109 protein-coding genes, 1 tRNA gene and 2 pseudogenes (2 of these 112 running past the window's edge) are annotated in these 112584 nt (G+C 60.3%); 38 read left to right on the top strand and 74 right to left on the bottom strand.

What is annotated here, in order from left to right; genetic code table 11:
• Nucleotides 1-217: the start of an aldose 1-epimerase family protein gene (locus FHX03_RS09035; RefSeq protein WP_183853360.1), read on the bottom strand. 623 nt of this gene lie to the left of the window's left edge; the window shows 217 of its 840 coding nt (coding positions 1-217); the start codon lies at nucleotides 215-217; its stop codon lies beyond the left edge, outside the window.
• 255 nt (nucleotides 218-472) lie between these two features.
• Here FHX03_RS09035 and FHX03_RS09030 point away from each other — a divergent pair, with 255 nt between their 5' ends.
• Nucleotides 473-1864 (top strand): L,D-transpeptidase, encoded by a 1392-nt coding sequence (locus FHX03_RS09030; protein ID WP_183853358.1) that lies wholly within the window; start codon nucleotides 473-475, stop codon nucleotides 1862-1864.
• A gap of 73 nt (nucleotides 1865-1937) precedes the next feature.
• On the opposite strand, the gene FHX03_RS09025 is transcribed toward FHX03_RS09030, so the two are convergent.
• The 6 genes from FHX03_RS09025 to FHX03_RS09000 form a co-directional block, all read right to left on the bottom strand.
• Nucleotides 1938-2636: a ParA family protein gene (locus FHX03_RS09025; protein WP_183777630.1), complete on the bottom strand. Its 699-nt coding sequence runs from the start codon at nucleotides 2634-2636 to the stop codon at nucleotides 1938-1940.
• Nucleotides 2637-2865: 229 nt separating this feature from the next.
• Nucleotides 2866-4017, bottom strand: a complete 1152-nt coding sequence (locus tag FHX03_RS09020; protein WP_183853355.1) for an iron-containing alcohol dehydrogenase — start codon at nucleotides 4015-4017, stop codon at nucleotides 2866-2868.
• Nucleotides 4014-5399 (bottom strand): aldehyde dehydrogenase family protein, encoded by a 1386-nt coding sequence (locus FHX03_RS09015; protein ID WP_097628213.1) that lies wholly within the window; start codon nucleotides 5397-5399, stop codon nucleotides 4014-4016. The genes FHX03_RS09020 and FHX03_RS09015 overlap by 4 nt, the downstream gene beginning before the upstream one ends.
• 203 nt (nucleotides 5400-5602) lie before the next feature.
• Complete coding sequence (locus tag FHX03_RS09010; protein WP_183853353.1) at nucleotides 5603-6967, bottom strand: glutamine synthetase family protein; 1365 nt, start codon at nucleotides 6965-6967, stop codon at nucleotides 5603-5605.
• Between the two features lie 145 nt (nucleotides 6968-7112).
• Entirely contained in the window at nucleotides 7113-8675 is a 1563-nt protein-coding gene (locus tag FHX03_RS09005) for an amino acid permease (protein WP_097628211.1), read from the bottom strand.
• 119 nt (nucleotides 8676-8794) lie between these two features.
• A complete protein-coding gene (locus FHX03_RS09000) occupies nucleotides 8795-9565 on the bottom strand; it encodes an N-formylglutamate amidohydrolase (RefSeq protein ID WP_183853445.1) in 771 nt (256 codons plus the stop codon).
• A 177-nt stretch (nucleotides 9566-9742) separates the two neighbouring features.
• Here FHX03_RS09000 and FHX03_RS08995 point away from each other — a divergent pair, with 177 nt between their 5' ends.
• From FHX03_RS08995 to FHX03_RS08970, 6 genes are all read left to right on the top strand, one after another.
• A complete protein-coding gene (locus FHX03_RS08995) occupies nucleotides 9743-10615 on the top strand; it encodes a MurR/RpiR family transcriptional regulator (protein WP_003593299.1) in 873 nt (290 codons plus the stop codon).
• 191 nt (nucleotides 10616-10806) lie between these two features.
• Nucleotides 10807-11910 carry an ABC transporter substrate-binding protein gene (locus FHX03_RS08990; RefSeq protein WP_012558401.1) on the top strand — a complete coding sequence of 368 codons (1104 nt, stop codon included), beginning with the start codon at nucleotides 10807-10809 and terminating at the stop codon, nucleotides 11908-11910.
• 71 nt (nucleotides 11911-11981) lie between these two features.
• Complete coding sequence (locus FHX03_RS08985; protein WP_097628315.1) at nucleotides 11982-12875, top strand: ABC transporter permease; 894 nt, start codon at nucleotides 11982-11984, stop codon at nucleotides 12873-12875.
• Entirely contained in the window at nucleotides 12872-13660 is a 789-nt protein-coding gene (locus FHX03_RS08980; protein ID WP_003593296.1) for an ABC transporter permease, read from the top strand. The genes FHX03_RS08985 and FHX03_RS08980 overlap by 4 nt, the downstream gene beginning before the upstream one ends.
• Nucleotides 13661-13672: 12 nt before the next feature.
• Entirely contained in the window at nucleotides 13673-14734 is a 1062-nt protein-coding gene (locus FHX03_RS08975) for an ABC transporter ATP-binding protein (protein ID WP_097628208.1), read from the top strand.
• A gap of 196 nt (nucleotides 14735-14930) precedes the next feature.
• The gene (locus FHX03_RS08970) at nucleotides 14931-15236 is read left to right on the top strand and encodes an NIPSNAP family protein (protein WP_097628207.1); all 306 of its coding nucleotides are present in this window, start codon (nucleotides 14931-14933) and stop codon (nucleotides 15234-15236) included.
• Nucleotides 15237-15357: 121 nt separating this feature from the next.
• Here FHX03_RS08970 and FHX03_RS08965 read toward each other — a convergent pair whose 3' ends face one another.
• From FHX03_RS08965 to FHX03_RS08945, 5 genes are all read right to left on the bottom strand, one after another.
• A complete protein-coding gene (locus tag FHX03_RS08965; RefSeq protein WP_183853352.1) occupies nucleotides 15358-16359 on the bottom strand; it encodes an ABC transporter ATP-binding protein in 1002 nt (333 codons plus the stop codon).
• Nucleotides 16360-16369: 10 nt separating this feature from the next.
• Nucleotides 16370-17431, bottom strand: a complete 1062-nt coding sequence (locus tag FHX03_RS08960) for a Gfo/Idh/MocA family protein (protein WP_097628205.1) — start codon at nucleotides 17429-17431, stop codon at nucleotides 16370-16372.
• Entirely contained in the window at nucleotides 17428-18267 is an 840-nt protein-coding gene (locus FHX03_RS08955; protein WP_097628204.1) for a carbohydrate ABC transporter permease, read from the bottom strand. The genes FHX03_RS08960 and FHX03_RS08955 overlap by 4 nt, the downstream gene beginning before the upstream one ends.
• Before the next feature lie 9 nt (nucleotides 18268-18276).
• Nucleotides 18277-19224: a carbohydrate ABC transporter permease gene (locus tag FHX03_RS08950; RefSeq protein WP_097628203.1), complete on the bottom strand. Its 948-nt coding sequence runs from the start codon at nucleotides 19222-19224 to the stop codon at nucleotides 18277-18279.
• A gap of 218 nt (nucleotides 19225-19442) precedes the next feature.
• Nucleotides 19443-20702, bottom strand: coding sequence for an ABC transporter substrate-binding protein (locus FHX03_RS08945; protein WP_097628202.1), 1260 nt, complete (start codon nucleotides 20700-20702; stop codon nucleotides 19443-19445).
• A 531-nt stretch (nucleotides 20703-21233) separates the two neighbouring features.
• On the opposite strand from FHX03_RS08945, the gene FHX03_RS08940 reads away from it, so the two are divergent.
• Both FHX03_RS08940 and FHX03_RS08935 read left to right on the top strand, forming a co-directional pair.
• Entirely contained in the window at nucleotides 21234-22118 is an 885-nt protein-coding gene (locus FHX03_RS08940; protein WP_183853350.1) for an N-acetylglucosamine kinase, read from the top strand.
• On the top strand, nucleotides 22115-22879 hold the full coding sequence (locus FHX03_RS08935; RefSeq protein ID WP_183853348.1) for a GntR family transcriptional regulator: 765 nt from the start codon (nucleotides 22115-22117) through the stop codon (nucleotides 22877-22879). The genes FHX03_RS08940 and FHX03_RS08935 overlap by 4 nt, the downstream gene beginning before the upstream one ends.
• 162 nt (nucleotides 22880-23041) lie before the next feature.
• Here the strand turns inward: FHX03_RS08935 and FHX03_RS08930 are convergent, their stop codons facing one another.
• Together FHX03_RS08930 and metH are read right to left on the bottom strand one after the other, a co-directional pair.
• Nucleotides 23042-23275, bottom strand: coding sequence for a type II toxin-antitoxin system Phd/YefM family antitoxin (locus tag FHX03_RS08930; RefSeq protein ID WP_097628199.1), 234 nt, complete (start codon nucleotides 23273-23275; stop codon nucleotides 23042-23044).
• Between the two features lie 195 nt (nucleotides 23276-23470).
• Entirely contained in the window at nucleotides 23471-27244 is a 3774-nt protein-coding gene (gene metH, locus FHX03_RS08925) for a methionine synthase (protein ID WP_183853346.1), read from the bottom strand.
• 170 nt (nucleotides 27245-27414) lie between these two features.
• Between metH and FHX03_RS08920 the strand changes: the two genes are divergently transcribed.
• The gene (locus tag FHX03_RS08920; protein ID WP_183853344.1) at nucleotides 27415-28674 is read left to right on the top strand and encodes an AGE family epimerase/isomerase; all 1260 of its coding nucleotides are present in this window, start codon (nucleotides 27415-27417) and stop codon (nucleotides 28672-28674) included.
• Between the two features lie 41 nt (nucleotides 28675-28715).
• Here FHX03_RS08920 and FHX03_RS08915 read toward each other — a convergent pair whose 3' ends face one another.
• From FHX03_RS08915 to FHX03_RS08885, 7 genes are all read right to left on the bottom strand, one after another.
• Complete coding sequence (locus FHX03_RS08915) at nucleotides 28716-29213, bottom strand: heme-degrading domain-containing protein (protein WP_097628196.1); 498 nt, start codon at nucleotides 29211-29213, stop codon at nucleotides 28716-28718.
• A gap of 89 nt (nucleotides 29214-29302) precedes the next feature.
• Nucleotides 29303-29914, bottom strand: a complete 612-nt coding sequence (locus FHX03_RS08910) for a flavin reductase family protein (protein ID WP_003593270.1) — start codon at nucleotides 29912-29914, stop codon at nucleotides 29303-29305.
• A 3-nt stretch (nucleotides 29915-29917) separates the two neighbouring features.
• A complete protein-coding gene (locus tag FHX03_RS08905) occupies nucleotides 29918-30661 on the bottom strand; it encodes an aspartate/glutamate racemase family protein (RefSeq protein ID WP_183777623.1) in 744 nt (247 codons plus the stop codon).
• A gap of 1 nt (nucleotide 30662) precedes the next feature.
• Nucleotides 30663-31484: an ABC transporter permease gene (locus tag FHX03_RS08900; RefSeq protein ID WP_097628194.1), complete on the bottom strand. Its 822-nt coding sequence runs from the start codon at nucleotides 31482-31484 to the stop codon at nucleotides 30663-30665.
• A 1-nt stretch (nucleotide 31485) separates the two neighbouring features.
• Nucleotides 31486-32394, bottom strand: a complete 909-nt coding sequence (locus tag FHX03_RS08895; RefSeq protein WP_183853343.1) for an ABC transporter permease — start codon at nucleotides 32392-32394, stop codon at nucleotides 31486-31488.
• A gap of 267 nt (nucleotides 32395-32661) precedes the next feature.
• Nucleotides 32662-33960 (bottom strand): PotD/PotF family extracellular solute-binding protein, encoded by a 1299-nt coding sequence (locus FHX03_RS08890; RefSeq protein WP_097628192.1) that lies wholly within the window; start codon nucleotides 33958-33960, stop codon nucleotides 32662-32664.
• A 45-nt stretch (nucleotides 33961-34005) separates the two neighbouring features.
• Nucleotides 34006-35094 (bottom strand): ABC transporter ATP-binding protein, encoded by a 1089-nt coding sequence (locus tag FHX03_RS08885; RefSeq protein ID WP_097628191.1) that lies wholly within the window; start codon nucleotides 35092-35094, stop codon nucleotides 34006-34008.
• A gap of 268 nt (nucleotides 35095-35362) precedes the next feature.
• On the opposite strand from FHX03_RS08885, the gene FHX03_RS08880 reads away from it, so the two are divergent.
• Nucleotides 35363-36073: a GntR family transcriptional regulator gene (locus FHX03_RS08880; protein ID WP_131711337.1), complete on the top strand. Its 711-nt coding sequence runs from the start codon at nucleotides 35363-35365 to the stop codon at nucleotides 36071-36073.
• 187 nt (nucleotides 36074-36260) lie between these two features.
• Here FHX03_RS08880 and FHX03_RS08875 read toward each other — a convergent pair whose 3' ends face one another.
• Both FHX03_RS08875 and FHX03_RS08870 read right to left on the bottom strand, forming a co-directional pair.
• Nucleotides 36261-36674: a DUF4174 domain-containing protein gene (locus FHX03_RS08875; protein ID WP_097628189.1), complete on the bottom strand. Its 414-nt coding sequence runs from the start codon at nucleotides 36672-36674 to the stop codon at nucleotides 36261-36263.
• A gap of 115 nt (nucleotides 36675-36789) precedes the next feature.
• Complete coding sequence (locus FHX03_RS08870) at nucleotides 36790-37173, bottom strand: hypothetical protein (protein ID WP_003593258.1); 384 nt, start codon at nucleotides 37171-37173, stop codon at nucleotides 36790-36792.
• 361 nt (nucleotides 37174-37534) lie between these two features.
• Here FHX03_RS08870 and FHX03_RS08865 point away from each other — a divergent pair, with 361 nt between their 5' ends.
• The 3 genes and pseudogenes from FHX03_RS08865 to FHX03_RS08855 all read left to right on the top strand — a co-directional run.
• Nucleotides 37535-37759 carry a hypothetical protein gene (locus tag FHX03_RS08865; RefSeq protein ID WP_183777617.1) on the top strand — a complete coding sequence of 75 codons (225 nt, stop codon included), beginning with the start codon at nucleotides 37535-37537 and terminating at the stop codon, nucleotides 37757-37759.
• 25 nt (nucleotides 37760-37784) lie between these two features.
• Complete coding sequence (locus FHX03_RS08860) at nucleotides 37785-38024, top strand: DUF2934 domain-containing protein (protein ID WP_097628188.1); 240 nt, start codon at nucleotides 37785-37787, stop codon at nucleotides 38022-38024.
• Nucleotides 38025-38341: 317 nt separating this feature from the next.
• Nucleotides 38342-38569, top strand: a pseudogene (locus tag FHX03_RS08855) (GIY-YIG nuclease family protein); the annotation flags it as partial.
• A 333-nt stretch (nucleotides 38570-38902) separates the two neighbouring features.
• On the opposite strand, the gene FHX03_RS08850 reads toward FHX03_RS08855, so the two are convergent.
• Nucleotides 38903-39097, bottom strand: coding sequence for a hypothetical protein (locus FHX03_RS08850; RefSeq protein WP_097628187.1), 195 nt, complete (start codon nucleotides 39095-39097; stop codon nucleotides 38903-38905).
• Nucleotides 39098-39221: 124 nt separating this feature from the next.
• Here FHX03_RS08850 and FHX03_RS08845 point away from each other — a divergent pair, with 124 nt between their 5' ends.
• The 3 genes from FHX03_RS08845 (at nucleotide 39222) to FHX03_RS08835 (ending at nucleotide 40945) form a co-directional block, all read left to right on the top strand.
• Complete coding sequence (locus FHX03_RS08845; protein ID WP_097628186.1) at nucleotides 39222-39947, top strand: LuxR family transcriptional regulator; 726 nt, start codon at nucleotides 39222-39224, stop codon at nucleotides 39945-39947.
• A 144-nt stretch (nucleotides 39948-40091) separates the two neighbouring features.
• Nucleotides 40092-40757 carry an acyl-homoserine-lactone synthase gene (locus FHX03_RS08840; RefSeq protein ID WP_088936510.1) on the top strand — a complete coding sequence of 222 codons (666 nt, stop codon included), beginning with the start codon at nucleotides 40092-40094 and terminating at the stop codon, nucleotides 40755-40757.
• The gene (locus FHX03_RS08835) at nucleotides 40754-40945 is read left to right on the top strand and encodes a hypothetical protein (protein ID WP_003593249.1); all 192 of its coding nucleotides are present in this window, start codon (nucleotides 40754-40756) and stop codon (nucleotides 40943-40945) included. Before FHX03_RS08840 ends, FHX03_RS08835 begins: the two co-directional genes overlap by 4 nt.
• Before the next feature lie 119 nt (nucleotides 40946-41064).
• On the opposite strand, the gene FHX03_RS08830 is transcribed toward FHX03_RS08835, so the two are convergent.
• Nucleotides 41065-41433, bottom strand: a complete 369-nt coding sequence (locus tag FHX03_RS08830) for a response regulator (RefSeq protein ID WP_012558426.1) — start codon at nucleotides 41431-41433, stop codon at nucleotides 41065-41067.
• Between the two features lie 220 nt (nucleotides 41434-41653).
• Between FHX03_RS08830 and FHX03_RS08825 the strand changes: the two genes are divergently transcribed.
• A tRNA-Ile gene (locus FHX03_RS08825) sits at nucleotides 41654-41729 on the top strand.
• Nucleotides 41730-41929: 200 nt separating this feature from the next.
• Here the strand turns inward: FHX03_RS08825 and FHX03_RS35065 are convergent.
• The 3 genes and pseudogenes from FHX03_RS35065 to FHX03_RS08810 all read right to left on the bottom strand — a co-directional run.
• Nucleotides 41930-42271 (bottom strand): annotated as a pseudogene (locus FHX03_RS35065) (tyrosine-type recombinase/integrase); the annotation flags it as partial.
• Nucleotides 42272-42872: 601 nt separating this feature from the next.
• Entirely contained in the window at nucleotides 42873-43139 is a 267-nt protein-coding gene (locus FHX03_RS08815) for a helix-turn-helix transcriptional regulator (protein WP_183853341.1), read from the bottom strand.
• A 10-nt stretch (nucleotides 43140-43149) separates the two neighbouring features.
• The gene (locus FHX03_RS08810; RefSeq protein WP_183853339.1) at nucleotides 43150-43368 is read right to left on the bottom strand and encodes a helix-turn-helix domain-containing protein; all 219 of its coding nucleotides are present in this window, start codon (nucleotides 43366-43368) and stop codon (nucleotides 43150-43152) included.
• Between the two features lie 95 nt (nucleotides 43369-43463).
• Between FHX03_RS08810 and FHX03_RS08805 the strand changes: the two genes are divergently transcribed.
• The 4 genes from FHX03_RS08805 to FHX03_RS08790 all read left to right on the top strand — a co-directional run bounded on the left by FHX03_RS08805 (nucleotide 43464) and on the right by FHX03_RS08790 (nucleotide 46134).
• Nucleotides 43464-43874 carry a helix-turn-helix domain-containing protein gene (locus tag FHX03_RS08805; protein WP_183853337.1) on the top strand — a complete coding sequence of 137 codons (411 nt, stop codon included), beginning with the start codon at nucleotides 43464-43466 and terminating at the stop codon, nucleotides 43872-43874.
• The gene (locus FHX03_RS08800; RefSeq protein WP_183853335.1) at nucleotides 43871-44224 is read left to right on the top strand and encodes a hypothetical protein; all 354 of its coding nucleotides are present in this window, start codon (nucleotides 43871-43873) and stop codon (nucleotides 44222-44224) included. Before FHX03_RS08805 ends, FHX03_RS08800 begins: the two co-directional genes overlap by 4 nt.
• A gap of 177 nt (nucleotides 44225-44401) precedes the next feature.
• Nucleotides 44402-45547: a hypothetical protein gene (locus tag FHX03_RS08795; RefSeq protein ID WP_183853333.1), complete on the top strand. Its 1146-nt coding sequence runs from the start codon at nucleotides 44402-44404 to the stop codon at nucleotides 45545-45547.
• Between the two features lie 80 nt (nucleotides 45548-45627).
• Nucleotides 45628-46134: a hypothetical protein gene (locus FHX03_RS08790; RefSeq protein ID WP_183853331.1), complete on the top strand. Its 507-nt coding sequence runs from the start codon at nucleotides 45628-45630 to the stop codon at nucleotides 46132-46134.
• Between the two features lie 74 nt (nucleotides 46135-46208).
• Here the strand turns inward: FHX03_RS08790 and FHX03_RS08785 are convergent, their stop codons facing one another.
• The 9 genes from FHX03_RS08785 to FHX03_RS34350 form a co-directional block, all read right to left on the bottom strand.
• On the bottom strand, nucleotides 46209-49322 hold the full coding sequence (locus FHX03_RS08785) for a type III restriction-modification system endonuclease (protein WP_183853329.1): 3114 nt from the start codon (nucleotides 49320-49322) through the stop codon (nucleotides 46209-46211).
• Between the two features lie 8 nt (nucleotides 49323-49330).
• The gene (locus tag FHX03_RS08780; RefSeq protein WP_183853327.1) at nucleotides 49331-51289 is read right to left on the bottom strand and encodes a site-specific DNA-methyltransferase; all 1959 of its coding nucleotides are present in this window, start codon (nucleotides 51287-51289) and stop codon (nucleotides 49331-49333) included.
• Between the two features lie 10 nt (nucleotides 51290-51299).
• Entirely contained in the window at nucleotides 51300-52076 is a 777-nt protein-coding gene (locus tag FHX03_RS08775; RefSeq protein ID WP_183853325.1) for a DUF4391 domain-containing protein, read from the bottom strand.
• Nucleotides 52073-55345, bottom strand: coding sequence for a helicase-related protein (locus FHX03_RS08770; protein WP_183853323.1), 3273 nt, complete (start codon nucleotides 55343-55345; stop codon nucleotides 52073-52075). Before FHX03_RS08770 ends, FHX03_RS08775 begins: the two co-directional genes overlap by 4 nt.
• A 1-nt stretch (nucleotide 55346) precedes the next feature.
• Nucleotides 55347-56567, bottom strand: coding sequence for an ATP-binding protein (locus FHX03_RS08765; protein WP_183853321.1), 1221 nt, complete (start codon nucleotides 56565-56567; stop codon nucleotides 55347-55349).
• Between the two features lie 222 nt (nucleotides 56568-56789).
• Nucleotides 56790-57005, bottom strand: coding sequence for a hypothetical protein (locus FHX03_RS08760; RefSeq protein ID WP_183853319.1), 216 nt, complete (start codon nucleotides 57003-57005; stop codon nucleotides 56790-56792).
• Nucleotides 57006-57175: 170 nt separating this feature from the next.
• Nucleotides 57176-59026 carry a type IV secretory system conjugative DNA transfer family protein gene (locus FHX03_RS08755; protein WP_183853317.1) on the bottom strand — a complete coding sequence of 617 codons (1851 nt, stop codon included), beginning with the start codon at nucleotides 59024-59026 and terminating at the stop codon, nucleotides 57176-57178.
• Nucleotides 59027-59092: 66 nt separating this feature from the next.
• Nucleotides 59093-59401, bottom strand: a complete 309-nt coding sequence (locus tag FHX03_RS34355) for a hypothetical protein (protein ID WP_246699218.1) — start codon at nucleotides 59399-59401, stop codon at nucleotides 59093-59095.
• A gap of 27 nt (nucleotides 59402-59428) precedes the next feature.
• A complete protein-coding gene (locus FHX03_RS34350; protein ID WP_246699217.1) occupies nucleotides 59429-59734 on the bottom strand; it encodes a hypothetical protein in 306 nt (101 codons plus the stop codon).
• Nucleotides 59735-59753: 19 nt separating this feature from the next.
• Between FHX03_RS34350 and FHX03_RS35060 the strand changes: the two genes are divergently transcribed.
• The gene (locus FHX03_RS35060; RefSeq protein WP_409565137.1) at nucleotides 59754-60791 is read left to right on the top strand and encodes a hypothetical protein; all 1038 of its coding nucleotides are present in this window, start codon (nucleotides 59754-59756) and stop codon (nucleotides 60789-60791) included.
• Here the strand turns inward: FHX03_RS35060 and FHX03_RS34340 are convergent.
• A complete protein-coding gene (locus FHX03_RS34340; protein WP_246699208.1) occupies nucleotides 60674-61153 on the bottom strand; it encodes a MobC family plasmid mobilization relaxosome protein in 480 nt (159 codons plus the stop codon). The genes FHX03_RS35060 and FHX03_RS34340 overlap by 118 nt on opposite strands.
• Nucleotides 61153-61914, bottom strand: a complete 762-nt coding sequence (locus tag FHX03_RS08740; RefSeq protein WP_183853313.1) for a helix-turn-helix domain-containing protein — start codon at nucleotides 61912-61914, stop codon at nucleotides 61153-61155. Before FHX03_RS08740 ends, FHX03_RS34340 begins: the two co-directional genes overlap by 1 nt.
• A 582-nt stretch (nucleotides 61915-62496) precedes the next feature.
• On the opposite strand from FHX03_RS08740, the gene FHX03_RS08735 reads away from it, so the two are divergent.
• Complete coding sequence (locus FHX03_RS08735) at nucleotides 62497-62706, top strand: hypothetical protein (RefSeq protein ID WP_012558428.1); 210 nt, start codon at nucleotides 62497-62499, stop codon at nucleotides 62704-62706.
• Between the two features lie 127 nt (nucleotides 62707-62833).
• Here FHX03_RS08735 and FHX03_RS08730 read toward each other — a convergent pair whose 3' ends face one another.
• The gene (locus tag FHX03_RS08730; RefSeq protein ID WP_097628175.1) at nucleotides 62834-63028 is read right to left on the bottom strand and encodes a hypothetical protein; all 195 of its coding nucleotides are present in this window, start codon (nucleotides 63026-63028) and stop codon (nucleotides 62834-62836) included.
• 238 nt (nucleotides 63029-63266) lie between these two features.
• Between FHX03_RS08730 and FHX03_RS08725 the strand changes: the two genes are divergently transcribed.
• Entirely contained in the window at nucleotides 63267-63413 is a 147-nt protein-coding gene (locus tag FHX03_RS08725) for a hypothetical protein (RefSeq protein WP_003593213.1), read from the top strand.
• A 157-nt stretch (nucleotides 63414-63570) separates the two neighbouring features.
• On the opposite strand, the gene FHX03_RS08720 is transcribed toward FHX03_RS08725, so the two are convergent.
• Complete coding sequence (locus FHX03_RS08720; protein ID WP_246699207.1) at nucleotides 63571-64020, bottom strand: hypothetical protein; 450 nt, start codon at nucleotides 64018-64020, stop codon at nucleotides 63571-63573.
• 281 nt (nucleotides 64021-64301) lie between these two features.
• On the opposite strand from FHX03_RS08720, the gene FHX03_RS08715 reads away from it, so the two are divergent.
• A complete protein-coding gene (locus FHX03_RS08715) occupies nucleotides 64302-65039 on the top strand; it encodes an SIMPL domain-containing protein (protein WP_097628174.1) in 738 nt (245 codons plus the stop codon).
• A gap of 288 nt (nucleotides 65040-65327) precedes the next feature.
• Here the strand turns inward: FHX03_RS08715 and FHX03_RS08710 are convergent, their stop codons facing one another.
• The 6 genes from FHX03_RS08710 to FHX03_RS08685 all read right to left on the bottom strand — a co-directional run bounded on the left by FHX03_RS08710 (nucleotide 65328) and on the right by FHX03_RS08685 (nucleotide 69228).
• Nucleotides 65328-65687: a hypothetical protein gene (locus FHX03_RS08710; RefSeq protein WP_116407085.1), complete on the bottom strand. Its 360-nt coding sequence runs from the start codon at nucleotides 65685-65687 to the stop codon at nucleotides 65328-65330.
• Between the two features lie 142 nt (nucleotides 65688-65829).
• The gene (locus tag FHX03_RS08705) at nucleotides 65830-66135 is read right to left on the bottom strand and encodes a hypothetical protein (protein ID WP_064839834.1); all 306 of its coding nucleotides are present in this window, start codon (nucleotides 66133-66135) and stop codon (nucleotides 65830-65832) included.
• Between the two features lie 265 nt (nucleotides 66136-66400).
• Nucleotides 66401-66823: a secondary thiamine-phosphate synthase enzyme YjbQ gene (locus FHX03_RS08700; RefSeq protein WP_183853311.1), complete on the bottom strand. Its 423-nt coding sequence runs from the start codon at nucleotides 66821-66823 to the stop codon at nucleotides 66401-66403.
• Nucleotides 66824-66896: 73 nt separating this feature from the next.
• The gene (locus tag FHX03_RS08695) at nucleotides 66897-67250 is read right to left on the bottom strand and encodes a DUF1428 domain-containing protein (RefSeq protein ID WP_012558435.1); all 354 of its coding nucleotides are present in this window, start codon (nucleotides 67248-67250) and stop codon (nucleotides 66897-66899) included.
• A gap of 86 nt (nucleotides 67251-67336) precedes the next feature.
• On the bottom strand, nucleotides 67337-67933 hold the full coding sequence (locus tag FHX03_RS08690) for a DUF922 domain-containing Zn-dependent protease (protein ID WP_183853309.1): 597 nt from the start codon (nucleotides 67931-67933) through the stop codon (nucleotides 67337-67339).
• 74 nt (nucleotides 67934-68007) lie between these two features.
• On the bottom strand, nucleotides 68008-69228 hold the full coding sequence (locus FHX03_RS08685; protein ID WP_183853307.1) for an MFS transporter: 1221 nt from the start codon (nucleotides 69226-69228) through the stop codon (nucleotides 68008-68010).
• A 236-nt stretch (nucleotides 69229-69464) separates the two neighbouring features.
• Between FHX03_RS08685 and FHX03_RS08680 the strand changes: the two genes are divergently transcribed.
• Both FHX03_RS08680 and FHX03_RS08675 read left to right on the top strand, forming a co-directional pair.
• Entirely contained in the window at nucleotides 69465-69932 is a 468-nt protein-coding gene (locus FHX03_RS08680) for an ester cyclase (protein WP_183853305.1), read from the top strand.
• On the top strand, nucleotides 69932-70858 hold the full coding sequence (locus tag FHX03_RS08675; RefSeq protein ID WP_183853303.1) for an NADP-dependent oxidoreductase: 927 nt from the start codon (nucleotides 69932-69934) through the stop codon (nucleotides 70856-70858). Before FHX03_RS08680 ends, FHX03_RS08675 begins: the two co-directional genes overlap by 1 nt.
• Before the next feature lie 240 nt (nucleotides 70859-71098).
• Here FHX03_RS08675 and FHX03_RS08670 read toward each other — a convergent pair whose 3' ends face one another.
• Together FHX03_RS08670 and FHX03_RS08665 are read right to left on the bottom strand one after the other, a co-directional pair.
• The gene (locus FHX03_RS08670) at nucleotides 71099-72031 is read right to left on the bottom strand and encodes a LysR family transcriptional regulator (protein ID WP_183853301.1); all 933 of its coding nucleotides are present in this window, start codon (nucleotides 72029-72031) and stop codon (nucleotides 71099-71101) included.
• 79 nt (nucleotides 72032-72110) lie between these two features.
• A complete protein-coding gene (locus FHX03_RS08665) occupies nucleotides 72111-72830 on the bottom strand; it encodes a Crp/Fnr family transcriptional regulator (RefSeq protein WP_003593196.1) in 720 nt (239 codons plus the stop codon).
• Nucleotides 72831-72959: 129 nt separating this feature from the next.
• Between FHX03_RS08665 and FHX03_RS08660 the strand changes: the two genes are divergently transcribed.
• Nucleotides 72960-73205: a DUF6894 family protein gene (locus FHX03_RS08660; RefSeq protein ID WP_097628166.1), complete on the top strand. Its 246-nt coding sequence runs from the start codon at nucleotides 72960-72962 to the stop codon at nucleotides 73203-73205.
• 210 nt (nucleotides 73206-73415) lie between these two features.
• Here FHX03_RS08660 and FHX03_RS08655 read toward each other — a convergent pair whose 3' ends face one another.
• The 16 genes from FHX03_RS08655 to dnaG all read right to left on the bottom strand — a co-directional run bounded on the left by FHX03_RS08655 (nucleotide 73416) and on the right by dnaG (nucleotide 89856).
• Nucleotides 73416-73649: a DUF6894 family protein gene (locus tag FHX03_RS08655; protein WP_097628165.1), complete on the bottom strand. Its 234-nt coding sequence runs from the start codon at nucleotides 73647-73649 to the stop codon at nucleotides 73416-73418.
• A 79-nt stretch (nucleotides 73650-73728) separates the two neighbouring features.
• The gene (locus FHX03_RS08650) at nucleotides 73729-74127 is read right to left on the bottom strand and encodes a DUF427 domain-containing protein (RefSeq protein ID WP_097628164.1); all 399 of its coding nucleotides are present in this window, start codon (nucleotides 74125-74127) and stop codon (nucleotides 73729-73731) included.
• 82 nt (nucleotides 74128-74209) lie between these two features.
• Complete coding sequence (locus FHX03_RS08645) at nucleotides 74210-74902, bottom strand: B3/4 domain-containing protein (RefSeq protein ID WP_183853299.1); 693 nt, start codon at nucleotides 74900-74902, stop codon at nucleotides 74210-74212.
• Between the two features lie 3 nt (nucleotides 74903-74905).
• Complete coding sequence (locus tag FHX03_RS08640) at nucleotides 74906-75805, bottom strand: DMT family transporter (RefSeq protein ID WP_183853297.1); 900 nt, start codon at nucleotides 75803-75805, stop codon at nucleotides 74906-74908.
• 78 nt (nucleotides 75806-75883) lie between these two features.
• Nucleotides 75884-76690, bottom strand: a complete 807-nt coding sequence (locus FHX03_RS08635; protein ID WP_097628161.1) for an AraC family transcriptional regulator — start codon at nucleotides 76688-76690, stop codon at nucleotides 75884-75886.
• A gap of 59 nt (nucleotides 76691-76749) precedes the next feature.
• Complete coding sequence (locus tag FHX03_RS08630; protein WP_183853295.1) at nucleotides 76750-77541, bottom strand: APH(3')-II family aminoglycoside O-phosphotransferase; 792 nt, start codon at nucleotides 77539-77541, stop codon at nucleotides 76750-76752.
• Nucleotides 77542-77617: 76 nt separating this feature from the next.
• Nucleotides 77618-77779, bottom strand: coding sequence for a hypothetical protein (locus tag FHX03_RS08625; protein WP_183853293.1), 162 nt, complete (start codon nucleotides 77777-77779; stop codon nucleotides 77618-77620).
• 103 nt (nucleotides 77780-77882) lie between these two features.
• The gene (locus FHX03_RS08620; RefSeq protein ID WP_183853441.1) at nucleotides 77883-78992 is read right to left on the bottom strand and encodes a DUF930 domain-containing protein; all 1110 of its coding nucleotides are present in this window, start codon (nucleotides 78990-78992) and stop codon (nucleotides 77883-77885) included.
• Between the two features lie 36 nt (nucleotides 78993-79028).
• Nucleotides 79029-79766, bottom strand: a complete 738-nt coding sequence (locus tag FHX03_RS08615) for a DUF930 domain-containing protein (protein WP_183853292.1) — start codon at nucleotides 79764-79766, stop codon at nucleotides 79029-79031.
• A gap of 179 nt (nucleotides 79767-79945) precedes the next feature.
• Entirely contained in the window at nucleotides 79946-80239 is a 294-nt protein-coding gene (locus tag FHX03_RS08610) for a GYD domain-containing protein (protein WP_097628310.1), read from the bottom strand.
• Between the two features lie 242 nt (nucleotides 80240-80481).
• Nucleotides 80482-82539 carry an RNA polymerase sigma factor RpoD gene (gene rpoD / locus FHX03_RS08605; protein WP_097628157.1) on the bottom strand — a complete coding sequence of 686 codons (2058 nt, stop codon included), beginning with the start codon at nucleotides 82537-82539 and terminating at the stop codon, nucleotides 80482-80484.
• Nucleotides 82540-83008: 469 nt separating this feature from the next.
• Nucleotides 83009-83356, bottom strand: a complete 348-nt coding sequence (locus FHX03_RS08595; RefSeq protein ID WP_183853290.1) for a GFA family protein — start codon at nucleotides 83354-83356, stop codon at nucleotides 83009-83011.
• A 10-nt stretch (nucleotides 83357-83366) separates the two neighbouring features.
• Entirely contained in the window at nucleotides 83367-84404 is a 1038-nt protein-coding gene (gene tdh, locus FHX03_RS08590) for an L-threonine 3-dehydrogenase (protein WP_097628156.1), read from the bottom strand.
• Nucleotides 84405-84696: 292 nt separating this feature from the next.
• Nucleotides 84697-85884 (bottom strand): glycine C-acetyltransferase, encoded by a 1188-nt coding sequence (locus FHX03_RS08585; RefSeq protein WP_097628155.1) that lies wholly within the window; start codon nucleotides 85882-85884, stop codon nucleotides 84697-84699.
• Nucleotides 85885-85990: 106 nt separating this feature from the next.
• On the bottom strand, nucleotides 85991-87856 hold the full coding sequence (gene recQ / locus FHX03_RS08580) for a DNA helicase RecQ (RefSeq protein ID WP_183853288.1): 1866 nt from the start codon (nucleotides 87854-87856) through the stop codon (nucleotides 85991-85993).
• Nucleotides 87856-89856, bottom strand: coding sequence for a DNA primase (gene dnaG, locus FHX03_RS08575; RefSeq protein WP_183853286.1), 2001 nt, complete (start codon nucleotides 89854-89856; stop codon nucleotides 87856-87858). Before dnaG ends, recQ begins: the two co-directional genes overlap by 1 nt.
• 673 nt (nucleotides 89857-90529) lie before the next feature.
• On the opposite strand from dnaG, the gene FHX03_RS08570 reads away from it, so the two are divergent.
• Entirely contained in the window at nucleotides 90530-91417 is an 888-nt protein-coding gene (locus FHX03_RS08570; protein WP_097628152.1) for a hypothetical protein, read from the top strand.
• 109 nt (nucleotides 91418-91526) lie between these two features.
• On the opposite strand, the gene FHX03_RS08565 is transcribed toward FHX03_RS08570, so the two are convergent.
• Nucleotides 91527-91979 (bottom strand): GatB/YqeY domain-containing protein, encoded by a 453-nt coding sequence (locus FHX03_RS08565; protein WP_183853284.1) that lies wholly within the window; start codon nucleotides 91977-91979, stop codon nucleotides 91527-91529.
• Nucleotides 91980-92249: 270 nt separating this feature from the next.
• Between FHX03_RS08565 and carA the strand changes: the two genes are divergently transcribed.
• Nucleotides 92250-93455, top strand: coding sequence for a glutamine-hydrolyzing carbamoyl-phosphate synthase small subunit (carA, locus tag FHX03_RS08560; protein WP_097628309.1), 1206 nt, complete (start codon nucleotides 92250-92252; stop codon nucleotides 93453-93455).
• Nucleotides 93456-93714: 259 nt separating this feature from the next.
• Here carA and FHX03_RS08555 read toward each other — a convergent pair whose 3' ends face one another.
• The 3 genes from FHX03_RS08555 to FHX03_RS08545 all read right to left on the bottom strand — a co-directional run bounded on the left by FHX03_RS08555 (nucleotide 93715) and on the right by FHX03_RS08545 (nucleotide 96963).
• Entirely contained in the window at nucleotides 93715-94341 is a 627-nt protein-coding gene (locus FHX03_RS08555) for a class I SAM-dependent methyltransferase (RefSeq protein WP_097628151.1), read from the bottom strand.
• Nucleotides 94342-94617: 276 nt separating this feature from the next.
• Nucleotides 94618-95727 carry a sulfite oxidase gene (locus FHX03_RS08550; RefSeq protein ID WP_131711518.1) on the bottom strand — a complete coding sequence of 370 codons (1110 nt, stop codon included), beginning with the start codon at nucleotides 95725-95727 and terminating at the stop codon, nucleotides 94618-94620.
• Between the two features lie 417 nt (nucleotides 95728-96144).
• Complete coding sequence (locus tag FHX03_RS08545; RefSeq protein WP_097626803.1) at nucleotides 96145-96963, bottom strand: alpha/beta fold hydrolase; 819 nt, start codon at nucleotides 96961-96963, stop codon at nucleotides 96145-96147.
• Nucleotides 96964-97141: 178 nt separating this feature from the next.
• On the opposite strand from FHX03_RS08545, the gene FHX03_RS08540 reads away from it, so the two are divergent.
• The 3 genes from FHX03_RS08540 to FHX03_RS08530 all read left to right on the top strand — a co-directional run bounded on the left by FHX03_RS08540 (nucleotide 97142) and on the right by FHX03_RS08530 (nucleotide 99859).
• Nucleotides 97142-98065 (top strand): LysR family transcriptional regulator, encoded by a 924-nt coding sequence (locus FHX03_RS08540; RefSeq protein WP_097626801.1) that lies wholly within the window; start codon nucleotides 97142-97144, stop codon nucleotides 98063-98065.
• Between the two features lie 558 nt (nucleotides 98066-98623).
• Entirely contained in the window at nucleotides 98624-99313 is a 690-nt protein-coding gene (locus FHX03_RS08535; protein ID WP_245426847.1) for a hypothetical protein, read from the top strand.
• A 225-nt stretch (nucleotides 99314-99538) separates the two neighbouring features.
• Nucleotides 99539-99859 carry an antibiotic biosynthesis monooxygenase family protein gene (locus FHX03_RS08530; RefSeq protein ID WP_097626798.1) on the top strand — a complete coding sequence of 107 codons (321 nt, stop codon included), beginning with the start codon at nucleotides 99539-99541 and terminating at the stop codon, nucleotides 99857-99859.
• A gap of 15 nt (nucleotides 99860-99874) precedes the next feature.
• On the opposite strand, the gene FHX03_RS08525 is transcribed toward FHX03_RS08530, so the two are convergent.
• Nucleotides 99875-101278, bottom strand: a complete 1404-nt coding sequence (locus FHX03_RS08525; RefSeq protein WP_097626796.1) for an MATE family efflux transporter — start codon at nucleotides 101276-101278, stop codon at nucleotides 99875-99877.
• A gap of 145 nt (nucleotides 101279-101423) precedes the next feature.
• The gene (locus FHX03_RS08520; protein WP_183853282.1) at nucleotides 101424-102668 is read right to left on the bottom strand and encodes a TCR/Tet family MFS transporter; all 1245 of its coding nucleotides are present in this window, start codon (nucleotides 102666-102668) and stop codon (nucleotides 101424-101426) included.
• Nucleotides 102669-103004: 336 nt separating this feature from the next.
• Here FHX03_RS08520 and FHX03_RS08515 point away from each other — a divergent pair, with 336 nt between their 5' ends.
• Nucleotides 103005-103997 carry an aldo/keto reductase gene (locus FHX03_RS08515; protein WP_097626792.1) on the top strand — a complete coding sequence of 331 codons (993 nt, stop codon included), beginning with the start codon at nucleotides 103005-103007 and terminating at the stop codon, nucleotides 103995-103997.
• Nucleotides 103998-104210: 213 nt separating this feature from the next.
• Here the strand turns inward: FHX03_RS08515 and FHX03_RS08510 are convergent, their stop codons facing one another.
• The gene (locus FHX03_RS08510) at nucleotides 104211-105131 is read right to left on the bottom strand and encodes a neutral zinc metallopeptidase (protein ID WP_097626790.1); all 921 of its coding nucleotides are present in this window, start codon (nucleotides 105129-105131) and stop codon (nucleotides 104211-104213) included.
• A gap of 283 nt (nucleotides 105132-105414) precedes the next feature.
• Between FHX03_RS08510 and carB the strand changes: the two genes are divergently transcribed.
• A complete protein-coding gene (gene carB / locus FHX03_RS08505) occupies nucleotides 105415-108903 on the top strand; it encodes a carbamoyl-phosphate synthase large subunit (protein WP_097626788.1) in 3489 nt (1162 codons plus the stop codon).
• Nucleotides 108904-108966: 63 nt separating this feature from the next.
• Here carB and FHX03_RS08500 read toward each other — a convergent pair whose 3' ends face one another.
• Entirely contained in the window at nucleotides 108967-110418 is a 1452-nt protein-coding gene (locus tag FHX03_RS08500; RefSeq protein WP_183777658.1) for a UdgX family uracil-DNA binding protein, read from the bottom strand.
• On the bottom strand, nucleotides 110418-111650 hold the full coding sequence (locus FHX03_RS08495) for a putative DNA modification/repair radical SAM protein (protein ID WP_097626786.1): 1233 nt from the start codon (nucleotides 111648-111650) through the stop codon (nucleotides 110418-110420). Before FHX03_RS08495 ends, FHX03_RS08500 begins: the two co-directional genes overlap by 1 nt.
• 254 nt (nucleotides 111651-111904) lie before the next feature.
• Between FHX03_RS08495 and greA the strand changes: the two genes are divergently transcribed.
• Together greA and FHX03_RS08485 are read left to right on the top strand one after the other, a co-directional pair.
• Nucleotides 111905-112381: a transcription elongation factor GreA gene (gene greA, locus FHX03_RS08490; protein ID WP_003565408.1), complete on the top strand. Its 477-nt coding sequence runs from the start codon at nucleotides 111905-111907 to the stop codon at nucleotides 112379-112381.
• A gap of 27 nt (nucleotides 112382-112408) precedes the next feature.
• Nucleotides 112409-112584, top strand: the 5' end (the start) of a protein-coding gene (locus FHX03_RS08485) for a glycosyltransferase family 4 protein (protein WP_097626784.1). 880 nt of this gene lie beyond the right edge of the window; only the first 176 of its 1056 coding nucleotides appear in the window; its start codon is at nucleotides 112409-112411; the stop codon falls past the right edge of the window.

Below are 112584 nucleotides of genomic sequence, written 5' to 3'. Positions count from 1 at the left end.
CGGCGCTACCGGCGATCGGCTGGCGGTGGCGGATATGGTCCGGCCCGCAGGTGAACAGGAAGCCTTCGAGCGAGTGATCGATTCGGGGATCGCCGTCGTCGGGAATGGCGCGCTTCGGCGCGATGTCGACGCCTTCGACGATGCATCCGCCGATATCCAGCACCGATGCTTCATCGAGCATCAGGCGCGGCCCGCTTGCAGCGGCAAATTCGATCATCGCAGTCTCCTCAGGGGCTTATCGGCCGAGTAGCGTTAGATTTTGCGCCGTCTTTCGTCAATCGAACCCTTTTCCTCTCTTGCGCTTTTGCCGCAACCATGGATTTTGCGGAACTGACGCGGAGACGCAAACGTTTATGAGTAAAAGGAAATCTTAGTGATTTTCATATTTTGTTCAGCACGGTTTCATAAATTCCACACTAGCGTCAAAATTCGCAGGTGTGTGTCGGCCTAGTCACTGTTCGAGGTGTGAGACGTGAATCGTTTTTTAAAGTCGGCATTTTCGCTTGCGGCCGTGCTGGCAGCCATTGCCGTTGCAGCACCGGAGGCCGGCGCGCAGCAGTTCCGTGACCGCCGCCAGAGCGATGTCGTACTCGTCACCCCGAGCGGCGAAATCCTCGATTATGTCCCACGCGGCTATATCTACGCCCGCGACCGCAGCGGCAACCGCGTGCTGATCGACGACTACGGCAATGTCGTCGCCACCGAGATGCGCGCCCGCGGCTACTATCCGCCGCGGCCCGGCCCGCGCGACGTCTATGCCGACCAGAACGGCAACGATCCCTATTACGCCGACGATGGCGACGCACGTTACTCCGAGCGCGGTGCGGTCACCGGCGGCATCCCGCGCGATGCGGCGATCGAACGCCAGCCGCTCGGCGAACAGCCCTATCCCCAGGACAACAGCATCGGCAATCCGCAGTCCGGCGACGATTATGCCTCGATCGATCCCGACCAGCAGATTCCGCCCGCCGACGCGCCCAAGGCCGCGCCGGACGAACCCGTCATCACGCTGAAGAATAAGTCGAAGCCGGAGATCGTCGCGCTGCAGGTCTTCCTCGACCGCGCCGGCATCTCGCCCGGTGTCATCGACGGCCATATGGGCTCGAACGTCACCAAATCGGTCTATGCCTATGACCAGATGACCGGCTCCAAACTCGACCCGAACGACACCGACGCCATTCTGGAAGAGTTGCGCATGAACGGCGGCCTGCCGGTCGTCAGCTACACGATCACGCCGGCCGATGCCGCCGGCCCCTACGTCGCAGAGATCCCGGAAGACTATTCGCATAAGGCGCTGCTGCCGTCGCTTGCCTATACATCGACCACCGAAATGCTGGCCGAGCGCTTCCACATGGACGAGGCCTTCCTCAAGGAGATGAACCCCGGCGCTGATTTCAGCGTCGCCGGCACCGTCATCAAGGTCGTCAATCCGGGTGAGCCGAGGAGCGGCGAAGTTGCCCGTATCATCGCCGACAAGGGCCGCAAGCAGGTCTTTGCCTATGATAGCGCCGGCAATCTCATTGCCGCCTATCCGGCATCGATCGGCTCCACCGACACACCCTCCCCGTCGGGCATCGTGACGGTCGAGCGCGTCGCCTTCAATCCCGGTTACACCTATAATCCGAAGATCAATTTCCAGCAGGGCGCCAACGACAAGATCCTCAACATTCCGCCCGGCCCGAACGGCCCGGTCGGTACCGTCTGGATGGCGCTCTCCAAGCCGACCTACGGCATCCACGGCACGCCCGAGCCTTCCAAGATCGGCCGCACCCAGAGCCACGGCTGCATCCGCCTGACCAATTGGGACGCAACCGAGCTTGCCAAGATGGTCAAGCCGGGAGTGACGGTCGAATTCGTCGATTGAAGCCAGCGTGATAACGACACGGAAAAGGCCGCCGGATCGCTCCGGCGGCCTTTTCGGTTTATACGAGGGATGTTCAGGCCGCCGTTGCCATACGGAGCGACACCGTCAGCCGGGCGGGCAGCTTGCTCATGATCTCCTCGGCAAAACAGGTGGCGTTTTCACGCGCCTTGTCGAGATTGCTGACGCGGGCGGGATCGAGCGTGTGCAACGTGCCGCCACAGTCGAAGATGTCTCGGAAGGCGGAGCGTTCGATGATCGCCGTGTCCAGCACCGGCACATGCCGCTCGCTGAGCAGCGATTTGACGAGTTGCAGCGCCCGGGTCGTGACCATCGAGTTGACGCGGGTCAGCACCACTGAATGACCGATCTTGATACCCGCCTTTTCGTCCAGATACTGCAGCAGTTCGAGCACCTGCGCGCCGCCGCGCGCATCCATCGCACAGCCCTGGATCGGGATCAGCACATGGTCGGAAAGGCCGACGGCGGTGGCAAGCAGCGGATTGCGCGCACCCGGCAGGTCGACGATGAAATAGTCGGTATTGTGCTTGTTCTCATTGATATGCAGCGGCAGCGAGGCGGTGGTGACGAAATCGATCACCGAAATATTGGGCACATGACCAGATATCTCGTGCCAGCGCGAAATCCAGTGCTGCGGATCGGCGTCGAGAATGGTGACGCGAAAACCCTTGCGGGCAAGCTCGGTGGCGAGCAGGAGAACAGCGGTCGTCTTGCCGGCGCCGCCCTTGGTATTTGCGAATGTGATGACAGGCATGTTCAGTCCTCGGAAGGAAATGGTGCGAGCCGGAATCGCTCTTTTACGCACCATCGGAGCATCGTGCGGTTAATCCATCCTTTCTAATCATGGTTAACAAATTCCAAACACGCGCGCCGAAATTGCAGCCGGTATTTTTCACATCCCTAAAATTGGGGATGTCGCTAGAATGAAAAAAGCCCGGAAAGCAAGGCTTTCCGGGCCGGTCTGCAGGTCCGATCTTATGATCTCAGAAGCAATCGCTGAAAAGCACCTTGGTATTCTCGAGCGTCATGGCAACCGGGTTGCCGCCCGCGCTCGGATCTTCGATCGCCATGGCCGACAATTCGTCGATGCGGTCGGCAGCGATTCCCATCGCCGTCAGCGTCTCCGGCACGCCGAGGTCGGAGCGGAGCTTCAATACATAGTCGTAGAAGCCGTCGAAACCGCCCGAAATACCGAGATAGGCGGCGGCGCGGCTGATCTTTTCCTCGATCGCCGTGCGGTTGAAGCGCAGCACCGCCGGCATGACAACTGCGTTGGTCATGCCGTGATGGGTGTTGTAGACGGCGCCGATCGGGTGCGACAGCGCGTGAATGGCGCCGAGCCCCTTCTGGAAGGCGACAGCACCCATGGCGGCAGCGGACATCATGTTGGCGCGTGCTTCAAGATCGGTGCCTTCCCGATAGGCGCGCGGCAGGAATTCCTTGACGAGCCGCATGCCTTCGAGCGCGATGCCGGCCGACATCGGGTGATAGAAGGGCGAGGAATAGGCCTCCAGGCAATGGGCAAAGGCATCCATGCCGGTGCCGGCCGTGATGATCTTCGGCATGCCGACGGTCAGTTCCGGATCGGAGATGACGACACCAGGCAAGAACTTCGGATGGAAGATGATCTTCTTCACATGCGTTTGCGAATTGGTGATGACGCTGGCGCGGCCGACTTCCGAGCCGGTACCCGCTGTCGTCGGCACGGCGACGATCGGGGCAATGCCTTCGAGGCTTGCCCGCGTCCACCAGTCGCCGATATCCTCGAAATCCCAGACAGGCCGGGTCTGACCTGCCATGAAGGCGACGCACTTGCCGAGATCGAGGCCCGAGCCGCCGCCGAAGGCGACGACGCCGTCATGGCCGCCATCCTTGAAAGCCTTGACGCCGGCCTCGAGGTTCTTCTCGTTCGGGTTCGGATCGACGTCGGCAAAGATCGCCCGGCCAAGGCCTGCGTCTTCGAGAATGTCGAGCGCGTTCTTGGTGATCGCCATCGAGGCGAGGCCGCGGTCGGTGACCAGCAGCGGCTTTTTGATGCCGAGGCTCTTGCAGGCGTCTGCCACTTCCTTGATCCGGCCCCGGCCGAGCTTGACTGATGTCGGATAGCTCCAGTTTGCGGTGATGTTGCTGCTCATACTGTGACTTTCTTCAGGTGGAAGGATTTCGGGCGCGTCAGATTCTGGAAGCCGATGATCGACAGCGAGCCGCCGCGGCCCGTCTCCTTGACGCCGGTCCAGCAGAGCGCCGGGTCGAGATAATCGGCGCGGTTCATGAAAACGGTGCCGGTTTCGATCTCGCGGCCGAGCCGCCCTGCCCGTTCGGCATCCTTGGTCCAGAGCGAGGCCGTTAGCCCGTACTGGCTGTCGTTCATCAAGGCGAGCGCCTCTTCGTCGCTCTTCACCTTCATGATGCCGACCGCCGGACCGAAGGTCTCCTCGCGCATGAAGGCCATGGAATGGTCGACATCGACGAGAACCTGCGGTGCGAGATAAGCGCCGCCGTCGTCCTGAGGGAAAAGCTTGGGATCGACAAGCGCCTTGGCGCCCTTGGAGACCGCATCGGCAATCTGCTCGCGCACCACCTTGGCGAAGCGCTTGTTCGCCATTGGTCCGAGCGAAGTCTCGGGATCGAGCGGATTGCCGAGCTTGTAATTCGACACCCAGGCGACCGACTTTTCGACGAAGGCGTCGTAGAGGGATTCGTGCACATAGATGCGCTCGATGCCGCAGCAGCACTGGCCGGAATTGTAGGTCGCGCCGTCCATCAGCGTATCGACGGCCGCCTCAAGATCGGCGTCTTCCATGACGTAACCCGGATCCTTGCCGCCGAGTTCGAGGCCGAGGCCGGTGAAGGTGCCGGCGGCGGCCCGCTCCATCGAGCGCCCGCCTTCGACCGATCCGGTAAAGTTGACGAAATTGAAGCTGCCGGCAGCAATCAGCGCCGAGGTCGTCTGATGATCGAGGAAGACATTCTGGAACACGTCCTCGGGAATGCCCGCCTCCACGAAGGCCTGCACCAGCCGCTCGCCGACGAGCAGCGTCTGCGAGGCATGTTTCAGAACGACGGTATTGCCCGCCATCAGCGCCGGCGCAATCGTGTTGATTGCGGTCATATAGGGATAGTTCCAGGGTGCCACGACGAAGACGACGCCATGCGCTTCGCGCTCGATGCGGCGTTCAAAACGATCGCTCTCCTCGATGACAACAGGCGCCAGCGCATCGGCAGCGATCGAGGCGACATAGTTGGAGCGCTCGTTGAAACCCTTGTATTCGCCGCCATACTTGACCGGCCGGCCCATCTGCCAGGCAAGCTCCGGCACGACGACGTCGGACATCTCGTTCAGCCGCGCAGCACCCTTCAGCACCAGTTGCACGCGCTCTTCGAGCGGCCGTTTCGCCCAGGCCTTCTGCGCCTTGCGGGCCCGCGCCACAACATCCTTGGCGGCATCGAGAGAAAGTGCGGCGCGTTCGGCATAGACCGACCCGTCAACCGGTGAAATGCATTGGATCATCGTCATGATCGATTTCCGTCCTCGTATTGATCAAAATTTCGGCGAGGGCATGAGCCCCTCATCAGCCTGCCGGCACCTTCGCCCCGTAAGCGGGGCGAAGGGGGATAGCCGCAGCGTCTCCGTCCCATCTACCTCTCGTATGGCAAGTCCCCTCTCCCCGTAAAACGGGGGGAGGGTTAGGGTGAGGGGCAAACAACCCGCAATCCCTACTAGGCTCTTTCGAAACCGCGCGCCACTTCCCAATCGGTGATGCGGCGGTCGTATTCTTCCTGCTCCCATTCGGCAGCACGGGTATAGTGGTCGATTACATCATCGCCGAAGGCTTTGCGCAGCATTGCCGATTCCGTCATTGCGGTCGTGGCGGCGCGGAGCGTGCGCGGGATTTCTCGAATATCCTTGCTGCCATAGGCGTCGCCGACGAAAGGAGCCTCGAGCTCGAGCCTGTTCTCGATCCCGTCGATACCGGCCGCAAGCAGCGCGGCAAAGGCGAGATAGGGATTGAGATCGGAGCCGCCGACGCGGCACTCGATGCGGATACCCTTGGTCTCTTCGCCGCAGAGACGATAGCCGGCGGTGCGGTTGTCCTTGCTCCAGATCGCCTTGGTCGGTGCGAAAGTGCCGGCCATGAAGCGCTTGTAGGAATTGATGTAGGGCGCCAGGAAATAGGTGATCTCGCTCGCATGCGCGAGAAGCCCTGCAACATAATTATGCATCAGCGGCGACATGCCGTATTTGCCGGTATGGTCGAAGAACAGCGGCTTTTCCTCAAGGCTCCAGAGCGACTGATGGATATGCGAGGAACTGCCGGCGGCATTGTAATTCCACTTGGCCAGGAAGGTGATCGCCTTGCCTTTCGACCAGGCGATCTCCTTGCAGCCATTCTTGATGATCGCGTGCCGGTCGGCCATGGCAAGCGCATCGGCATAACGCACGTTGATCTCCTCCTGGCCGGCCGAGGCCTCGCCCTTGGAGTTCTCGACCGGAATGCCGGCCCCCTGCAGCCCGGTGCGGATCGCCCGCATCACCTCTTCCTCCTTGGTAGTCTGGAAGATGTGGTAGTCCTCGTTATAGGCGCTGGCGAGCTTGAGGTTGCGGTAGCCCGCCGTATGCGCCGACTCGTAGCTCTGGTCGAACAGGAAGAATTCGAGCTCGGAGGCCATGTAAGCCTTCATGCCCATATCTTCGAGGCGCTTCACCTGCTTCTTCAGGATTGCACGCGGCGAATGGGCGACCTCTTCATGGGTGTGATGGTCGAGCATGTCGCAGAGCACCAGCGCCGTGCCCTCGAGCCAGGGAATGCGGCGCAGCGTCGCCAGATCCGGCTTCATCGTATAGTCGCCGTAACCCTTTTCCCAGCTGGTCGCCTTATAGCCGGAAACCGTCTCCATCTCCATGTCGGTGGCGATCAGATAGTTGCAGCTATGGGTTTCCTTCCAGGCGCTCTCGACGAAATATTCCGCCTGAAAGCGCTTGCCCATCAGACGGCCCTGCATGTCCACCTGGCACGCAAGAACCGTATCGATGCGCCCTTCGGCAACATCCTTCTTGAGATCGTCGAATGTGTAGCTGCTCATGGTTGATCCGCCTGACATTGGAATTGAGATGATCGGGGCAACGAAATCGCATGCGCTCGGCCGGATGTGGGCCTGATGCCTTTTCGTTGAACCAGCGATGGGGCCGCAGGAGCGGCCCCGCCATTTGAGAGGGAAGCCTCGATGCTTATTTTTCGCCGCTTTCGCCAACCGCCGCTTCGGCAGCTGCGATTTCGGCCTGGCGCTTTGCCACCTCAGCGCCGATCGGCGGTCCCTTGAAGCGCCGGCTTTCAAAACCGAACCAGACGATGGCGGTCATCAGAAGGAAGCCAACGGTAACGTAAAGGGCAGCACCGTTCGGCGGTTGGATTCCGAGAATGAAGATCAGAACCATCGCGATGATCGACAGCACTGCAAAGAGCTTGAAGAGGCCTTCGCCGAGGTTCCACGGTCCCATCTTGTCCCATTTCGATGTGCCCCAGGCGAAGAGGCCGAGCGTGATCGGGATCGCGAAGGAGAAGAAGAGGAAGATGACCGTGCACGAAACGACGATGGTGTACACCGGCGTGTCGCCAATTTTCATGATATCGAGTGAGGTGAACCAGACGAACAGCACCGAAAGGATCGAGCCGGTCCAGATCGCAGCCACCGGCGTGCGGTACTGCGGGCTGACTTTCGACAGCGCCTTCGATGCCGGTAGGCCGCCGTCACGCGAGAAGGCGAAGATCATGCGGGAAACCGAAGTGACGGTAGCAAGGCCGCACAGCCACTGACTGACGAGGATCGCCAAGTAGAGGATGTCCTTCACGGTCGCGTTGACCTGCGTGTCCATCGCCCAGAAGAACACGTTCCAGCCCTGTTTTGCTGCATCGTCCATATTCGGCAGCATGAGCACGAAAGAGCACAGCATGATGTAGCCGAAGAGTGCCGACCACAGAACTGAGGCGACCATGCCACGCGGCACCGAGTGGGCGGCTTTGACCGTCTCTTCCGACGTATGCGCTGAAGCGTCGTAGCCGGTGATGGTGTAGATCGGCAGCAGCAGACCGAGCAGGAAAACCCAGCTGCCCGACGTCGTCGGCCAGACACTGCCGCCCGCTTCGCCGGAATAATTGGCGAAGGTGAAGAGCCGGCCGAATTCATATGACGGGGCCGATAACAGGCACACTACGGCAAGCGCGATGGCGGTCGCGAAGATCAGATAACCCGAGAAGTCTGTCAGCTTTGCGGTCAACCCTATCCCCATATGGTTCACGAGCGCCTGTGCGCCGGTGATGATGACGAGGAAGACGATCCGCACCGTGATAGTGTCCGTCAAGCCAAGATAGCCCGTGCCGAACGTACCCATGAAGAAATAATAGGTGCCGACATTGATGGCGCCGAGCACCGTGACGAGACCGAGCAGGTTGAACCAGGCGGTCAGCCAGCCAGTGAAGCGGTTGCCGAGGATCGAACCCCAGTGATAAAGCCCGCCGGCCGTCGGATAGGCGGAGCTGATCTGCGCCATGGCAACGGCGAAGACGAGCGAGATGAAGCAGCCGAGCGGCCAGCCGATGCCGATGGCGGCTCCGCCGGCACCGGAGGTCGCTTGCGCCAGCGAATTGATGCCGCCGGAGAGGATGCAGATGATGGAAAATGAGACGGCGAAGTTCGAGAACGAGCTCATGCGTCGTTCGAGTTCTTGGGCATAACCCATGGAATGCAGGATGTGCACATCCTGCTTCTTGTCCAGTTCGGAATAATCCGACATGACTTCCCCCTGTTCACGATCGGCCGCGGGATTGCGGGCCGGTTCAGTGCCAAATTGCCCGCTGCATTTGCGCCGTGCGGACGTTCGCAGTTAGACTGCTCCCTCGGGTCTTCTTTTTATCAGGCGTCCAGGCTTTGCTGGAGCAGCCCTTTTAGATAGTCGGCCATGACCCCTTGGCCGACATCGTCTGCGACGAGGTCGTTGCGGACCTCGATCATCACATTGCGCAAGCCGTTCGACAGCCCGTGCAGGATCAGCGTGTGAGTCACGCCATCCTCAGGCCCGTAAGGCTGGTTGCGTTCCGTCCTGTAAAGCGGCGCCTCGGCCGCAGCCTCCAGCATGCGGTCGGCGAGCCGGCTGTCCTCATCGTGCAATATGCCGAGTTCGACGGCGCGTTCGCGGCCGTGATAGACCGGCGTGAAGCTATGGATCGTCACGATGATGCTGTCTTGCCCCCTCGCCCGGCGATCGCGGATCAGCCCGCGGATGGCGTCGTGGAAAGGCACGTAGAGTGCGTCGGTGCGCGCAAGCCGTTCTTCGGCGGTCAAATCCGTGTTGCCGGGAATGGCATAGATCTCGCTTACTTCAGGCATGGCGCCGGGTGAACTCGGCGGCCGGTTGCAGTCGTAGATCAGCCGAGAGAACCGCTGGTAGACGAGCGTCGCATCGAGCCCTTCCGATATGCCGCGGGCGACTGAAAGAGCCCCCGGGTCCCAGGCAATGTGGCTTAAGAGCGCTTCGCTGGGCAGGCCGAGATCACCGAAATGAGCGGGAAGCACATTCGAAGCGTGCTCGCAGACGAGCAGCACCGGGCTTCGGCCGCCGACGCGCTCGATCCTGACGCAATCACCGTCCGCTTCGCTGAGGATTTTTGGCCCGGCCAGCACCAATGGCGCCACTCCTATCCCTTAATAAAAGCTTTCCAAGAAAAGAATTCTTCAGGTTTCGGTCACTGTCAAGCGTCGACTGAAAATTTCTTTTCATGACAGTAGTTGACATGGATTATGACAGCGTTGTTAACTTTGGGCGGGAAAGTGGCGCCAGACCACCCCGGGGAGCATCGTTAAGTGACAGTTGCATCGAAGACGGTTTCGGACGTCATACACTCGCATTTCGGGGTGCTGACGCGCGCCGAGAAGCAACTGGCCGAAAGCCTTCTCGACAATTATCCGGTATCCGGTCTCGGCAGCATCACCACGATCGCCGAGAATGCCGGCGTTTCGACGCCGACGGTCGTGCGCATGGTGCAGAAGCTCGGCTTCAAGGGCTATCCGGACTTTCAGGCACATCTGCATCTGGAGGTCGAAGCGACGATCTCCAACCCGATCGCCAAGCATGATCGTTGGGCCCAGAACGCGCCTGGCACGCATATCCTCAACCGTTTCGCCGATGCCATCATGAGCAATCTGCGCCAGACGTTGACCGATCTCGACACCGCGACCTTCGACAGCGTCGCCTCACTGCTGTCGGACCGCAAGCGCGGCCTCTATTTCGTCGGCGGCCGCATCACCGGCGCGCTTGCCGAATATTTCTTCACCCATATGCAGGTGATTCGGCCGGCGACGACGCTGCTATCATCGAACTCCAGCAGCTGGCCGCAATATGCTCTCAACATGAATGCCGGCGACATTCTGATCATCTTCGACATCCGCCGCTACGAGCAGGAGATGGTGAGCCTTGCGACTGCCGCTCGCAAACGCGGCGCAGAAATCGTCGTCTTCACCGACCAGTGGAGCTCGCCCGCCGCCAAGCTCGCCCGGCATGCCTTCCGCGTTCGGATCGAGGCGCCGTCGGCTTGGGACTCCTCCGTCGTCACCCTCTTCATCGTTGAAGCGCTCATCGAGGCCGTTCAGAACTCCACCTGGGACGAGACGAAGGAGCGCATGAAGACGCTTGAGGGCTTGTTCGAGCAGACCAAGCTTTTCCGCAAACCGGGTTAGGAGGGACAAGAAAAACAAAGGGGAGAACAAGGACGGACTTTCGCGGAAACAGGTCGTGTCGTCGCAAATAAAACACGTGTCGCAAACGCCTGCTATTCATAGCAAAATTAACGTCATCCACCCGTCACACAAGCTTCATGTAAGCTGATTAACAGCATCGCCAGACACTGAAAACCCGAAGGAGAACAACAGTGATCTCTAACATTTCTCGACTTCTGTCGCTCTCTACTGCGATGATCGTGGCTTCGACCGCGATTGCCGCCGCCGAGCCGAGCGCTGAACTTATCGCCGCCGCCAAGAAGGAAGGCACCCTGACCACGATCGCTCTTCCGCACGACTGGTGCGGCTACGGCGACGTCATTGCCGGCTTCAAGGCCAAGTATGGCCTCGAAGTCAACGAACTGAACCCGGACGCAGGTTCGGGCGACGAAGTCGAAGCCATCAAGGCCAACAAGGGCAACACCGGTCCGCAGGCTCCTGACGTCATCGACGTCGGCCTCTCCTTCGGTCCGTCCGCCAAGAAGGACGGTCTGATCCAGCCTTACAAGGTTTCCACCTGGGATTCGATCCCGGACACGGCCAAGGATGCCGAAGGCTTCTGGTACGGCGACTATTACGGCGTTCTCTCGTTCCTCGTGAACAAGGACCTCGTCAAGGAATCGCCGGCCGACTGGACCGACCTGAAGAAGAGCGACTACGCAAACACGGTCGCGCTTGCAGGTGATCCGCGTAGCGCCAACCAGGCTGTCCAGGGCGTCTATGCTGCTGGTCTTTCCGCATCCGGCGGTGACGCGGCCAAGGCAGGCGAAGAAGGCCTGAAGTTCTTCGCCGAACTCAACAAGGCTGGCAACTTCGTGCCGGTCGTCGGCAAGGCGGCTCCCTTCGCTCAGGGCTCGACGCCGATCATCGTCGCCTGGGACTACAACGCCCTGTCCTGGGGCCAGAGCCTCAAGGGCAATCCTCCGTTCGAGGTTGTCGTTCCGAAGACGGGCGTCGTTGCCGGTGTCTACGTCCAGGCGATTTCGGCCTTCGCTCCGCACCCGAACGCTGCCAAGCTCTGGATGGAATACCTCTATTCCGACGAAGGTCAGCTTGGCTGGCTGAAGGGATATTGCCACCCGATCCGCTTCAACGATCTTGCCAAGAACAACAAGATCCCGAAGGACCTGCTCGACAAGCTGCCGCCGGCAGCAGCCTATGAAAAGGCTGTTTTCCCGACGCTCGAAGAGCAGGCGGCCGGCAAGGAAACCATCACCAAGAACTGGGATTCCGTGGTCGGCGCCAGCGTCAAGTAACCTCTGATCCTGCCTCCCCGCCCAACGGCGGGGAGGTTTTCTCACTCCGACGCCCCAGGATGAGCTTTTCCATGAGCACCGTCTCAACGCCTATGGTCAGCAGCGCCCCCTTGATCAACAGAGATCGCGTGATCGACTGGCTGGGCATTGCACCCTTCATTATCTTCTCGCTGCTGTTTCTGATCATCCCCACGCTTTATCTCGTGGCGGGCGCGTTCCTGACACCCGAGGGCAGTTTTACGCTGAAGAATATCGGCGATCTTTTTACGCCATCGATCATGAGCGCTTATTGGATCAGTATCCGGGTCTCGGTCGCCTCGGCTCTGGGCGGCGCGTTGATCGGCTTTTTCCTCGCCTGGGCCGTCGTGCTCGGCGGCCTGCCGAACTCGGTGCGCTCGACGCTTCTGACCTTCTCCGGCGTCGCCTCCAATTTCGCCGGCGTGCCGCTCGCCTTCGCCTTTCTGGCAACGCTCGGCCGCACCGGCCTCGTGACGGTCTTCCTGCGGGAATGGTTCGACTTCAACCTTTACAGCACCGGCTTCAACCTGCTGTCCTTCTTCGGCCTCACCATCACCTATATGTATTTCCAGATCCCGCTGATGGTGCTGATCCTGACGCCTGCGCTCGACGGCATGAAGAAGGAATGGCGTGAAGCCTCGCAGATCCTCGGCGCCACCAACCGTCAGTACTGGACGATGGTCGCGATGCCGATCCTCTGGCCGAGCCTGCTCGGCACGACACTGCTGCTCTTTGCCAACGCCTTCGGCGCCATAGCCACCGCCTTCGCGCTGACCGGCAGTTCGCTGAACATCGTGCCGATCCTGCTCTACGCGCAGATCCGCGGCGACGTTCTGCACAATGCCAACCTCGGGTACGCAATCGCGCTCGGCATGATCGTGATCACCGGCGTATCCAACGTCCTGTACCTCATGCTGCGCATGCGCGCCGAACGGTGGCAGAAATGAAAGCGCAACGTCTCGGAGCCTGGATCGCCATCATCCTGGGCGCGTCCTATTTCATCATTCCGCTAATCGGCACCATTGAATTTTCGCTGCGAATGCGCCGCGGTGAATACAGTCTCGATGCCTATCAGTCGGTCTTCTCGGACGCCCAGTTCCGCGAGACCTTCGGCTACTCCATGATGATGGCGCTTCTGACCATTGTCTTCGGCATGCTACTCGTCGTGCCGACGGCCTACTGGGTGCGGCTGCGGCTGCCGCAGATGCGCCCGGTCGTCGAATTCATCACGCTGCTCCCGCTCGTCATTCCGGCAATCGTCATCGTCTTCGGTTATCTCAGGATGTACAACTCGTCGTCCTATCTGCCGCTGACGGGTTCGACGACCGGCACCAACATACTGCTGGTCTTCTCCTACATCACGCTGTCCCTGCCCTACATGTACCGCGCCGTCGACACCGCCATGCGCGCCATCGACGTCCGCACCCTGACGGAAGCAGCCGAAAGCCTCGGCGCGCGCTGGACGACCATCATGTTCAGGTGCATTTTTCCCAACGTCATGAGCGGCGTGCTGTCGGGTGCCTTCATCACGCTGGCGATCGTCATGGGCGAATTCACCTTCGCTGCCCTGCTCAACCGCCCGGCCTTCGGCCCCTACCTGCAGCTCGTCGGTGCAAACAAGGCCTATGAGCCTTCGGCGCTCGCCGTCATCGCCTTCTCGATCACCTGGCTCAGCATGGGCCTGCTCAACCTCGTTTCCCGCTTCGGCAAAGCCCGCCCGGCAAAGGCTTAAGGTAATCGGCTCATGTCTTTTCTCACGCTGACCAACATTCAGAAATCCTTCGGCCCGGTCCAGGTCGTAAAGAACTTCAACATGAACATCGAGAAGGGCGAATTCGTCTCCTTCCTCGGACCGTCAGGCTGCGGCAAGACGACCGTTCTGCGCATGATCGCCGGCTTCGAAACGCCGACCGGCGGCACGCTGACCATCAACGGCAAGGACCAGAGCGCGCTGAAGCCGAACCAGCGCAATATCGGCATGGTCTTCCAGGCCTATGCGCTGTTCCCGAACATGACGGTGCACGACAATGTCGCCTTCGGCCTGAAGGTCGCCGGCGCCCCCAAGCCTGAAATTGACGCCCGCGTCAAGGAAATGCTCGGCCTGATCAAGCTCGACCACCTCGCCGACCGCTTCCCCTACCAATTGTCGGGCGGCCAGCAGCAGCGAGTCGCTCTTGCCCGTGCGCTTGCCGTCAAGCCGCAGGTGTTGCTGCTCGACGAGCCGCTCTCCGCACTCGACGCCAAGATCCGCGTGTCGCTGCGCGAGGAAATCCGCCAGATCCAGCAGCAGCTCGGCATCACCACGGTTTTCGTTACCCACGACCAGGAAGAGGCGCTGTCGATCTCCGACCGCATCGTCGTCATGAACGCCGGCAAGGCCGACCAGATCGGTTCGCCCTTCGAGATCTATAATACGCCGGCAACGCGCTTTGTCGCCTCCTTCGTTGGGACGCTGAACCTCATCGAGGCCAAGGTCGTCGATCCCGACGCCAACCGCATCCAGATCGGCGATCAGGCCATCACGCTGAAGCAGTCGGTCGCAGCCCACAAGGCCGGCGAAACCATCTCGCTGGCGCTGCGCCCGGAAGCGGGCTCGCTCTCCGACACCGTCAGAAGCGATACCGCGCTCACCGGCCAGGTCGTCTCGGCCCACTTCCTGGGGTCGGTCATCCGCACCCGCATGAATGTCGGCGGCAACGTCATTTCCTTTGACATGTTTAACAGCCCCGGCGTCACCCCGCCGCAGGCCGGCGAAACGGTGACGCTGCGCTTCATGGCGGCTGATCTGCTGGTCATCCGCGACTGAGTTTGACAATACCGCTCACGCAAAAGGCGCCGCAAAACGGCGCCTTTTTCAGGTCGGTTGGCCGAACTGTCAGCAAGCGTGATGCAGCCATCACCACAAAGCACTTGAACTCTCCCAACTCGGTGCCAGAAGTTGCCCAAACCAAATGAGCCGGGACAGCTCTTCGCCCGGCGTTTCAAGCGACGGGATATTTTCAATGATTACCTGCCACCTGCGTTATGTGATCGATCCGTACAAGCTCGCCGAATTCGAGGAATATGCCCGGCTCTGGATTCCGATCGTCAACAGGATGGGCGGCACCCATCACGGTTATTTCCTGCCATCCGAAGGCGCCAACAACATTGCCGTTGCATTGTTTTCCTTCCCGAGCCTTGCCGCCTACGAGGACTATCGAACCCGCATGGCAAGCGATCCGGAATGTCAGGCCGCTTTCGAACTCGACAAGCGCAACCGCAGTATCGTCAGCTATGAACGTAGCTTCATGCGACCGGTGCTCAACTGATCGAACCGGCGGACGGCCGCTGCATATTAAAACCCCGCAGGTGAATTGACCCCCGAAAGTTGGACATCAACCTTCGGGGGTCAGTCATTTCAAGGCCGCAGGGCTTTCGCTTGTCATACGCTCAGCGGATTGCCTGGTCGTCCACATCGAAGCGGTGCACACGCGCCTGATCCGGCGTCGCATAGACGGTCTCGTCGGGCTCGTACTGATGTTCGCCGAACAGACGCGCCGTCAGCAGGCCGCACTGATCGGATTCCAGATAGATGATCGTATCGGCGCCGAGATGCTCGACGTGCACGACCTTCGCTGCCCAACTCCCCTGCTCGCGCGATAGCGTCAGATGTTCGGGACGCACGCCGATCGTCTTGGCACTGTGATCCCCGACCTTTTCGGCCGCGATGAAATTCATCTGCGGCGAGCCGATGAATCCGGCAACGAAGACGTTCGCCGGACGATTGTAGAGTTCCATCGGCGAGCCGATCTGCTCGATCGCGCCGGCATTCAGCACGACGATCTTGTCGGCAAGCGTCATCGCCTCGACCTGGTCATGGGTTACGTAGATCATCGTCGCCTTCAGGCTGCGGTGCAGCCGAGCGATTTCAAGGCGGGTCTGAACGCGCAGCGCTGCGTCGAGGTTCGACAGCGGCTCGTCGAACAGGAAGAGTTCCGGTTCGCGCACGATGGCGCGGCCGATCGCGACGCGCTGGCGCTGACCGCCCGAGAGTTCGGCCGGCCGCCGCGCCAGATAGGGGGCGAGCGACAGCATGCCCGATGCCTTGCCCACTCGGCTATCGATCTCGTCCTTGGGCGTGCCCGCCTGCTTGAGGCCGAGGCCCATGTTGTCCTTGACCGTCAAGTGCGGATAGAGCGCATAGGACTGGAACACCATGGCAATGCCGCGCTTGGCCGGCGGCGTCAGCGTCTCGTCGCGTCCGTTGATGACGACGGCGCCCGAGGTGACGTCCTCAAGGCCGGCAATGCTGCGCAACAGCGTCGATTTTCCGCAGCCTGAGGGGCCGACGAAGATGACGAATTCGCCGTCCTCAACCTCGAGGTCGATGCCCTTCAGCACCTCATGCGTGCCATAGGTCTTGCGGATGGATTTGAGTTGAAGTGATCCCACTGATTTTTCCTTACAATCTGACCGGCTGGCCGGTGCGCACGCTCTCGTCGGCGGCAAGGCAGATGCGCAGCGACGCCACCGCATCGGCCATATGGCGATCGAGGTTCAGATCCTCGCGGATCGCCCTCAGCATGAAGGCCTGTTCCAAGTCGCAGAGCGCCTGATGACCGGGCTCGCCCGTCATCCTCATGTCCTGGTCGGGCCGGATGAACTTGCCGTCCGGCCCGGTTTCGGCCGTATGCAGACGGATCACGGAAGTCTTGGTGTGCGTGTCGATATCGTCGGACTTGGCGTTCGGATCCATGACGATCGACACCGCACCCTTCGGCGACATCACATCCTTCACGAAGAAGGCGGTCTCCGAGATCATCGGTCCCCAGCCGGCCTCGTACCAGCCAACCGAACCATCCTCGAAGAGCACCTGCAACTGACCGTAATTATACATGTCGGCGGCGATCTCGTCGGACAGCCGCAGCCCCATGCCGCGCACCTCGACTGCCCTTGCGTCGGTGATCTGACACATGACGTCGACATAATGCACGCCGCAATCGACGATCGGCGACGTGGTTTGCATCAGAGACTTGTGCGTCGCCCAGGTCGGGCCGCTGGACTGCTGGTTGAGGTTCATGCGGAAGACGTAAGGCGGGCCGAGCTTGCGCGCTTCCTCGATCAGCTTCGTCCAAGAGGGGTGATGGCGAAGGATATAGCCGATCACCAGCTTGCGCCCGGCCTTCTTCGCGGCAGCGACGACCCTCTCAGCGTCGGCGACGGTGGTCGCCAGCGGCTTCTCGACGAAGACGTCGCAGCCGGCCTCGAAAGCGGCGACGGCATAATCGGCATGGCTGTCGGAATAGGTGTTGATCGAGCAGAGGTCCGGCTTCAGCTCGGCGAGCGCCGTCGCGAAATCGGGATGGATCGTATAGGCCTGCAGCTCGGGCTCCAGCTTCGGCGTCGAGCGGTTGACGAGACCGACGATCTCGAAGCCTGGATTGTTGTGATAGGCGAGCGCATGGCTGCGGCCCATGTTGCCGAGGCCGGCAACGAGGACGCGGATGGGTTTCTCGTGGCTCACTTGACGGCTCCTGACGTAATGCCGCGGATCAGCTGCCGCGAGAAGATGACGTAGAGAACGAGGATCGGCAGGATCGCCAGCGACAGCGCCGCCAGCACCGCGTTCCAGTTGGTGACGAACTGGCCGATGAAGATCTGCGAGCCGAGCGTTACCGTTTTCGTGGCCTCGGAAGGCGCCAGGATCAGCGGGAACCAGAGATCGTTCCAGATCGGGATCATCGTGAAGACGGCGACGGTCGCCATGGCCGGCCGGACCAGCGGCAGCACCAGGCGGAAGAAGATCGCATATTCGGAAAGCCCGTCGATGCGCCCGGCATTCTTGAGATCATCCGAGACCGTGCGCATGAATTCCGACAGGATGAAGATCGCCAGCGGTATGCCCTGCGCGGTGTAGACGAGGACCAGCGCCGTCAACGTATTGACGAGGCCTGCCGCCACCATGCCCTGCAGGATTGCCACCGTGCCGAGGCGGATCGGGATCATGATGCCGATCGCCATATAGAGCCCGAGCAGCGTGTTGCCGCGGAAGCGATATTCCGAAAGCGCGAAGGCCGCCATGGCGCCGAAGAGCAGTACCAGCAGGATCGAGACGATCGTCACGACGAAGCTGTTCTGGAAATAGGTGGCGAAATCGCCCTGACCGAGCACCGTCTGATAACCGACCAGACTGAAGGTCGACGGCGTCGGCACCATCAGCGGCTCGCGGAAGATCGAGGCGCGATCCTTGAACGAGTTGACCACCGTCAGGAAAACCGGAAACAGCGCGACCAGTGTATAGGCGCCAAGCGCCAGATGCACGAGGCCGGTGCGGATCGGAGATGTGCGTGCCTTGGACATGCGCGCTCCTCAGAACTGGTAGCGACGCATGCGCCGCTGGATGACGAAGAGATAGAGCGAGACGCCGGCGAGGATGATGAGGAACATCACCGTGGCGATCGTCGCGCCCATCGAGCGGTCGCCGAGCTGAAGCTGGAAACCGAAGAAGGTGCGGTAGAGCAGCGTACCGAGAATATCGGTCGACATATCAGGTCCGGCGAGCGCCCCTTGCACCGTGTAGATCAGGTCGAAGGCATTGAAATTGCCGACGAAGGTCAGGATCGAGATGATGCCGATTGCCGGCAGGATCAGCGGCAGCTTGATCTTCCAGAATTGCGCCCAGCCAGTGATGCCGTCGCATTCGGCCGCCTCGATCACCTCTTCGGGGATGCTGAGCAACGCGGCATAAATCAGCATCATCGGAATGCCGATATACTGCCAGTTGGAGATCAGCGACACTGCGATCAGCGCCGAGCCGGGCTTGCCGAGCCAGGGCGCAAACAGGAATTTCAAGCCGATGAGATCGAGCATCCAGGGCGCCACGCCCCAGATCGGCGACAGGATCAGCTTCCAGATGAAACCGACGATGACGAAAGAGAGCAGCGTCGGCAGGAAGATCGCCGTGCGGTAAAAGGCGACACCGCGCAGCTTCGGCACCGAAAGCAGGGCGGCAAGCGCCACGCCGATCGGGTTCTGCACGCACATGTGGATAGCGAAGAAGATCAGGTTGTTGACCAGCGCGTTCCAGAAGTCATGCGCCCAGCGCGGATCGCCGAACAACACCCTGAAATTCGCAAGTCCGACGAAGGCCGGCTGACCGTCGACGATATTGTAGAGCGAAAGCCTGAGCGTTTCGATGAGCGGCAGCACCATGACGGCGGAATAGACGATCACCGCGGGCAGCATGAAGACGAAGATGTGCCAGCGCACCGGGCGCTTGATCGGGACGATATCGATCGCGTTGTCGGTTTGGCTCATGGCGTTTGCCTGTTCTCGTCGACTGGCCGCAATCCTGCGGGCGCAGATGGAAGATGTTGCGCCTCACCCGAACTCTCTGCCGACGGGGGAGAGAGGCAATACCCTGCTGGGATGCGAAATCGGGCTGAGAGGTCGCTGCGAGTCTGCTTCTCCCCGCGCGCGGGGAGAAGGTGGCCGGCAGGCCGGATGAGGGGCCGCAAACGCGGCCCCCCGCCACGTCACTTGGCCGGCTTGTACCAGCTGTCGAGGCCCTTCTGGAGCTTTTCGGCAGCGACCTTCGGCGTATCGGTGCCGTTGATCACGTTGGCGGACTCGACCCAGGTCTCGTTTTCAAGGTTCGGCGTGCCGCGTGACAGGATCTGGTAGGTCGAGCGCACGGTCGACTTGTACGGACCGCGCCAGGACACGAATTCCTGAGCGAGCGGATCGGACATCTTGACCGGGTTGGAGTTCAGGCTGAAGAAGCCCGGCAGCGCGTTGGCGTAGATATCGGCGAACTCGGGCGATGCGACCCAGCTGAGGAATTTCTTGGCTTCCTCGGCATGCGTGCTCTTCGCGTTTAGGGCAACGCCGATATCGGGATGGTCGGAGATGTAGCCGGTGTCACCGGCCTTCGGAACCGGCGGCGGGAACGCGCCCATCTTGAACTGGGCCTGCGTGTTGAACAGCGCGATTTCCCAGGAACCGGCCGGATAGATCGCGGCGCGGCCAAGCGTGAAGAGGTTCTGGCTGTCCGAGTAGGTCTGGGCTTCGAAGCCGTCCCCGAGATAGGGCTTCCACTTGGCAAGCTCTTCGTAGGGCTTGACCCAGTCGGCGTCCGTCAGCTTCTGCTTGCCGGCGATAAGCGCTTCGCGGCCCTCTTCACCCTTCCAGTAGTTCGGGCCGATGTTCTGGTAGCCCATAGTCGCGGCTTCCCAGAGGTCCTTCGTGCCCATGGCGAGCGGGATGTAGGTACCGTCGGCCTTGATCTTGTCGAGGGCTGCATAGAACTCGTCCTGCGTCTTCGGCACGGAGATGCCGAGCTTGTCGAAGGCATCTTTGTTGTAGATGAAGCCGTGGATGACCGAAGCCATCGGCACGCAGAAGGTCGACTTGCCGTCGTCGGTGGTCCAGGCCGCCTTGGCGACGGCTGAGAAGTTCTCCATGCCCGGCAGGCTGGTAATGTCGACGAGCTGCTTCTTGTTGAAGAGTTCCAGCGAAGCGTCGAACGGGCGGCAGGTGATGATGTCCCCTGCGGAGCCGGCATCGAGCTTGGCGTTCAGCGAGGCATTGTATTCGGTCGGCGCGGTCGGCGAGAAGACGATCTTGATGCCCGGGTTCTTCGCTTCGAAGGCCGGAATGATCTTCTCCTGCCAGATCTGCAGGTCGTCGTTACGCCAGCTTTCGACTGTCAGCGTGACGTCGGCGGCATGGACGAGACCTGCCGAAGTCAGCAGGCTGGAGGCAAGCAGAAAGCTTTTCAGAGCAGTGTTTTTCATTTCCCTCTCCTGTGTTTTGAGCGCCGCAAGGCGCTGTTTTCGATCTGAAACAAGCAATTGGTGTGCTTGAGGAAACACCCAACGCCTCTTGGAGGGCCGCCAGCACCTGCCGGCCCCGAAAGCTCGACGGACGCAAAGGCGGATCGCTTGCGGCCGGACTGCGCGCTGCCCCGTGACCTGCATCGGGCGCGGCAAAATTGATCGGGAAAAGCCGATGGATACCGAACTTCGCCACCAGTCTGACAAGCGGTGGGTCGTTCTCTCGATCATCCTCGAAGCGGTTCCGGCTTGGCTTTACTGCCGGTTTTCGCGGGCTTCGATGTGCTGTTCCCTTTTGCCGAATTAAGTCCAAAAAAATACCAATTGTCCAGCCGAATTTAACTTTTCTGCCCCAAAAAATTCATTAAAAAATTTTATCGAATAAAATCAACATGATAAAAAGACGAATTTTCTCTATCATTCCCACTTGGTAAATGGTATTTTTTTGGTATTGTAATAAAAAACATAGGGAACGGCGTATTCGGAGGCCCGATGACGGAGCTTGCAATCGGCATAGACGGCGGTGGAACGAGCTGCCGAGCCGCGGTCGCGGACAGACACGGCAATGTCATCGGCCGCGGCAAAGCAGGCCCGGCCAATATCCTGTCCGATTTGGAAAATTCTCTTCTCAACATTGTCGAATCCGCCCGGCAGGCGCTGATAGATGCAGGACTTGCGGCTGAAACCATCGCCTCTGTTGCATCAGTCGTCGGCGTCGCCGGCGCCAATGTCACGGATTACGGGCAGCGAATAAAAAAGGCCCTGCCCTTTGCCGAAGGCCGCGTCGTCACCGATGCGCTAATTGCCCTACAGGGCGCGCTCGGCGATGGCGACGGCATCGTCGGGGCCTTCGGCACCGGCTCGGTCTATAATGCCCGCAGGAACGGCCGGCTGAACGGCATCGGCGGTTGGGGCTTCATCGTCGGCGACCAGGCAAGCGGCGCCCGCCTCGGCCGCGACCTGATGGAGCGATCGCTGCTCGCTTATGACGTCGTGCGTCCGGCGTCCCCCATGACCGAAGCGATCATGGCCGAATACGGCAACGACCCCGAAAGCATCGTCGAATTCGCGCATTCGGCAAGGCCGACGGATTTTGCCCGCTATGCGCCTATTGTCTTCGAATATGCGGCCAAGGGCGATGCCGTCGCGGTCGGCATCGTCACGGACGCGGCAACGGCAATCGGCGAAAGCCTCGAAGCGCTGCTCTGGCCTGAATGCCCGTCGATCTGCATGCTCGGCGGCCTTGCAGGAGCCTATGAGCCGTGGCTTTCCGAACGCTACAAGGCACGGCTTGCCAAGCCAAAGGGCGATGCCCTGCAGGGTGCGGTCGAACTTGCCGTCAAGCTCCTGCACGACGAACAGAGAGGTGCGGCATGACCGACGACCTGGCCACCCTCCTGTCCCTGGAGCGTCTGCAGGCGGCCGGCACCGGCCCGCTCTACGTCAAGCTACGCCGTACGCTGGAAGAGGCCGTGCGCACCGGTACGCTCGGTCACGGCGATGCGCTGCCACCGGAACGCGATATTGCCGAATTCGCCGCCGTCAGCCGCGTCACCGTGCGCAAGGCGATCGACGAACTCGTCGCCGACGGCCTCTTGGTGCGCCGCCACGGTTCCGGCACCTTCGTCGCCAAACCGGTCTCCAGGGTGGAGCAGCGCCTGTCGCAGCTTACCTCCTTCACCGAGGACATGGCGCGCCGCGGCATGTCCTCCCGCTCCGAATGGCTGCACAAGGGCATCCACACCCCCTCGCCCGACGAGATGATGATTCTCGGCCTCGGCACCGACGTGAAGGTTTCGCGCCTCTCCCGCCTGCGCATCGCCGACGACCAGCCGCTGGCAATCGAAAATGCCAGCGTCTCCGGCGAGTTTCTCCCCGATCCCGCCGCCGTCACCAATTCGCTCTATGCCGAACTCGAACGACTCCAGGTCCGCCCGGTGCGGGCCGTGCAGCGCATCTCGGCGACCAACATGAAGGAAGCCGACGCCCAGCTTCTCGGTGTCTCCGTCGGTGCCGCCGGCCTGTCGATCGAGCGCATCTCCTATCTCGGCTCCGGCCGCGCCGTGGAATTCACCCGCTCGCTCTATCGCGGCGACGCCTATGATTTCGTCGCCGAGCTGACGATCGGGGTTACCTGAGCCTACCAGAAGCGAGTAATCCAGCGCTCATTTCCGGCGAGTTGATCGAAGATCGCATCGGCGGAAGTGATCGGTATCCCATTCAGCATGGCAGTGGCGGCGACAGCCGTTTATCGCCAGTCAGCGCCCATGCCCAGGCATGGGTATCGAGTAGAAGGGAATTCACTCGCCCCCTTCCCAGGCCGCAAGGTCGCCCTCATCCATGGGCGCGAAAAAGTCAGGCCCATTTCCAGCAACCAGCCCCTTGAGCAGGCCGATCTTGAAGGAAGATTGCACAATCGGCATGATCTTCACGACAGGCTTGCGTCCCCTAGCGATCACCACTTCTTCACCGGAAAGCGCGGCGTCGATCAATTTCGATAGATTGGCCTTTGCGGCATGGATAGTAACTTGCATCGCGGCCCCATTCGCTGCTTGGCAGAGAATGCCATTACAACATCAATTCGGCTATCGAATTCGAAAAGCTAGAACGCGGATCATTATTGAACCATATCAAAATCATAGAGCCGGAAAGTGAATCACTTCCCGGCTTTCATTCATTGAATCAGTTCCTGAGCGCGCCGCCTCAAGCGGCTGCGAAGACTCAGCAAATCAGGCGGCGTCTTCGATCTCCTCGCTGGTCTTGCGCGGCACGTAGTTTAGCACCGGCCCGAGCCAGCGTTCGACTTCGGAAACCTCCATGCCCTTGCGCTTGGCATAGTCTTCCACCTGATCGCGCTCCACCTTGGCGACGCCGAAGTAATAGGAGTCGGGGTGGCCGATATAGAGACCCGAGACCGATGAGCCCGGCCACATCGCATAACTCTCCGTCAGCTTAACACCGGCAGCCTTTTCCGCGTCGAGCAGCCTGAAGAGCGTTGCCTTTTCGGTGTGGTCGGGCTGGGCGGGATAACCCGGCGCAGGCCGGATGCCGGCATAGGCTTCGGTGATCAGATCCTCATTGCTGAGCGTCTCGTCTTTTGCATAGCCCCAATATTCGCGCCGCACCTGCTCGTGCATGCGCTCGGCAAAGGCCTCGGCGAAGCGGTCGGCCAGCGCCTTGACGAGGATCGAGGAATAGTCGTCGTTCGCACGCTCGAAGCGCTCGGCGATGGCGATTTCCTCGATGCCCGCCGTCACCACGAAGCCGCCGACATAGTCCTGCACGCCGCTTGTGACAGGCGCCACGAAATCGGAGAGCGCCACGTTCGCCCGCCCATCGCGCTTCGAAAGCTGCTGGCGCAAGGTGTAGAAGGTGGCAAGCTCCTTGCTGCGGCTTTCATCGGTGAACAGCCGAATGTCGTCGCCGACGGCGCCGGCCGGCCAGAAGCCGATGACGGCGCGCGGGCGGAACCACTTTTCGTCGATGATCTTCTTGAGCATCGACTGCGCATCAGCCCAGAGCGCACGCGCCGCTTCGCCCTGCTTCTCGTCCTCGAGAATGGCGGGGTAACGGCCGCGCAGTTCCCAGGTCTGGAAGAACGGCGTCCAGTCGATATATCTGGCAAGCTCGGCCAGATCGTAATCCTCGAATACCCGCGTGCCAAAGAATTGCGGCTTCGTCGGCTGGTAGCCGGACCAGTCGACCTTATGCGCATTGTCGCGGGCCCGCGGCAATGGAAGGCGCACTTTCTCTGCCTCGCTGCGCGCATGGGCGGCCGCCACCTTGGCGTATTCGGCCCTTGTATCGTCGACATAACCCTGGCGCGTTTCCGGCGACAGCAGCGCCGAGACGACGCCGACGGCGCGGCTCGCATCGGTGACGTAGATCGCCTGCCCCTTGTTGTAGCCGGGATGGATCTTCACCGCCGTATGCACGCGGCTGGTCGTCGCCCCGCCGATCAGCAGTGGGATGTCGAACCCCTGCCGCTCCATCTCAGCCGCAACATGCACCATCTCGTCGAGCGACGGCGTGATCAGGCCGGAAAGGCCGATGACATCGACTTTTTCGGCGATTGCCGTGTCGAGAATCTTCGTCGCCGGCACCATGACGCCGAGGTCGACGATCTCGTAATTGTTGCAGGCCAGCACGACGCCGACGATGTTCTTGCCGATATCGTGCACGTCGCCCTTGACCGTCGCCATCAGGATTTTGCCGGCCGAGCGACGTTCTTCGCCGCCGTTCAGGCGCTTTTCCTCTTCCATGTAGGGCAGCAGCACGGCGACCGCCTGCTTCATGACCCGCGCCGACTTGACCACCTGCGGCAGGAACATCTTGCCCGAGCCAAACAGATCGCCGACGACGTTCATGCCGGCCATCAGCGGCCCTTCGATGACGTGCAGCGGCCGGGCGGCCTGCCGGCGCGCCTCCTCGGTATCGGCTTCGATATATTCGGTGATGCCGTTGACTAGCGCATGTTCGAGACGCTTCTCGACGCTCCATTCGCGCCAGGAAAGGTCCTGGACCCGGCCTTCCCTGGCGCCGGCGCCGCGGAAACGCTCGGCGACTTCGAGCAGCCGCTCGGTGCCGTCGGGGCGGCGGTTCAGCACCACGTCTTCGCAGGCCTCGCGCAGCTCCGGATCGATATTGTCGTAGACGGCGAGCTGGCCGGCATTGACGATGCCCATGTCCATACCCGCCTGGATGGCGTGGTAGAGAAACACGGCGTGCATCGCCTCGCGCACCGGCTCGTTGCCGCGGAACGAGAAGGACAGGTTGGAGACGCCGCCCGAAATATGCACCAGCGGCATGCGCTCGCGGATCGTCCGGGTCGCCTCGATGAAATCGACGCCGTAATTATTGTGCTCTTCGATGCCGGTCGCGACCGCGAAAATGTTCGGGTCGAAGATGATATCCTCGGGCGGGAAGCCGATCTTCTCTGTCAGAAGCTTGTAAGCGCGGGTGCAGATTTCCACCTTGCGCTCATAGCTGTCGGCCTGCCCCGTCTCGTCGAAGGCCATGACGACGACGGCGGCACCGTAATTGTGCAACAGCCGCGCCTGGGCGAGAAAATTCTCCTCGCCTTCCTTCAGCGAGATCGAGTTGACGATCGGCTTGCCCTGGACGCGCTTCAGGCCGGATTCGATGATCGAGAATTTCGAACTGTCGATCATCACGGGCACACGGGCGATATCGGGCTCGGCGGCGATCAGGTTGAGGAACTCGACCATCGCCTTTTCGGAATCGATCAGGCCCTCATCCATGTTGATGTCGATCACCTGCGCGCCGTTCTCGACCTGGTCGCGTGCGACGTCGAGCGCTGCCGTGTAGTCGGCATTGGTGATCAGCTTGCGGAACTTCGCCGAGCCGGTGACGTTGGTGCGCTCGCCGACATTGACGAAGGGGATGTCCTTGGTCAGCTCGAAGGGTTCGAGGCCCGACAGCGACATGAAAGGGCGATGCTCGGGAAGCGGCCGCGGCTTGTACTTGGCGACGGTCTCGGCGATCGCCCGGATATGCTCGGGCGTCGAGCCGCAGCAGCCGCCGACGATGTTGACCAGGCCTTCGCGGGCAAAGCTGTCGATCTGCGCCGCCATCAGCTCCGGCGTTTCGTCGTACTGGCCGAATTCGTTCGGCAGGCCGGCATTCGGATAGGCGCAGATGAAAGTATCGGCGACACCCGAAAGCTCCTGCAGATGCGGGCGCATCGCATTGGCGCCGAGGGCGCAATTGAGCCCGATGGTGAAGGGATTGGCGTGGCGCACCGAATTCCAGAAGGCCGACGGCGTCTGGCCGGAGAGCGTGCGGCCGGAAAGGTCGGTGATCGTGCCGGAGATCATGACGGGCAGGCGCACGCCCTTGGCCTCGAAGCGCTCCTCGCAGGCGAAGATCGCCGCCTTGGCGTTCAGCGTGTCGAAGATCGTCTCGATCAGGATGATGTCGGCGCCGCCGTCGATCAGGCCGTCGATCTGCTCGCCATAGGCGGAGCGCAGATCGTCGAAGGTAACGGCGCGGAAACCGGGATTGTTGACGTCGGGCGAAATCGAGGCGGTGCGGTTGGTCGGGCCGATGGCGCCAGCGACGAAACGGCGGCGGCCGTCCTCGCGCTCGGCACGCTGTGCCGCGCGGCGGACGATTTCCGCACCCTCCTTGTTGAGGTCGTAGACCGCCCCTTCCATCTCGTAATCGGCCTGGGCGATGCGGGTCGAGGAGAAGGTGTTGGTCTCGAGAATATCGGCGCCGGCCTTGGCGTATTTATAATGGATCTCTTCGATCGCATCCGGCTGGGTCAGGATCAGAAGGTCGTTATTGCCCTTCTGGTGGCAGGCGCAGCCGATAAAGCGGGTGCCGCGGAACTGGTCTTCGTCATAGCCCAGCCCCTGGATCTGCGTGCCCATGGCGCCGTCGAGGACGAGGATGCGCTCGCTCGCGGCTTTGCGCAGCGCTGCGAAAATTTCGTTGCCGTCACGTTTGCCCGTTTCCGGACCAAAGAGAGTATCGAACACGGGAGGGCTCCTTGACGTCGTAAGACCAGACAGTTCAAATCACATAAAGATATCTTTATGTCAATATATGCCTGTCGATTTCGTGCTTTGCAAGTCTCAGCGGATGACAGGCTTGAACGGCCTCTATATAGGCAATTGACACGCATTGCCCACCAAATCGGAGGAGTATCATGGCACCCGCAACCGGCAACGCCGCGCTTGGCAACTGGACGAGCCGCGCCTATCACCGCGACTGGCTGCTTGCCCAGGCAAACGGCCTCTTCGATTTCTTCCAGCACAATTCGGTCAACCCAAAGGGCGGCTTCTACGATCTCGACGATAACGGCACGCCGCTCGATGCCGAGGGCCAAGTGCGCAGCATCCATATCGCCGCGCGCGCCGTGCATTGTTTTGCCATCGGCGCCCTGCTCGGCCGTCCGGGTGCTGCCGACGTCGTCGACCACGGCATGGACTATCTCTGGAACCATCACCGCGACCTGAGGAATGGCGGCTATTTCTGGTCGCTCGACAACAGTGGTCCGGCCGATTCCAACAAGCAGGGTTATGGCCATGCTTTCGTGCTGCTCGCCGCCTCATCGGCCAAGACGATCGGCCATCCGCTGGCCGACGGCATGCTTGCCGATATTACCGAGGTCCTGAACACCAAGTTCTGGGAGCCGCGCCACGGCGCCATCGCCGAGGAATTCACCGCCGACTGGCAGCCGCTCGACGGCGGCGCCTACCGCGGCCAGAACTCCAACATGCACCTGACCGAAGCGCTGATGGCCGCCTTCGAAGCATCAGGCGACCGGGATTACCTGACCAAGGCCGAAAGCATCGCCGACCTCGTCATCCGGCGCGCGGCCGGTTCGGTCGACTGGCGCGTCGCCGAGCACTTCGACGCCGAATGGAAGCTCGACAAGCAATACTATCATCCGAACGAAATGTTCCGCCCGGCCGGCACGACGCCCGGCCATTGGCTGGAATGGACCCGCCTCATCCTGCAGCTTTGGGCCCTCGGCGGCAAACGCATCGAGTGGATGCCGGATGCGGCCAAAGCCCTCTTCGAGCAATCCATGGCGCTCGGCTGGGACAGCGACAAGGGCGGCTTCTTCTATACGCTCGACTGGAACGACAAGCCCGCCAAGCGCAATAAGCTCTGGTGGCCGGCCTGCGAGGGTGCGGCCGCCGCCCATTTCCTCAACGAGCACCTGCCGAGCGACTATCACGAGGAATGCTACCGCAAAATCTGGAATGTGATCGAACGCGCCTTCATCGACCATCGGAACGGCGGCTGGCATGAGGAGCTGACGGAGGATCTCGTTCCCGCCCATTCGCTCTTCCCCGGCAAGGGCGATATCTACCACGCCCTGCAGGCCTGCCTCATCCCGCTCTTCCCGGCAACCGGCAGCCTGACGAAGAGCATTACTGAGGCCGGCGGCAGGCTCTGAGGTTCACTAACCGGCGCCCGCCTATCCAGCAAATGGCCGGCTCAGAGCAGCGGGTCGAGCCGCAGCGTGTCCAGATCCTTTGCCAGCATCAGCGCCAGGGCCTCGACCGCGAGATTGTGGTCGTCGCGCTGGGGCAGGCCGGAGACGGTGACCGCGCCGATGCAGCCGGTGCCCTTGACGTTGATCGGGAAACTGCCGCCATGCGGCGCATAATCGGCGCCGGAAAGCCCGTTATCCTCGACCGTCTTGCCGTCCTTGCCGAGCTTCAGGCCGGAGGCATAGCTGCTGCGGAAATAGCGCAGCACCATGTTGCGCTTGCGTCTGACCCAGTTGACGTTGTCGGGCGTCACGCCAGGCAGTGCGGCATAGAAGACCGGCATCGAATGCAGGGTCACATCGATCGCGATGCCGAGGCCGCGCTCGGTGGCAAGTTCCTGCAGGAGCTTGCCGAGCTGCCATGCCGTCGTCAGATCGAAAGCGTCGAAGCTCAGCGCCTTCTCCTGTTCCGCGATCCGGCTGAGATCCTGTTCGACTGTCATGGCTAAGCACTCCTCTGCCGTGATGATCCGCTGCGACCATTCTTGCGGGGAGCAAAAAAGTAAAGCAAAAACTTGGAGGTACCCCGGGCTCAGAGTTTCGGCGTCAGCATCTCGAAGCGGTCGCGGATGGTGGCGCAGGTATCGCCGCCGAGCCGCGCAATGGCATCGACGGCGGCCGGATCGACATGCAGCCGTTCCGGATCCACGACGCCGTCCTGATAATGCGCATAGACGATCTCGCCCATGACGATCTGCCGCGAGCGCCCGAGCTCCAGCGTCACATGCCGCCGGCATTCGAAGGCTGCCGGCGCCTCGGCGATCCAGGGCGAGGCCACCTTCGCGCCCGGCATCGCCGTCAACCCAGCCTCCTTCAACTCGTCGACGCCGCGGGGATAGCGAGCGCCGCAGACATGCATCGCCTCGGCGATGGCGAAAGAGACGATGTTGACCGTGAAGACCTCGGTCATGCGAATATTGTGGCCGGTGTCCTTGAACGACATGTCGGCATTGTTTTCGACCCCGATCGCGAGGATCGGCGGATCGGCCGAAAGGCAGTTGAAGAAGCTGAAAGGGGCTGCGTTGATCCGCCCGTGTTCGTCGACCGTCGTCACCAGCGCAATCGGCCGTGGAATGATCGTGCCGATCATCAGCTTGTAACGCTCGCGCTCACTGAGCTCTTTGAAGTCGAAGGAGATGGCCATGGCTCAGCCGAGCTTCCCGGCCGGCGCAAAGACGCCCATCGCTCCGGTGAAGGGTTTCGGCAGCGGCGAGGCGTAGGAGCCGCGCTTGCTGGTGGAAAGGCCGAGCGAAACCAGCGCCTCTGCCTGCTTGACGGCGGCCGAGACACCATCGATGACGGGCACGCCGTAGATATCCTGCAATTCCCTCGCCAGATCCGTCATGCCGGCGCAGCCCAGCACGATCGCCTCGGCGCCGTCTTCGGCAAGCGCCCGTTCGATCTCGGCCCTGAGCTTGCCGATTGCGCCCGAGGCCGGATCTTCAAGCTCGAGCACCGGGATATCGGAGGCGCGCACCTTGGCGCGCTCGCCCATGCCGTAGCGGCGCACCAGATTGTCGATCAGCACCCGTGACCGCTCCAGCGTCGTCACCACGGTGAAGCGTTGCGCTAGGAAACCCGCTGTCGCGACGGCGGATTCGCAGAGCCCGAGGATCGGCGCATCGGCGAAACTCCGCGCCGCGTCGAGCCCAGTATCGTCAAAGCAGGCGATGACGGCCGCGTCGTAACCCGCCGCCCATCGTTCCTTCAGTTCGGAAAGCAGGCCGGGGATCGCCAGCGCCCCGTCATAATGGCCCTCGATGGAGACGGGCCCCATCTGCGAAGTGGCGGCGATGATTTCCGTGCCTGAAGCAGCCACCGCCCGCGCAGCGGTGGCCGCCTTTTCGGTCATGGAGGCCGTGGTGTTCGGATTGACGATGAGGATGCGCATGTCAGTTGATCTTTGCCTGCCGCCGGCTGAGCATCGTCATGATGCCGAGGGCGATGAGAATGATGGTGAAGGAAAACAGCGTCGTCACCGTGCCGAGCGCATAGAGCACCGGCGTCGTGACATTGGTGGTCATGCCGTAGATTTCGAGCGGCAGCGTATTGTAAGTGCCTGACGTCATCAACGTGCGGGCGAATTCGTCATAAGATAGCGTAAAGCCGAACAGGCCGACGCCGATCAGGCTCGGCGCGATCATCGGCAGCACGACATGGCGGAAGGTCTGCCATGCGGACGCGCCGAGGTCGCGCGCCGCCTCTTCATAGGCCGGCGAGAAGCGGTTGAAGACGGCAAACATGATCAGCACGCCGAAGGGCAGCGTCCAGGTGAGATGCGCGCCGAAGGCCGAGGAATACCAGGCGGGCTTCAGCCCGCCCTCCTGGAAGACGACGCCAATGCCGAGCGAAACGATGATCGACGGCACGACAAGGCTGGCGACAGTGGCATAGAACAGCACGGTCGAACCGCGGAAACGGCGGCGGAAGGCGAGGCCGGCGAGCAGCGACACGGTGACGGTCACGGCCATGACCATCAGCCCGAGGCTGAAGGAGCGCCGGAACGAGGCGCCGAAATCGCCGACCGCCTGTTTTTCGAACAGGTTGAAGAACCAATGGGTGGAAACGCCGTTCATCGGGAAGGTCAGCCCGCCGTCCGGCCCCTGGAAGGACAGGATCAGCACCGCCGAGAGCGGACCGTAGAGGAACAGCACGAAGACGGCGAAGAAGATCGCCAGCAGATAGAATTCGAGGCCGCGTTTTTCGTGGTTCATCTCAAAGCTCCTTGCGGATGTCGACGACGCGCAGGATGGCTGCGACCATCAGCAAAACCACGGCCAGCAGCACCACGGCATTGGCGGCCGCCGCCGGATATTGCAGCAGCGACATCTGGTTCTTCATCATCAGCGCCACCGAGGCGCTCTGGCCGCCGGACATCACCTGCACCGTCGAGAAATCGGCCATGACGAGGGTGACGACGAAGATCGTGCCGATCGCCATGCCGGGTTTTGCCAGCGGAATGACGACATTCCACAGCACCTGCCAGCCGGAGGCGCCGGCATCACGCGCCGCCTCGAACAGCGACCGGTCGATGCGCATCAGCGTGTTGAAGATCGGCGTGACCATGAACAGCGTATAGAGATGCACCATGGCGAGCACGACGGCGAAATCGGAATAGAGCAGCCATTCGATCGGCTGCGGGATGATGCCCATCCTAATAAGCGACGAATTGACAAGGCCATTGCGCCCGAGCACCGGGATCCACGAGATCATGCGGATGATGTTCGAGGTCATGAACGGCACGGTGCAGACCAGAAACAGGATCATCTGCGTCGAGGTCTTGCGGATGTGGAAGGCGAGGAAATAGGCGACCCAGAAACCGATGAGAAGCGTCAGCGCCCAGACGATCGCCGTGAATTTCAGTGTGTTGAGATAGGTCTTCCAGGTTACCCATGAACCGAGCGTGTCGGTGTAGTTCATGGTGAGGAAGTCGGGATAGAGGCCGGCGAAATCGTAGTCCCAGAAGCTGACGACGGTGATCATGGCGATCGGCAGCAGGAAGAAGAAGCCGAGGATGGCGATCAGCGGCGTCGCCTGGAGATAGGAGATGGCTGAGGGGGAGAGGCGCAACGTGCGGCGTATAGGCTGCTTGCTGTCTTCCGTTGCCGCTGCGATGGTCGCCATGATCGGTTCTCCGTTCTCACTAGATCAGGTGGGACGGGAGCACGTGCAGCCCCCTCATCCGCCTGCCGGCACCTTCTCCCCGCTGGGGAGAAGAGGAATCGCGGCAGCGTCTCGGCAGCCGCGAGCCTTGATCTTTTGTTGCCTGCCGAGCGGCAAGCTCCCCCTTCTCCCCAGCGGGGAGAAGATGCCCGAAGGGCAGATGAGGGGCGGAGCGCAGCGACGTCTAGAGCATCAGCAAAAGACAATGCTTCTCCGCCCCCTCGCCGATCAAGCAGCGATGAACTCGTTCCAGCGGCGGACCATGTAGCGGTCTTCGTCCATCACCGAGTTCCAGCAGGCGACGGCCCCCATGCGTGCTTCGAAGGCGCCGCCGTCGCGCACCGCACCGGCCTTCTCCATGACCTTGCCTTCGGGCGACAGGATATCGCCCTGCGCCGGCTTGCCTTCGATCCAATAGCCCCATTCGTCAGCCGACATGAAGTTCTTGGCGGTGTCCATGCAGGCGGAGTAGTAGCCCTGGCGGTTGAGATAACCGCCGACCCAGCCTGATGTGTACCAGTTGATATATTCATAGGCCGCGTCGAGCTCGGCGCCCTTCAGATGCGAGGCAAGGCCGAGTCCGCCGCCCCAGGCGCGGTAGCCTTCCTTGAGCGGCTGATACTTGCAGGCGATGCCTTTGGAGCGGACGGCGGCCACAGCCGGAGACCACATCGACTGGATAACGACCTCGCCCGAGGCCATCAGGTTGACCGACTCGTCGAAGCTCTTCCAGAAGGCGCGGAACTGGCCGTCGCCCTTGGCCTTGATCAGGAATTCGATCGTCTTGTCGATCTCTTCCTTGGTCATGTTGCCCTTGTCGGCATATTTGATGTTGCCCATGGCTTCCATGATCATCGCCGCATCCATGATGCCGATCGACGGGATGTTGAGGATCGAGGTCTTGCCCTTGAACTTCGGATCCATGATGTCGGCCCAGCTGGTGATGTCGCGGCCGACGAGATCCGGGCGGATGCCGAGCGTATCGGCGTTGTAGATTGTCGGAACCATCGTCATCCACTGCGTCGGCTCCTTGGCGAACTTCTTGGAGCCCTGCGCCTCGACGAAGCCGACCGTGTGCGGCGCCGTGCCCTGGGCGATGACGCTGTCTGCCTTCAATTTGCCGTTGATGAACAGCGGCACGATCTTGTCGTAATATTTGAGCTTCTTGACGTCCATCGGCTGCAGCACGCCCGTCGGAAACACCTTCTTGGCGATCCAGTATTCGATATCGGCAATGTCGTAGCTGTCGGGCTGGGTAACGGCCCGCTGGGCGGCGGCGTCGGAATCGGTCGCCGTCATCTCCAGAGTGATGCCGAGATCGGCTTTGCACTTCTCGGCGATGGCATTGATGTTCGAAACGCCGGTGCCGAACTGGCGAAGCGTGATGTTCGTCTTAGCCCAGATGGTGGGAAAGCCGGTGAGAGCGCCGGAGCCGGCAATGGCGCCGACGGCGGCGGCACCCGTCTTCAGCAGGGTGCGGCGGGAAAGACCCTTCGCGGCCTTGGTCGATGTCGTTTCAGTCGTCATGTCAGTTCCCCTTTTTTGATGTGGAAGGTCTTGGTTTTTGATTGGTCATGCGGAAGCGCGGCCGAGCAGCACGGCATCATCGAGTTCCCAGCTGAGCGCGACCGTCTCGCCGACGGCGACCGGGCGGGCGAAATAGTCGCTGTCGTCTGATATGACCGTGAAGTCGTCGCTGCCGGCGCCGAGCACGGTGATCTTCACGGAGGAGCCGCGATATTCGACGTTGGAGACGACGCCGTTGAAGCCGAGCGTCCATTCGCTCGCCACCTGCAAGCGCACGCGGTCGGTGCGAATGCCGATATCGACCGGTTCGCCGACCTCCCTGCCCGCCCCGCGCACGGAAAAGCTCTGCCCCTCCGGCACGGTCATGACGAGCACGCCGTCCTCGCTCGATGTCACCCGGCCGCTGAGCACGTTGTGATCGCCCATGAAGCGGGCGACGAAGGCGGTTGCCGGCTTCTCGAAGACCTCGCGCGGGGCAGCCGCCTGCTCGATCCGGCCATCATTCATGATGACCATGATGTCGGCGAGCGCCATCGCCTCTTCCTGGCTGTGGGTGACGTGCACGAAGGTGATGCCGAGCGACTTCTGCAGCTTCTTCAGTTCGGCGCGCATGCGGATCTTCAGGAACGGATCGAGCGCCGACAGCGGCTCGTCGAGCAGCAGCGCCTCAGGGTCGGTGATCAGTGCGCGCGCCAGCGCCACGCGCTGCTGCTGGCCGCCGGAAAGCTGGGCCGGACGCCTGTTAGCATAGGGCTCCATCTGCATCAGCTTCAGCATGTCGAGCGCCTTGGCCCGCCGCTCCGCCTTGTCGACGCCCTTCATCTTCAGGCTGAAGGCGACATTGTCGATGAGATCGAGATGCGGAAACAGCGCATAGGACTGAAACATCATCGCCGTGCCGCGCCGGGCCGGCGGGAAATCGGTGACGACTGTATTGCCGAGCCGGATATCGCCCGACGAGATGCTCTCATGGCCGGCGATCATGCGCAGCGTCGAAGTCTTGCCGCAGCCGGACGGGCCGAGGAAGCAGCAATAGGAGCCGGCCGGAATCTTCAGGCTGATCGCCTGTACCGCGGTCGTTGCCCCATAGACCTTCGAAACGGATACTATATCGATCTCTGCCGCTTTCGACATCATGCCTTCCCCTGTTTGGAAAAGACGATGCACTTGCCGTGCCAATTTGCCGACGACTTCTCAACCCTTTGTGAATCATGGGTTTTCTCTGCCGTAGATCGGAGGGAGATAAAGTATGAGCAAAACGATGCCTGCACAGGATTTAGGCTATCGTCCTCAATTTATGCAGATGATCGTATACAATTTGCTGGCGCTTCGAGCACAAATTCCGTTTAACTTTTGCCGGGAAGCCAGATATGGTTTGCCGATCATCAGGAAATCGATTTTCATGAAATCCGCTGCCAAGGCCATGCAGGCCGAAGACTCCGCCGAAACCAGCGCACAACTGATCCGTGATTCCATTCGCGAAGCAATCGTCGAGCGCAGGCTTTCGCCCGGCACCAAGCTCTCCGAAAAAGATGTCGGCAACCTCTTCAGCGTCAGCCGCACGCTTGCCCGCGCGGCACTGCAGGCGCTCTCCTATGAAGGTCTCGTCAGCGTCGAGAAGAACCGCGGCGCCTTTGTCGCCTATCCCTCGCCCGACGAGGCCCGGCAGATATTTGCCGCCCGCCGCCTGGTCGAGCCCGGCATATTGCGAGAGGCAGCCGCGCGGATCACGCCTGGTGACATCAGCCAGCTGAAACAGCTTCTGCTGGAGGAAGGCCGCCTGATGAGCGAGCGCGGCCAGACGGCGCGACGCGCCGAGATCAAGGCGTCAGGCGATTTTCACCTGAGGCTGGCCGAGATCTCCGGCAATGCGATCATGCAACGCTTCATGGAAGAACTGGTCGCCCGCTCGTCGCTGGTGATTGCCCTTTACGGCCAGTCGACCGCCTCGAGCTGCGGCCATTCAGAACATGGCGAGATCATCACGGCGATCGAAAATAACGAGCTCGACCGCGCCTGCCAGCTGATGCTGCATCACATCACCCATATCGAGACCGATCTCGACCTGCGCGAACGCAAGAGCCTCGGCCTCAAGGAAGCCTTCGAGCTTTAATGCATGTCACCCGGAAGTGTGCAGCTTTCCGGAATAACGACATGCATCGAAACAAAGAGCTAGAGCGCGTCGCATGAATCAAGTTTGATGCGACGCGCATTAGGAATGCCTTTCAGGCTGTCGGCATGCGAAGACGCCGGGCGCGCGGCTTCGCCACGCCGTCGCGTGTCCCGCGCAGTCCGAAGCCCTACCAAGGCGTCTGCTTCGGCAGCATCTCGAAGGCCGCGAAGATATCCTCCGCAGTCCTCGGCTCATCCGAGCGCAGCTTGACGGTCCCGTCGCGCCCGATCAGGATCAGCCCGAACTCGCCGGATGGCGGGCCCTGCAGCCGCTCTCTGACATCGTCGGCATCGAGATCGGAGCCATCGTCGAACAGCGAGAAAGCGCCGCCGCCGGCGATGATGAAAACTTCGACGTCTTCCTCGATGAGACGCATATGCGCGTTCCGCAGCCATTCGTCCTGGATGACGGCGCGGTCGTCCTGGGCATCGGCAAAGATGATCAGCACCCGCTTCCTGTCGCGAAACTGCTCGAGCGACTGCGGAAGTTCCGGTTCACGCCGCGGCGTGCCGATGATTTCATGAACGATGGATTTCAGCATGGTGCTTATTCCTCACCCGCACTGGCGGCGGGCATGCCAGTAAACGGCTGGCAATGGGCGAGGTTCCGCCTGGAAGCGGAAAAGGATCGCAGCCATGGCCGCGATCCTCATCCTGTCAGTCGCGGTTCTGATCTTCGGCCGCGTGGGCCGAAACGGCGACGAGATCGACCGTGCCGTTGGCAAGCAGGCGCTTGCGCACCAGCACGCGCATGACACGCGCCGCCGTCGAAAAGGTCATCTGGTCGAGCGGGCCTTCGCCCTCCCACGGCTTGGTCAGCCGCTCGGTGACGGCGCCGACGATGTTCATCGGCACGATGTCGGTGCATTCGCGCATGGCTTCGAATACGAAGCCGATAGGGATGACCCGTCCTTCGTAGGTGACGATCGGTTCGGTCAATTCGCTGTCCCATTCCTCGAAGGCGTAAAGTGCTTCGCGAAACAGCTGCTGGAGGGTAAACGGCGCGTGGCCGTCATGAAGTGGCGGCAGGGCATTCATCATGTCTGTCTCCTCTTGATGGGTTGAGGCCAAAGTCCTCCGGTCTCGGTCGCGCCAACGCGGGGAATGGCAGGTTTTGCTGCCCCTGCGAACCGAATAACACTATTGATTCTATAGAGTAACGCGCCGGGGTAAAGCCCAATTCTGCGCCCTTGCGGAAGCGAATTCCATAACGCGCTGATTTTCTTGCGTGTTTTAGTGGAAATTTTCTCAGCCACGCCCCTTCCTGAAAATCCATGCCAGCGGCTGCAAATCGCCCCGCAATGGTACGACGGGGCGAAAAAACCCTGCAAATTCACGGAACTTTTGCCGCTGTAATTTGTTTTGTTCTCACACTTCGAAAAACAGTCTGGGGTAATCACCAATGACGCAAATCCATGAACCGGAGCGCCGAAGCAGAATCCTGCGCGGCCGCCCATATAGCCTTGATGAATTCGCTTCCAAATATGGTCTTGGCGGCGAGCAGGCCGAAAGACTTTTCACCCGTTTTGGGCCCTCTTCGATCGAGCTCGACCTGCTGATGGCTGCCAAGCGGCGCCTGCCGGTTCGTAACGACGGGCCGGTTCCGCAGGACAGAATTGCCGAATAACACCTTTCACGAATGGAATAGATAGATGAGCGACAAGCGCCACGAATGGATTAGCAAAAGAGCTTACGCGATCTGGGAAGAACAGGGCCGTCCCGAAGGGCGCGGTGACGAACACTGGCGCCAGGCAGTGGCCGAGCGCAATGCCCTGGAACGCACGCAAGCCTCTGTCGACGGCCGCGAGGTGCTGGTGAAATTTCGCCCGAAACAGCCGCGGCCCGAACTGCCGCTCCAGGATTGGCTCAACCCTTCGACCAAGGTTGGCTGATCTCTATCTTATGTTGGCTGCTGAGGCCCCTGCGGGGAACCTCAGGATGAGGGCGGAGAGAGATTGCGGCTTACCTCATCGGAGATTGCGGCGCCTTACGCCGATAGCCTAGCAGCAGGGCACAACAATGCGGGCGGAGAGAGGGCGCGGCTTGCCCGCCCAAGAACGCAGAGCCCTGCCGCCGACGGTCTAGCCTCAGGGCACAACAACTAGCCCTCATGGTGAGGAGGCACGCAGGGCCGTCTCGAACCACGAGGGATGGCCACTCCAGCGCCGCACGATTGCTGCTCACTCGCTCCCCATGCTCGCCTCTCGCCATGGAAGTCACAATCTACATCCTCCGTTGCAGCGATGGCTCTTATTATACCGGGCTGACCAAGCAGGAGATCGAGGCGCGTGTCTGGGAGCACAATGCCGGCACCTATGACGGCTACACCGCCAAGCGCCTTCCCGTCGAACTCGTGTTCACCGAAACCTACGACCGCATCATCGACGCCATCGCCCGCGAGCGCCAGATCAAGGGTTGGTCGCCCCAGCAACGGCAACGTACAAGGATGAGGTTGGAGAGAGGTTGGCGCTTGGGGTTTGCGGCTCGCGCGCGCCAACAATGGCACAGTCTAGCCGTTTCCCGAGACACCAGCGCCGCCATTGGAAAGCATTCTTCAAGCATAATGGCACAAATCCAGGGAGTACGAGCTTTCCCTCTGCCCGCCCGCGACAATGCCGCTCGACACCTTCTTCGCAAAATCGGAAACGGATGAGAATGAAAACGTGGTCGCTCGCAGGACGCGGATTTCATCTCGTCGTGGCCGATCCCGGCGCCCGGTCGGTGCTGTAAGATCGGGAAGAGCCTGAAAGCCCTGCCGGGGCGGGCCGTGTCAGAAAACGTTGTTTTCCACGCTAAGCGCCCTGTGGACCTCGGTCCAGAACAGCGCCAGCGGGGTGTCGCCGTTGCGTTCGGCAACGAGCGCGCGGATCAGCGCTTCGGAGCCTGCCATGTCCTGCCAGCTGGATTTCAGGCCTTTGGCGGCCTGTTGGCATTCGGCAATCTCGAAGGGTCGCTTGCTGTCCATATGAGGTCTCCTCGTGGAAAGGCGCTAGCAGGCGGAGCCGGGATTGTCATTCCCCGCATATGTGGGGATGCCTTGTATTTATGACGGTCCTCACGGTAGGATTGAGGGAATTGGGGCAGTGGAAATGATCGAGAATAGCTATAGCGATAAGTTCGAGTCCGCCTTCGAACAGATCAAGGCGGCGGCCAATGTGGATGCTGCCATCCGCATTCTCCAGGCGCAATATGGCCTCGATTTCGTCACCTACCATCTCGCCCAGACGATCGCCAGCAAGATCGATTCGCCCTTCGTGCGCACCACCTATCCGGATGCCTGGGTCTCCCGTTACCTGTTGAACAGCTATGTGAAGGTGGATCCGATCGTCAAACAGGGCTTCGAGCGCCAGCTGCCTTTCGACTGGAGCGAGGTCGAGCCGACGCCGGAGGCCTATGCCATGCTGGTCGACGCCCAGAAGCACGGCATCGGCGGCAACGGCTATTCCATTCCCGTCGCCGACAAGGCGCAGCGCCGCGCGCTGCTGTCGGTGAACGCCCGAATCCCGGTCGAGGAATGGACGGAGCTTGTCCGGCGCTGCCGCAACGAATGGATCGAGATCGCCCACCTGATCCATCGCAAGGCCGTCTACGAGCTGCACGGTGAGAACGACCCTGTGCCGGCACTGTCGCCACGCGAGATCGAGTGCCTGCACTGGACAGCACTCGGCAAGGATTACAAGGACATCTCGGTCATCCTCGGCATTTCCGAGCACACCACACGCGATTATCTGAAGACCGCCCGCTTCAAGCTCGGCTGCGCCACCATCTCGGCCGCCGCCTCGCGGGCCGTGCAATTGCGCATCATCAATCCATAGTCTTTGCTCGGCGCATGTCGTTACGTCAGCCCTCATGCTTTTGGGCTAATCCCCTCATCTGAGGGGGCCCATCTGAGGGAATTTCCGAACCGGCCGGCCTGAACCATTCTGCTCTCCACGAACTTGTAAACGCTGGAGGGCAAAATGTTCGTTATCATTCAGGCACATGAGTATCAGAAATACGCTGCCGTACTCGACCAGATGTTTCGCCTGCGCAAGAAGGTGTTCGCCGATACGCTCGGCTGGGACGTTCCTGTCGTCGGCCCTTACGAACGCGACAGCTACGATGCGCTGGCTCCTGCCTATCTCGTCTGGTGCAACGACAGCCGCACGCGTCTTTACGGCGGCATGCGCCTGATGCCGACGACCGGCCCGACCCTTCTCTACGATGTCTTCCGCGAGACGTTTCCCGATGCCGCCGATCTCATCGCGCCGGGCATCTGGGAGGGCACGCGCATGTGCATCGACGAAGAGGCGATCGCCAGGGATTTCCCTCAGATCGACGCCGGCCGCGCCTTTTCGATGATGCTGCTTGCGCTTTGCGAATGCGCGCTCGATCACGGCATCCATACGATGATTTCCAACTACGAGCCCTATCTCAAGCGCGTCTACAAGCGCGCTGGCGCAGAAGTGGAAGAACTCGGCCGCGCAGACGGCTACGGCAAGTACCCCGTCTGCTGCGGCGCCTTCGAAGTGTCGGACCGCGTGCTGCGCAAGATGCGCACCGCCCTCGGCCTGACCCTACCCCTTTATGTCAGACATGTTCCGGCCCGCTCGGTCGTGACGCAATTCCTGGAGATGGCAGCATGAACCGCCTCGCTGAAACCGCAATACAGAAAGATATCGGCGCCCTGGAGCGCCACGTGCTCGCCTCCCGCGATATCGCCACGCAGATCGGGGATCCCTTCCTCTCCTATCTCCTCTCGATGGCGCTGTTCACGATCTACGAGAAGAAGGCTCACCACGAGAACGAGGCGCTGAAGAGCAGCTTCAGCTGAGGGCGCGACCCCCTCCGCACGCCTGAAGACGAGCATGTCTCCCGGCGCCTCGCGCGCAGCCGCAAAACCTGTCCCCGTTTTGCGGCTGTGCGCCCCTTCATGTCATCAGCGAATTGCCGTCACGTCATCAGGGAATCGATCGTCGAGATCAACGCGTCGTGCATATAGGGCTTCGGCAGGAAGGCGGTGTTGGCGGGCAGCGCCATGGGGTCGAGCCGCACCATGCCCGAGGTGATGATGATGCCGATGTTCGGCCGCATCGCCCTCACCCGCTTGGCAAGCTGGATGCCATCCATGGTACCCGCCATATTGACATCGGTGAACAGGATATCGACATCCTGCCTGCCCTTCAGCACCACCATCGCCTCGTCGGCATTCGCCGCCTCCAGCGCCACATGGCCGACCTCTTCAAGCACATCGAGAACATTGAACCGGATCAGCGGCTCATCCTCGACGATAAGCACCACGGCACTGTTCAACGCCACCATCTGCGATCGCCCTCCTTCATCGAATCCAATCTCTGTAATTGTCGCCGGCGCGAGAAGGTTCCAGTACCGGCGCCGATGAAATATGCATCGTCCACAGATGCTTGCGCTCTGCGCTTGTGGCTCCCTGCAATTTGCGTTAGAGCGAACCGATGCTGCGGGAACCATTGCCCCGGCATCCTGGCGCCGGCCTCCGGCGCCAAGGCGCCACCACCGGCGTCAAGGGCCTGTAGCTCAATGGTTAGAGCCGGCGGCTCATAACCGCTTGGTTGGGGGTTCGAGTCCCTCCGGGCCCACCATTTCTATCTTCGGACGTTGTTTTTCCATCGTTTTTTCCTTGATTTGTCTCACCGGAATTCCGGCTCGATGAAAGTGGGACATTTTTGCGGGCCACGTAGCTCTTTCGCCGCTCGAATCCAGCATCGATGATCCGCTTGGATTGGGCGGCTTTGGTGTAGTGCTGTGCCATCTTGGAATCAGACCAGCCGAAGATCGCCATCAACTGATGCTCGGTCGCACCTGCCTCGGCGAGGATCGTCGCAGACGCCTTTCTGAGGCCGTGCGACGAGCATTCCGGCAAATCGGCATCGTTGCACCACTGGCGCATTTTGTTGCCGAAGCCGCTCCCGCTGAACGCCTTGCCGTATTCGGTGATAAGGAAGGTCGGCTGATCATGTGTGATCGCGTCCAGCGCCTCCCGCAGCTCGTCTGTGACAGGCAGACTGAGGGACTGGACATATTTGCCGGAACCCTTCTCCGGCATGAATTCGATACGATCGCCGACCAGGTTCCGCCAGCCAAGCTTGACGAGATCGGAGCGCCTCACGCCCAAATTCAGCATCAGTTCCATTGCAAGCCGGGCCATCGAGCCGAGCGGATAGGCTGCGCGATAGCGCGCCAGCTCCGCTTCGCTCCAGGTGTGGAAACCGGGCGACTTATGGATTTTGGTCACGCCGTTCGCGGGGTTGAAGGTCACAAGTTCCGCGCTGATAGCCCAATTGAACAATGCCTTCAGATATTTCACCAACTTGTCGGCCGCGCCGGGCGTGCCGCTGCGCTTCATCTGGCTGGCTTCGATGTCTGATTTGCGAATCTTCTTGAAGGGTAGCTCCCCCACATTGCTGCAATAGCGATTGAGAACGCTCTTCTTGTCTTTCTGGGTCGCTGGCGACTGGCTTTGAAACGCCTTGGACCGATAATAGGTCTCGACAAGCCAGCGAACGGAGCCGGGCTCCAATCTTGAAATCGGGACCGTCTTTTCACCCCGATCGCCAGCCAGAACGCGGTGATATTCTTCTGTAAATGCCTGGGTGACGCTGCCTGCATCGTCCAGATAGGCGGACGTCATGCGATATTTCGGCATGCCTGGCAGGCGGAGATAAAACCGCTCGTTGCCGTGCCGATCGACATCCCGTGAGCAATATTTGAAGGGGACGCGCTGATTACCCGACCGCGTAATCAAACGGGTTTTCGCCATCGTCTTCGTCTCCGCTCAAGCCCTGTTCTTTGATGTCGCACCAGGACGCCCGGATTTCCTCGGCATCCCAACGGCGCAACGCGCCGATGTTCACGCCTTTCGGCATAAGGCCACGGCGAACCCAGTCGTCAAAGGTGCCCGTCGAGACGTCGAGAAGTTCCGCCGCACGGACGCGGCTGACCGCGACCTTGTAAATGGGGCGTGGGGCCAGCGCTTCGGCTTGCTGCTTCATGTGCCGCTCCTCACGCTCTGGAGGCGCTATCAGCAAGCGCCCAAGCCTTCTGCTTGGGCTCGACCATATTCGCTGCAAGGTACTCATCGACGGCGTTTTCAGGCAGGAACAGACTGCCCCCAATCCGTACATGACGGATTTCTTGCTTAGCGATCAGGCTCCGAATGCGTGCCACCGGCCATCCCGACCGGTCCGCCAATTGCTTTGGTGATAAAAGCTGAGATTGCATAACTGCTCAACTCCCTAGAGATAATTCGACACGGAAAAGAACGAATCATATAATCGCGTTAGGCGCAACGATTTTATCGCATTCGAGATATTTTGATGCAAGACGGATTTATGGAGGCTATGGGGCAAAGGCTTGGGAAAATTCGGAAGGATTCCGGGTTAAAGCAAGTACCTTTTGCTGAAGCGCTTGAGGTATCGCAGAGCGCTTACAACACCTATGAGCGTGGAAATCGCGAGATTCCTGCGAAGCTTCTCCGCCTCCTGCATGTCAAATTTAATGTTAATCCCGCGTGGATGCTCACGGGCGAAGGAAGCCCGTACAATCGTGACACGGTAGATCTGTATCACCAGGTCACGGGGGCGGTTGACGCTTTCATTGCGCGGGGAAACTGTCAGGTGGAGCCGGACAAGCGGCTAAAGCTAATCCGCTTCCTGATCGATTACGCCGAACAACATGGCGAATTCACTGAGGAAATTGCAGAAAAGTATCTGAGGTCAGCGATATGAGTAAATCGAGCTTCGAAGAGCAGATTATGCAGGGCGTGTATGTGCTTGGCCGCCAGCGCGATCAACTGGCATCTGAAAAACGAAGGTTGGCAAGGCAACTACGCTATTCCCAGCATTCGGCCCGGCTCACCACCCTTTCAAAGCAATACGATTTCGGAATGGTCTTTTTCGCAGCGATTGGCGCCATTCTGCTCATCATGTTTGATGGTGAAAATTCTTCAGGCGCTTGGCTGTATCCGACACTGAGCTTTTCAGTGATGCTGTTCTCGTGTGCGATTGCATTGCGTGGTCGAAAAATGGTCACCCGGATAAGGATTTTCCGCGACCGTTTTGGGAGCTGGCAAGCTTGATGCAATTGCATTGCGAGGAATGCCTCGCTGTCCTTTTGTCGAAAAAGTCCGTCAATCATGTCAAAAGAACTGATTTCGTATAAAGGTTGTGGAGGTGAGGCGAGAAATATTGCAATCGTTGTAGCGCTTTGAATAGATTTTATACTTCTATATCAGAGTGATTCTGTCGGGGCGTCTATGGCCGTTGTAATTGATCCAGAAATTCGCATCCTTCCTGACGACCATCGAATCTTCATTCTTCATCCTGGGGATGGGAAGCGCTTTTACGCGGATTTTTTTGAAACAAATTCGGTTTTCTTGGACATACCCGGCATCACGTTGCCAGCGGTAATCGACATTGACGATGAAGATTTCCGAAACCGGCTCCGAATGGCCAAGCGTATTTCGCTGTGGCACCGGAGCTCAAAAAAAGATGACGAGCCGAGTAGAGACGCTTCAACTTATCAAGTTAAGAATCCAGCCGTGCAGGCCCCACGGTTCGTACATGAGATTCACGACCTGTATGCGGAAGCTCGTCCGGGCGACCTTATTATAATACCGGGCAAAGGTTACAACTCGACTGTCTACATTGGCGAGTTTGAAGGCGAGTTCGATCCGAACTATCAAGTGGTCAGTCGGCGTTACCCCGATGAACAAATACCTGCCCGGAAAGTAAAGTGGCTCGACGTGACTATGGCGAAAGGCCAGTTCAGTCGGAGACTGATCAGGCTGATGCAGAATCGCCAGGCGATTATCCAAGTGTCGAAAGACGAGGATAAACGAGACATCTACGAGTTCGCATACGGCGAATATATTTGGAAGGAAACGTCCGGGAGCTTGATTCGGGTCACAGAAGATGTGATCGATGTAAAGGATCTCACAGAAGCGTTTGATCTAACCAATTATTTTGCGTCGCAGTACATTGCGCTAAGAAAAGGCGAGCTTGATAAGTTCCTTCAGCTGCCATTTCACGAAGCAATTGAAAAATATTACGACAAGAAGTATTTTGGCGGCGTGAGTGTCGAAATACACTCGCCGGGGTATTTTGGGCGTCCAATGAAGGACGTCATGTTGGCGGGATATGTGTCTGCTATGCTGGCTATTTCAGGCGCGGGTGTTTCTGCGCAGGAAGCTATCGCAGTAACGGTTGAGAATTCTGCCAATGCCACCCGCTCAGTATGCGACGAGAAGCTCGAAGCGGATATTCGCGAGTCGATGGAAATGCACGCAAACTTCGATCTTTGGGAAAAGGTTGTGTGCCCCAGACGCGAAGCAACAAAGAAAGAAGTCGGCCTGAAGACCGGCGTGTCCGTCAAGGTCAACCGGAACGGGCAAAAACCCTAACGATCCGTCAATCAATTCCTATATACTATAAGACCGAGTTCATGTAGTCGTGCGCGATCTGCGACCAGGAGGTGTTGACAATGTGGAAGGGAGCTCTTGCGTTTTGCCGCGAACATATCCTTGCCACAGCATGCGCCACCTTGGTGGCAGGAGGCTTGGGCGGCTACACAATCGGGTGGTCACTGTATGAAGCCCGAGTGAACCGCATCGAAGAAATGAAGGTCGAGGCCGTCAAGAATTTGAATAAGGAACGAGAAAATATGCTCGTTCTTTTTCAATCCTTCACGTCAGGCCTAATTAACGATGGCAAGCTGGACTCTCAAAAGAGAGACGAGATTGCAGCAAGCTTGTCCAAACAATATTCCGGATATAGCGCTTACACTCAGAATTTGTCCCTCCAGGATGGAGCTGCCGTAAAGAAACTGCAAACCTCTATGAACGATCTTAGAAAGAGGCTTCTTGCGGTGAAAAAAATGGAAGACCTCGATCCTGTCTACATGGAGATGAAAGGCATGTTCGAGTCATTCAAGACTGTCGATCCCATAATCGACAAGTCCATAAAGAGCGAACAATCCGCATCAAGTTAACCGCGTTAGCATTGGCGGTTAACTGTCGCCGAGCCATCTAGAATTTGTGTCTTTCACTGAAATTTCTGCCGCCATCAGGCGGCAGCGTGCCCGACTATGTCCAGCAGCTTTGCGTAATCGGTGACGACATCATACCGCACCCGATCCTGACTGGTTTTACGGCTGATCTCATCGAAGAACTTCCTCGCGCATGCGATCTTGGTATTCTCGATTTCGCGAATCTTCATCGACGACATTGTCCCCTTCGTCTCGGCAACGAAGTAAACGTGGCGTACACTCCCGGCCTTAAACGAGATTGCCCAGTCTGGATTGTAGTCACCAACGGGCGTTGGTATCAGGAAGCCGCGAGGCAGCTTGGCATAGACGACGACCTCGCTGCTCGTATCCAACTCTTTTACAAACTCCCGCTCCACGTTCGAATCCGCGATGACATAGTCAAAGACATGTTTATTGAGCTTTGCTGTCGCCCGGGAAAAGTCCTGGCCGGTTTGGGCGGCGGTGAAGATATTGACCGAATGCTTCTCGTCAACCTCGTCATAGGCTAACTGCTGAATAACCATAGTGGCTTTCTGCTCAGCGATGATCCGCGACGCCTCCGAAATGAAGTGCTCGGGGTTCGTCTTGAACTGCGCAAAAATAGCCGGTTCGATCTTGCCTAAGATGCCCGCTGCGGTCTCCCGCGTTAGCTGGGAGCCGTCCGCGATTTTCCCGAGAAGATCATATTTCACCAGCGAAACGACAGAATCTGCCTCGTAGGATGCCTGGTCGTTCTCCTCGAACCCTTCGCCACGAGCTAGTTCGCCATCCGTTAGGGTGTCCCGCTGCGTTCCCGACTTAACTGTGTAACGCAGGGGCGTTACGCGTAGCTCTCTGTTCAACGCATCAACGCTCTTCTGGACGAGTTCGTGGGAATCGAATTCCACCCTATAGACAGCTTTCTGATTGATCCGCGCCCAAAGCTCCTGGAATTCCGCTCGTTCAAAATTGGCGTTCAGCGGGTTGGTCTTCGGCTTCCGGCCATCATCAACCTTCGGCATTTGTGCCGGGCTGAAGACGCTATCGATCAGCTCAAACACCTGGTCGGCATGCGGCCTCAGTTCATCTGGCAGTTGCGCCATGGTTCCTGCTGCTTTGGCCTCGTGATACGCGTCGGCGATATGGTCGCCATCGTCGGTGTAGTCGTTCTTGACCAGATAGCGGTAGATTTGCTTCGCCATAGCAGCCGTAACTTCGATCGACCCTTGATCGGTAACGATTGTCTTGCCGGTGAAATAAGCTTCCGTCGCCTGGCGCGGTCGGGATGACAGCGTTTCCGCAATCTCCCTTTGGAGCCCTGCAACGAAATCCTTGTAGCTCTCGCTTGCGACGACGGTCAGCACGTTGATGTCGTGCACAAGAGACGGATTATCCATCCGATCGCCATGCTGATCGACGCTCAAACGCAATCCGCGACCAACCTCCTGACGGCGCGAGATTGTGTTGTCGCTGTGCTTCAGCATGCACATGACGAAGACATTCGGGTTGTCCCAACCTTCGCGCAGTGCCGAGTGGGAGAAGATAAACCTCGTGGGCTCTGAGAAGGAAAGCAAACGTTCCTTGTCCTTCAGGATCAGATCGTAGGCGTCAACATCGTCGGAATCGACAGATCTGGCACCCACATCGGGATCCTTCAGGCGATTGGTCTTCTTGTCGATCGAGAAATAGCCGTTGTGCGTCTTCGCCACGTCGATGCCTGCGAGGTACTTTCGATAGTCCTCGTTGTCGATCGCCAGCTCGGAGAGGTACTCTTCTTTGAGAAGCGTATACTCGTCTTCGAAAACGCGTGCATACTCCCCTTGCTCATCGGCCTGGCTATAGTCTCTGTATTTCACGACCTCGTCGATGAAGAAGAGCGAAAGCACCTTGATCCCTTGGGAAAAGAGCTGCTTCTCCTTGTCAAAATGGGCCTTGATCGTCTCGCGGATCTGGATGCGGCGGATGTCGCGTTCGGAAACGTCACCGTTGGCTTCGCCGGCATGCAGAACGACACCATTCGTGAACTCGACCGTGTCGCTGACGGCATCGATCTGGCTGATCGTGAAGCCACGGTATTGGTCCAGCTCGCCCGATTCCACGAACAGGTCGTCGCGGAACTCCAGCCGACGCAGCTGGCGTTTGATTTCGCCAGACTTCAGCTTCACCTCGATCTCGATCCGGGCAACGGGCGCCTTCTTTGAGATGTCGATGCCCTCAAGATAGGCATAGGCATTGGTGCCGGCCAGACCGCGTGTCTGGATGCCGCGCACGGCAATCTTTTTCACCAGCTTCTGATTATAGGCGTCTAGCGCGTCCAGACGATGCACCCGGTTATGCTGCGTCCTGTGGGTCGCCGAATAGCGCAGGATCATCAACGGCCTGAATTTCGGCAGCGCCTCCATCGTCGCTGCACCTTCCATCTTCTGTGGCTCGTCCAAGATCAGAATCGGTCGGTTCGAAGCGATCACGTCGATCGGCTTGCGCGACTGAAAGTCATCGAGCTCTTCGTAGATGCGCCGGTTATCAGCTCCGCGTGCAGCGAACGCCTGGATATTGATCACCATCACGTTGATGCCAGCGTCGGACGAAAAACTCTCTAGCTCGTGCAGGCGCTTGGAGTTGTAGATGAAAAACCGCGCCTTCTGGCCGTAACTTTCGGTGAAGTGGTCGGCCGTGATCTGAAGCGACTTGTAGACGCCTTCGCGAATGGCGATCGACGGCACCATGATGATGAACTTCGACCAGCCATAGCGCTTGTTCATCTCGAAGATCGTCTTGATGTAGCAATAGGTCTTGCCAGTCCCGGTTTCCATCTCGACATCAAGATGGACGCGGGTCGCAGTCAGGGCTTCCTTCTTGTAGGCTGCCCTGACGGGAACGCGGGCGCCCTGGTTGTCTAAGGTCGTGAAATCGGTGAGCGACTGCGAACCGGGCAGGTTCTGGCGCCGCTGCGCCTTCTGGATGTTCTCCAGGATTTGCGAGTCGGTCAGCGTGAGATCGGCGTTTTTAAAGCCTTCATAGTCTGCCTCGGGCCGGATCTGCTGGCCTTTTTTGATGACGCCGGGATCGATGCGATAGATCAAGCCAGAGGTCAAAGGCTGGCCGGCAAAGCAGTCGACCACATCATTGACCGCGTTGGTCTGATAGGGCTGAACCTTGAACTTGAGTTTCATGGACGGCCTCAGATCGACTTGACTTCAGTGGTGGGCGAGAGCTGGCGGAAAATCTGCTCAACGTTGATCTTCACCGCGTCGGAAACGAAACCGTTGTCGCGGAAAACAACGCGTAGGGGTTCGCCGCCCGCCAATTCTTTAACGAGATCCTCAGTCACGCCGTGATCGAGGCATGCGACGAGTGCGTTATCATCAACGAAGAACACCGTCTTGCCCTTCACGGTCTCACGGCGGATGGGCAGCGTCAAATCAACGCCCCAATCGACAAGCACTTGAAACAGCAGATCTTCTGCCGTTCGGCCTTCCTTGACGTTGTCAACCATATCGAGCAGGTCAGCCTGGTTCAGCTCGTCGGGGCGGTAATAGACATCCTTCATGTTAGAGGTGTCCACCTTGAGCACCCGAAAGCCGACATCGCGGTTCCAATTGGGATGATGTTCGCCTTCGAGAACTTGCTTGCCCGCACGACGAATACGTTCTTTCGATATCTGGGCTATATTCTGGTACCCCGCTGCTCGCGCGGAGCTACTTTCGTTTGTTTGTTCCGGGAACTGCACCATTACGAAGCGCCGGTTGCGCCCATCCAACGCGTTTTGAAGAAACATTGCGTGCGCTGTAGTGCTGCTTCCAGCGAAAAAATCCATAACGATGGCATCGTGAGCGTCTTCTCCAGCAGCCATGTCGATGAATTTCTGAATGATAGTCTCGTCTTTCGGGTAATCAAAGTACCCCCCACCAAGCAAAGTGGAGAGGCGCTCTGACGCTGATCTTGCTGGCTGATAAAAGACACTCTGCGGAGTCTGCGTATCCGTCTCATGCAAATACCTCCGAACCATGATGCTGGTCGGAGAGATGAATGAGATCCTCCCCTCATCAACCAATCGATTGAACGTCTCTTGGTCGAAGGCCCATCCGCGGTTCGGTCGCAACGGAATGGTTTCTCCCGTCTTGGGATTTTTCAGTACGAATTTTCGGCCACCCGGCGCTGTGGGGTCATCTTCTTTGTACGCTCCCCGCTTATCAATGTAGCGAAATCTTCTTAGCCCAAAGGACGGCGTAGCTTTCATAGCACGAAACCAGCCAGCGAGTTCCTCGGACGAAGCATCGTAGTCTTCGCCGTGCTCTTTTCTCAGCCGCTCAACCTCCTTGAGGACGGGCTCAACACCTTCCTTTGTTACAGACCAGGAGGTTTTTGTAGCGCGCCTGTCCTTCACGTAGCAGAGGACATATTCGTGGCATACGCCAACCTGGCGGGCGTCGTTTTTGTTCGCGCCTTCCCATATAATTTCTGTAATGAAATTTTCTGCTCCAAAAATTTCATCCATCATGTGGCGCAGCCCAGCGACTTCGGTATCATCGATACTGACAAAAATTGCTCCATCTTCACGAAGCAGATTTCTCGCTACTTTTAGGCGAGGGTAAATCATTGAAAGCCAATCAGAATGGAAACGGCCGTTCGCGCTCAGGTTGGCAAGCAGCCGGTTTCCATCTGAATCTTTTTGATTAGAGACTTTCAGATATTCATCTGCCCCTTGCGCAAACTTGTCGCGATATACGAAGTCGTTTCCAGTGTTATAGGGCGGGTCGATATAAATCACCTGCACTGACCCAAGGTATATCTGCTGAATTAGCTTCAACACCTCCAGATTATCTCCTTCCAGGAAGAGATTCTTTGTCGATGGGAATTCGAGACTTTCTGAAAAATTTGGTCGGAGGGTCTTAGCAATCGGTGCATTGGCGTTGATTAGCGCCTCGCGCTTACCCGGCCAATCTAGCCGATATCGCTCCTGCGGCCCTTCCACGATATGGTCACTCAATTCCTGACGCAGCTGATCGAAGTCCACTGCTAGTCGTACCGCACCCGTCGCCTCGTCGTGCGCCTCGGTCACACAGCCTGGAAATAGTTGACGGATCTTGGCAATGTTATCTTGGCTCAAATCGGGGCTGTGCATTTTCAGCTTGTCCATTGTCATCCTCTTAAACGTCCGTCATTGCGGAGCCGGGGTATCCCGCATGACCTGATGAGGTCAGCCGCTCCAGTTCCTGTTTGGCCGCGCGCAATTCGGCATTAATTGCGATGCGTTTGTTGAATTGCTTCTCTCGCGAAAGCCGCGCCTTAATCCGTTCGACCTCACGCGCTTGACGCTGGATCGCCTCGGCCCGCGCAATGCGATCTCCCAGCGATACAATTTCCTCCGGCTCGGCAGTGATGAAAGGCGCCTGCGGCGCCTCAGCCATACCGGTGGCAAGCTTCGCCGTCTGCCCTGCCACCAATGGCTCAAGCAGCCGCTCATACAGCGCGCCCATGTCCAGAGCGACCGGAAGCGGCGCGCGCGGCGCGTCCTCGGGCAGCCAGTCGCCCTCGAAATAGTCCCCCACAACCCAACGGGCGCTGTCGGCCTCGCCCCGACTATTCAAAGACTGGCGTTTGTAGGTCGCCATCAGCTTGATCCGCTTCGCGTGGACAACCTCAAAGATCAGCGGAAAGGCAATGGCCTTGTCGATGGCGCGCAACACTTCGCGATCCAGCGCCGCCGTACGCGTGGTCACCCGAAAAACCTGAATTTCGGCAACCTGCTTTGTCGCTGCAAGATTGACCGTCTCAGGCGCCAGCTTGTGTGACCAAACGATCTGGTCCACATCGCGCACGAAGAGATCCTTCAGCGCGGAATTGGCGCCGGCGTGTTCATAGATCTTGTTTTTCGGGATCACCCGCCCAAAGGCGGCAGCGCGGGGCCAGTCGTAAAGCGTCATGGGTTACCGCCTTCGATGACCAAGAAGGCGATCAGCTCGAAATCGTCCAGCCCCTTGATCATATGGGTCAGCGCCGTGGTGCGCCCACCGCTGAACAGGCTGTCGATATCCTTCTCCTCCTTCACCTCGATCATGGACCGGATCGCCTGCCCAAGCAGGTCCGAATACTGCCCCATCTTGCGCCCATCTTCCGTTCGCTCATTGAAGATGCGGCAAATATCGCGGACAGGCTCGGCCTGGCCTTTGCAACTGGCGCGGATTAGATCGAGCAGCTTTTTGACTTCGGTGTGGTCGGCAACAATCGCACCGTCATCGCCGATATAGACCAGATAGAACGGATGCAGCCGGTTCTGCTGGTTGATGTTGACGCTGTCGTGGATGTTCTTCAACGCGAAAATGACACCGGGCTTCAGCCCCAGTTCCGGCTGCGCCGGCACGACGGCGTGCATGCCGAAAGGCACGTTGTCGAGATCACCATGTTCTTTGACGTAGTTGAGCAGATCCATGCGAAAATCGTTAAGACCGAGGTCGGTGATCGATATGCCGGCCTTCACATCCTCCAGCTCGATGACCTCGTCCTGGAGCTTCTTAAGCTGCTCCTTGCGATAGGCAATGTCGCTCGATTTTGCGGTAAGCACATTGTCGTCGCCGGTAGCGGTGATGTCGGTGATCACCATGCGGTTTTCGACGCGCTCCTTGAGGTTGATATATTCGTCGAGCGTGATGTCGGGCCAGTAGTTGACGAGCTGGATTTGGCTGTTGGGCGAGCCGATACGATCAATCCGCCCGAAACGCTGAATAATCCTGACAGGGTTCCAGTGGATGTCGTAGTTGATCAGGAAGTCGCAATCCTGAAGGTTTTGGCCTTCCGAAATGCAGTCCGTGCCAATCAGGATGTCCAGTTCGGCCGGATCATTCGGCAAGGCGACCGCCTTTTCCTTCGAGCGGGGCGAGAAAAGGGTCAGCACGCTCTGAAAATCATAAGCTCTCTTGAGGGTCGTCTTCGGCGCGCCTGAGCCGGTAACCTGGCCGACATTGAGCCCAAGCTTCTGGGCGACAGGCGCAAGGTTGTCGAAGAGGTAATTGGCCGTATCAGCAAAAGCCGTGAAAATGATGACCTTGCGGTTGCCCTGATTAAGAGGCTCATCAATCTTCTGCTTGATGACGGAAAGCATGTGCTGAAGCTTTGCATCGTCTTGAGGCACGACCTTGTTCATGGACGCAATCAGGCTCTCGATCAGTACAAGGTCTGCCGCCAGGTCATGCTTCCAGGATGGCAGGTCCATATCGCCAAGGCTGATTTGCACTTTCTTGCCGACGGTGAACTCATCAAGGCCGCCGAGGTCTTCATCCTCAGGATCAAAATCGCTCATATCCTCGAGGTGATCACTGATGCTCCCGCTCTGTCCCGTTCGCTCGAATGCCTCAATGGCCTCAAGCGCACGCGAAATGTTGGTCCCTAGAGCCCCCAAAGTCAGCCGGAAGGCGGCGACCGAGCTTTCAAGGCGCTTCAGCAGGTTGGTTGTCATCAGTGCCTGAAGACTGCGCTCGCGATCGGCCTGCCGAAGTTTGCCACGGCCTCCCTCGACCTGCGTGTCGTAGATCTCCTCGTATTTCCGCAAACGGCTTGGCAGTATGTAGCTGATAGGCGCATAGACGGCGAGCTTGAGCACCGAAAGCTGCGTGAAAATCTCGTTCAACCCCATCACGTCCTCGCGCTGCGTGATCGGGCAATGGAACGACATGGGCTTGCGGCGCTGCGGGAACTTGCCGATGTCCTTGGTGTCGTAGAAGGTTTCGATGTGCTTGCGCGACCGAGCAATGGTCACCGCGTCGAGCAGCTCAAAGAAATCAAAATCCAGCGTTCTCAGGATTGAGGCCGCCGTCCTCTCGTCGGGCGGCAAGGCCGACCATTCATTGAAGGCCTTCTGGGCACGCCTGAATATTTCTTCGATACTGGCCTCGGACTTGAGGCTCTTGCTCAACGCATCCGACTGTCCCTCATAAGCAAGCGCCAACTGATTGCGCAGATCGGTGAAACGGTTGTTCACCGGCGTTGCCGAAAGCATCAAGACCTTCGTCTTCACGCCATCACGGATCACCTTGTTCATCAGCTTCTGATAGCGGGTCTCTCGATCCTTGAAGACGTCATTGTTGCGGAAATTGTGGGATTCATCGATCACCACCAGGTCGTAGTTACCCCAGTTCACGCGGTTCAACGGGATGCCAAACGACTCTCCGGATGTCCGAGACAGATCGGTGTGGCAAAGAACGTCGTAATTGAACCGATCCTTGCCAAAAATATTGGTGGTGAGATTGGTGTTATAATTGCGCCAGTTATCCGCCAGCTTTTTGGGGCAGAGAACGAGCACGGACCTGTTACGCAGCTCGTAGTATTTGATTACGGCCAAAGCTGTGAAAGTCTTACCGAGGCCAACGGAATCGGCCAGGATGCAGCCGTTATAAGTCTCCAGCTTGTTTATAATGCCGGTCGCCGCATCTCGCTGATAGTTAAACAGCTTATTCCACACGATGCTGTCGCGATATCCTGTCAGATCGTTGGGAAGAACGTCCTCGTCAATATCCTCCAGAAACTCGCGGAAGATATTGTAAAGCATCGCGAAATAGATGCGCTCTGGCGAGTTCTCCTGATAGACGGATTCGATGTGGTCGCAAATCGCGTCGGTGACGTCTTTCAATTTCTCTGTGTCATTCCAAATCTGATTGAACAGTTGCAAATAGACGCTGGTATGGCTCGGCTCATCCATGCGCGTCACGATATTTGAGACGGCATTGCCCTTTTGATACCCGAGATCAACGGCGGTGAAGCCACTGATCGGCATATAAGCGACGGCATCATCACCGACTGAAACATGAGTAAATGCCTGCATTGGCGCTTGCGTTGCGTTGGATTTAAAGCGGGCCTTTTTCCTAATCCACTCCGCGCATTCCCGCGCAACCGCGCGCTGCGTCAGCGTATTGCGGAGTTTGATCTCGAATTCCGTACCGTAGAGGCTATTTTCGCGGCTCGATTTCGGGATGAAAAACTCGCGCCGCTCTTTTCGCAGGCGATCTGTCACCTCCGTCGCAACGAATGTCGGCGACGTGAAGACAAATTGCAGGCTCTCCACCTTGGATAACTCTGCTTTGAGGGCCTCAAAAGCATAGATCGAAAAACAGGAAGCGGCGATTTTAACCCGCGAGCCGCGAGTGAGTGTCGCCTTCAGATCGTCTCCCAGCAATTGCGAGGTGTTGTCTATAATTCTCATATCAACCCCACAAACAGGACAGTGGCGCGGCCGCCAATCGATCGCCGAAAGGAACAATGTCGGCGCTGTCGTAAAGGACCACGCCATAAGCAAAACGATCGCCGGCAGCTTCCGCCAAAGCCTTCAAACCAGAAAAATCGCCAGTCTTGACCGTGGCACTGGCCTTGACCTCGATGCCGACGATCATCCCGTCGTCACGCTCCAAGACGACGTCCACCTCCCGACCGTCTCGATCGCGAAAATGATGGGCAGCGACCCTAAGGTCTGACGCCGTCATGAGCTTCCGGACTTCCGAAAAAACGAAGCTTTCCAGCAATGCTCCGAACATCCCACGATCAGCCTTCACCCGATCGAATGTAAGCCCGCGTATCGTCGCCAGCAGCCCGGAATCAACGAAGTGCAGCTTCGGCGTCTTCACCATCCTCTTCAGGGCATTGGTAAACCAGGGCTGCACCGTTGTTATCAGGAAAACCTGCTCCAACAGGCCCACGTATCGCTGGCCGGTCTTGTGGCTTACGTTGATGCTAGCTCCGAACTGGGAGTAGTTGACCAGTTGGCCGGAATGCTCCGCCAGCAACCGAACAAATTTCGGCAGCTCGGTCAATTTCTCGACGTCTGCAATATCGCGCAAATCGCGGGTCAGGATAGAAGTGAGGTAAGAGCGCGCCCAATCCTGGCGGCGACGTTCGTTCTCTCGACTAAGAGCCTCTGGAAAACCGCCAAGCAAGACCAACTGCACCAGATCGTCTCCGACAACTGCATTCGGCTGACTTTTCAGCTTTCCATCAAACAAACCCTCAAGAAAGCTCGGGGAATTCCCGGCGATCTCGGCCCTCGCCAAAGGAAGCATTTGGATAGTTTCCATGCGTCCCGCCAAGCTATCAGCGACTTTCGGCAGCGTCAGCACATTGGCCGAACCGGTCAGGAGAAACCGACCGGGACGGTAGTCTTCATCAACAGACTTCTTGATAGCCAATAGAAGGTCCGGCGCTCGCTGCACCTCATCGATGATGGCTTGATCGAGACCTCGGATAAAACCGACTGGATCATTCCTGGCGGCTTCCAGTACCGTCTGATCGTCGAGCGTTATGTAGGTGCGCTCCGAAGTGCCCATCTTTTTGACGAGCGTTGTTTTGCCTGCCCGGCGTGGTCCAATTATCAAAACAACGGGCGTATCGGACAGCGCCTCATCTGCCCGCCGCTCTACAAACCGCCCAAACATTCAGCACTCCGAATCTCCGCTGATCGGGACTATCGTATTCGGCTATTTGGAAGTCAATAGCCGGCAGATTGGAAGTTGAGTAGCGGATATTTGCGACGAGAAATGCACGGACTAAATGGGGGGACGGATCCACGATACGAAAATTCCGGAAGACATGCCGACAATACCCGTAGACGGCTTAGGCTGGCGCTTTTGCTCTGCCGGCCACTGTCCGCAATGCTCTTAAGCGTAAAAATTGGCACCGCCCGATGCGATCGCTTTTCGCACCGTATCCAAGACTTCATCTGCAGTGCAATCCGGGCTGAGCGTGCGACCTCGTGCCAGGTCCGCGATGGCGAGTCCACAAGTCTCTTTATCAATTCTCAATGTATGGAATGTCTCTTTCCATTCACCATAAACTTTCTCCGCCACATCCATTGCTGTAAGAATTCTTGTCATCAATATTTCTCGTAGGTTTAAATCTGCACAAGGTCTGATCTCGTCACCGCCTTGCGACCAAAGCGGCAACTTACAGTGGGTATACATCGGAGAATTATAAGATTTCCCCACGCGCGCCATTAGACTTTTAGCTTCAGGCGTCCGATCTCCAGAATCTTCAAACCTGTTGCCTACACCATAGGATTCCGATCCAGCTTCGCCCGATATGCCGGATGCCGGTGCGACACGATCGCATCGACAAGCGCGGGAGGTTTCGAGCCCGTTAGCAACAGCATCTTGCCGGTCTTCATTTCCAGGATCTGATCTGCGGTCATGAGCTTCTGGCGCTGTTCGGCGGTAGAGGTCTTGCGGCTTTCACCGAATTTCGCGGATGATTGCTTGGTGCGGGTCAACACCGTCTGATCGCCAAGCGCGTTCGCGGCCCAATTTGCGGTTTCGAATTCGGCGCGGCCGAGACCGAAAATGCGGGTAGTGACGCAAGAGCCGAGAATGCTGGCGGTGTCGCCCTTGCCATAAACGCTTTCGATCTGGCCCTTGTCTTGGGTGATGAACAGCGCCTCAATGCCGGAGCCGGCGGCGACGTTGGCGATGTTTATCAGCTTTTCCATCCGCCCGAGACGGACAAACTCGTCCAGCACCAGGAGCACGTTCTTTTTCAGCTTCCTGGCACCCTCAAGGCGCACGGCCATGCCGAGAATGATGTTTGTCAGCAGCCGAAGAAAGACGGCCTGGGCGTCCACCTGGTCGAGGGGCACGACCATAAAGAGGTCGGCGCGACCCTCGAACAGATTTTCAAGCGAGCATGTGGACGTGCTGAGAAAGCTGCGCATTTCGTCGGAGCGAGCCCAATCGAAGGCCTTCTTGATCGTCGTCTTGATCGCGCCGCGCTCGTTCTCCCCGGCTGCAAGGAAGGTGGCGGCGCCGGCGGCCGGGCGGGTGCCGAATATCTCTGGCGCACCGGCCCATTCCGTCAGCGTCTTTTCAAAGCCCGTCGAAAACAGCAGGTCCATGACGGTGATCAAGTTGCGATCGGCTTCCGTGCGCCTGGTCATGACCACCTCGATCACGGCGGCAATCATGGATTTCGCCATTTCGGCGAAGTGTGCGCCGTTTCCGCCTTCCGGTCGAACAAGCCCCTCGGCAATGACCTCGATGTCGCGGACCAGGTGCGCTTGCCGGATATAGTCGAGCGGATTGAAACGATCCTTCGACGGCTCGATAACTCCGAAGGGGTTGAGAACCACGACCTGACGGCCGAGCGCGCGGCGATAACGGCGCGTAACTGCGAAATTCTCGCCCTTGATGTCGAGGACTGCGACCGGGCCGTCATGGTCGATGATGGCCGGAATGACGACGGACACGCCTTTCCCGGCGCGTGTGCCAGCAATGGCGACATGGTGGCCGGCGCGCCATCCCGTCTTCGGATTGGGACGGTAACGCAACATCGCACCGCCGGAGAGACCGAGCGGCAAGCCGGTGTCGTTGTGCCGGAGCTGGCGTAACTCGCTCCGATTCATCCACCGGGCGCGCCATGGGCCTTGTTTGGAAAGGCGGTTCGATGATGCCGGCGCGGCGATCGAAATCGCGCGCAGAATGAAAAACAACGGCACGGGCAGACCAATGGCAAGGCTGGTTTGCAAACCCAGTCTCTGAGCCTCTGTGAAGCGCGCCCATGTCGATAGTGTGCCCCGGATGCTCTCGGTTCCGGAATAGCCAGCGTTGCGCCAAGCCTTGAAGCTGTCGAGCAAAACGCCTGCCGCAATGGTGGGGTCGGTAAGGGCGAGAGCAGACGCGGCAAGGAGGGCAGCCCCCACAGCTAAGCCCGACGCGCTGCGGATGCGGCCCTGGGTGTCTCCGGCCAACGTCAGCAGCGCAAACCCGAAAAACATGAGCAGGATCGCGGCGCGCGAATTTTGGTAGATGGTCGGCCAAAACAACGGGGCGGTTTCCATCAGCAGGAAACCAGCGGCCATGACGGCGACGGCAAGAGCGTAGCGATAGGGCTGAATGATCAAATTCATGAATCGAAACTCCAGACGGAAATGAAAATCAGTTGCGACCGCGACCGGGCGCAGGCGGTCGGGCTGTCACGTCGTTGGCGCGACCGCCTCCAGCATCGCTTCGGCTTGCTCCAGCAGGGCGAACGCTTCCGCCAGCTCGGTCGAGGCCGTGCCACTGGAATGTCTGCCGGAGGCGAGCCAGGCGTTCATGAAGGTAGCCTGTGACGCGATGAGCGATTTCAGCGATCCTTCCAAAGCCGATTGCCGGCTTTCGATCATGTCGCTCGAGCGCTTCTCCAGTGCCTCGAATTGCGCGGTTCCGCTCTGCAAGGCGTTCATCAACGTCTCGACGTATCCCAGCAATTCGCGCTCCAGCGGCGACAGGGTCTCGGGCATTGGCGGTCTGGTGGCTTTGGTCATCAGTCAATCTCCCTGGACGATCTTCAGGCATGGCGTTTTGTCGGTCCCGGCTTGGCAGGTGATCAGCTGAAGCCGGTTGCCGTCCCAGGTCAGGACTTTGCCGCTGTTGGCCTGGTTGACCTGCAATCCCATCTGCCAGAGGCTGGCGCTCTGGGCGCGGTCGATCATCAGCCCCGCCCAAAACCAGCTCGCGGTGAAGCTCAACAGAACGATCAGCAACGCCACAGCGCCCATGGTCAGGAAGAACGGTTGCACCATCGAGCGAAGCCGGTTCACGTCCGCCTCGATCGTCGCCAGCGCGTCGTTCAAGTGCTGACGGTTCGCGTCCGTGAAGCTGCGGATATCGGTCTCGATTGTAGCTTGCGCGCGTTTCAAGGCTTCGCTCCAATCGGTCTCGAAGCTCGTCGAGGGCAATGGCGTCGAGCCGGCTTCCGGAACGGCTGGACTCGCCAGCCGCTCTTTCAAGCGCTCGCTCAAGGGTATTCTCTCGGGTCCAGTCTTCACGGAACAGGTCTCCTTTCAAACGCCAGCGCTCGTCGGTCTGCGGATCGCGCACGGTGATGTAATTTTTACTGGCACGCGGCAGGTCGAAACCTGCCGCCGTCAAAGCCTCGGTCATGCTCGGGCGGTCACGGATTTCGCCGGTCTCGATGCGTTGGACGATCCAGTCATGGATCAACTCGCGCGCATCGCCGCGCCTGACGCTCTCGATCAGGCTGGCGGTCTCGCGGGCGCGCTCCGGCGCCATCGGATCGTTCCAGCCGTGTTCCTTGTTCAGAACATCGCGCAAGGCGTCGTAGTGCTTCTGGTAACCGGGCGGCGCGATGTTGAGGCTGCGCCCGCTGACAAGCTCCATGCGCGGCGTCACAAAATGCAGCTCGACGCGGCCCTCATGGGTGTGGCGCACCCACAGCATATCGCGCTGGTCGGCTTCGAGACCGGCAAAGGCAAGGTTCTCGAAGGCGTCCATCACCTGCCGTTGCTGGGCATGGTTCGGCGCGTCCTCCGCCGTGAAGGCGATGACGCCGGCGCGATAGGTCCACTGGTGCGGGCAGGCGTCGATCAGCGCGCGCATGCGGTCGGCGTCTCCGCGCAGAACCTCCGGCAGGGGCTCGCGGGCAAACAGCATAACGTCGCCGCGCTCATCGCGGATCGCGTTGCGGTTCTGGTCGTAAGCGACGACGTCACGCTCGACGAGGTAATCAACTGGTCCCGATCCGCCGCCCTGGCCGTTTCGGAAGAACTTGATCAGCACGGCGCGCCATCCTTGGCCGTGAACTGCTCAAGCGTTTCCGAAAGCGCCCGCTCGATGGCAACCAATCGCGCGGCAACCGTGATTGCGTCGATGGCGGACACCTGGCCCTGAGCCTGAGCAGTGTTCAGCCATCGCGCAATCTGGTTGAGGTTGCCGCCGATCCGGGCGACGGCGCGCACCAGTTCCGGGTCCACCTTGGGGACCGGACGGCGGCGGCGCGCCTCGGTGAGGCCGAGCGCTTCCCGCATCAGCGTGGCGAAGGGCATACCAGCCCGTGCCGCGCGTGCGGTCAGCGCCTGCTTTTCCGATGCGGTGCAGCGGAAAACCACGACGGCATTGAGGTCGCCCTCGGGTGATCGCCGCGCGTTCTTGGTGGGGTTTGAAGGGGAGGCCTGTCTCCCCTCACAAGGCTCCCTGTCGGACGGCTCGCCGTATGACAGGGGTCGCCTTGCTCCCTTCAAATCGCCAGCCATCATGACGCCCTCCGGACTGTCGGTTGCCGGGCGGTTTCATCGGCAATGTGGTCACGGCGACGACTGAAATAGGCGATCCAATCGAGTGCGCTCGGGGTGGCTTCATCCGGAGGCCAATAGCCTGGGAACGCATAACCCGGCTTACCTGATTTCACCGTTCGCAAGCCTAAGACCTCGATCGATGGGAGCCCATGACGGCGCAACCAGGTGCGCCATTGCTCGACCTGATCCGCCTTGGTCTCGGCGATGAAAACGAGCGGAACGGCTCGCCGCGTCTCGACGCGCGGCGGGGCGTCCTCGCGCGGGTTAGGTTTATATATTTTTTCTTTCTCTGGGTTTGGTGGACATATTTGCCCCCCTTCACCGGACACATCTGACCGCCTTGCTGGACGGTTTTGACCGCCTTTGTCCGGGGAAAGGGTGACAACTTTGTCCGTCTTTTCGCGGGCGTCCGATGCGCGTAAAATCGACGCCGCTGAGGGACGATATTCCGTGTTGTGCCCGACGCCATTTCCGCGCTGGACCTCGAACCATCCTTTGACCTCAAGTTCACGGACTGCGCGCTGAATGGTTTTGACGCTCTTGCCGGTTGCGTCGGCAATCGTTTGATAGGACGGCCACGCCTTTTCGGTGTGGCCGTTCAAATGCGTGGTGACGATGTAGAGCGCCACCGACCGCGCGTTGTCGCTCAAATCATTGTCGCAGCTCAACTGCTGAAGCCACTGCAGCTTCACGTCCCGGAATGGCCGCGCTCCGCTCATGCGCGCCTCCCTGGCCGCAATACGACTGGGAAAGAAGGGCCGGAAACTGCCGGAAAAAGTGGGACGGCGGCTTTGTTAAGCCATTGATTTTTATGAAGTGAGGTTTTCGTCCCACACGGAGTTAAGCGGCTGATTTTGCTCGAATTCGGCAGGCCCTCCGGGCCCACCATTTTTTATCCACCTCAACTGGTTAACCAAGAAAATCACTGTATGTAGCCGGACGCGAAAATCCGGAATTTTGACACCAGATTCTGGAATTTTGAATATCTCTTGAAGGTCCTTAGAAGGGCGTGTGATATGTGAGACGACGCTTCTTCCTGCAGCGACTCATATCCCACGTAGGCCTGTAAAAATTCAGTCCATAAAGTGGGGGTGGAAATACCTCTCGAACCGCGCTTGATATAGGAAATTCGTTGTAGCGTACCTGAGGTTGGTTTCTTGTCGGAGGAGTTTGCACCTGAAGCATCGAAGGCGCCCTGAAGTCTATTGGCATGATCAGGGCGAACGTCGAACCACCTGCCTTTCGATAAAAGTTGTGGTACTTTTTTGTGAATGTCGTTGTTCTCGGGAGGATAGCAATTCATGGTCGTGCACAGGGATATGACGAGCGACGAATGGAAGTGGCTTGTGCGCCTTTGCCAACACGAAGCGGACAGCATTCCGAAGGAAATCGAAGCGCGGTTTACCGAACTTGGTCTGTTGGGGCCGAATGGTCTTTCGGACAATGCCAGGAACCTGGTTCAAAATGAACTGCTGGCAGAGCGGCGGAACAGACTGCAAGGGCTTCACTGATTGATACCGTTGGACGCCAAGCAGTAGTCCAAAGCGGTGATGTTCATGCGGCACGTCCAAGCCGGAATCCGACTATCTCGGTTCCGGACTTGGTCATGGATTTTCTGCCAATGGCCCGATCCGGCCTCTAATAGCTGCAGGAGCGACCGTCGCTAGGTCTAAACCCACCGCCGCAGGCCGGGTTGAGCGGCATCTCTTCCCGATAATAGCCGCCCCCGATCGACGAGGTCTGATCGAGGTATCCGGATGATGTGCAGGCCGAAGTGATCGTGGCAAGGCTGATCAGCGTTCCGGTCGCGATAAATGCGAAAAATCGGTTCATCTGAGCTTCTCCTTCGGAGGGCCCTTGGCTTGGCCCTGAACGGAGAATTTACCACGCGATCCCGCATGTTCGCGAGGATTTATGGTGTGAGAGTGCCCTTCGGCGGCACTCATAACGCCAATGTGATCTCCCAAGCCATGCACTGTCGCATAACTGTCATGTAAAATTGCCCATTGCGATGGCAGCTTGGGCAAAATATATGCTGCCGGCTAACAAAAAAAAGAATGAGTGAACTGCCATGAGTGCCCTGCATAAACTTTTCAACCGCAATCTCCTGACCCGTTTCGTGACCGGTCTCGGTGCGGTTCCCCAGCGTTTTCGCGACGCCCGCGAAGAGCGCAAGCCTGCGATCCATCCGTCTTTCATGGATGATTTCGGCGCTTAAATCCGCAATGTGTCCGCTGGCCGAAAGGTAAGGCAAACGACCTTATCCTGGCTGGCGTGCGCCCTCAATTCACTGCGGGCGCTGCCGGTTCTCCCCAGCTCGATATGGGCTGACCGGCCCTGGTTGCCACCCTCACATCATAGAGTGCGAGCGAAGCCTAAAGCTGCCGCGTATCGTTGCAACGGTTGATGACGCCGCCGATATATTGCACGCAGTCGCTGGCGCTGCCCTGCACGGAGCCCGTCGACCAATCCTTGACGATCCCATCGGCGCCCACCAGGAAATAGGACAGCCGGTTGCTCTGCGACACCGTGGAGCTGCCGACAAGGCCGGCAAAGTTCGTGCCGGTCTCGGTCTTGGCGGCGGGCGTCATATGCCGGTAGATCGTCATGCCGTTCTTCAACGGCGTCACGCCGATCATCGGCCCATAGGTCGCGTCGGAGCCGGAAAGCCGCGCCATCGGCGATTGGCCGAGATTGGCGATCTCCGTATAGTGTTTGCCGAGCGCATAGCTGATGTAGGAGCGGTTGGCGGCATTTTCAGCCTTTTCCGCCACCTGGGAGCAGCCCGCCAGGCCGATCGCGAGGCCGATCGAAAGAATTGTCATGAAGCGCATGCTGCGCCCTTGCCGGTCACAGCATGCCCGCCCCTGTTTCTTAACCCGCCGTCTTTGCTATCAGGTTTGGGGGATTTGGGAAGGTGGTGGGAAGAGGGAGGAATGGAGAGGCTGTGCCGTGGCCGCTACTCACCGTCGAGCCGGATTCGATTTCCACGCCCGCACCCTCACATTTTTCTCTCCGCACATACTCGCCCTTCTCTTCCGCCGCAATAGCTTCACAATCAACCGACAGAAAGTTCATCCGGGAAACGACAACTAGGGAATGAAACATGGCGCCGATTCTCTCCAAGACTCTTCTGATGACTGCCCTTCTCGCCCTGCCGCTCGGCAGCGCAGCGCCTGTGTTGGCGCAGGAGGCAAAGCCGCGTGAGGCGGTGATTTCGGTGACGGGGGATGGTGAATCGGCCCTTGCGCCCGATATGGCCGTCGTCAACCTTGCCGTCGTCAAGCAGGCAAAGACCGCCCGCGAAGCGCTCGACGAGAACAACAAGGCGATGAACGAGGTGCTGAAGGCGCTGAAGGACGGCGGCATCGCCGAGCGCGATCTGCAGACCTCCGGCTTCTCAATCCAGCCGCAATACAACTACCCGCAGCCGGTCGATGGTCAACAGCAGCAGCCGCAGTTGATCGGCTACCAGACCATCAATTCCATCACCATCAGGCTGCGTGATCTTGCCAAGCTCGGCCAGGTGATCGACCAGTCCGTCACCCTCGGCATCAACCAGGGCGGCGACATCCAGTTCACCAACGACAAGCCGCAAGCAGCCCTCGAAGAGGCGCGCAAGAATGCTGTTGCCGAGGCGGTGAAGAAGGCGAAGACTCTGAGCGAAGCCGCCGGCGTCAAGCTCGGCCGCATCATCGAGATCAACGAGAACGTGCCGCGCCCGATGCCGCAGCCGGCCTATCGCGCCACGATGATGAAGGAGGCCGATTCGGCCGTTCCCGTGCAGAGCGGCGAGAACAACTACACTGTCAGCGTCACCGTGACTTTTGCGATCGAACAGTGAAATGAAAGTGCCGGCGGCAGCCAACACCCCTCCCCAACCCCTCCCCACAAGGCGGAGGGACTAAGCTGCGGTTGCCGACGGCGGCCAAATGAAGGTCTTGCTGACTGCCACCGTTCGACGAATTGCTTGGATGGAAATTATCTGAGGCGGTGCGGCATGTTAGACCCTCCAGGGTCTACCGAGCGTAGAACAACCTCACAAAAAGAAAACCGCCCTTGCCGATCCGGGGAGACTGGCAAAGGCGGTTCTGGCCGCCGCATCGGGGAGACGAGGCGGTATTCTAGTTTATCAGCGGCGCAGAGCCGGGCAGCCCCGGACGTTGCCGAAGCTCATCTCGCCGGGGCCGCGACGCGTCCAGCCCTGGACAATGACGCGGCGCGGGGTGACGTCGACGACGCGGGCGCGGCGGAAGCCGTAATCGCGGGCCATGTCTTCGGCCATCCGCGGATCACAGCCGCGCGGACGGCGGTCGTAGCCCGACGGCGGGCGATCGTAGCCCGGAGCCGGACGGCGGTAGTCCCGCGGCGCGTCACGGTCCTGATCGCCGATAATGATATTCAACTGCGCGGCGGCGGGCGCCACCGTGCCGGCAAGGGTGCCGGCGGTCAGCATGACGGCAAGACCCGCCTTTGCCAAAAACTGCATCATCGAAAAACCTTTCGTTTCAAAGTCGGTGCGGCCGAGCCGCCTGGGAATCACCCATACGGATTAGAGAAGAAGCGGCTGAACGTGTCGCCGTCAAGGCAAAAGCGGCCGGCAAGCGCCGTGTCGGCGCCTGCCGGCGCAGTCCTCAGCGCCGGATCAGCGGGCAGCCGCGGACATTGGCGAAGACCATTCGGTCCCAGCCACGATGGTCGCGGCCGGAAACGACGACGACGCGCGGCGACATGCGAGTGATCTGGGCTCTGCGCAGACCGAAATCGCGCGCCTTGCGCACTGCATGCATCGGCGAGCAGCCGCGAATCGGCCGGTGATATTGCGCCTCGACGACGAAATTCGTCTGCGGCCCAGCGGCTGCCGCGGTGGTGACCGTGGCCGGGACGGTGCAGAGGGCGAGCAATGCGGCAAGCGAGGCCTTGGCGAGGAAATGTGTCATGGGGCGTCTCCGTCGATTGGTCCTATTTCTACGCATGTCGTTATTGCGCGACATGCTTGGGTTCTCCCTTAGGGATTGCCTCGACAGTAAACGCTGTAAACTGAATGGCGTTCGAACCGACCATTCACTTCTCATTCACAAGAATTAATCCTTTCAGAGCATGATGCCGAAAAGTGTGAGCGGTTTTCTCATGACATCATGCTCTCACTCTTTTAAAATTAGAGCAGGATGATTTTAGGCCAACCGAGCCTAAAATCATCCTGCTCTAGGCACCGAGATGCAGAACGATTTCCCGCCGGTGCGGCCGGTCGCGATGCTCGAAGAGATAGAGGCCCTGCCAGGTGCCGAGCATCAGCCGGCCCCGCGCGACGGGAATGCAGACCGAGACCTGCGTCAGCGCCGCCTTGATATGCGCCGGCATATCGTCCGGCCCTTCGGCGCGATGCACGACCCAGCCCATCGACGGATCAGAGGCCGGCGGCACGAGGCGGCGGAAGAAGGAAAGCAGATCGGTTTGCACGTCGGGATCGGCATTTTCCTGGATCAGCAGCGAGCAGGAAGTGTGGCGCACGAAGACGGTGAGAAGCCCCTCCTCCCGCCCTGATTGGTTGACAAAGGCGTCTGCCTGATCGGTGAATTCGTAAAGGCCCTGTCCGCGTGTGGACAGTGTCAGGATCGTCTGTGGCAAGGCGCTCTCCCGTCTCGGAATCTTATCGGCGCGAGGTGGCGCGTCAGAAGAGGCAAGTCAATGCTTGATCGGTTCAGAGTTTGATCAGCGTCTCGAAGCCGCCATAGATCATCCGCTTGCCGTCGAAGGGCATCTGCCATTGGTCGCCCTTGAGCCTCGGATCGGCCATCACCTTGGCGTTGACATCGTCGCGCTGCTGCCGGGACCGGTAGACGATCCAGGCAAACACCACCACCTCGTCCTCCTTGGCCTGCACAGCGCGGGGAAAGGAGGTGAGCTCGCCATAGGGCACGTCGTCGCCGATGCATTCGACATATTCCAGCGCGCCATATTCCTTCCAGATCGTGCCGGCAAATGTCGAGAATTTCTTGTAGGCCTCGATATTCTCCTTCGGCACCGCCACGATGAAACCGTCGACATAGGACACGATCATCTTCTCCATCTATCTCGCGCTGGAGGGAGAGATAGGCGCGCGGCCAGACAGATCCAGGGATGATGCGCCGGCAGCGGTAATCAGGCTCCGTTCACCAGCTTGAGGATGAGCTGCTGGATATTGCCGCCGTCGCCCATTTCGACCTTGTCGAAGTCGCGGCCGCGCTGGCGCTGCTTTGCAGAGATCTCACCGAGGCGGCGGGTCAACTCGATGCGGATTTTCTTGCAATCGGGATCGTCGGCAACGGTGAGGCCGATGCTCATCACCTCGATTTCCTTGACCATCTCCTTGATGGTCTCACCGTGCACCCGCTCATGCGCCTGCACGCCTGCGATGAAGCTCTCCCAACTGGCCTGGACGGCCGGCGGCAGCGCCGTCGAGGGTTTCGGCAGCGTATAGGTGATGATCAGTTTCGGTCTGTTGGTGGTGATCATGCAAGCGGCGCCTTGCGCTTCGTATTTCCGGGTCCAGGTCAGCTTGAAGGTCGTATGCGCGATCACCCGGCCCGCACCGACTTCAGGCCCCCGCGCCCCGATCGATTCGTAGAGTTCGGCGCCGGTCTTCCCCGATATCGAATAGGGCCGCACTTCTTCCACAGCCTGCCATTCGGCCACTGCGGCGGCCGGTGCTGCGGCGAAAATCGCCGCCAGGACATAGGATAGAAAAGTTTTCGTCACGCGGCCCCCGCCGAATAATGATTTGCGCGGACCCTAACGGCAGCCGCTGCTGCTTTCAACGCACCAGACATGCATCAGCCCTGCAGCGTCTTGACCTTGGTAAGATCGGGGAAGAGCCGCATCCACAAGAGCACGACGATTACAGTGCCGAGCCCGCCGACAATGCCGGTGGCGACCGGCCCGAGTGCTGCCGCCATCATGCCGGATTCGAATTCGCCGAGCTGGTTGGAGGTGCCGATGAACAGCGAGTTGACCGCACTGACCCGACCCCGCATCTCATCCGGCGTCAGAAGCTGCACCAGCGAGCTGCGCACAACGACGCTAACCGTATCCGACGCGCCGACGACAAGCAGGGCGGCGACAGAAAGCACGATGTTGGTGGACAGCGAAAAGACGATGGTGGCGACGCCGAACACGGCGACGGCGGCAAGCATCTTGCGCCCGACATTGCTCTCGAGCGGCCGGCGGGCCAACACGATCGACATGACAAGCGCGCCGATCGCCGGTGCGGCGCGCAAAAGGCCGAGCTCCCAGGGGCCGGCATGCAGGATGTCGCGGGCAAACATCGGCAAGAGCGCGGTGGCGCCGCCGAGCAGCACCGCGAAGAGATCGAGCGAGATCGTGCCGAGCATCACCGGCCGGCTGCGGATGAAGGAGACGCCGGCAAAGACCGAGGCCAGTGTCACCGGCTCGCGCTTGCCGGGCGCCCATTGCAGGCGGATCGAGATGACGTTGACGCTGGCGGCGGCAAAAAACAGCGCCGACACGGCGAAGGGCGCCACCGGGTTCAGCCCGTAGAGCAGGCCACCTAGCGAGGGGCCGATGATCAGCGCCGTCTGCATCAGCGAGGTGGAGGTGGCGACCGCCTTCTGCAGCATTGAAGCCGGCACGATATTCGGCAGGAGCGCCGCCATGGTCGGCCGCTCGAAGGCGACAACGGCGCCAAGCACGGTGACGGCGACAAGGATGCCTGAAGGCGTCAGCCATTGCTGCCAGGTGGCAACCGCCAGCACCAGTGCCGTCACCGCCTCGATCAACTGGCAGATGAGGCCGATGCGCCGCCGGTCGAAGCGGTCGGCGACATGGCCGACGACGAAGGTCAGCGCCGCCATCGGCAGGAACTGGCAGAGACCGACGAGGCCGAGCGCAAAGGCGCTGTGCGTCTGATCATAGATCATCCAGCCCATGGCGATGCCGATGGACTGGAAGGCAAGCGAGGAAAAGACGCGGGAGGCAGCGAAGTTCAGATAGCCGGGGTGGCGAAGAACGCTCCGCGGGCCTTGGGGTATGTCCATTTGCGATGTCACCGGCCGACGCGGCTGCGCCGGCCTTTGCAGGAGTTTGGAAGGTCAAAACGGTGTTCTGCCCGAACGGACCAATTGTCAATCGCAATGAACCGCTCTCACCGGATTGTGCGATTGCGGAGACTACAGCATTCATGTGGTGAATGACGCCAGATAACCGATATCGATTTTCAATATGTAGACCCGCGCCGTAGCCTTTCGCTCGTCACCCAAGCAAGAGGCTTTCCATGACCATCGACACGACGGCAAGCGCACTGACCGCAGGGCAGCATGCAACGCTTCAAACCTTCTACGGCGCATTCACCCGCAAAAATCCCGATCTTCTCGACGAAGCCGTCACGCCCGGCTGGCAGGACATTCCGCTGGCGCCGGGCCAGGGGCCAGGACCGGCAGGACTGAAGCCGATCATCCTCGGCTTCATCGATTCCCTGCCTGATGTCGAGATCCTGGTCGACGAAGTCATCGGCCTCAACGATCGCGCCGGCGTTCGCGCCCGCATCGTCGGCACGCAGCGCGGCGCGCTCTTCGGTATTCCGCCGACGAACCGCCGAATCGAAATCCCGCTTCATGAATTCCACCGTTTCGAAGGCGACAGGATTTCCCACACCTGGCATCTCGAAGACTGGTTCGGCATGCTGCATCAGCTCGGCGCCTGGCCGCCGAAGACGATGCCGCTTCTTCAGGAGCGCGCGTGATGAAAGCCGCCCGCATCCATGCCTACGGCGCGATCGGCGACATCCGCCTCGACGATATTCCCGAGCCGGTGGTGGGTCTCGACGATGTCCTCATCCGTGTCGAGGCCGCAGCAGCCAATCCGATGGATAACAAGCTGATCGCCGGCTACCTGAAGGATTTCTTTCCCCTCGCCTTCCCTCATGTGCTGGGGACCGATCTCACCGGCACGGTCGTTGCAACGGGCCGGATGGTCGCCACCGTCAAGCCCGGCGACAGGGTGATCGCGCGCACCGAGCCGGCCGCCGGCGGCGCCTTTGCCGAACTGGCGGCCGTGCCCGCGCGCCTGGTCGTGCCGGTTTCGCCGGCGCTGCCGCTCAAAAGCCTCGCCGGTCTGCCGACGGCTGCGGCCAGCGCCTGGCAGGCTTTGTTCGAAGCCGCAACCGTCCAGCCCGGTCAATCGGTCCTGGTCCATGCCGGCGCCGGCGGTGTCGGCAGCTTTGCTGTCCAGCTCGCAACGCGTGCCGGAGCGCATGTGACGGCAACGGCATCTGCGGCCAATCTCGATCTCGTCGGCTCGCTCGGCGCCGAGGCGGTGATCGATTACCGCAGCCAGGACCTCGCCGCCCTGCTGACGTCCGTCGACGTCGTGATCGATACGGTCGGCGGCGAAACATTGCAGCGCTCGCTCGGCATCATCCGCCGGGGCGGAAAGCTCGTCGGTCTGTCGGCGCCCTTCGACACCGAAGGGGCGAAAGCGCGCGGCATCGATGCGCAATTCCTGTTTCACCAGAGCGATGCGGGCCGCCTCGCCGCAGTGGCAGCGCTCGTTACCGATGGTCACCTGCAGAGCGTCATTGGCCGGGAGTTTGCTCTTGCCGATACCGCTGAAGCGCTGCGGGCTCTTTCGAAGGGCGGTTCTCGCGGCAAGACGCTGCTGATGCCATAGGCAACCGCTGGAGCATGATGCCGAAAAGTGTGCGCGGTCTTCTCAAGACATCACGATCTAACTCGTTAATTTAGAAGAGGATTCAGATTTTAGGCCAACGGGCCTAAAATCATCCTGTTCTAGAGCATGTCGCGCAAAAGTGTGCAGCGGTTTTGCGGCAACGACATGCGTAAAAACAAAGAGCTAAAGCGCGTCGCATGAATCAAATTTGACGCGACGCGCTTTAGCGCAGAAGCAGGATCAGTCCGGGTCTCCTGGCCGATCCTGCTTCGCCGCCGCAACGGAACCGATCAGCGCGCGGAACCACTGCTGTCCCACATGAGAATCGTTGCGGCGATGCCATGACAGCGCGAAGGAGACCGGCGGCAGCTCGATCGGCGGCCTGTGGACGGACAGCCTGGCGCGATGATCCGAAACCTCAACGATCCCCTGCATCAGCGTGGCGACGAGATCGGTCTCGGCGACGATCGCCGGCGCCGCATACATTTGCGGCAGCGTCAGGCCCAGCCTGCGCCGCAGTCCGAGTTCCGAAAGCCTTCGGTCGACATGGCCGTAACGATCGCCTTCCGGCGATACGAGCAGATGGTCAAGGCTGACGAAGGTTTCGAGGTCGAGGCACTTTGCCGCTGGGTGATCGGCGCGGACGATCGAAACGAAGCTCTCCTCGAAAAGCAGCCGCGAAAGGATCCGCGGCGACGAGGAGACCGGCACGCCGATTGCCGCATCGACCTCGCCGGCATCGAGCATTTCCACCGCCCGTTCGCGGACGGTGAAACCCTTGACGTCGACGCTGACATTCGGCGCGACCCGCCTGATTGCGGAGAGCAGTTTCGGCAGCAGCACGAACGCCGGATGTTCGGAGAGACCGAGGCGAAACGAAGCCGATGACGACTGCGGGTCGAAGGCGCCGCTGAAGGCCAGCGCCTCCTGCGCATGCCGCAGCGATTTTCCGATCGGCTCAGCGAGATCGAGTGCCCGCGGCGTCGGCTCCAGCCCGTTCGGGCTGCGCACGAACAGTTCATCCTGGAAAAGCTGCCGCAACCGGGCGAGCGCCGCACTCATCGCCGGCTGGGTGCGGCCGATGCGGGCGCCGGCCCTTGTGACACTGCGCTCTGCCATGATCGCATCGAAGGCGACGAGAAGGTTGAGATCGATCGAGGAGAGATTATTCATGGCGTGGATGATAGGCGCCTGCCGCTATCGATTGCAAGCATGCCGAGAGCCGGTGACGTCAGGCCTGTCGCTGAAAGCGTTAGCGCGGCTCCTTGAAGATGTTCAGATAGGCGGGGTCGAATTCGGCGATTTCCTGCAGGCGCTCCCAGTCGACGATGGTGATCGTCCGGTTCTCCCAAGTAAAGACGCCCTCGCGCCTCAGCGCCTGCAGCGTCTTGTTCAGGTGGACGACGGAAACGCCGAGCACATCGGCCATCTCGATCTGCGTCAACGGAAACTGGAAGCTGGCGCCGCGCGTCCGCTTGACGACCTGCAGGCGCACGAAAAGCTCGCAGACGAGGTGGGCGATATGGGCGCGTTTGGAGCGCCGGCCCATGGCGACGATCCACTCGCGGTGAATGGCGCCATCGACAAGCGTATCGAGCCAGAGCAGCCGCGTCAGATGCGGCATGCGCTCGGTGATCGCCCTGAGATCGGCATGATCGGCGAAGGCGACATGACAGGTCGACAGAGCAACGATGCCGTGATCCATCTTCTTGACGGGAAAGGCATGCAGATCGACGAAATCGCCGGCGACATGCAGCGCGGTGATCTGTCGGCTGCCATCGGCCATCACCTTGTAGCGCGCCGCGAAACCATCGAGTAGCAGCGTGCTGTAGGGCGGGCGGCTGCCTTCGAGGACGATATCCTCTCCTGCAACAAAATGCCTGTCCTTGACCAAGATCGACCTGAGAAGGTTCTCCTCCTCGGCCGAAAGCACGTCGCGGCTTCCAAGATTGAGCAGCAGGGCTTCAATCACGGGCTTTTCCGCCGATAGCACAAGAGGAGATCATGATGATGCGACCTGTATTTTCTATAAGAATCAATGCCTAGCCTCGGGAACAATTGTCTTCATCTGTACTTTCCCCCTATGACGACAGGAAAAAACATGGCTCGCTACTTTTTCGATCTACATAACGGCGAAGGTCCCACACGCGATGAGCACGGCACCGAGCTCAGATCGCGCGCGGACATTCCGAAAGAGGTGACCCGCATCCTGCTGGATGTGGCCCGTGACGAGCTGCCGGCGGGTGATCGCACCATCATCGCCGTCACCGTTCGCAACGAAAGCGGCGACCCAGTTACGGTTGCCAGCCTCATCTTCAACAATGAGTGGCTCGATGTATTGCGATAGGCCGCCATTCAAGGCTTGCCGTCGATCTTCTCCGCATAGTCCGACGCGGTGGCCGCGACGATTGAGTTCTCTTTATGCATGTCGTCATCCCGGAACCGCTGCACACTTCCGGGCGACATGCATTAAGACCCGCCTTCATAGCCGGCAATTAAATTTGACATAGTCGCGCCATTGCTTGGAGCAACATCGTAGACGGCTTGCCGGCTGCGGCTATTTGGGTATTTCCTCGAGGATCAGCCGGATCTCCGCAAGCGGTCGCCGGCTTTCGTCAAAGAGTTCCACCGACAGCATGTTCAAAGGTTCTGCCGGCAGACCTTCGGCGGCCATCTCCGCCAGCACGCGCCGGGCCTCCGCTTTCGCGGCCTCGATGGAGGCGAACTCATATCCTGTCTCGGTCGCCCCCACGCCATCACCGTCGAGGAGCTGAAAGTAGAATTTCGGCACGACACATCCCCCGCTAGATCAGTCTAACGAGCCCGCGGGCCACATGTTCCCGATTGCAGATGTGTCTCACCTGCGGTGGTCAGAAGGTGCCGGCTTCCGGAGACGCCATTTCCTCGATGCCGTCGACGCGGTCGGGATAAAAGGCGAGATGGTCCTTGATGTTGCTGACGGCGGCATTCGGCGCTTCGTAGGTCCAGACGGCATTCTTCGAGCGCTCGCCGCCGGCAATGATGCTGTAATAGGCGGCGTCCCCCTTATAGGGGCAATGGCTGGCATGGTCGGTGCGCTGAAGCTGCGCCATGTCGACATCCCGACGCGGAATATACTGCACCGGCGGATAGGAGGCCTCGCGCAGCGTCAACGCATCGTGGGTATCGGCAATCACCTTGCCAGCAAGCGTGACGACGACGCGGCAGGGATTGTGCTCGACGGTGATCGGATGATCCGGGCCCGGGATCTTGATCGATTTGTCTGACATGAGGTTCGTCTCCATGAGATATCGATCTGACTGAGATAGGTCGGGCATGCCGCCGGCCCAAGACCTATCCGGACGACATGCATTAGAATTCGAAACGCGGCGATGCCAGGCTCAGCATGGCGGTTTTCGGCTGAACCGCCCAGTGATGCGCCAGCGCCTCCGAAAGCGTTGCGACCAGCCTGCCGATATCCTCGCCGGCAGTAGCGTGCAGCGCCTCGGCGACGATCAGCACTGAGCGCGTCTGTTGCCGCACCGCCGAAAGCCCGCTCTGCCGGTTGGTCCAGCGCCGCGCATGCGCCCTGTCTTCACCGTCGGCAAAGATCACCTCGTTTACTTCCGGATGCTCGATTTCGCCGCCGAAGGTCAGATAGGTCTCGTGGCCGCCGGCGCGCCGAACCTCGAGATCGCCGGCAATCTGTTCGGCGTCGAAGACGGCGATTGGAATGGCGAAGGCGAGCGAAATCGCATTGCAGAGATCGACGAGCGGATGCAGGTTCGGCAGGCCATGCTCCTGGCGGAAGCGGCGCAACAGCGCCTCGGAAGCTGAGCGATATTGCGTCGGCTTCAGCCCCATGCGCGAAAAGCCGCGCCGCCACGCCTGGATTTCAGGAAATTCGCCCTCCTGCGCGGCGGCCAGCCGGACCTCGGCAATCGTGCTGAAACTGGCAATCGCCTTCTCGACATCGGCATCCGCATGGATAGCGTCGACATGGAGCGCGCCGGCGCGAAGCTCCGGAAACGCCTGCCATATCGCATCGGAATGACGAAACTGCATGGCCTATCTCCCTCTGGATATATTCATTGCCGCCCGGCTGCCGGCAAAGGCAAGCCCGAGCACGGCCGCCAGCACGCAGGCGATGCCGGCGATCTGGTTGAGCCCGATCGGTTCGCCGAGGATCAGGAAAGCCAGCATGACGGCGCAGACCGGAGCGACTGCGGTGAAGAGCGCAGCTTCCGTGCCGCTCACCCTGGCCGCTCCCGCATACCAGAGCAGGAAGCCGCCGACGGTCGGCACCAGCGCATAATAGACGACGGCAATGATGGCGCTTGCAGGTATATCCGGTGTGACAGGCGCCGCGAAAGCCGCCGGGATGACGGCGACGACAAAGCCGATGCCGGCCATCAGCGTCGACTGGGCAAGCGGCGGAATGTCCGCCTTCAGTCTTTTGTTCAGCAGGATGAACAGCCCCTCGCAGACGACGGCGCAGAAGATCAGCAGATTGCCGGCGAGCGACCCGCCGGCCGCACCCGGCGTGACGGCGATCGAAAGCACGCCCGCCGTTGCAAGCGCCACGGCAAGGAGCAGGCCGCGCCCAGGCCTTTCGCGCAGCAGCAGGATGGATATACCCGCCGAGACCACCGGCAGCGTGCCGATGACCACGCCGGCATCGGCGGCCGAAGTGAGGCTGAGGCCTGAGATCAGCAGCGTCGTATAACCGACGCTGCCGGCGCCCGCCTGAACGACGAGAATCAGGCGATCGTGCCTAGAAAGCTTCGGCAGCCGGACGCCGCTTGCCCGCATCAGCACCAGCAAGACCGGAAAAGCCAGCGCGAAGCGCAGGGCGGTGGCGGTAAATGGCGGCAGGCCCGATGCGATGAGCTTGCTTGCGATGACGGTGCTGCCCACCGTCAGCATCGCCAGCGCCAGATAGACATACCCTTGAACCTGCCTCGACATTCAACGCCTCCTGTTGGAACGCCGAGGAAACAACAGGGGCGTCTCGCGGTCTTGAACGAAATTGCAGGCGCCGGGACTTTAGAGAAAGGCGCCGGCATAGAGCCGCGGCGACAGGCCGTATTTGCGCACGAAGACCCGCGTCATGTGGCTCTGGTCGGCAAAGCCGCTGGCGAAGGCGGCCTCCGCGAGCGGCATGCCCTGAGCGATCAGCCGCCGGGCGATATGGATGCGGGCCTGGACGAGATAGGCATGCGGTGTCAGGCCCGTCGCCCTGGCAAAACCGCGCAGCACCTGGAAGCGGCTGAGCCCGCTTTCGCCGGCGAGATCGGCGAGCGAGACGGCGGCAAGCGGATCGTCGTCGATCAGATCCCGGGCCGCGCGGATCGACGCCGGCACCGGCGGCCGCTCGTCGCTGCCGCCGCGCTCTCGCATGACGTCGGCCACAAGCTGCAGCAGCAGTTGCTCGCGCAACAGCCCATATCCCGACCCGCTCTCGGTCACCGCGCCAAACAATATTTCGAAGCGGGCGGCGATCGCCCTGTTGCGGATGACGGGATGGGGGATTTCCTGCCGCCCTGGCCCACCCTCGCCGATCTCTCGCGACAGGCCGGCGACGATCTCGGGATCGAAATAGAGGATGCGCCACGATCGCCCATCGCCGATCGGCGCCCCGTCATGCACCTCGTTCGGATTGACAGTAATGATATCGCCGGCCGCAGCCTCGACCATGCCGCGGCCGCTCAGCGATTTCTGCGCCCCTGATGAGACGAGGCCGATGCCGAACTGCTCATGCGTGTGCCTGGAGAAACTGTGACGCGTTTCCGCCTCCACCGCTTCGACGCCTGATAGCGCCGAGCGCAGCATTCTGAACTGGTTCTTCGCCATCGTCTGTCCGCAGGTTCGATTGCGGCCACTCTGCCTGCCGGATGGAGATGGCGCAACGGCTAGAAGAATTCGTCGAGCAGCCGATAATAGTCGAGCCTCACAGGATCCGCGGCCGGCATGCCATAACGATCGAGGAAGGGCTGCACCAGCGCCTCGCCGAAATTAGAGGCGATGCTGCGGCAGGCGAGCGCGATATCCTGATAGCGGTCGGCAACGCCGAGCCGGCTGCAATCGATATAGCCGGAGAACCCGTCCTCGGAGGCGATGAAATTCGGCAGGCAGGCATCGCCATGGGTGACGACGAGGTCCTCGTGGCCCGGCCTTCTGGTTTCGAGTTCGGCAAACAGCGTCTCGGCACTTTTCCCAAGCCGCGTCTCGTCGAAATCGGTCTCGTCGACACTACCGGCCTGCAGCCGCGCTTTGGCTACCGCCATGCGTTTCTCCCGCCGGTGATCGAAGGGGCAGGATGTGATCGGCAGACGATGTAACTCGAGAAGCGCCGCAGCCAGCAATTCGACCCGCGCCAGCGGCGTCAGCGCCGATGCACTGGCAAGATCATTGCCCGGCAGCGCGCCGATCAGCAGCCAGTTGCGCCCGCCGTGGCTTTCCCGGCCGATCACTTCGGGACACGGCAAGCCGGCGGTCTTCAGCCAGTCAAGCCGGGCGGCTTCATCGGCAAGCTCGCCGAACGGCCCCGCTGCCTCGACCTTCAGATAGAGGACCGGCTGCCCCTCGCCTTCCAGCCGGAAGACGCTCGCGGTGGAACGGCCGAGCGTATCGCGTTCGAACCGGTAACCGGCGAGGCGTGCATCAAGTGGACTCGCCAAAGGCGGTTGATCCTGTTGGGACATCTGGGCGCCTCGTTCCGACGGGCGGGAAATCGCATTCCGATTGCAGGAATTATGCAGCAGACCGCGCGTCTCTGCGTCAATGAACGGTTTCGGGGGGCGCGGCCTCGAGCAGGATTTCGAACGCCTCTTCCAGGGCCGCAACCAGAATATCGGTCAGCTCGTCGCCCTTGTGTTCCAGGAACAGCGCGCTCACGGCTTCGTCCTGACGCTCAAGAAAATGCTCAATCTCGTTCGACATATCATTGTCCTCTCTCACCGTATCATCACGGCCATGAGGAGAGGCTAGATGCGGTTCCTTGCGTGTGGCTTGTTGCCGATGAGACGAAATCCCATCGCGAGGACTAGTCAAGAATATCGTACTTCGCATACTGACTGCGGGGGATCAACCCGCCAACTTCGTGGGCAAACGACACAACTTTCGTCGCTCCCTCATCCAACTCGCACCTGAAACGAACGTGGTACCAGCCTTTGGCTGTGCTAAAGGCCGCATCGTCGACGTTAAGAATGCTGCCGGCTCGCAATCCAAAACTGGGCAATGAGATGGGGAAATAACGCGGCGAACCGTGAATGAGTTGGGCCTGAAGCTCGGTGGCGCAAAGCGTGGCCACTCGATTTTTACGTGGAAGGCCATTGATCGCAGTTTGCGCAAATGAACTGCCATCGTCAGTCTGTGAAAACAGCGTTTTTGCCTTGGGTAGATCGCTGTTTTTAGCAATCACCTTCGGCGTCGCGGTGGTCTTTTCTTCAGACGGTTTAGCCTGCTCGATCGTCGTATTGGCGTCGCCAGACACGTCTGTCCGCGGCCCATCACGCTCCGGCGAAACCTCTGCCGTCGCAACCTCAGGAAGCTTCACATCATCCGGCACTGGTTTTGATGGAGGCTCCTCGGTCTTAGGCTTTTCGGCCGCCGTCTTTGTCGGCGCCTGCTGCGGTTCGATATCCTGCTGCGACGAGTTCGCTGCAGGTTTAATTTCACCCTGAGAAGAATTTCCCGTCAGCGACTTTTCCGGGCCACTATTCTTGTCACCAAACTCGATGACCGGGCGCAGGGTCGGCATCGGCTTCGCTTGCACGGGAGCTTTCTTAGCCTGCGGCGGCGGGGGCGGAGGCGGCGGTGGCGGTGGTGGCGGTGGTGGCGGTTGCTTCTTCGCCTGTTCCGGCGGCTTCGGCTCCGGTGGTTTTTCCTCGGGCTTTGGCTCCGGCTTTTTCTCTTCCGGCGGCGGAACGAGTTCGACCTTCACGCTCTCCTCTTCGGCAGGTTTCGGCTCGATCTTCGGCAGCCCGAAGATCAGAAGCGCGACAAGGGGGATATGCAGAAGTACGGACGCACCGATGCCCCAGCGGATATCAGGCCGCTGTTTTCCCGTTTCGTGCTGCGTTTCCGCTGGTGCCACGTCTTCTTCAGTCACAGCAGCGATGTGGCCTTTAAAACCGGCAGCATCAAGCCACAAAAGAAAAAAACCGCGTGATCGCAACAGCGATTGGCGTCATTGGTCGGCCGCCCCGTCATCGGCCACCAGATCATGCGCCTGCCATTCACCCTGCGGAATGGCATCGCCGACGAGAAAGGCGAAGGACATGACCTTGCCGGATCCGGCGTGGAGCCCGCATTTGAACTGGATGTTGTACCACTTGCCCTTGCTGCGGAAGGCGCCGCCCCTCACCTCGACGCTGTTGCCGCCGACCTTCTCCGGCGCCATCGCATAGGGAGCGAGCGTGTCAGGCCGCATATCCGGCCGGGCGCGGCGGACTTGTTCCAGCGCCTCGAGGTCGCAAAGCTGCAGATTGCGCTCGCTGCCGGCAAGGCCGCGCAACGCTTCGCGGGCGCCCCGGCTGCGCGGATCGGTCAGCACCTTATCGGCGAGCAGCCGGCTTGCCGTGGTGAATTCGGCCGGCCTTGGCACCAGTGGAACGATTGGCGTCACCGACGGCATTGCTGCGGCAGGTGCACTATCGACAACCGGCGCAGGCCTTTGGGCTTGGGGCGCTACGGCTTCTGGCTTTGCCGGCTCTGGCGATGGCGCCCTGGCCGGCTCGGGCATGATTGGTGGCCCCACCGGCTGCGGAACGATCTCCACCGAGAGACCGTCATCCGGCAATGGCAGCGGCGGCTCGGCCTTCGGCAACAGCAGCAGGAGCGCCAGGATCGCTGCGGCATGCAAGGCGAAGGACGCTGCCGCGCCCCACTGGATTCCGTCATCCCATTTGCCGGCCGTCAGCTCCATCGGTCAGGAAGCCGCTGTCGGAGGATCGGCGGAGATCATGAAACTGAGGCGCGCTTTCATCATGGAACTTGCCGGAATAATCGGGCCAGGAGCCCTGCCGCGGAAATTGAAGCACGGCGAGACACTGCCAGCACAGCCGAAGCTCTGCAACCTTCAAGTTCGACGATCTCCGTTTCCGGCTACCCGAGCGAGCCGATGATCTCCCGATAGGCGGCTTCCGGGAATGCCTTCAGTGTCTGGGTGCGGACATTGCCGCCCATCGCCAGCGAGAGGCCAAACCGCGCCATGACGGCATCGTCAGGCGCTTCGCAGACAGCCACCATGTCGTGGCCGCCCATCGTCAGAAAGAACTGGCTGAACGAGCCGCCCATGTCGCCGAGCAGTTTCTTCGCCGCATCCAGCCGTTTTGATGAGTCGCGAACGTTGCGCACACCTTGGTCCGTCCAGTTGATCAGCACAATGTAAGTGGTCACTTCGCACCTCCCATCGGAGGATTCGCCCGACACGGGCATGCGTCGGTCCTCGCTCGCGCATCGCGATCGATTTCTTCCCCCGTGGCCGGACTATAATCTTGTCACCACCGAGCGACAAGAAAGCCACCGGGATCATTGGTATTAGGCGTGTCGCCCAAAAGTGTGCGGCAGTGGCGCAAAGATCGAAAGCAAAAGCCGGACATGAAGCCCGGCTTTCGCAATCCTAGAGTTCTTGTCGCCCCTTAGCTGTCGAGGAACGAGCGCAGCTTTCTGGAGCGGCTCGGATGTTTCAGCTTGCGCAGCGCCTTTGCCTCGATCTGGCGGATACGTTCGCGGGTGACCGAGAACTGCTGGCCGACTTCTTCGAGCGTATGGTCGGTGTTCATGCCGATGCCGAAGCGCATGCGGAGCACACGTTCCTCGCGCGGCGTCAGCGAGGCGAGAACACGGGTCGTCGTTTCGCGCAGGTTCGCCTGGATGGCGGCGTCGATCGGCAGCAGCGCGTTCTTGTCCTCGATGAAATCCCCGAGATGCGAATCCTCTTCGTCGCCGACCGGCGTTTCGAGCGAGATCGGCTCCTTGGCGATCTTCAGGACCTTGCGGACCTTTTCGAGCGGCATGGCGAGCTTTTCCGCCAGTTCTTCCGGCGTCGGCTCGCGGCCGATCTCGTGCAGCATCTGGCGCGAGGTACGAACGATCTTGTTGATCGTCTCGATCATGTGCACCGGAATGCGGATCGTGCGGGCCTGGTCGGCGATCGAACGGGTGATCGCCTGACGGATCCACCAGGTCGCATAGGTCGAGAACTTATAGCCGCGGCGGTATTCGAACTTGTCGACCGCCTTCATCAGGCCGATATTGCCTTCCTGAATGAGGTCGAGGAACTGCAGGCCGCGGTTCGTGTATTTCTTGGCGATGGAGATGACGAGGCGAAGGTTCGCTTCGACCATTTCCTTCTTAGCGATGCGCGCTTCGCGCTCGCCCTTCTGCACCATGTGGACGATGCGGCGGAATTCCGAAATCGAAATGCCGGTCTCGGTCGCCAGATTCTGGATCTCCTGGCGGATGTCGCGGATCGTCGTGTTTTCGCCGCGGGCGAATTCCTTCCAGCCGCGGGCGGCCAGATTGCCGATCGACTTCATCCAGTTCGGATCGAGCTCGGCGCCCTGATACTGCTCCAGGAAGCTATCGCGCTTGACACCGTAGGATTCGGCCAGACGCAGCAGGCGGCCCTCGTTGGAAACGAGGCGCTTGTTGATGTCGTAAAGCTGCTCGACCAGGGCGTCGATGCGGTTCTGGTTCAACGACAGAGACTTGACGGCCTTGATGAGCTCATCCTTGAGCTCCTTGTAGCGGCGCTCCTGTGCGGTCGACAGCGTGCCGGAAGCCGACAGGCGCTGCTCGACCTGCTGGTCCTGCAGCTTGCGCAGCTTCTTGTAGGTCTCAGCGATCGTATCCAGCGTCTCCATCACCTGCGGGCGAAGCTCGGCTTCCATCGCCGCCAGCGAAAGGTTGGATTCGTCCTCGTCCTCTTCCTCCTCCTCGGGAGGCAGGCCCTCGCCGCCGACATCGGTGATGTCGTCGTCGCCGGAGCGGGCGCGGCGGGTCTTTTCCTTTTCCTCGGCGGCCTTGCGGTCGGCCTCGATCTTCTCGGGGCTCTGGAACTGCGGCGCGGCCTTGGCTTCAGGACCGGAATAAGTGGTTTCGAGATCGATGATCTCGCGCAGCAGCGTCGTACCTTCGTTGAGTTCATCGCGCCAGATGATGATCGCCTGGAAGGTCAGCGGGCTCTCGCAGAGGCCAGCGATCATCGTTTCGCGGCCGGCCTCGATGCGCTTGGCGATGGCGATTTCGCCCTCGCGGGAAAGCAGCTCCACCGAGCCCATCTCGCGCAGATACATGCGCACCGGGTCATCGGTACGGTCGGTCGGTTCTTTCTTCTTGGCGGTTGCGAGCGCGGTACCGCTCGAAGGCGCGAGTTCGCCGCCTTCGCTCTCCTCGTCGCCGCCGGCATCGTCGTCATCGCCGCCGCCGGAAGCACCGGCTTCCTCGGCTTCTTCATCCTCTATGACGTTGATGCCCATGTCCGACAGCATCGACATCGTGTCTTCGATCTGCTCGGACGTCACTTCTTCGGACGGCAGGACCGCGTTGAGCTCGTCCATCGTCACATAGCCGCGCTTCTTGGCGGCCTTGATCATCTTCTTGACCGCGTCGTCGGAAAGATCGAGAAGAGGGCCGTCGCTTGCGCCGTCGCGTTCGACTTCCGCGTCTTCGTTCTCTTTGACCTTGGTTGCCATTTATATCGTCGCCTTCCTGACGCTATCCAATCTCGCTACGGTGAATGGGCCGTCTCAGGGCCTGACACGTCGCTCGCGCCGCCCTAGAATCACCTTTGCCCACCTAACGGGATGACATTTAAAGCCTGATTAACCACGATCGCCGGCACCGGACAGCAAAGCTTTTTTGCTTTTGGATTTCCGGCCATGGTTGCGCGATCCGCCTTGACCCAGTTCACCGTTTCAACAAGTCGAACGGTGATTCCCACATTTTTTGTTCTCGTCAAGCTTTTCTACAAAAAAAGCTCACGAAAGATCGGAAAAAGCCTTATCCACAGGCTTTGAACCGCGGCAGCGATTGCGAACCCTTATTTAAGATGCGGCGAACAAAAGACAAGGGCAGCATGAATATTGGCCGCCATGCCAGTTGTTCGCGGCATTTTTGCGGTCCTATCGTTGGTCTATTCGCCTTTGTCGGGACAAATATCGGCTACTTTGCCTCGCCGTCATAGGCCGTCACCTTCAGCGCGCCGAGATCGACCGCGGGAATGCAGCGCAGATTGACCGAGGCCATGGCCGCGCCATTCGGGCCTACCCCCTCGCCGAACGGCGCGATGCCGCACTTGGCGCAGAAGTGATGCCGGATGACATGCCTGTTGAAAGTATAGGTCGAGAGATCCTCTTCAGGCGTCTTCAGCACCAGCTTGTCGCGCGGCACGAAGGCGAGAAGCCCGCCTCGCCGGCGGCAGAGCGAACAATTGCAGTCCAGCGCCTCGGCAAATTCGCCTTCGACCTCGAATGCGACCTTGCCGCAATGGCAGCTTCCTTCATAGAGCATGTCTTTCTCCTCACATCCAATCCATTACGACCTTGCCGGAGTTGCCCGACCGCATCGCCTCGAAGCCGTCGCGGAAATCGTCGATGCCGATGCGGTGGGTGATGATCGGCGCAAGGTCAAGGCCGCCCTGGACGAAGGCGATCATCTTGTACCAGGTCTCGAACATCTCGCGGCCATAGATGCCCTTGAGATTGAGCATCTTGAAGATCACCTTGTTCCAGTCGATCTCGAAACCGGCCGGCGCAATGCCGAGAATGGCGATCTTGCCGCCATTGTTCATCTTATCGATCATGTCGCGGAAGGCGGGTGCTGCCCCCGACATCTCGAGCCCGACATCGAAACCCTCCGTCATGCCGATCGTCTTCATCACGTCGGCCAGATTTTCGCGCGACGCGTCGACGACATGGTCGATCCCCAGTTTGCGTGCCAAGTCCAGCCGGTGCGGATTGATATCGGTGATGACGACCTTGCGGGCGCCGGAGCGTTTAGCGACGAGCGCCCCCATGATGCCGATCGGCCCGGCGCCGGTGACGAGCACGTCCTCGCCGACCAGATCGAAGGAGAGTGCGGTGTGCACGGCATTGCCGAACGGATCGAAGATGGCGGCAATCTCATCGGAAATATCCTCCGGGATCGCCACGACATTGCTTTCGGGGATGCAGACGAACTCGCCGAACGAACCCGGCCGGTTGACGCCGACGCCGAGCGTGTTGCGGCAGAGATGCCCCCTGCCCGCCCGGCAGTTGCGGCACTTGCCGCAGACGATATGCCCCTCGCCGGAAACCCGCTCGCCGACATGGTAGCGGGTGACCGCCGAACCGATCTCGGCGATCTCGCCGGAGAATTCATGGCCGACGACCATCGGCACGGGAATAGTCTTCTGCGCCCACTGGTCCCAGTTCCAGATATGGACGTCGGTGCCGCAGATCGCCGATTTCCTCACCCGGATCAGCACGTCGTTCGGCCCGACCTCCGGCACCGGCACATTCTCCATCCAGAGCCCGACTTCTGCTTTCGATTTGACCAGTGCCTTCATCATGTTCGACATCGACTATATCCCGCCCTTGTTCTGGTGCCGGACCTTGCGACTCCCTCTTCTCCCCAGCGGGGAGAAGGTGCCCGTAGGGCGGATGAGGGGGCGGCTCGGCAGGCCATCAAATCCAATATTGCTTCTCGCTCAACACTCGAAAGGTCGCTTCGCTCCGCCCCCTCATCCGACCCTTCGGGCCACCGACCGGGGTTGCGCCACGGGTCTCAACCCGTCCTTCGGACTCCCGATGGGGAGAAGAGGGAGCAAGCCGCGCCGGTCTCACGTCAAGCTAAGAAGCAACGCCTCATTCTCAAATCACACCCAATTCCCGCCCTGCCTCGGCAAAGGCCGCAATCGCCCGCTCGACATCCCGCCTCGAATGCGCCGCCGACATCTGCGTGCGGATGCGGGCCTGGCCTTTCGGCACGACCGGGAAGGAAAAGCCGATGACGTAAATGCCCTTCTTCAGCATCAGCCCCGCCATGTCCTGGGCAAGCTTGGCGTCGCCGAGCATGACCGGGATGATCGGATGGCCTTTGCCGGCGAGCGTGAATCCCAGCTTCGTCATCTCGCCGCGGAAGAGATCGGCATTGTCGGACAGGCGTTGGCGCAAGGCGTCACCATTTTCGATGAGGTCGAACACCTTCAGCGAGGCGGCGGCGATGACCGGCGCCAGCGTATTGGAGAACAGATAGGGCCGCGAGCGCTGCCGCAGCCATTCGACGACCTCCGCCTTTGCCGAGGTATAACCGCCCGAGGCGCCGCCGAGCGCCTTGCCGAGGGTGCCGGTGATGATGTCGATCCGGCCCTCGACGCCGCAATGTTCGGGCGAGCCGCGGCCGTTCCTGCCGACGAAGCCGACCGCATGGCTGTCATCGACCATGACCATGGCGCCGTATTTCTCGGCGAGATCGCAGACGCCGCTGAGATTGGCGATGATGCCATCCATCGAGAAGACGCCGTCGGTGGCGATCAGCTTGAAGCGGCTGCCTTCGGCCTTCTTCAATTCCTCTTCGAGCGCTGCCATATCGTTGTTGGCGTAGCGGAAGCGCTTGGCCTTCGAAAGCCTGACGCCGTCGATAATCGAGGCGTGGTTCAGCGCGTCCGAGATGATCGCGTCTTCCTCCGAGAGCAGCGTTTCGAAAAGTCCGCCATTGGCGTCGAAGCAGGAGGAATAGAGGATCGTATCCTCCATGCCGAGGAAAGAGGAAATGCGCGCTTCGAGCTGCTTGTGCTCCTCCTGCGTGCCGCAGATGAAGCGCACCGAAGCCATGCCGTAACCGTAGCGGTCGAGCGCCTGCTTGCCGGCCTCGGCCAGTTCCTCATTGTCAGCAAGGCCGAGATAATTGTTAGCGCAGAAATTCAGCACGCGCTCGCCGGTCGAAATGGCAATTTCGCCTGCCTGCTTGGAGCTGATCACCCGCTCGGATTTATAGAGGCCGGCATCCTTCAGCGCCGAAATTTCGGCCCTGAGATGGGAGAGAAATGGCGAGGTCATGGGCGGCCCTTCCTGATGTTTTTTATAGCTTCCGGGTTAGCATATCGCCATCGGCTTGTCTTGTTCAGCGCCGGGCCGAGATCGGCAGGCACATCGCCCGATCCTTTCAGCCGTCATGCGCCAGGATGATCTCCAGGAACGCATCGCCATAACGCTCGAGCTTCGCCTGGCCGACGCCCGATATTGCAAGCAGCTCCTTGCGGCTCCTCGGCTTTTGTGTGGCAAAGGCGATCAGCGTCGTATCGGGAAAGACGACATAGGGCGGCACGCCGAGCGATTTGGCGATCGTCATGCGCTCGGCCCGCAACGCCTCGAACAGAGCGCCGTCAGCGCCCGACAGTCCCGACTTGCGCTCGCTGCGTTCCGCCTTCTTCGTGCGCCGTTCGGAGGCCGGGCGGTCCTTGCGGAAGAACACCTGCCGCTCTTGCTTGAAGACGGCGCGCGCCTCCGGCTCCAGCTTCAGCGCGCCATAGGCTTCGTGATCGACACGGATCAGCCCCATGGCAAGCAGCTGGCGGTAGACGGATTGCCAGGTGCGCGATGGAATATCCTTGCCGGCGCCGAAGACCGGCATATCGACATGGCCGAAACGCTCGGTCTTTTCGTTGACGTTGCCGATAAGCACGTCGATGACGTGGCCGGCGCCGAAGCGTTCACCGGTGCGGTAGATCGCGGCCAGCGCCTTGATCGCCGCTTCCGTGCCCTCCCAGGTCTCGACCGGCTTCAGGCAAGTGTCGCAATTGCCGCATTGTCCGGCATGCGCCTCGCCGAAATGCGCAAGGATCGCCTGGCGGCGGCAGGAAGCGGTCTCGCAGATCGCAAGCAATGCATTGAGTTTGGCGCGCTCGACCCGCTTGATCTCCGCAGCAGCATTGCCCTCGTCGATCATCCGGCCGCGCTGGATGACATCGGCCATGCCATAGGCCATCCAGACCTCGGACGGCAGGCCGTCGCGGCCGGCGCGCCCGGTCTCCTGGTAGTAGGCCTCCACCGAACCCGGTAGGTCGAGATGAGCGACATACCGCACATTCGGCTTGTCGATGCCCATGCCGAAGGCGACGGTGGCGACCAAGCAGAGGTTTTCCTCTTTCAGAAAGGCATCCTGATTGGCGTCGCGAACCGCCCTGTCCATGCCGGCATGGTAGGCAAGCGCGCGTACGCCCTGGCCGTTCAGCCATTCGGCCGTATCCTCGACCTTGGCGCGCGACAGGCAATAGACGATGCCGCTGTTTCCCTTGTGGCCGGACAGGAAGCGCAACAGCTGCTGGCGCGGCTGATCGCGCTCGACAATTTCGTAAGCGATGTTCGGCCGGTCAAAGCTGGTGGTGAAGGTCCGGGCAGCGTCGAGCCCCAGCCGCTCGATAATGTCGTCGCGCGTATGCGGATCGGCGGTCGCCGTCAGCGCCACGCGCGGCACGCCCGGATATTGCTCGCCAAGCTGGCCGAGCGCGCGATATTCCGGCCGGAAATCATGCCCCCACTGCGAGACGCAATGCGCCTCGTCGATCGCAAACAGCGCGATCTTCTCGTTGGCGATCAGCTCGCGGAAACCATCGGTCAGAATGCGCTCGGGCGTCACGTAGAGAAGATCGAGCCGGCCGGCCGAAAGCGCGCGGCGGACTTCGACGAACTCCTCGCGCGACAGTGACGAATTGAGCGCGGCGGCGCGGATCCCGAGCTGCTTCATCGCCTCCACCTGATCGCGCATCAGCGCAATCAGCGGCGAAACGACAATGCCGACGCCATCGCGGCAGAGCGCCGGGATCTGGAAGCATAACGATTTGCCCGCGCCTGTGGGGAAGAGCACCACCGCATCGCCGCCCGATACCACATGTTCGACCACCTGCTGCTGCTTGCCGCGGAAGGAGGAATAACCATAGACCTGCTTGAGAATATCGAGCGGCGCGCGGCCGGCGGAAAACAGCGCGTCGGAGGCGGAAAAGCCCGGTTCGTTCCGTTCGGTCTGCGGCATCAGTGGTTCGCCGCCCCTTTGACGCGGCCGGAGAGCACGCCGAAGCCGTCGATGATCGCCTCCTGGTTCTCAAGCCGCACACCTTCGAAATGCACTTCCTGCTGGGCCCGCATCAGTTGAACGATCGCCTCGCCGTCGCCGGCTTCGGTCGCCAGCGCAATCTCGCGTTCAAGTTCCATCTTCTGCCGGCGCAGCGCCTTTGCCCGTTTATGGAAGGCGAGCGCCTGGCGATAACCCTCACGCGCATCCTCCATCGCCGCCTCCTCGGTTGCCGTCCAGAGTCTGGCATTGCGCACCTGCTGGTCGAGGTTCTTGATCAGCGGAGCGAAGCCTTCGAATTCCAGCCGTTCGGTCAGATATTCGCGCGTCAGATGCGGGCCGGCGACGGCAGCCGCTGCCCCAAGCACAGCCGACCAGAGCTGCTTCAACTCGCGGCTGTCATAATCGATCGCGGCGATCTCGTCATAATCGTCGATCATCAGCGACGGATGATTGACGATGGTGAGCGCCAGCACACTTTCGCGCAGCGCCGTATTGTCCCTGTGGCCGCGCACCGGGCCTGAGCGGGCGAGCCGGTCGGAAATAAGGCTGGGGCTTTTCGGCCCTGCCTTAACAGCATTGTCGCGGCCAGGCCGGGAATTGCCGCTGAATCCGCGGCGCTCGCCATTGTTGCGGTTCTGAAACTGCGGCTGGAAGAAGACGTTCAGCCGGTCGCGAATATCCTGCTGGTAATGACGGCGCACATTCTCGTCGGCGATGACGCCGACCAGTTGCTTCAGCCGCGCCTCGAGTTCGGCGCGCGCCTCGGGCGTGTCGAACTTGCCGGTATTGATCTCGCGGCTCCACAGCATCTCCGACAGCGGCTTGGCCTGGCTCATCACCTTGTCGAAGGGTGCGCGGCCGTCATCGCGCACGAGATCGTCCGGGTCCTTGCCATCAGGCAAAAGTGCGAAGCGGACGGAACGGCCGGGCTTCAAATGCGGCAGCGCCAGTTCGGCGGCGCGATTGGCAGCGCGAATGCCGGCGCCGTCGCCGTCGAAGCAGAGCACCGGCTGCGGCACCATCTTCCAAAGCAGCTCGAGCTGGTTTTCGGTGAGCGCCGTGCCGAGCGGCGCCACCGCATTCTCGATGCCCGCCTGATAGAGCGCGATCACGTCCATATAGCCTTCGACGGCGATGATGGTGCCGCCGGCATTCTCGTCCTGAGCATCGCCGCGGCCCGGCCCCTGGATAGCGCGGCGCGCGCGGGCGAAATTATAAAGGACATTGCCCTTGTGGAAGAGTTCCGTCTCGTTGGAATTCAGATATTTCGCCGGCGCATCCGATGACATGGCGCGGCCGCCGAAGGCGATCACCTTTTCGCGCGACGAGAGGATCGGGAACATGATGCGGTCGCGGAAGCGATCGTAGGACACCGGCACGTTTTCATGAACAACCAGGCCGCAAGCCTCGATCTGCTCTTTGGTGACGCCCTTGCCGGCGAGGAATTCCTTCAGCGCATTGCGGCTGTCAGGCGCATAGCCGAGACGGAAGGTCTCGATGGTGCGCCCGGTTAGCCCGCGGTCGCGCAGATAGGCGCGCGCCCTCGCCCCATTCGCCGTCTGCAATTGATCCTGGAAAAATTGTGTCGCCATTTCCATGACGTCGATCAGCGAGCCGCGTTCCTTCTCGCGCTTCTCCATCACAGGATCGGCAAGCGGCATCGGAACGCCGGCCATATCGGCGATCTGCTGGACCGCCTCGGGAAAGCTTAGACCCTCAAGCTCGGTGAGGAAGCGGAAGTGGTCACCGGTGACGCCGCAGCCGAAGCAGTGATAGCGGCCCTTCCGGTCCTCGCAGTGGAAGCTCGGGGATTTCTCGCCGTGAAACGGGCAGCAGGCCCAGTAATCGCCGCGCGACACATTGGTCTTGCGCTTATCCCAGCTGACACGGCGCGCAATCACGTTCGAAATCGGAACGCGGTCACGAATATCATCGAGAAAAGTGTTGGAAAAGCGCATTTATACCTCTTGGCCAGCCTCCATATAAGCTGCTTTGCCGCTTCATGCCACGAAACTTGTCACGAAAACCCGCTATTCACAGGCAAGTGCAGCCGTCCTTCGGGGCGTCGGTTATCCAATCAAAAACGCGTTATCGCCCCCTGCGACAGGGTGCGACACTATTGTCTTTCAAGCGTTGAAATTCAACCATGGCAAATGTCTCGGCATGAGTACTGGCCTTTGATGAAGCCAAGGTAAACCGTTTTAAAACAGATGCTTATCACCTGCGTCGATGGCCCAGCCTTATCCTGGCGCCGCCACGCGAGCCTTCGCTTCGAAGCCTCCAAAAACGACGTTTTCGGCAATCATTATTTTTTTGTAATTTGAATAAGCCGCCGCACCGCAATAGGTTCGATCTCAACAAAGCGATCCCCGAGCGAAGCACCATCCCTACCCCCGGCGCCGCTTCGCAAGGGTGCCTTTGCAAATACCCTCCGGCTTGGGCCTCGGCCCTGCGTTTGCCGGCGGAAGCAAAGAGCAAGAAGGCAGGAGCGCCCCCAGCTCCTGCCTTCTTAAATTTTTGGCTTCCCCTGATACAAATTCCCTTTTGAAATTAACCGATTATTGACAAAACCGTTGACAGGCGGGGCTTGCGTGAAAGAAGTATGCGCCGAATTTCCTGGACCTCTTTTACATGGCCTTTACCGCTGAAACTCTTGCAGCAGACGATCGCTTTCTCGCTGCGATCCTGCATTGCGCCGATCAGATGCTCACGATCTATCGTGAGAGCCCGCGCATCGCCTCGATTTTCGCCGCACAACAGCGCTGGCTGATGGCCCATGCCGGCTTTGCGCTTCACTACGGCCAACCCGACGACGGCAAGAGCGGCCTCTATTCCGGCCGCTTCATCGATTTCGCGGTCAGGAACGACATCGCCAGCCGCAATACGGCCGCAGCCTTCATGCAGGAAATGCTGGCCTATCGTTTCCTTCGGCCGGTTCCCGGCCCCGACAAGCGCACGCGCTATCTGGAGCCCACGGAAACTGCCGAGCAGCATTTCACCCGATGGCTCGTCGCCCATCTGACGATCCTCGACAGCCTCGACGGCGGTGAACGCGCCGGCAAGGTCAGCGCCGACCCCTCGGCGATGATGGCAGCGATCCAGCCGCGCATCGCCAGGTCGATCATCGGGAGCGAAGCGGTGCGCAATCCCGGCCCCACCTTCAACCTCTTCAACTGGGCAAATACCGGCGGCCTGGTGATGGACTACCTGATCTCGCGGCTTCCGGAATTTCCTCGCACGGCCGAACGTGTCGTGGTCGGTCCTCTGTCGCTCAGGGAAATCCGCGAACAGTTCATGATCTCCAACACCCACCTGAAGCGGCTTCTGACGCAAGCCGCAAATATGGAAAGCGTCGGCTGGACAGAACCCTCCCGCAAGGGCGACTTCTGGCTGTCAGGCCGCTTCATTCTCGAATATTGGAATTATCAGGCGGCGAAATTCGCCATAATCGATGCTGCAGCCGAAGCGGTGCTCGGGCCTGCGGTCCTAGACGAACCGCAGGCAAGACGCGTGGTCTGAGCCGGCTTAAAGCGCGTCGCGATTTTTCAGATCGCTCCTTGCGCTTTAATCCTTTATTTTGATGCATGTCGTTGTCCCGGAACCGCTGCACACTTCCGGGCGACATGTATTAGCTCAGCAGTTCCTTGACGGTCGCCGACGCCTTGGCGAAATCCATCTGGCCGGCATAACGCTCCTTGAGCGCGGCCATCACCTTGCCCATGTCCTTGGCGCCGGCAGCACCGGTCTCGGCGATGATCGCCGAGACATTGGCGCGCACTTCGCTGTCCGAAAGCTGCTTCGGCATGAAATCCTGGATGACGGTGATTTCGGCGCGCTCCTTGGCGGCAAGCTCCGGCCGGGAATTCTCCTCGTAGATCTTTGCCGATTCGTCGCGCTGTTTCACCATCTTGGCCAGAATCTGCAGGATCTCGTCGTCACTCGCCTGCTCCTTGCCGGTGCCGCGATTGGCAATATCGCGATCTTTGACCGCGGCCTGAATCAGCCGGACGGTGGAAAGCCACTCCGCATTCTTGGCCTTCATCGCCTCTTTCAGCTGGGTGGCGAGTTGATCGCGCAGCATGGTCTTCACTCCTGTTTTGATGCCGCTTCATAAACCACGCTGATGCGGCGGATCAAATAAATTGCGCGGTCGCCGCGATAAAGCGCAGGAAAACGGCGGCAATCTCCGCTACAAAGATTGACGCTACGCGATTGCGTGGCTATTTACCGCCACCTGCACCAAAATTCGTGATCAGGCCTGAAGCGCGCGGCATTGCCGTGTCCACACGCCTGCGAGATCAAATGGCGACGAGCGCGGCAACGCGCGCCGGCCGCCGGAAACGGGATGAAGATGACCGCGACAGCACCCTGGACAATCGAAAAGCCGACCGCCCTGCTCGTTCTTGCCGACGGCACAGTCATCGAAGGCAAGGGCATCGGCGCCACCGGCAAGGTCCAGGCCGAAGTGGTCTTCAACACGGCGCTGACCGGCTACGAGGAGATCCTGACGGACCCCTCCTATCTCGGCCAGATCGTCACCTTCACCTTTCCGCATATCGGCAATATCGGGACGAATGATGAAGACATCGAGGATCTGACGCCTGCCGCCCGCCACGGTGCCGTCGGCGTCATCTTCAAGGCCGACATCACCGACCCTTCGAACTACCGCGCCGCCAAGCATCTCGACCAATGGCTGAAGGCGCGCGGCGTCATTGGTCTCTGCGGCATCGACACGCGCGCGCTGACCGCCTGGATCCGTGAGAACGGCGCCCCGAACGCGGTCATCGCCCACGATCCGAACGGCGTCTTCGATATCGAGGCGCTGAAGGCCGAAGCCAAGGCCTGGAGCGGCCTCGAAGGTCTCGACCTTGCCAAGATCGCCTCGTCGGGCCAGTCCTCGCAATGGACCGAGACGCCGTGGGTCTGGAATGAAGGGTATGGGGAACTCGCCGCAGCGGACGCGAAGTACCACGTCGTCTGCCTCGACTACGGCGTCAAGCGCAACATTCTGCGGCTGTTTGCCGGTCTCGACTGCAAGGTCACCGTCGTGCCGGCCGCAACTAGCGCCGAAGACGTGCTCGCCATGCAGCCGGACGGCATCTTCCTGTCGAACGGCCCGGGCGATCCGGCCGCAACCGGCGAATATGCGGTGCCCGTGATCAAGACCCTTGTTAAGACCGATATCCCGGTCTTCGGCATCTGCCTCGGCCATCAGATGCTGGGGCTCGCCCTCGGCGCCAAGACCGAGAAGATGCATCAGGGCCATCACGGCGCCAACCACCCGGTCAAGGATCATACGACCGGCAAGGTCGAGATCGTCTCGATGAACCACGGCTTCGCGGTCGACTCGAAGTCGCTGCCCGATGGCGTTGAAGAGACTCACATTTCACTTTTCGACGGCACCAATTGCGGCCTGCGCGTCCTCGGCAAGCAGGTCTTCTCCGTCCAGCACCATCCGGAGGCCTCCCCCGGCCCGCAGGACAGCCACTATCTCTTCCGCCGCTTCATCAACATGGTGCGCGAGAAGAAGGGCGAACCGGCACTCGCCGAACGCTGATTTCAAGAACTGCCGATTTCGCAAAGGCCCGCCACTAACGTGGTGTGGAATCTCTTGAATCTTGAAGACAGCAATGAGAGGAAGGACCGCTATCTGCCGAAGCGGTCTTTTTTCGTTATAGAAGAATAAGGCTGCTTTGCGCCTTCATATCGACCACAGAGGCGATCTTTGCCTTCGCCCGGGAGCAGAGCAGACATTGGTGACCATCTAAAGTTCATAGTCGCGCCACATGCGGCCATTCCCTCAAGGTCTGTGTGCCTCACGCCCGGCTCGCCCGAACGCTCAACCACCGATCATGAGGCCTTCCGACGCACCGACGTACCTCGCTGACGATCCAGCCGGCGTCGGTGAGTTCGGACCGCAGGGCAGGTTCGCGCCAGTACGTCTCGACGTAGTGCCGCGGCGCTGCAGCACCGCCGTGTGTGGACACATCCTCGCCGTCGCCCTCTCTAACCGAGGCGTGCAGTCGGCCACCGGTCCGGGTCGCCTCGGCAAGCCGTCCAAGCACCGTACCGAAATCATCGCGCGCGACGTGAATCAGGCAGGCACAGGCCCAGATCCCGTCGTACGCTGTGCCAGGACGCTGCGGGTCGGCCAAGTCTTCGGTCAGCGGGTCCAACAGGTCGGCCGCGAAGCCACTCTCGCGAAGCAGTTCGACGAAACCTTTCGAAATGTCGGTGCGCCGGACGCTAATCCCCCGCTTCTCAAGCTCAAGTGCATCTCGCCCGCCACCGCTTCCGATCTCCAGCACCCTGCCCGAGCCACCCAGCCCGGTCACGAACACATCGATCTCGGTCGCGACCCATTCGGGCATCGCCGCGGCCTCGGCAGCGTACTCCGCCGCGACTGTATCATAGGACCGCACGGTCTCCCGGTCGGTGCTCATCCTAGTGTTCCTCCTTCAAGAGAAGAGGCTCGATGAGCGAGAGGCCCATCAGCCCGTTGCGCCTTTCACACTTCGGCAGTTGGTGACATCGCGGGCGATTTGCTTCCAAAGTTAACAGAAATGCGATCAGAGGCACCACCGATCGATTGCCGATGCTGCCGGGCGGCAATGCGCCCTTATAATGGTCATCGAGCCGCCCGTCGCTATTGCTGCTGACGCAGTGACAACGCGGGTCGCAGTTGCGCCAAAAGCCGCCATTCCGCCCCATGCGGGTGATTAGATCACGAATTCCTCCTCGTACGTCTGTGGCTGGGGAACGACCGCAACCTCCACCGGAACGATCCAATTGGCGGCGTAGCTCTCGCAGTCGGATCGCTGGAGGTCAGGCTGCACGCCCCCCGCCCCATCGATCGCGCGACAGCGCAGGATATATCGCCCCACTTCTTCAGGGGTCCACATGTACTCCCACAAGCGCCATGCAAAAGGACGTTCCGTTTCGAGGAGCCTTCCCTCGCGCCAGCCCCTGCCATCTCCGGTGCAGACCTGCACCTGCCGGATAGCAGCCTCTCCGCTCCAGGCGGCTCCGAAAATCCGATACGGTTGGCCGGCGACGAGACGCGCCCCCTGCACGGGACGCGCGATCTGCGCTTTGACCTCCATCTCCGCAAGGGGGACCAGCCTTGGTTCCCCGAGGCTGCGCTCCCAACGGAAATAGTCGCGCGCCTGCCAGTAGCCAAGGAACGGTTGCTCCACAACCGTGATATCAGTGATCCACTTGACCCAAGCCATGCCGAACCAGCCACCCACGACCGCGCGTAGAGGGTAGCCGTGATCGCGCGTCAACGGCTCCTCGTTCATCGAATAGGCAAGGATCGTGCTGTCGGCGATGGCCTTCTCAAGCGGTAAACTGCGCGCAAAAGCGATGGGGCCGGGGGAGGCCGTTTTCTTGTTCGCGTCGACGACGCCGCTGTCTGCACCTATGAGGAGAACCTCACGTGCGGTTCGCTTAACGCCCGCCATTTCCAAAATCTCGCGCAGAGGAATACCTGTCCACGCGGCATTGCCGACGGCTCCGTTCTGCCACTGCAACCCTTCCTTCGGCGGCTCATAGTAGACGCGCCCATTCCCCGCACACTCGACGACGGCGGTCAAAGTCGTGCTCCGCATCGCCTTGATGCTGTCGAGGTCAAGTTCGATCGGCCGCTCCACCGCCCCGCCAACGCGCAATCTCCAGTCTCGGGCATCGAGGTCCGGCGACGGGAAATGGTTTCGCACGAAGAACAGCTCGGTTGGGATCAGCCAATCGGAGAGCGACGCAAACGGAAACTCGATATTCTCAGGGGATTTCTGTCGAACTATTAGACTGGGTTGCTCTGGTGTCGGCATCGTCCTCGTCTCCCCCTTCCAAGAGCATAACGTTGGCACTCGGTCGCGCGAATTCCGCTTCGATCACACCGCCCCTCGCAGTGCGTCTGTCGCGTTCCGTCTTCGGCCGCATTCTAGCACATACCGCACGTTCCTCGGATCGACCTCGAACGGCAGCGACGGACACCCCCGCTCTTAATTCCTAGATGTCGAAGCCGAGACGCCGAGCCATTTCGGCCGGTGGAGTCATCGGCCACCGCAACGTAAAATTTAAGCGCGGCAAGTTGCATTTTTCACGACGCGCCAAGCAAATTGCCACACTCGGAAGCCCCCTCCGGGAACGCTCCACGTACCAGCACCAACAGGTGTCACCCGGCACTGCCGGGTGACAGATCGTCCTGACGACGTTGGATGAAGGCCGCGGTCCGGTCGATGTCGTCAAGACCTGACGAACGAGAGCAGGTCGGGGTTGAGGACATCTGCATGTGTGGTCAGCATGCCATGGGGGTAGCCCGGATAGGTCTTCAGCGACCCGTTCTTGAGCAGGTCGACCGCACGCGGCACGGAACTTGCGAAGGGGACGACTTGATCGGCCTCGCCATGCATCACCAGCACCGGCACGGTGATCTTCTTGAGGTCTTCGGTATAATCTTCGAGCCAAGAGGCGACAGTCGCATAGTGAGCGAGAGCACCGCCGGCCATGCCCTGGCGCCACCAGTTCGCAATGATCGCCTCCGAAGGCTCGGCCCCGTCGAGGTTGTAACCGTAGAACGGGTTCTCAGGGACGAACCGGAAGAACTGCGACCGGTTGCCCAGCACGCCCGCGCGGATCGCTTCGAACCACTCCGGCGGCTGGCCGGACGGGTTTTCCTCGCTCCGGTACATGTTCGGCGTCAGGGAAGCGACCAGTACCGCCTTCGCGACGCGCTCCGGGTGGCGGGCGACATAGCGAGCCACCTCACCGCCACCTGTGGAGTGGCCGATGTGGATCGCGTCGCGCAGGTTGAGGTGCGCGGTCAGGGCCGCGAGGTCGGCAACCCAGTGGTCCATGTCGTTGCCGGTGCCGGGCTGGTCGGACCGGCCGTGGCCTCGCCGGTCGTGGGCGATCACCCGGTAGCCGTGGCCAAGAAAGAAGGTCATCTGGGCGTCCCAGTCATCCGCCGACAGCGGCCAGCCGTGGCTGAAAACGATCGGCTGGCCTGAGCCCCAGTCCTTGTAGAAGATTTTTACGCCGTCCGTTGTAGTAATTGTAGGCATCGTGTCGCTCCATCTGCCCTGTTAAACATTCGTTTTTCGATACAGCTGATTGCGAAATACCTCCGGTGAGGCGTATTCGATCATATCTCAAAACTGCGACGTTGACTAAATCCCCTCTTTATCAAGGACAAATACCTTGTACGTTCGAGCTATGCCTTAGATGTATAGCGAGGACCGGATGGAACTCAGGCATTTGCGCTATTTTGTTGCTGTTGCGGAAGAGGGAAGCTTGCTGACCGCAGCCGAGCGGCGGCTACACACTTCCCAGCCCTCACTCAGCAGGCAAATTCGCGATCTGGAAACCGAAATCGGTGTAAAACTGCTGGAACGGCAGCCGCGCGGCGTGGCGCTCACCGCCGCCGGTAAAGTGTTTCTTGATCACGCGCGGCTGGCTTTGTTGCAAGTCGAGGCGGCTGCGGAAGGGGCCCGGCGGGCAGAACGGCCGGAAAAGCAGTCGTTCACTATCGGTTTTCTCGCAGGACAGGAGGTCGTGTGGCTACCCCATGCATTGCGCATTATTCGTGAGGAAGCGCCGGAGGTTGAAATCATACTGTCCAGTCAGTCTTCCCCGGACCTTGCTCTGGCACTGATGCGAGGCAAGCTGGACGTCGCTTTCCTTCGCCCCGAGACGCAGAGTGTTGGTGTGTCCTTCAAGTTTTTAGCCAAGGAGCCACTGATCGCCGTACTGCCGGCGGACCATCGCTTGACGTCGCGCAAAAAGATCCGGCCGCAGGATCTTGCCCGCGAAACTTACGTCAGTTCGGCTAGAATTTCTCCCGTATTGCAATCCGTGATCCAGGATTACGCGGCGGAAATCGGGATCACACTCAAGGCAGAGTACGAAGGTGACGGCCTGCCATCAGCAATGTCGCTCGTCGTGTCTACGGGTGGAATAACGCTTATTCCGCTTTATGCGCAAAATATGCTGACGCCAAATGTCGTTGCCAGAGCACTTGAGGGTGTGCCTCCGACAATTGATCTCACCTTGGGATACAACGATTCAAATTCCTCACCTTTGCTCCGCCGATTTTTGGCTCGTTCTGATGAACTAGTCGCCAACGTGCAAAATCAGAGCATCATCCGCTATGCTGAAATTCCATAGTAGAGATCAAGCTCATGCGATTTCTGCTTGTTGGCGTGCTCCCGAATTTTGTTCAGCATTCTCGAATTTCGGGTATCGACCCATCTCGACTTTTCCAATCGAGGAGCGCGAGGCAAAAGTGGACGGCAGGCTTCACCACTATCAGAGGTCGACACAATTCAAAGGCTGTGACAGCAGTTTTGTGGGCAGGAGCTAATTGTTTGCAAACAGTGCGCGCAGTAGCGACAACACGCCTGCCCCATTCGCATCGCTTTAGCCCGCGGTCGGTGGCGGTGTGGGGTCAAAGACGCGCTGGTGAGTAACTCAAGGCCATCACACCGCCCGCCTCGCACCCTCCATTGCGGCCGTCAAGTAGATCGAACTTTGGTCCTGGAAGTGCCGCCCTGCAGCGCTAGCAATGCCAGTCTTGAGCCGTTGCCAAGACGGCGAACAGTCATGCAACTTTCTCCTCTTGGTCGCGCAGAAGTTCCAAATTCACCATCTGCGAGGTATCATTCGGAGGCACATTGGGCGGGATATTAAATTCGCACGCCTAAGCGAGAATACAGGAGTCGGCCGATGACGCGCATTCGCAGGACGTCCGACATGGGCGCGACCTCTCGCCCGAGAACCACTGGCCTGCGGCAATTCCTCGACCTTGAGCAGCAGCGCGATTGGATAGCGGGCAAGATCGACTTGCCGGACACGGGCGACCGATTAGAGTCCCTGGAACAGCGCTTCAAATATGTCGCTCGATTTGAGAAACTGCTTAGCCGCCCGCAAGCAGGGGAAGTCCTGGAGATTCTCAAGCTATACGGTCCAAACTGCATTCCGATCCTGCGCAAGACCGAGCGCTACTACTGGTCGGTTTCCTGTCTGCCGTCGACCTCGGACAAGCCGCTCGTACGCGTCAATGCGAGCTGGATGGAGCTTTTTGCGCTCTATGCCCAAGACGAAGATATCCGCTCCCGATTCATCGTGCATCTTTCGGATTTCACCACAGATCGTTCAGCCACGCCGAGCCGAGTCGACGAACCCTTTCTCGAGCAAAGCGTCGCGATGCCAGAGCACATCAGCTATTTCTTCCCGCGTGGTGCGGACATTTTCGGCATCAATGTGCGTGGCTCTGTCTCGATCCGCAAATTCCTCACTAACCGCCGCGTGTTGCGTGCCATTCGGACGTTCAACTTGACGCATATGAACCGGGGGCGGAACGCCTACCAGGCGAGCCACTGCTACAGCGTGGCGGATTACATGCAGGCAGATTGAGGGGTTCTTCAGGAAGCGCCATCCTGGCTAACTCCCCGTCGCGTCCCCATTTCGCGAGGTCGAAAAGACAACGGAGGCGTACTTGAACTCTGGAACACGACGGCTTCAGGAAGCGGGCGCCCCGCAATTCCAAGTTAGTGACCGGACGTCTTCGCTTCCATATTGACCTCAACCACACTTGAGGAATTACAAACTCCCGAAGACATCTGATTCAGGGGAAAATGGATGAGCGGAGCTTTCTTTCGTGTCGACAAATTCGTCGTGCCGGCTGCGGCACGCGAGGAATTTCTCGTCAAGGTGATGATGACCCACAAGCTGCTGGAAGCGCAAGAAGGTTTCATCGATCACAGGGTATTGGAGCAGGTCGCCGGTCCCGGCGAATTCAATTTCGTCACCATTGCCGAATGGGAAAATACCGAGGTCGTCGAACGCGCGCGGGCAACCGTCGCGGCCGCCCACAAGGCCGCCAATTTCGATCCGCAGGAGATGTTTGCGCGTCTCGGCATTCGCGCCGATATCGCCAGCTACAAGCCTGTCGCGGCTTAAAATAACGCTGCCGGCTCAGGCGCCTGAAGTCGCGCCCTCCCGGCGAAGGAGAAGATAGAACCGCCAGCAGAGCATGACAGCCGCCGCCGCCAGCCCGACGAGGAAGCCGAACCAGATGCCGATGCCGCCGAAGCCCAGCGGGAAGGCAAAGGCCCAGGCGAGGAAGAAGCCGATCGGCCAATAGGCAATCAACGCCATGATCATCGGCACCCGTGCGTCTTTCAGACCGCGCAGCAATCCGTTGGCGACCACCTGCAGCCCGTCGACCAGCTGGAAAAGCCCGGCGACGACGATCAGTGGCCCGGCATAGGCAAGCACGGCAGGCGCCTCCGGCGAATTGACGTCGAGGAACCAGCTGCCGAGGAATTGCGGCATGGTGGCAAAGAGCACCGAGCCGACCGCCGAAATGGCGCAGGCAAGAATCAGCACCATGATCGAGGCGCGCACCAGCCCGCGGTAATCGCCCTGCCCGTGGGCGACGCCGACGCGCACCGTCGCCGCCTGGCTGAGACCGAGCGGGATCATGAAGGCGATCGAGGCCCATTGCAGGGCGATGCCGTGAGCGGCGAGTTCGATGGTGCCGATATAGCCCATCAGCAGCGAGGCCACCGTGAACAGGCTAACCTCGGCAAGCACGGTGACGCTGATCGGAAAACCGAGCCGGAGAACCTCAAGCAGCGCATGCCAATCAGGCTTCCAGAACCGCACGAAGATCTCGTAGCGCCGTGTCTCCTCCCGCTTCTGGACGAAGGCGAGAATGAACAGAAAGCCGGCCGTCTGCACGACGACAGAAACGATCGCCGCTCCTTCGAGCCCCATTGCCGGAAAGCCGAAATGGCCGAGCACCAGGGCATAGGCGAAGATCGCGTTCAGCACCAGCGTGGCGATGGTGACATTGAGGATGATGCCCGCCTTGCCGATGGCGCTGACGAGGGCCCGCATGACGTTGAAAAGCAGCGCCGGCAGCACGCCAAACTGGCCGATCATGATGTAGCCATGGGCAAGCTTGGCCACCTCCGGCTTCTGTTGCGCGAAGAGAAGGATCTGCTCCGAATTGAAGAAGGCGGGCTGCATGATGACCCAATATGCGATCACCACCCAGAGACCCATGCGCAGCGCCCGGCGCACGGAGACGACGTCACCGCGGCCATAGGCCTGCGCCACCATCGGAATGACGGCGATGGCAAAACCGGAGCCGAAGATCAGGATCGTGAACAGGAACTGCGCCGAAAGCACCATCGCCGCCAGATGCTCGGCGCCGAGGCGGCCGACGATCATCACGTCGGTGGTGTTGATGCCGAGCTGGGCGAGCTGCGCGCCGATCAACGGAATGCCGAGCGCCAGCGTTGCACGGAAATGTGCGCCCCAACGATTATCGGTTGTCGGCGCAAGCCTGCGCGCGTCGATCGGCGTGTCCATGACACCTAGTCCTGTGATTGAAATATGCGCCGCCGCACAATTTGCGGAGAAATATCATCGGGATTTAGAGGAAAGCCCCGCAAAGAACTACCCCAAAACAGGCAGATGATGAAAAATTCATCATCGCATCACCATTTCTGATTGATCAGCCCGCCGCCTCAAGCGCATCCGCCGGCTGACGGACCCGGACCCGCACGAGGAACACGCCGGCGGCCACCAGGATGAACAGGGCGGCGGTCAGGTAGGGCGCGCCGGCAAAGGTTATAGGCGCCTCTGGCCGGGTGAAATAGCTGAACAACTGGGTGAAGATCAGTGGTCCGACGATGGTGGTGATGCTGCTGAGACTGGTGAGCGCACCTTGCAGCTCGCCCTGCGCCGAGGGCGGCACCTTGCCGGCAGCGATACTGCGCAGCGGCGGATCGGCGACGTTTTCCATGACGGTCGCAACGATCACGACATAGACCACCCAGCCCTCCCACGCGAAGGCATAGCCGGTCAGCCCCGCCGCCGAAAAACAGAGGCCGAGAAGCGCTGTCTTCCATTCGCCGAGCAGAGGCACGACGCGCGGCAATACCAATCCCATCACCAGCGCGGCGCCGATGCCGTAAATGCCGAGCGACAGGCCGATCTGTCCCTCGCTCCAACCGTAGCGATAGGTCGAGACGAAGGACCAGACCGAGGGATAGACGGCATGCGCGAGGAAAAACAGGAACATCACGAGGCTGACCCAGCCGATGCCCGGATAATGGCGCATCTGCCGCAGCGCGCCGAGCGGATTGGCGCGTTTCCACTCGAAGCGGCGGCGATTCCTAGCCTCCAGCGTTTCCGGCAGCAGGAAGCAGGCGGCGATGAAATTGACGAACGAGAGTGCTGCCGCGCCGAGGAACGGCACACGCGGGCCGAATTCGCCGAGGACACCGCCGATAACGGGGCCGATCGTGAAGCCGACGCCGAAGGCGATGCCGATCAGCCCGAAATTCTTCGCCCTGTTCTCCTCGGTGCTGATATCGGCGATATAGGCCGAGCACGTGGCGAAGCTGCCGCCGCTGATGCCGGCAAGCACGCGGCCGACAAACAGCATCCAGAAGCTGGTGGCGATGCCGCAGATGAAATTGTCGATCGCGAATGTCAGCACCGACAGCAGAAGGATCGGCCGGCGGCCGAACCGGTCGGAGAGGTTTCCGAGCAGCGGCGCGAACAGGAATTGCATGCCGGCATAGACGAGCATCAGCCAGCCGCCATCGATCGCCGCATCGCTGACGCCGCCGCCGGTCAGTTGTTCCAGATAGGCGGGCAGCACCGGCATGATGATGGCGATGCCGATAATGTCGAGGAAGAGAATGATGAAGACCAGGAAAAGGCCGCGACGGACGAATTTGGGGTCAAGCATGAGGCATCTCTACAGCGGTTCGTTCTGAAAAGACGATCTCGTCGCCGAGAAACTGACATAGCTCAGAAAACAAAACGAAACAATCCGTGAACATTTCAAAGTTTTTGATAATGCAGAACGGGAAATTTATGAAATCCTTCAACCTTGGGGCGCGGCAACGTGATCATTGGCTCCCTTGCAATCGCATTGACGACGTCCAGATCATTCGGGGAATGATCGTTCATTGTGCGGCCCTGCGCACGGCCCGTTCGAGACCATCCGGATTATCGCGCAGGGGCGAAGGCTGTAAAAACGGCATCCGGCAGCGCCGCTTGTGCGCGCATTAGGGAGAAGACAATGCAGACCTATCGTTTGGGAAAGACCGGACCTAATGTTTCGGCCATCGGCCTCGGCTGCATGGGCATGTCGGGCATGTACGGCCCTGCCGACCGCGCCGAAAGTATCGCGACGATCCATGCCGCACTCGATGCCGGCGTCAATCTGCTCGACACCGGCGATTTCTACGGCATGGGCCATAACGAGATGCTGATTGGCGAGGCGTTGAAGGGACGCAGGCGCGAGGATGCGGTCATCAGCGTCAAATTCGGCGCGCTCCGCGATCCCGCTGGCGGCTGGAGCGGCATCGACGCCCGCCCGGGCGCGGTGAAGAATTTCCTCGCTTACACGCTGCAGCGCCTCGGCGTCGACTATATCGACATCTACCGCCCGGCCCGCCTCGATCCCAACGTGCCGATCGAGGATACGGTCGGCGCCATCGCCGACGTGGTCAAAGCAGGTTATGTCAGGCATATCGGCCTGTCCGAAGTCGGCGCCGACACCATCCGCCGCGCAGCCGCTGTTGCCCCGATCGTCGACCTGCAAATCGAATATTCGCTGATCTCGCGCGGCATCGAAGAGAAGATCCTGCCGACGACGCGCGAACTCGGCATCTCGATCACCGCTTACGGCGTACTCTCGCGCGGCCTGATCAGCGGCCACTGGCAAAAGGGCCAAGCCGCCGCCGGAGACTTCCGCACCCATAGCCCGCGCTTCCAGGCGGGCAACATCGAGCAGAACCTCGCTTTGGTGGAAAAACTGCGTGAGATCGCGGAGGCAAAGAGCGTCTCGGTCGCCCAGATCGCCATCGCCTGGGTCGCCGCCAAGGGCAAGGATATCGTCCCGATCATCGGCGCCCGCCGCCGCGACCGGCTGACCGAGGCGCTCGGCTCACGCGCAGTGGATCTGTCGGCGGAAGATTTCGCCGCGATCGAACGGGCAGTCCCGAAGGATGCGGCTGCCGGCGGGCGTTATCCGGAGCATATGCTGCAGCATATGGATAGTGAGAGGTAGTGAAGTGGGACGAAGGACTAAAACGAGCGTCCTGCCGTGCAGCCCCCTCATCCGCCCTACGGCCACCTTCTCCCCGAGGGGAGAAGAAGGAATGAGATGCTGCGGCAAGTCCTCTTCTCCCCGGCGGGGAGATAGGTGGCCCGAAGGGTCGGATGAGGGGTGAATGACGAAGGAACCAAGTCCTGAGCGCAAACGAAGGACAGTCCCTTCCCCTCACACCGGCCCCGAGAACGTATCGCAAGCCGACAGTTGCCCGCTGTCGAAGCCGCGCTTGAACCATCTGACGCGCTGGGCCGAAGTGCCGTGGTTGAAACTCTCGGGCACGACGTAGCCCTGGGACCGCTTCTGCAGCGTGTCGTCGCCGATCTGCTGGGCGGCGTTCAGCGCCTCCTCTAGGTCGCCGGACTCCAGCAAGCCCTTCTGCTGGGTATATTTGCCCCAGATGCCGGCGAAGCAATCGGCCTGCAGCTCGACGCGCACCGACATCTTGTTGGCCTCTTCCTCGCTCATGCGCTGGCGGGCCTGGTTGAACTTCGGCAGGATGCCGAGCAGGTTCTGCACGTGATGGCCGACCTCGTGAGCGACGACATAGGCTTCGGCGAAATCGCCGGACGCGCCGAACCGGTTGGAGAGTTCCTGGAAGAAATCCGTGTCGAGATAGAGCTTGTGGTCACCGGGGCAATAGAACGGTCCGGTTGCCGCCGATGCGGAGCCGCAGGCCGATGCCGTCGAGCCCGAAAACAGCACGAGGCGCGGCTCCTCGTAAGTCTGGCCTTGCGCCTGGAAGATGCCCGTCCAGGTATCTTCGGTTTCGGCAAGCACGGTCCGCATGAAGGCGGTCATCTCATCATTGGCGGGCGTCCGCGTGCCTTCCGACTGGCTCTGTTCGTAGCCGGGGCCGCTCGTCATGCCGCCGCCTTCGAGCACCTGCAGCAGATCGACGCCCATCATCTTGAAGATGAAATAGATGACGACGAGGAAGATGATCGTGCCGATGCTCAAGCCGCCGCCGGCGCGGCGAACGCCGCCGCCGGAAGGAAAGTTGAAGCCACCGCCGCGGCCGAAACCGCCGCTGCTCGGGTCGCCGCGGCGATCCTCGACATTATCGGACTGACGCCGGCCTCTCCATTCCATCTTCGTTCTCCCCGGCAATGCCCGTGATTGCACTTAACGAATCTATATATCCGTCGACGGCTGGAATTCCAGCGAGTTCATCGAGGGCTAGTAGTCCTGCCTGACGAAATAGTCTTCCGCGCCGTGTTGGATTCCTGTCGATTCCGCGATTTATGGGGTTCCGTTTGCAAATACATTTGCCTATAAGCCGCTTCTAGCCTGAAAAGACCTTCAATGCGCGACCCGACCCGGTGATCTCCCACCCTGGCCGGCTTTTTGCGCAGCCAGACAATGGATATCGCCCATGCCGAAGCGCCAAGACATCAAATCGATCCTCATCATCGGCGCGGGACCGATCGTCATTGGCCAGGCTTGCGAGTTCGACTATTCCGGCACCCAGGCCTGCAAGGCGCTGAGGGAGGAAGGCTACCGCGTTATCCTCGTCAACTCCAACCCGGCGACGATCATGACCGATCCGGGCCTTGCCGATGCAACTTACGTCGAGCCGATCACCCCCGAGGTCGTCGCCAAGATCATTGCCAAGGAGCGCCCGGATGCGCTGCTGCCGACGATGGGCGGCCAGACGGCTTTGAATACCGCGCTTTCGCTGAAGCGCATGGGCGTGCTCGACCGCTACAATGTCGAGATGATCGGCGCCAAGCCCGCCGCCATCGACATGGCCGAGGACCGGGCGCTGTTTCGCGAGGCGATGGCCCGCATCGGGCTGGAAACGCCGCGCTCGATGCTGGCGAACGCCACCGATATCAAGGATCTCGACCGCAAGACGCATGAGGCCGAACGCAACAAGCTGCGCGAAAGCCTCTCGGGTCCCGATCTCGACAAGGCATTGGACGAACTGGAAAACCAGTGGAACCTCGGCGAGAGCGACCGAAAGCAGCGCTACATGAGCCATGCCATGGCGATTGCCGCCCAGGCGATCGATCATGTCGGCCTGCCCGCCATCATCCGCCCCTCCTTCACGCTCGGCGGCACCGGCGGCGGCATCGCCTACAACCGCTCGGAATTCTTCGAGATCGTCGGCGGCGGCCTCGATGCCTCGCCGACCACCGAAGTGCTGGTCGAGGAATCGGTGCTCGGCTGGAAGGAATATGAAATGGAAGTCGTCCGCGACAAGGCGGACAACTGCATCATCATCTGCTCGATCGAAAACATCGATCCGATGGGCGTGCATACCGGCGATTCGATTACCGTCGCCCCGGCGCTGACGCTGACCGACAAGGAATACCAGATCATGCGCAACGCCTCGATCGCGGTGCTGCGCGAGATCGGCGTCGAGACCGGCGGCTCAAACGTCCAGTTCGCCGTCAATCCGAAGGACGGCCGCCTGGTCGTCATCGAAATGAACCCGCGCGTCTCGCGCTCCTCGGCGCTCGCCTCCAAGGCCACCGGCTTCCCGATCGCCAAGGTCGCCGCCAAGCTCGCCATCGGTTATACGCTCGACGAGCTGGACAACGACATCACCGGCGGCGCAACCCCTGCCTCCTTCGAACCGTCCATCGACTATGTCGTCACCAAGATCCCGCGTTTCGCCTTCGAGAAATTCCCCGGCGCCTCGCCGGTGCTGACGACGGCGATGAAATCGGTCGGTGAAGTCATGGCGATCGGCCGCACCTTCGCCGAATCGCTGCAGAAGGCGCTGCGCGGCCTCGAAACCGGGCTGACCGGCCTCGACGAAATCGAGATCCCCGATTCCGAGGAAGGCGAATCCAGCCACAACGCCATCCGCGCTGCCATCGGCACCCCGACGCCGGATCGCCTGCGCATGGTCGCCCAGGCGCTGCGCATGGGTCTCAGCATCGAAGAGGTGCATGAGGGCTGCAAGATCGACCCCTGGTTCATCGCCGAGCTCAAGAACATCATCGACACGGAAGCCCGCATCCGCGAGCACGGCCTGCCCGAGGATGCCGCGAACCTGCGCATGCTGAAGGCCATGGGCTTTTCCGACGCCCGTCTGGCCACGCTGACCGGCAAGCGCCCGAAGCAGGTCGCCGAACTTCGCAACAGCCTGAACGTCCGCCCGGTCTTCAAGCGCATCGATACCTGTGCCGCCGAATTCGCCTCGCCGACCGCCTATATGTATTCGACCTACGAGACACCTTTCGTCGGCGCCGCCCGCTCCGAAGCTGAGGTTTCCGACCGCAAGAAGGTCGTCATTCTCGGCGGCGGCCCGAACCGCATCGGCCAGGGCATCGAGTTCGATTATTGCTGCTGCCATGCCGCCTTCGCGCTGAAGGATGCGGGTTATGAAGCGATCATGATCAACTGCAACCCAGAAACCGTCTCGACCGACTATGACACGTCCGATCGCCTCTACTTCGAGCCGCTGACGGCCGAGGACGTCATCGAGATCCTGCGGGCCGAGCAGGAAAAGGGCGAAGTCGTCGGCGTCATCGTCCAGTTCGGCGGCCAGACGCCGCTGAAGCTTGCCGAGGCGCTCGAGAAGAACGGCATCCCGATCCTCGGCACCGCACCCGACATGATCGATCTTGCCGAGGACCGCGATCGCTTCCAGAAGCTTCTGATGAAGCTCGACCTCAACCAGCCGAACAACGGCATCGCCTATTCGGTCGAGCAGGCCCGCCTGGTCGCCGCCGAAATCGGCTTCCCTCTGGTCGTGCGTCCCTCCTACGTGCTCGGCGGCCGCGCCATGCAAATCCTGCATTCAGAAGGCCAGCTGCAGACCTACCTGCTGGACACGGTTCCGGAACTGGTGCCCGAAGACATCAAGCAGCGTTATCCCAATGACAAGACCGGCCAGATCAACACCCTGCTCGGCAAGAACCCGCTTCTCTTCGACAGCTATCTCAGCCATGCCATCGAAGTCGATGTCGACTGCCTCTCTGATGGAACCGACGTCTATGTCGCCGGCATCATGGAGCATATCGAGGAAGCCGGCATCCATTCCGGCGACAGTGCCTGTTCGCTGCCGCCACGCTCGCTGCCCGTCGAACTGATCGACGAACTCGAGCGCCAGGCAAAGGCGATGGCCAAGGCGCTCAATGTCGGCGGCCTGATGAACGTCCAGTTCGCCATCAAAGACGGCACCGTCTACGTTCTGGAGGTCAATCCGCGCGCCTCGCGCACCGTGCCCTTCGTCGCCAAGACCATCGGCGCGCCGATCGCCAAGATCGCCGCGCGCGTTATGGCCGGCGAGAAGCTCGATGCGACCTTTGCCGCCTATGGCGAAAAGCCCGATCCGCGCAAGCTCACGCATATCGCCGTCAAGGAAGCAGTCTTCCCCTTCGCCCGCTTCCCCGGCGTCGACACGCTGCTCGGCCCGGAGATGCGCTCGACCGGTGAAGTCATCGGCCTCGACACCGATTTTGCGCTGGCCTTCGCCAAGTCGCAGCTCGGCGCCGGCGTCGAGCTGCCGCGTGACGGCACGGTGTTCGTCTCGGTGCGCGACGAGGACAAGCCACGCGTGCTGCCGGCGATCCGCATCCTCGTCGAACAGGGCTTCAAGGTGCTGGCCACCGGCGGCACCGCCCGCTTCCTCGGTGAAAACGGCATCACCGCCACCAAGATCAACAAGGTGCTCGAAGGCCGCCCGCATATCGAGGATGCCATCCGCAACCGCCAGGTTCAGCTGGTCATCAACACTACGGACGGCAACAAGGCGATCTCGGATTCGAAGTCGCTGCGCCGCGCGACGCTGATGCAGAAGGTGCCCTACTACACAACCATGGCCGGCGCCGAAGCTGCCGCCCAAGCGATCAAGGCGCTGAAGGCTGGCAATCTCGAAGTCCGGCCGCTGCAGAGTTACTTCGCCTGAGATAGAGCAATTCCAGCGGCGCCATCGCTCGGTGAGCGATGGCGCGTCTTCACTGGAATCACTTTAGCCGGCGGACGCCATAAGCCGCTGAATCTGCAGCATATCATTGCGAAATCGCACCATCTCCTCCGCTTTCAGTCGCTCGTCGGGAATGCGCAGCAGATAGGAGGGATGCACCGTCACGAAGAGCGTGCGTCCTCCTTCGATCGCCATTGCCTTTCCCCTGACATCCTGCAGGCGCTCCTTCACGTCGGTCAGCGCCGCAAGCGCCGTCGCCCCCATGGCGACGATCAGCTTCGGTTTGACGAGCGCCAGTTCCAGATCCAACCACCAGCGGCAATGCTTCACCTCGCCCATATTCGGCTTCTGATGGATACGGCGTTTGCCGCGCGGCTCATATTTGAAGTGCTTGACGGCATTGGTGACATAGAGCGCCGAACGGTCGATGCCGACGTCCGCGATCACCTGGTCGAGCAGTTTGCCGGCCGGGCCGACGAAGGGGCGCCCGGCAATATCCTCCTGATCACCCGGCTGCTCGCCGACGAACATCACCTCTGCATCGCGCGGCCCCTCCCCGAAGACGGTCTGTGTCGCCTTGGCATGAAGCGGGCAGCGGGTGCAGGCGGCGGCTTCGGCGCTGAGGGCTTCGAGCGTGCCGGCCGGCGCTTCGCGTTCTATGGGAAGGTTGCGGGCGGCCTCCTGAAGCCGGTCGTGAAAGGGCAGCGATTGCGTCGCCTCGCGCGCGGCCATCGCCCGCACCTGGCTCTCGGCGGAGGCGATCAGCCCGGGGATAAGATCGGCTTCCGGCAGGTTCTTCCAGTATTTTTTCGGCATTTCCGCCTGCATCGCCTTCAGCTTCAGCCGCGCCGGATTGAAAATGCTGGCATAGTAGGTGCGCCATAGCTCATCGGTGGTATCGGTGAGATTGGGCTTCTCGCAGGGGGCATCGCTGATCGTCAGCCGCTCGCCATCCCAGGCCGCCGACCCTTTGGGCGTGGCGATCAGCCAATCCATATCGGTGAAGCGCCGTTGGAAGAAGGGTGCCGTGCGCCTGACGATATGATGGTCCGGCTCGAACCAAGCGATGAATTTTCGACGGCCAGCAGCTGCCGCACCAACCTCTTTGAAACGGACGAAAGCCGTCATCTTGTGGGCGTCGCGCCGGACATTTTTTGCCATCAGGCGAGCCCGCACGACATCCTCGTCGGAGGCCACTTCGAGCAGTTGCCGGTCCATCTGCAGCCGCCAGAGCAGGCGGTAAAGCAAGGAGAACCGCGCCGGGTCGGAGTGGCAGAGGACCGTCTCGGCAAGCTCGATAAAGGCGGGCGGCACCGTCATCGGCTTGCGTGTCACCGGCACCGGCGGCATGGCGTCGCGTTGGAACGAAAGATCCGCCTCTGCGCTTTTTTCCCGCCAGTCGATCTCCTCAGGCAAAATGCCGGCGGCGGCAAAGGCGCGCGCGGCATCGCGCCATTCGGCAAGATCGCCCCGTCCCGCCAGCACGACCCGGCGCATCATAGCAGCGACAATTGTTCAGGTTTCGGCTCGAACATAGCGCGAAGATCCGGGCGGTCGATCAGCCGGCGCGGCGACCAGCCTTCCGCCGAGACGAAGGACTGGACTTTCTTGATCGAGATGCCGAGCCGCGAAAGATCGTCGAGCCGCAGCCGGCGAAAGCGGCGGGCCGAAACGATTGATTTGACCGTCTTGGTGCCGAGACCGGGAACGCGCAGTAGGCGTTCACGTTCGGCTTTGTTGATATCGACGGGAAATTCGGCCCGGTTGGCGAGCGCCCAGGCAAGCTTCGGGTCGAGGTTGAGGTCGAGCATGCCGCCCGTCTGGTTGGCGGTAATTTCGTCGATGCCGAACCCATAGAACCGATAGAGCCAGTCGGCTTGATAGAGCCTGTGTTCGCGCATCAGCGGCGGCTTGATCAGCGGCAGGTTTTTCGATGAATCCGGGATCGGGCTAAAGGCGGAATAATAGACACGCTTCAGGCCGTAACTGCTGTAAAGCCGGCCGCTGGTCGCAAGGATCGTCGCGTCATTCGCGCCGTCGGCACCGACGATCATCTGCGTGCTCTGGCCGGCCGGCACGAAGCGCTGACGCTTCTTCGTGCGCAGCGTCGGCTCGCCGGCGGCCTCGATCTTCAGCCTCAGATCGCCCATCGATCGGCGGATATTGGCGGGCTTCTTTTCCGGCGCGAAGCGGCTGATGCCATTATCCGTCGGCAACTCGATGTTGAGCGACAGCCTGTCGGCAAAAAGCCCCGCCTCCTCGATCAGACGCGGCGACGCCTCGGGGATCGATTTCAGATGGATGTATCCGCGAAAATTATGCGTCACGCGCAGTTCGCGGACGATGCGGACCATCTCTTCCATCGTGTAATCGGACGAGCGAATAATGCCCGAGGACAGGAACAGGCCTTCGATATAGTTGCGGCGGTAGAATTCCAGCGTCAGCCAAATGACTTCTTCGGGCGTGAAGCGCGCCCGTTCGACATTGCTCGAGGAGCGATTGATGCAATAGGCGCAGTCGTAGATGCAGAAATTGGTCAGCAGTATTTTCAGAAGCGAAATGCATCGCCCATCCGGCGCATAGGCATGACAGATGCCGGATCCCTCGGTCGAGCCGAGCCCGCCGCTTGCAGCCGAATCGCGTTTCACCGTGCCGCTGGAGGCGCAGGAAGCATCATATTTGGCAGCATCGGAAAGGATGGCCAAGCGTTCTGTTAGCGATTTCTTCATCAGTATGTTCACTATATGTTCTTACGAACAAAGTCAATCGCGGCGATCCGGCCTTGAGCGCGTTTTTGCGCCTGATGACCCGCTGTGGCGGCGGCTCGCTTTTTCGTTAATGCGAATTTTCTGGAAATCGGCCTTGGCGATCTGCTATAAGCACTTAACTAGGATTGTGGCACGGTTCCGAAGCTCCCCTTCGGGACCTGTTTTCTTTTGTGTTCGCGCCTGCTGCGTGGATACAAGGAGTGAAGGACAGAAAAATGGTTGAAAAGGTACCAATGACACCGGGTGGTTTCGTCAAGCTGCAGGAAGAGCTGCGCTGGCGTCAGCAGGAGGAGCGCCCTCGAATCATCGAGGCGATCGCCGAAGCCCGTGCCCATGGCGACCTTTCCGAAAACGCCGAATATCACGCCGCCAAGGAAGCCCAGAGCCACAATGAAGGCCGCATCAGCGAGCTGGAAGACCTGACGGCGCGCGCCGAGGTCATCGACCTGACGAAGATGTCCGGCGACAAGATCAAGTTCGGCGCCAAGGTGAAGCTCGTCGACGAGGACACCGAAGAAGAAAAGACCTACCAGATCGTCGGCGACCAGGAAGCCGACGTCAAAGCCGGCCGTATCTCCATATCCTCGCCGATCGCCCGCGCGCTCATCGGCAAGGAAGTCGGCGATTCCATCGAGGTCAATGCCCCCGGCGGCTCCAAGGCCTACGAAATCCTTCAGGTTTCCTGGGGCTGACCGCCCGCCACAGACGAGACCCCTCCCTTGCCTGATATGCGTGACGTCGAGATCATCGCGCCCAATTTCAAGCGCCGGCTCTCCGGCGTCACGTCGACCATCGTCCAGCTCATCCCCTGCCAGATCCGGCTCGGCATGAGGATCGCAACGCTCGGCCCCGGCCTGCCGGAAGGCTTGGCGAAGCTGAGATGGTCGCAGCTCCT

The organism is Rhizobium sp. BK456, from assembly GCF_014194045.1.
GTDB classification, from domain to species: Bacteria; Pseudomonadota; Alphaproteobacteria; order Rhizobiales; family Rhizobiaceae; genus Rhizobium; species Rhizobium redzepovicii.
The sequence above is the reverse complement of the archived record's forward strand: the minus strand, read 5'-3'. Positions and strand labels throughout refer to the sequence as shown.

What these genes read in the sequence shown, in the direction of transcription:
- FHX03_RS09025 (WP_183777630.1), bottom strand. Translation starts at nt 2,636, where the DNA reads ATGCCTGTCATCACATTCGCAAATACCAAGGGCGGCGCCGGCAAGACG.
- FHX03_RS09020 (WP_183853355.1), bottom strand. Translation starts at nt 4,017, where the DNA reads ATGAGCAGCAACATCACCGCAAACTGGAGCTATCCGACATCAGTCAAG.
- FHX03_RS09015 (WP_097628213.1), bottom strand. Translation starts at nt 5,399, where the DNA reads ATGACGATGATCCAATGCATTTCACCGGTTGACGGGTCGGTCTATGCC.
- FHX03_RS09010 (WP_183853353.1), bottom strand. Translation starts at nt 6,967, where the DNA reads ATGAGCAGCTACACATTCGACGATCTCAAGAAGGATGTTGCCGAAGGG.
- FHX03_RS09005 (WP_097628211.1), bottom strand. Translation starts at nt 8,675, where the DNA reads ATGTCGGATTATTCCGAACTGGACAAGAAGCAGGATGTGCACATCCTG.
- FHX03_RS08985 (WP_097628315.1), top strand. Translation starts at nt 11,982, where the DNA reads ATGAGCACCGTCTCAACGCCTATGGTCAGCAGCGCCCCCTTGATCAAC.
- FHX03_RS08980 (WP_003593296.1), top strand. Translation starts at nt 12,872, where the DNA reads ATGAAAGCGCAACGTCTCGGAGCCTGGATCGCCATCATCCTGGGCGCG.
- FHX03_RS08975 (WP_097628208.1), top strand. Translation starts at nt 13,673, where the DNA reads ATGTCTTTTCTCACGCTGACCAACATTCAGAAATCCTTCGGCCCGGTC.
- FHX03_RS08970 (WP_097628207.1), top strand. Translation starts at nt 14,931, where the DNA reads ATGATTACCTGCCACCTGCGTTATGTGATCGATCCGTACAAGCTCGCC.
- FHX03_RS08955 (WP_097628204.1), bottom strand. Translation starts at nt 18,267, where the DNA reads ATGTCCAAGGCACGCACATCTCCGATCCGCACCGGCCTCGTGCATCTG.
- FHX03_RS08950 (WP_097628203.1), bottom strand. Translation starts at nt 19,224, where the DNA reads ATGAGCCAAACCGACAACGCGATCGATATCGTCCCGATCAAGCGCCCG.
- FHX03_RS08945 (WP_097628202.1), bottom strand. Translation starts at nt 20,702, where the DNA reads ATGAAAAACACTGCTCTGAAAAGCTTTCTGCTTGCCTCCAGCCTGCTG.
- FHX03_RS08940 (WP_183853350.1), top strand. Translation starts at nt 21,234, where the DNA reads ATGACGGAGCTTGCAATCGGCATAGACGGCGGTGGAACGAGCTGCCGA.
- FHX03_RS08935 (WP_183853348.1), top strand. Translation starts at nt 22,115, where the DNA reads ATGACCGACGACCTGGCCACCCTCCTGTCCCTGGAGCGTCTGCAGGCG.
- FHX03_RS08930 (WP_097628199.1), bottom strand. Translation starts at nt 23,275, where the DNA reads ATGCAAGTTACTATCCATGCCGCAAAGGCCAATCTATCGAAATTGATC.
- FHX03_RS08920 (WP_183853344.1), top strand. Translation starts at nt 27,415, where the DNA reads ATGGCACCCGCAACCGGCAACGCCGCGCTTGGCAACTGGACGAGCCGC.
- FHX03_RS08915 (WP_097628196.1), bottom strand. Translation starts at nt 29,213, where the DNA reads ATGACAGTCGAACAGGATCTCAGCCGGATCGCGGAACAGGAGAAGGCG.
- FHX03_RS08910 (WP_003593270.1), bottom strand. Translation starts at nt 29,914, where the DNA reads ATGGCCATCTCCTTCGACTTCAAAGAGCTCAGTGAGCGCGAGCGTTAC.
- FHX03_RS08905 (WP_183777623.1), bottom strand. Translation starts at nt 30,661, where the DNA reads ATGCGCATCCTCATCGTCAATCCGAACACCACGGCCTCCATGACCGAA.
- FHX03_RS08900 (WP_097628194.1), bottom strand. Translation starts at nt 31,484, where the DNA reads ATGAACCACGAAAAACGCGGCCTCGAATTCTATCTGCTGGCGATCTTC.
- FHX03_RS08895 (WP_183853343.1), bottom strand. Translation starts at nt 32,394, where the DNA reads ATGGCGACCATCGCAGCGGCAACGGAAGACAGCAAGCAGCCTATACGC.
- FHX03_RS08890 (WP_097628192.1), bottom strand. Translation starts at nt 33,960, where the DNA reads ATGACGACTGAAACGACATCGACCAAGGCCGCGAAGGGTCTTTCCCGC.
- FHX03_RS08885 (WP_097628191.1), bottom strand. Translation starts at nt 35,094, where the DNA reads ATGTCGAAAGCGGCAGAGATCGATATAGTATCCGTTTCGAAGGTCTAT.
- FHX03_RS08880 (WP_131711337.1), top strand. Translation starts at nt 35,363, where the DNA reads ATGAAATCCGCTGCCAAGGCCATGCAGGCCGAAGACTCCGCCGAAACC.
- FHX03_RS08875 (WP_097628189.1), bottom strand. Translation starts at nt 36,674, where the DNA reads ATGCTGAAATCCATCGTTCATGAAATCATCGGCACGCCGCGGCGTGAA.
- FHX03_RS08870 (WP_003593258.1), bottom strand. Translation starts at nt 37,173, where the DNA reads ATGATGAATGCCCTGCCGCCACTTCATGACGGCCACGCGCCGTTTACC.
- FHX03_RS08865 (WP_183777617.1), top strand. Translation starts at nt 37,535, where the DNA reads ATGACGCAAATCCATGAACCGGAGCGCCGAAGCAGAATCCTGCGCGGC.
- FHX03_RS08860 (WP_097628188.1), top strand. Translation starts at nt 37,785, where the DNA reads ATGAGCGACAAGCGCCACGAATGGATTAGCAAAAGAGCTTACGCGATC.
- FHX03_RS08850 (WP_097628187.1), bottom strand. Translation starts at nt 39,097, where the DNA reads ATGGACAGCAAGCGACCCTTCGAGATTGCCGAATGCCAACAGGCCGCC.
- FHX03_RS08845 (WP_097628186.1), top strand. Translation starts at nt 39,222, where the DNA reads ATGATCGAGAATAGCTATAGCGATAAGTTCGAGTCCGCCTTCGAACAG.
- FHX03_RS08840 (WP_088936510.1), top strand. Translation starts at nt 40,092, where the DNA reads ATGTTCGTTATCATTCAGGCACATGAGTATCAGAAATACGCTGCCGTA.
- FHX03_RS08835 (WP_003593249.1), top strand. Translation starts at nt 40,754, where the DNA reads ATGAACCGCCTCGCTGAAACCGCAATACAGAAAGATATCGGCGCCCTG.
- FHX03_RS08830 (WP_012558426.1), bottom strand. Translation starts at nt 41,433, where the DNA reads ATGGTGGCGTTGAACAGTGCCGTGGTGCTTATCGTCGAGGATGAGCCG.
- FHX03_RS08815 (WP_183853341.1), bottom strand. Translation starts at nt 43,139, where the DNA reads ATGAAGCAGCAAGCCGAAGCGCTGGCCCCACGCCCCATTTACAAGGTC.
- FHX03_RS08810 (WP_183853339.1), bottom strand. Translation starts at nt 43,368, where the DNA reads ATGCAATCTCAGCTTTTATCACCAAAGCAATTGGCGGACCGGTCGGGA.
- FHX03_RS08805 (WP_183853337.1), top strand. Translation starts at nt 43,464, where the DNA reads ATGCAAGACGGATTTATGGAGGCTATGGGGCAAAGGCTTGGGAAAATT.
- FHX03_RS08800 (WP_183853335.1), top strand. Translation starts at nt 43,871, where the DNA reads ATGAGTAAATCGAGCTTCGAAGAGCAGATTATGCAGGGCGTGTATGTG.
- FHX03_RS08795 (WP_183853333.1), top strand. Translation starts at nt 44,402, where the DNA reads ATGGCCGTTGTAATTGATCCAGAAATTCGCATCCTTCCTGACGACCAT.
- FHX03_RS08790 (WP_183853331.1), top strand. Translation starts at nt 45,628, where the DNA reads ATGTGGAAGGGAGCTCTTGCGTTTTGCCGCGAACATATCCTTGCCACA.
- FHX03_RS08785 (WP_183853329.1), bottom strand. Translation starts at nt 49,322, where the DNA reads ATGAAACTCAAGTTCAAGGTTCAGCCCTATCAGACCAACGCGGTCAAT.
- FHX03_RS08780 (WP_183853327.1), bottom strand. Translation starts at nt 51,289, where the DNA reads ATGGACAAGCTGAAAATGCACAGCCCCGATTTGAGCCAAGATAACATT.
- FHX03_RS08775 (WP_183853325.1), bottom strand. Translation starts at nt 52,076, where the DNA reads ATGACGCTTTACGACTGGCCCCGCGCTGCCGCCTTTGGGCGGGTGATC.
- FHX03_RS08770 (WP_183853323.1), bottom strand. Translation starts at nt 55,345, where the DNA reads ATGAGAATTATAGACAACACCTCGCAATTGCTGGGAGACGATCTGAAG.
- FHX03_RS08765 (WP_183853321.1), bottom strand. Translation starts at nt 56,567, where the DNA reads ATGTTTGGGCGGTTTGTAGAGCGGCGGGCAGATGAGGCGCTGTCCGAT.
- FHX03_RS08760 (WP_183853319.1), bottom strand. Translation starts at nt 57,005, where the DNA reads ATGACAAGAATTCTTACAGCAATGGATGTGGCGGAGAAAGTTTATGGT.
- FHX03_RS08755 (WP_183853317.1), bottom strand. Translation starts at nt 59,026, where the DNA reads ATGAATTTGATCATTCAGCCCTATCGCTACGCTCTTGCCGTCGCCGTC.
- FHX03_RS34355 (WP_246699218.1), bottom strand. Translation starts at nt 59,401, where the DNA reads ATGCCCGAGACCCTGTCGCCGCTGGAGCGCGAATTGCTGGGATACGTC.
- FHX03_RS34340 (WP_246699208.1), bottom strand. Translation starts at nt 61,153, where the DNA reads ATGGCTGGCGATTTGAAGGGAGCAAGGCGACCCCTGTCATACGGCGAG.
- FHX03_RS08740 (WP_183853313.1), bottom strand. Translation starts at nt 61,914, where the DNA reads ATGAGCGGAGCGCGGCCATTCCGGGACGTGAAGCTGCAGTGGCTTCAG.
- FHX03_RS08735 (WP_012558428.1), top strand. Translation starts at nt 62,497, where the DNA reads ATGGTCGTGCACAGGGATATGACGAGCGACGAATGGAAGTGGCTTGTG.
- FHX03_RS08730 (WP_097628175.1), bottom strand. Translation starts at nt 63,028, where the DNA reads ATGAACCGATTTTTCGCATTTATCGCGACCGGAACGCTGATCAGCCTT.
- FHX03_RS08725 (WP_003593213.1), top strand. Translation starts at nt 63,267, where the DNA reads ATGAGTGCCCTGCATAAACTTTTCAACCGCAATCTCCTGACCCGTTTC.
- FHX03_RS08720 (WP_246699207.1), bottom strand. Translation starts at nt 64,020, where the DNA reads ATGACAATTCTTTCGATCGGCCTCGCGATCGGCCTGGCGGGCTGCTCC.
- FHX03_RS08715 (WP_097628174.1), top strand. Translation starts at nt 64,302, where the DNA reads ATGGCGCCGATTCTCTCCAAGACTCTTCTGATGACTGCCCTTCTCGCC.
- FHX03_RS08710 (WP_116407085.1), bottom strand. Translation starts at nt 65,687, where the DNA reads ATGATGCAGTTTTTGGCAAAGGCGGGTCTTGCCGTCATGCTGACCGCC.
- FHX03_RS08705 (WP_064839834.1), bottom strand. Translation starts at nt 66,135, where the DNA reads ATGACACATTTCCTCGCCAAGGCCTCGCTTGCCGCATTGCTCGCCCTC.
- FHX03_RS08685 (WP_183853307.1), bottom strand. Translation starts at nt 69,228, where the DNA reads ATGGACATACCCCAAGGCCCGCGGAGCGTTCTTCGCCACCCCGGCTAT.
- FHX03_RS08680 (WP_183853305.1), top strand. Translation starts at nt 69,465, where the DNA reads ATGACCATCGACACGACGGCAAGCGCACTGACCGCAGGGCAGCATGCA.
- FHX03_RS08675 (WP_183853303.1), top strand. Translation starts at nt 69,932, where the DNA reads ATGAAAGCCGCCCGCATCCATGCCTACGGCGCGATCGGCGACATCCGC.
- FHX03_RS08670 (WP_183853301.1), bottom strand. Translation starts at nt 72,031, where the DNA reads ATGAATAATCTCTCCTCGATCGATCTCAACCTTCTCGTCGCCTTCGAT.
- FHX03_RS08660 (WP_097628166.1), top strand. Translation starts at nt 72,960, where the DNA reads ATGGCTCGCTACTTTTTCGATCTACATAACGGCGAAGGTCCCACACGC.
- FHX03_RS08650 (WP_097628164.1), bottom strand. Translation starts at nt 74,127, where the DNA reads ATGTCAGACAAATCGATCAAGATCCCGGGCCCGGATCATCCGATCACC.
- FHX03_RS08645 (WP_183853299.1), bottom strand. Translation starts at nt 74,902, where the DNA reads ATGCAGTTTCGTCATTCCGATGCGATATGGCAGGCGTTTCCGGAGCTT.
- FHX03_RS08640 (WP_183853297.1), bottom strand. Translation starts at nt 75,805, where the DNA reads ATGTCGAGGCAGGTTCAAGGGTATGTCTATCTGGCGCTGGCGATGCTG.
- FHX03_RS08635 (WP_097628161.1), bottom strand. Translation starts at nt 76,690, where the DNA reads ATGGCGAAGAACCAGTTCAGAATGCTGCGCTCGGCGCTATCAGGCGTC.
- FHX03_RS08630 (WP_183853295.1), bottom strand. Translation starts at nt 77,541, where the DNA reads ATGTCCCAACAGGATCAACCGCCTTTGGCGAGTCCACTTGATGCACGC.
- FHX03_RS08625 (WP_183853293.1), bottom strand. Translation starts at nt 77,779, where the DNA reads ATGTCGAACGAGATTGAGCATTTTCTTGAGCGTCAGGACGAAGCCGTG.
- FHX03_RS08615 (WP_183853292.1), bottom strand. Translation starts at nt 79,766, where the DNA reads ATGGAGCTGACGGCCGGCAAATGGGATGACGGAATCCAGTGGGGCGCG.
- rpoD (WP_097628157.1), bottom strand. Translation starts at nt 82,539, where the DNA reads ATGGCAACCAAGGTCAAAGAGAACGAAGACGCGGAAGTCGAACGCGAC.
- FHX03_RS08595 (WP_183853290.1), bottom strand. Translation starts at nt 83,356, where the DNA reads ATGCTCTATGAAGGAAGCTGCCATTGCGGCAAGGTCGCATTCGAGGTC.
- tdh (WP_097628156.1), bottom strand. Translation starts at nt 84,404, where the DNA reads ATGTCGAACATGATGAAGGCACTGGTCAAATCGAAAGCAGAAGTCGGG.
- FHX03_RS08585 (WP_097628155.1), bottom strand. Translation starts at nt 85,884, where the DNA reads ATGACCTCGCCATTTCTCTCCCATCTCAGGGCCGAAATTTCGGCGCTG.
- recQ (WP_183853288.1), bottom strand. Translation starts at nt 87,856, where the DNA reads ATGCCGCAGACCGAACGGAACGAACCGGGCTTTTCCGCCTCCGACGCG.
- dnaG (WP_183853286.1), bottom strand. Translation starts at nt 89,856, where the DNA reads ATGCGCTTTTCCAACACTTTTCTCGATGATATTCGTGACCGCGTTCCG.
- FHX03_RS08570 (WP_097628152.1), top strand. Translation starts at nt 90,530, where the DNA reads ATGGCCTTTACCGCTGAAACTCTTGCAGCAGACGATCGCTTTCTCGCT.
- FHX03_RS08565 (WP_183853284.1), bottom strand. Translation starts at nt 91,979, where the DNA reads ATGCTGCGCGATCAACTCGCCACCCAGCTGAAAGAGGCGATGAAGGCC.
- carA (WP_097628309.1), top strand. Translation starts at nt 92,250, where the DNA reads ATGACCGCGACAGCACCCTGGACAATCGAAAAGCCGACCGCCCTGCTC.
- FHX03_RS08555 (WP_097628151.1), bottom strand. Translation starts at nt 94,341, where the DNA reads ATGAGCACCGACCGGGAGACCGTGCGGTCCTATGATACAGTCGCGGCG.
- FHX03_RS08550 (WP_131711518.1), bottom strand. Translation starts at nt 95,727, where the DNA reads ATGCCGACACCAGAGCAACCCAGTCTAATAGTTCGACAGAAATCCCCT.
- FHX03_RS08545 (WP_097626803.1), bottom strand. Translation starts at nt 96,963, where the DNA reads ATGCCTACAATTACTACAACGGACGGCGTAAAAATCTTCTACAAGGAC.
- FHX03_RS08540 (WP_097626801.1), top strand. Translation starts at nt 97,142, where the DNA reads ATGGAACTCAGGCATTTGCGCTATTTTGTTGCTGTTGCGGAAGAGGGA.
- FHX03_RS08535 (WP_245426847.1), top strand. Translation starts at nt 98,624, where the DNA reads ATGACGCGCATTCGCAGGACGTCCGACATGGGCGCGACCTCTCGCCCG.
- FHX03_RS08530 (WP_097626798.1), top strand. Translation starts at nt 99,539, where the DNA reads ATGAGCGGAGCTTTCTTTCGTGTCGACAAATTCGTCGTGCCGGCTGCG.
- FHX03_RS08525 (WP_097626796.1), bottom strand. Translation starts at nt 101,278, where the DNA reads ATGGACACGCCGATCGACGCGCGCAGGCTTGCGCCGACAACCGATAAT.
- FHX03_RS08520 (WP_183853282.1), bottom strand. Translation starts at nt 102,668, where the DNA reads ATGCTTGACCCCAAATTCGTCCGTCGCGGCCTTTTCCTGGTCTTCATC.
- FHX03_RS08515 (WP_097626792.1), top strand. Translation starts at nt 103,005, where the DNA reads ATGCAGACCTATCGTTTGGGAAAGACCGGACCTAATGTTTCGGCCATC.
- FHX03_RS08510 (WP_097626790.1), bottom strand. Translation starts at nt 105,131, where the DNA reads ATGGAATGGAGAGGCCGGCGTCAGTCCGATAATGTCGAGGATCGCCGC.
- carB (WP_097626788.1), top strand. Translation starts at nt 105,415, where the DNA reads ATGCCGAAGCGCCAAGACATCAAATCGATCCTCATCATCGGCGCGGGA.
- FHX03_RS08500 (WP_183777658.1), bottom strand. Translation starts at nt 110,418, where the DNA reads ATGCGCCGGGTCGTGCTGGCGGGACGGGGCGATCTTGCCGAATGGCGC.
- FHX03_RS08495 (WP_097626786.1), bottom strand. Translation starts at nt 111,650, where the DNA reads ATGAAGAAATCGCTAACAGAACGCTTGGCCATCCTTTCCGATGCTGCC.
- greA (WP_003565408.1), top strand. Translation starts at nt 111,905, where the DNA reads ATGGTTGAAAAGGTACCAATGACACCGGGTGGTTTCGTCAAGCTGCAG.